The following is a 115,343-nucleotide window of genomic DNA, read 5'->3' as shown; positions in this document are numbered from 1 at the left end:
TGCCAGGTTTTCTTCGTCCACGACGACATCCATCGCGTGTTTTTCTTCATCGACCATGATCGACGACACGTTCGCCGGCGCCAGGGCGCCGATGACGAACTGCGCCGGATCTTCCGACCACAGCACGATGTCGACACGTTCGCCGCCCAACTCGCCGGTGACAGCCTGTACGCGCGAACCGCGCATGCCGACGCAGGTACCGATCGGGTCGATGCGCTTGTCGGCCGTGTAGACGGCGATCTTGGCGCGCACGCCGGCATCGCGGGCTGCGGATTTAATTTCCAGCATGCCTTGCTCGATTTCCGGCACTTCCAGCTCGAACAGCTTCATGATGAATTCCGGCGCGGTGCGCGACAGGATCACTTGCGGGCCGCGCATATTGCGGTCGATGCGCAAGATGTATGCACGCACGCGGTCGCCGATACGCAGATTCTCTTTCGGGATCATCTGGTCGCGTGGCAGACGTGCTTCGATCTTGCCCGATTCGACGATGGCGTCGCCGCGCTCCATGCGCTTGATGGTGCCGGTGACGAGCGAATCGCCGCGCTCCAGGAAGTCGACCAGGATCTGTTCGCGTTCGGCGTCACGTACGCGCTGCAGGACCACCTGTTTGGTATCCTGGGCGAAACGGCGGCCGAATTCAACGGATTCGATCGGTTCTTCGATATGGTCATCGACTTCGATATCGGGAATCTGTTCTTTTGCCTCGAAATGCAGGATCTCCTGATCCGGCAATTGCAGGCCCGCTTCATCGGGCACGACGTGCCAGCGGCGGAACGATTCGAATTCGCCCGTTTCGCGGTCGATCGAAACGCGGATGTCTACTTCACCCTCATACCGTTTCTTCGTGGCTTGCGCCAACGCGAATTCGAGGGCGCCGAAGACGACATCTTTATCGACGTTTTTTTCGCGCGCCAGCGCGTCAACCAATAATAAAACTTCGCGGCTCATGCTTTGCGTCCCTTAAAAACCACCTGCGGCACCAAGCGTGCCTTATCCACATCGGCGAGCGTAAACTCCAACATCGCCGGACCATCCTTACCTTCAAATTCCAACGACAATTTATCGCCCACGGGTTCTTGCAAGATCCCCTGGAACGATTTCCGGTTGTTCGTACCCGGCATCGCCACCATCAGCTTGACGATGATTTCCTGGCCTGCGAAACGGACAAAGTCTTCCAGCTTGCGCACCGGACGATCGAGACCCGGGGAAGAAATCTCGAGACGCTCGTAAGGAACGTTCTCTACCGTCAACACATGCGATAACTGGTGACTGACCGTGGCACAGTCTTCGACCGTGATCGGACCTTTTTCAGCGGCATCGGCGGCGCTGAAATCAATAAAGACGCGCAGCAGCCCGCGCTCGGCACGTTCGACATCAACGAGCTCATAGCCCAGACCTGTAACTGTCTTTTCAATTAATCCCAACTGCTGCAAGAAATTCTCCAGAAATAAGGCCCGTTTTCGGCATGACAGCGCCGCAATAAGCGCCGACAACATGCAAAAACACGCATTCAAGTCATATATGGCCCCTTGCGGAGCCATTACAAACGGTTCAACAAAAAAAAAATGGGCATCTGCCCATCTTCTTGTATTTTCCCAACCAGATGAAAGCACTCCCCACCAAACAACCCTGCGGAGAACTTTTATTAGGCTGCAGATTATAACCTCTTATTAACTTCGCCGCAATGCCGCACACGAGGAGCGGCCCGGCTTACAACAGTTACAAGAGCGCGCACCCGCGGCAGATCGGCGGGCGCGCAAGAAGAAACTCTTCCCGATTAACCTTTGCTGCGGCGGCGCGGCATGCCATCCATGCCGCCGCGATCCATGCCGCCGCGCGGCTGGCCGCCGGAACGTGCTTGCCCACCGGCACCACCGCCGGCATTGCGGCGCGGACCCGTGTTGGCGAAGCCGAAGGCCGTTTGCAGCGGATCGGGCTGGCGCGGACCGCGCTGCGGCGCGCGGCCTTCGCCACCCGGACGGCCCTGGCCTGCCGCACGCGGCGGACGGCCCTGGCCTTGGCCTTGCGCGCCTTCGAACGATGCCGACGAACGGGGCTGGCCGCCCTGGAACGGACCTTGCGGCTGGCCGCGGCCCGGACCACGCGCTTCGCCTGGACGGCCGGCGCCGCCCGGGCGGCCCTGGCCTTGCGGACGGGCAAACTGGCCTTGCGGCTGGCCACGGCGCGGCGCGACAGGGAACGGATCGGCGTTGCGGTTGCTCACATCGATGCGGTTGCCATTCGGCTCGTCATCGCGGCTGGCCTTGCGCGCTTCGCGGCCCTTGGCGGCGCCAGCGGCACGGGGGTCGCCCGATGCCGGCATTTTCTTTTCGATGCCGTAGGCGGTCAGCAGGTCGCGCACGGTGTTTTCATCCATCTCCTCCCAGCGGCCGCGTTTCAGGCCGCTCGGCAGGGTCATGGCGCCGTAGCGGGTACGGATCAGGCGCGAAACGGTCAGGCCGATGGCTTCGAACATGCGGCGCACTTCGCGGTTACGGCCTTCGCCGATCACCACGCGGTACCACTTGTTGATGCCTTCGCCGCCGCCATCGGCGATCTTCGAGAACTGCGCCAGGCCGTCTTCCAGCTCGACGCCGGCCAGCAGCTTCTGGCGCATGCCCTCTTCCAGCTCGCCCAGGGTACGCACGGCGTACTCGCGGTCGATGCCGTAGCGCGGGTGCATCAGGCGGTTGGCCAGGTCACCGGACGTGGTAAACAGCAGCAAGCCTTCCGTGTTGAAGTCGAGGCGGCCAACGGCCAGCCACTTGCCCGCCTTCATGGTCGGCAGGCGGTCGAAGACGGATGGACGGCCGTCCGGGTCGTTGTGGCTGACGATTTCGCCGGCCGGCTTGTGGTAGACCAGCACGCGCGGCGGCTTCTTGCTGACGCGGCGCTGGATCAACTTGCCGTTGATGCGCACATGATCGCTCGGCAAGATGCGCTGGCCGATGTGGGCCGGCTCGCCATTCACGGACACGCGGCCCGAAATGATCAGATCTTCCATGTCGCGGCGCGAACCGAGACCGGCTTCGGCCAGCACCTTGTGCAGCTTCGGCGCATCGTCGTCGGACGTCAGGTCGCGGCGCACGGCCGCTTTCTGTACGCGGCCCGTGCCGCCTTCTTCGCTGTCGAAGGCGTCGGACGTGACGAACGAGAAGACGGCATCAGCGTCGCTGAGCTTGCCTGGCGCAGCCTGGCGGCCCTTGCCCTTTTTACGGCTCTTGCCGGCATTCTTGCCGGCGCCCGGCACGTCGTTGCGGGGACCGCGCGGCAGGCGCGGGCCGGACACGAGGTTGCCTTCGGCATCGAACACATCGGCGACAGGCGCGGCAGCTTGTTCGGCGACAGGTGCTGCTGCAACGGCTTCGGCGGCCTGCGGCGCTTCGGCGCGCGGCGGCTGGCGCAACGCGCGCTCCGCCTGCACACCGCGCATCTGGCGCGGACCGCGGGTCGGGCGTGCTTCGACCGGCTTGTCAGCGACGGCTTCCGGCGCCGTTTCAGCGACGGCGGCAGCGGCCTTGGCGGCGGCGCGGGCGCGCGGCGGACGCGGCGCCGGGGCGGCAACCGCCTCGGCTGCGGCTTCCGCGGCGTCGGCCACGGCCTTCAGGGCCGGCTTGGCGCGGGTTTTCTTGGCGGCGGGCGCAGCGTCGGCGGCGACAGCTTCAGCGACGGGCGCATCGGCGGCCACGTCGGCTTTCGTGCGGCGCTTCGGCTTGGCGGCGACAGCGTCGCCAGCCGTGCCGGCAGCAGCCGCGTCGGCTTCGATCTGGGCCTTGGTGCGGCGCTTGGGCTTGGCAACGATGGCTTCGTCGCTGGCGGTTACTGTCTCGGGTGTGTTCGGATTATTCATTCTTCGTTTCTTGGCTGTGCTGACCTGGCGCAGCGTCAACCGTTAGTTCTGGCGCAGGGTCGTGAGTGTAGGCTTCGTCCATGGGCGAAGCATCGGGGCCGGCATCAAGGCTTGCTGTCACATCTACATCTGTCACAGCCGTATTGCTACCTGCACCAAGCTGGGGGACAAGCTCATTGCTTGCCTTGTCAAAATTTTCCTGCAGGGCCGCTTCCAGGGCTTCAAGCCCGTTGCCCTGCATCTCGCTGATTTGCTGCAAAGGCGGCAGCTGGGACAGCGATTGCAAACCCAGATCATCCAAAAACTGCTTGGTGGTGGCCAGCAAGGCCGGCCGTCCCACCACGTCGCGGTAGCCGATGGCATCGACCCAGCCACGGTCTTCCAGCATCTTGATCGTCTGCGAATTGACGGCAACGCCGCGAATTTCCTCGATATCGCCGCGCGTCACCGGCTGGCGGTAGGCGATGATGGCCAGAGTTTCCAGGGTCGCCCGCGAATACTTGGGCGGCCGCTCGGGCGTCAACCGGTCGAGATACATCTTCATTTCCGGGCGGCTTTGAAAGCGCCAGCCCGAAGCCAGACTGACGATCTCAATGCCGCGCCCTTCCCACTCGTCGCGCAACTCTTCCAGCAATTGCTTGATCGTGTCGGCGCCAACGCCGACACCGCGCACACGACCATTCTCGTCCGCATCGACGAACAGCTTTTTCAGGCTGTGGATCGTCAGCGATTCACGAGCGCACAGCAACGCGGTTTCGAGGACTTTTTTAGCCTCAATTGTATTCATAGCAATTCTGTGCGGATGTGTGTTGCAATTCGTATGCAGAGAAAGAAATCAAAAACGTTCATTTCAACGTAACAGATGGCAGACATCGATAATGACGCCGTGCTGGGTTACTAGTTGAGGCTGTTTTTCCGACGCCTTGGCCGATGCGCGCAAAGCGGGATTAAAGCGGATGCAGTGAAAGTCCTGCCATCCATGGTGCTGGCCTTAATTAACCTTCACTAAGTAACCAGCAATGAAACGATCTCCGGAGCAGCTGCTTTTCCCGTGGCGGCGAACCAGCCAGACAGGAGAGCGACAGTCGTCGTTTCATCCAACGATGCCAATTGTACCTGATAAAAAGCGGAAAAGCGCAAAACCGGGCAAAACACGCGTTTTACCCGGCCCTGGCGCGACACATCGCCCGTACCTCGCGCATCACAGGGAGGCGAGTTTCTCCGAAAGAATGGCCGATGCACCCAGGAAAGCTGGATACTGCGCCGTGATGACGAAGGTCGGCACTTGTGACACGTAATTGGCGAAGCGGCCCTTGCGCTCGAAGCGGGCGCGGAAACCGGAGCGGTCGAAACGCGCCCCCAGGCGTGGCACGATGCCGCCGCCGATATAAATGCCGCCCAGCGCGCCCAAGGTGACGGCGACGTTGCCCGCCACCGTGCCGAGCATGCAGCAGAACGCTTCGATGACATCGTCGCACAGCTGGGATTCGCCGGCCAGCGCGCGGCGCGTGATTTCCGCCGCCGGCAACGCTTCGGCCGGCACGCCCGCGCGGTCGGCCAGGGCGCGGTAGATCAGTTCCAGGCCATCGCCGGAAATCAGGCGCTCGGCCGAGACGTGCTCGTATTCGCGCCAGGCAAATTGCAAAATGCTCACTTCCGTTTCATTGAACGGCGCAAAGCTGACGTGGCCGCCTTCGCTTTGCAGGGCGATCCAGCCGCCGTGCGAAGGAATCAGGCCCGACACGCCCAGGCCCGTGCCGGCGCCGATCAGGCCGATGGCCGTGTTCGGACGGGCCGTGCCCGCGCCCACCTGGTGCTTCTGTTCGCTCGACAGCTGCGGCAAGGAACGCGCCAGGGCCGTGAAATCGTTGACCACGTCCAGGGTCGTGAAGCCGCACTCTTCGCGCATGGCGCGGATCGAGAACGACCAGTGGTGGTTCGTCATGCTGAGGAAGTCGCCGTCGACGGGGTTGGCAATGGCGATCACGGCATGGCGCACGGCTTGCCCGCCTGCGGCAGCGATGTGCGGCAAGGCCAGGTAGGCTTGCAGGGCGGCGGACAGGCTCGGGTAATCGGCACAGGGCAGCACTTCGACCAAGGTGATGTGGCCGGCGGCCACTTCCAGGGCGAAACGGGCATTGGTGCCGCCCACGTCGGCCAGTAGGCGCGGTCCATCGGCAAAGGCGGAAGTCGGCAGTACGGGAGAAGACGAAGCGCTCATGATTTTAAATGATGAAGTGGGACGCATGGGACGCCAAGCTTAAAGGATGAATGCGCCCGGAGGCAAGCAAAGTTTGTAGTTTAAGTACATCAAAACAAGCCTTTATTGGTAGTTCCACTCCAAATGCAACAGGCAAGGCCAAAGTTACTCGAAAACAATGATTTATAGTAAGTACCTACACTCGCCAGATACACCAAAAGCATGCTGCATAGCAGCAGGAATCGCCTGAAAACAAGAGTATGCCGCAGTTTGCGCAAAGCCGCTTTATATGGGGCGGCGCTGGCGCGGCGCTGCCGTCCTGGCGGCCCCACGACAGCACTTTCGTATTATTACTACCGGTTTTTACGGTCCGCCGGCGATGCGGCAGGCATGCGCCGATCAGGAGGGCAAGCCTTCGCCCAGCAGGCTGGCGGGTGTCGGCTGGTCCGAGCGGTAGGCGGCATTCCACGCGTCGAGGCCGCCATGCAGGGGCTTGGCCCGGTGAAAGCCGTGCTGGTGCAGCAGCTTGGCCACTTGCGCGGCCGTCACGTCATTGGGGCAGCTGCAATACACGATGATGTGGCGGTCCTTGTCCATGGCGATCATGGCGGGCACGGGTTCCTTGCCATTGAAGAACAAGGCGCCCGGCACGGCCGGTTCCAGCGCTTGCGCCGTGGCGCTGCGCGCGTCGACCATCAGCGGCTCCTCGCCCTGCTCTATGAGTTCAAGCAATTCATCGATGCCGATGCGCTCGATCTGCAAGGCCTGGCGGAAACGCCGGCGTTCGAGGAATTTGTACAGCAGGAACAAGCCCAGCAGGGCGGCCAGCATCAGCAAGGCCGTACTGCCCATGGTGCTGAGCAAGTCCAGCACCTGCTGCACGCTGGCGTGAAAGATCACGCCGACGGCGATGCCGGTGCCGCTCCACAGCAAGGCGCCCAGGCCCGCATACAGGAAGAACAGGCGCGGCGGCGTGCCCAGCGCACCCGACATGGGCGCGGCCACGGTATTGAATCCCGGCACGAACTTGGAGACGATCAGGGCTTTCGGGCCCCAGCGCTTGAATTTGTCTTCCGTCTGGCTGACGCAGTAATCGGGCGACAGCGAGATGCGGCACAGCAGCCGCAGGATGCGCTTGCCGAAATGGCGGCCCGCGCGGAACCACGTGAAGTCGCTGATCAGGCAGGCGCCCAGCGCGGCGGCCAGCACCAGCCCCCCATTCATGTCGCCATCGACGGCCAGCGCCCCCGCCACCACGAGGATGGGAAAGGCGGGAATCGGCAGGCCGAGCTGCTCCACCAGCACGATGCCAAAGACAATCAGGACACCGTAATGTTCGAGCAGATAAATAAGGTTGGGCATGGCCGCTATCTTACCGTAAAAAGCCCCCTACAACTGCACGCCCTTCGGTATGGCGCTCAACAGGGTGCGCGTGTACGGATGCACGGGATTGCGGTACAGCTCGTCCGAATCGGCCAGCTCCACCACTTGCCCCTTGTGCATCACCATCACCTGGTCGGCGATGTATTTCACCACTGATAAGTCGTGCGAAATGAAGATGTAGGACAGGCCGAATTCATCCTGCAAATCCTGCAGCAGGTTGAGCACCTGCGCCTGCACGGACACGTCCAGCGCCGACACGGATTCGTCGCACACCAGAATTTCCGGCTGCATCGTCAGGCAGCGGGCAATGGCGATGCGCTGGCGCTGGCCGCCCGAGAACTCGTGCGGATAGCGGTGGAAAGCCTGTTCCGGCAGGCCGACTTTATCGAGCAGCCAGTAAGCCTTGGCGATGCGTTCCTTGTCATCGGCGCCGATCTTGTGGATGCGCATCGGTTCGAGCAAAATCTGCCCCACCGTAAAGCGGGGATTCAAGGACGCGTACGGATTCTGGAAGATGATCTGGATGCGGCGTTTATACGGCAAATACTCCTTGTTCGGCATGGCAATCAGATCCTTGCCGTGGAACATGGCCGTGCCGCCCGTCGCCTGGTGCAAGCGCAGCAGGGTCAGGCCCACCGTCGTCTTGCCGGAACCGGATTCGCCCACCACGCCCAGGGTTTTTCCGCGCGGCAAAGTGAACGACACGTCCTTGACGGCCTGGAATTCGCGCTTGCCGAACAGGCCTTCGCGCGTATAAAAGCTTTTACTGAGATTATTCACCACCAGCACCGGTTCGTCGCCCGGCGTGTAGCCGCGCGTGCGCTGTTTCACCTCCACGCCGGGGCCCGCCTTGCCTTCCATATAATCGGCGATGACGGGCAAGCGCCACGGGCGCTCGTCCAGCGAGGGGCGGCAATGCAACAGCGCTTTCGTGTAACTGTCTTGCGGCGCTTCGAATACCTGGCGCACTTCCCCCGTCTCGCGCACTTCGCCGTGGCGCATGACGATCACCTGGTCGGCGATCTCCCCCACCAGGCCCAGGTCGTGGGTAATGAAGAGCACGGACATCTGGTGTTTCTTTTGCAGCGCCGCGATCAGGTCCATGATCTGCTTCTGGATCGTCACGTCCAGCGCCGTCGTCGGTTCGTCCGCGATCAGCAGTTTCGGCTCGCAGGCGATCGCCATGGCGATCATCACGCGTTGCTGCTGGCCGCCCGACATCTGGCTCGGGTAGGCGTCGATCTTCGTGGCCGGGTCGGGTATGCCCACTTCTTCGAGCAGCGCCAGCGTACGCGCCCTTGCCTGCTTGCGGTTCATGCCCATGTGCTGGCGCAGCACTTCGGCGATCTGGAAGCCGACCGTGAACACGGGATTCAAGGACGACATCGGTTCCTGGAAGATCATCGAGATATCCTTGCCGCACATGGTACGGCGCTCGGCGATCGACAGTTGCAGCAAATCGCGCCCGCCGAAGTGGATGCGCGATTGCGGATCGATGATGGTGCTGTCAGGCGGCAACAAGCCCATCACGGCCAGGGAGCTGACGGACTTGCCGCTGCCCGACTCGCCCACCAGGGCGACGGTGCTGTTGCGCGGCACGTTGAACGAGATGCCCTTGACGGCCTCGAACGTGGTCTTCTTGTCCAGGCGGAAGGTGACGCGCAGGTCGCGCACTTCCAACAGGTTATTCTGGTCCATGAGCAACTCCTATTTCACTTTGGGGTCGAGCGCATCGCGCAAGGCATCGGTAAACAGCGAGAACGCCGTCACCAGCACGGCCATCGCCGTGGCGGCGGCCGTCAGCTGCCACCATTTGCCCAGGATCAGTTCATTTTGTGCCTCGTTGAGCATGCTGCCCCACGAAACGGTACCCACCGGCACGCCAAAGCCGAGGAAACTCAGGATCACTTCCGCCTTGATGAAGCCCACCACGAGGATCGACATCTGCACCAGCGCCACGTGGCTCACGTTCGGGAAGATATGCGAGAACATCTTGCGCCAGTGCGAGGCGCCGATGGCGTCGGCCGCCATCACGTACTCGCGCGCCTTGTGCTTGATGTATTCGGCGCGGATCAGGCGGTACGGCCCCGTCCAGCCCGTCAAGCCCAGGATCAGCACGATGGTCAGCACGCCCTTCTGCTGCAGCACGGCCGCCACCGTCAAGATCATCAAAATCGACGGAATCGACGTGAAGATGCTGTAGAACCAGTTAAAAAAGTCATCGACGATGCCGCCGAAGTAGCCGGACACGGCACCGAACAGGGTGCCCAGCACGACGGCCAGCAAGGCGGCCACTAGGCCCACGACGATCGACGTCTCGCCGCCCTTGATGGTTTTCTGCACGATATCGTGGCCCCACTTGTCGGCGCCGAACGGCAAGGTTGCCGCCTTGTGCGCGATCAACTTCTTCGTCTTGCCCATGCCGGCGCGCAAGGCCGTCAAGTCGTCGGCCAGCGGGTCGGTGACGCCGTACATCTCGACGCCGGCAGAAGGATTGCTGCCCATCTGCGCGCGCAGTTCAGCGATATCGTCGGCCAGCGGGTCGAGCACGTTGACGGGTGTCGGCGCGCTGCGCTCGTCGGCCAGGGGAATGGCGCCGTCGGCGGCGCCGGCCACATCCTTGTCGGCACCGACAAACGTGGGCGGTGCATAGCTGACGGCCACTTCGTCTTCCCAGTTCGCCGCCACCAGGCCGCTGGCAGACGCCAGCACCAGCAGGAAAAATGCGCCGACCACGGCCAGCGATACCATTGCAATCTTGTCGCCGCGCAAACGGCGCCACGCCAGGGCCCACAGGCCGGGCGATGTATGAGGTTTCGACATCGTCTCTTTCTACTTCAGTTGTACGCGAGGATCGACCGCCTGGTACAGCAGGTCGGTGAGCAGGTTGAAGAGCATGGTGGCGGCGGCAACATACACGGTGATCGCCTTGATCACCGGAAAATCGCTGCGCTCGACGGCCAAAATCACTTCACGCCCGATGCCGGGAATGCCGAAAAAACGCTCGAGCAGGAAAGCGCCGATCAGCAGGGCCGGCAAGTTCGACATCACATAGGTAATGATGGGAATGCCGGCATTGCGCAGCACGTGGACCCACATGATGCGGCCTTCCTTGAGGCCCTTGGCGCGCGCCGTGCGCACATAATCCTGATTCGCCTCGTCCAGCACGAAGGTGCGGAACAGGCGCAGGGTCGGTGCAATCGACACGGCCAGACCGATCAGGATGGGCAGGGTCGAATAGCGCAGCAGGTTTTCCCAGAAGCTGTCGCCCCAGCCCTGCACGGGGAACAGGCCCAGCTTGTAGGCAAAGCCGTACTGGAAGACGATGATGTAGACGAGGATGGAAATCGACATGCCCACCGTGCAGGCGATCATCACCATGCGGTCCGTCAGCGAACCGCGCACGAACGCGATGGCCAGCGCCAGCGCCACGCCGAAGAACGTTTCCAGCACGGTCAGCGGGATCAGCACCATCATCGACGGGCCCAGGCGCGAGGTGATGATGTGCGACACGGACTCGCCAGTCGCCCAGCTCTGGCCGAAATCAAAGGTGACGATCTGCTTGATGAAGATCCACAGCTGCACGTAGTACGGCTGGTCGACGCCGAGCTGGCGGCGGATGTTGGCGATGCTTTCCGCACTAGACATCTTACCGGCCAGGATGTAGGCGGGGTCGCCGCCCACCCAGTTGAACAGGATAAACACCAGCAGGACCACGCCCAGCATGGTGGGCAGCATCTGCCACAAGCGGCGCAGGATATAAGCAAACATAATGATTCCTTGTCGTATATGGTGTTAAAAGCGGCCGCGCTTATTTTTTAGCCGAGTCAGCCGCAGGCGCCACCGGCGCGCCCGTGCTGTCGATATCCATATACGCCCATTCCTGGAACAGGATCGGGTGCTTCTTGTAACCGAGCACCGACTTTTGCGCCAGCATGTTGCGGTAGCGCGCGTAGCCGATCAGGGCGCCCGCATTGACTTCCAGGCGGCGCGCCATCTTGTGGAACAGCTCGTCGCGCTCGGGGCTGGCCGGCATGGCCTGGCTGGCCGCGTACCATTTATCGTACTCGGGGTCCTGGTAGCAGCCATTGTTGTTCTGGTGCGTGTTGGGGCCGTAGAACAGCTGCATGAAATTGTCGCCGTCCGGATAGTCGGCCAGCCACGGCGCCGTGCGCGTCTGCATCTTGCACTGCTTTTCCGTCTTCAAGATATCGGAAAAGATCATGCGGTCGTTTTCCATGCGGATGCCCAGCGAGTTGTACGTCTTGCGCCACATTTCCGCCTGCAGCACGCCGTTGGCTTCGTTGCGCGAAGCATAGCGGATCAAGAGCGGCTTGCCGTCCGGCAAAGTACGCCAGCCGTCGGCGCCCTTCTTGTAGCCGAATTTATCGAGCAGCTTGTTGGCCAGCACGGGATCGTATTGCAGCAGGGATTTATAGTGCGGATCGTAGCCGACGACGCCGGGCGGGATCGGATAGTCGAGGCGTTTGGCCTGGCCATTCCAGATGATGCGGATTTCTTCGTCGATATTGTGCGCCATGGCAATCGCGCGGCGCAGGGCGATCTTTTCCTTGCTGAAGCCGCCCAGGGTGGGGTCTTCCATGTTCCAGTAGTAATAGCTGATTTCCGGGTCCAGCAGGCGCGACAGTTGCACGCCCTTCTCCGCCAGCTCGGGACGCAGCTTGCCGTTCAGCAATGCCTTCGGCGCCAGCGGGCCGTCGAGCCAGAACACGTCCGTGCCGCCGCTCTGGAACGACAGCCAGCGCGACTGGTCTTCGATCATCACGGAAATTTCGATGCGGTCGATGGCGGGAATGCGTTTACCCTGCATCTGGCGCACGATGCGCTGGTCGTCCGGGTCGTCGCCGGCCATGAAATTCCACGTTTCCGGCAGGTGCTGCGGGTTGCGGTTCAGGACGATGCGGTTGCCGCGCGTCCATTCACCCAGGGTGTAATAGCCGGTGCCGACGGGATTCGAGCCCACTTCGCCCTTCACATCGCCGTACTTGTCCACCACTTCGCGCGCCACGGCGGCCGTCGGCACGTAGGCGAGGATCATGGGGAAATTGAAATCGGTCTTGGTCAGCGAGATGCGCAGGGTGTACGGGTCGAGGATTTCCAGCCCGGCCACTTTCTTGCTGTAATCGAGCTTGTTCGACTTGGCCGCATCCTTGGCCAGGTCGTCCAGACCCACCACCTTGCCTTCGAACAGCCAGCTGTGCGGCGACGCCAGGCGCGGATCGAACAGGCGCTTCCACGAATACACGTAGTCGGCCATCGTCAGTTCGCGGCGCTTGCCGCCGAACGCGGCGTCAGGCGTGTACAGGATGCCTTTTTTCAGGCGGATGGTATAGGTCTTGCCGTCGGCTGACACTTCCGGCATGGCGGCCGCCGCGCCGGGCACCACCTTGACGGGACGCGCCAGGTAGTCATAGGTGTACAGGGTGTCGAAGACGGCCTGCGTGATGTGGTTCGAATACAGGTCGCGCGCGGTGGCCGGATCGAAGCCCGTCTCGGCGGCCGGCAGGATATAGCGCAAGGTTTTGACCGGCGCGGCCGCGGGGGCAGCGTCAACGGCCACGGCCGCCAGCGGCAGGGTGGCCAGGCAGGCGAGCAGCGCCACGCGCCGCATCCATGGTGACTTCATGTAATACCCTTCATCTCGATTATCTGTCGCACCGTATTGGTGCGCTTGTACTGGCTTCCCCCTGGGATACAGGATTCCACCGCCAAAACCACTCCATCCTCGCAAGATCTATGCCTTGTTCATCGCCAGCCGGACCTGCAAGCAGGCGAGCCGGAAAAAGGCGTAACGATAACGCATATTCCGTTCGCCGGGCGAAAAGCCGCAGCACTGGCGTAGCGTGGCGCCACGCTCACCTGCCTCGCCGGGAGAATCTTCTGCAGCGCAACAAAGACAGGTCGCCGCCATGAAAAACCGGCCTGGCAGTAACCCTTACGGCTTCGAATGACAGCCGTTTTTATCGCAGTACGGAAAATGCGCATCGCAGTGCAACATTGAAATAATTGCAAATATTGAAACACGTCAACATTATAAAAAACACTGTTGTTTCCATGCTGAAAGCGGGTGTGTGTGCGTTGACAAGGTTTCTCGACAAATGGTCTTATCGATCACGACGGCTCACACGATATGCCGTTTGATCCATAGCGATTGCCGACGCAGCAATCTTTATCACCCTGGCAAAGCTGTGCCGCACAAGGGCCGGCCGAGCATACTTTCGGAGTTCTGAGAATGATGATGGAAACAGTGATGTCCCGCTCCGTACGCCTGATTTTTTCGGGTAGCGTAGCAGCGCTCAGCCTGGGCATGATGGCTGCGCCGACAATGGCGCAAGACGCCAATGTACAACGTGTGGAAATTACAGGCTCGAGCATCAAACGGGCTACGGCCGAGACCGCGTCGCCGGTACAGCTCATCACCCGCGACGACTTGATGAAATCGGGCAAGGCCACCGTGGCCGAATACCTGCAAACCCTGACCGCCGATGGCGCCGGCTCCCTGCCGACGGGCTTCGGCAACGGCTTTGCCGCCGGCTCCACGGCCATCTCGCTGCGCGGCCTGGGCGCCACCTCGACCCTGGTCTTGCTCAATGGCCGCCGCATGGCGCCGTTCGCGCGCGCCGATGACGGCCAGAAGAGCTTTACCGACCTGTCCACCGTGCCGATGCAGATCGTCGAGCGCATCGAAATCCTCAAGGACGGCGCCTCGTCGACCTACGGCGCGGACGCCATCGCCGGCGTCGTCAACATCATCCTGCGCAAGGACTTCGAAGGCCTGACCCTGAAAGGCGACACGGGCATCTCCGGCGACAGCGACGCCAAGCAGCACCGCGCCTCGCTGACCTTCGGCAAGGGCAACCTGGATACGGATAAATTCAACTTCGTCCTCAATGCCGAGTACAGCAAATCGGACATGCTGATGAACAATGACCGCGCCGGCCGCAAATGGATAGGCAAGGCCGACCTGCGTCCGTATGGCTATGCGATCAACACCCAGTTCGCCGGCGGCTACATCAATGGCAACAACGACGCCAATCCCTCGCCGACGGGCCTGATCCGCGACCCCGTCACCAACAACTATGTATCCCTGCCCGGCTGCTCCAGCTTGTCCGTGTCTTCGCCGCAAGATCCGAAGGGCGGCTGCCTGTGGCACCACGACCAGTTCCGCTCGATGCAGCCGAAGATCGAATCGATCAACCTGTACACGCGCGGCACCTGGCAAGTCAATGCCGACACCCAGGTGTATGCGGAAGCGGGCTACTCGAAGCGCGATACGGCCTTCACCCTGATCCCGCCATCGATCACGCCGACCATCGCCTTCCCGCCGAACGCCACCAGCCCGACTGGCGTCGTCAACTACGGTTCCGGCGCCGGTACCACCATTGTGCTGGCCGCCAACCATCCGCAAAATCCGTATGGCGTGCCGGTGCGCGTGCGCTACCAGGCTTTCGATGCGGGCGCCAGCACGCGCCAGGCCAACAATGAGTTCAACCGCATCGTGCTCGGCGTCAAGGGCAACGCCATGGGCTGGGACTACGATGCCGGCTATACGCACTCGGAATCGAAGCTGCACCTCGATTACAGCAATATGCTGAACATGGCCGTCGTCAAGGATGCGCTGGGCAATCCGAACAGCCAATATTTCCCGTACTACATCGGCGCGCAGGCGGGCAAGAATCCCGCCTCGCTGTACGCAGCCATGGTGACGAACGCCACCTCCGATTCCACCACCAAGCTCGACATCATCGACTTCAAGGCATCGCGCGAGCTGATGCAGTTGCCGGGCGGCACCCTGGGCCTGGCCGTGGGCGCGGAACACCGCCGCGACAAGCTCGACAATCCTTCGCTGTCGGGCACGCAGGACGGTTCCATCAACTCCAGCTATGTGGCGGCCAAGGGCGACAGCAAGGTCTCGGCCGTGTTCCTCGAAGTGCTGGCGCCCGTCATCAAGACGGTGGAGCTATCGGGCGCCTTGCGTTACGACAAATATGACCGTTTCTCGTCGACCACGCCGAAACTGGGCGCCAAGTGGACGCCGGTGAAAACCTTCGCCGTGCGCGGCACGTATTCGGAAGGCTTCCGCGCGCCAGGACCGGCGGAAAGCAATGCCAATTCGCAATCGACGGGCACCTCGACCGTCAGCGATCCCGTGCGCTGCCCGGGCGGCACCCGCCTGCCGGGCGCCAATGCCAGCGATTGCGAACTGCAGGTGGCGGCCGTCAAGATCGGCGACCCGAGCCTGAAGCCGGAAAAGTCCAAGGGCTACACCCTGGGCCTGGTGTGGGATCCGTTCAACGATACCAGCCTGTCGCTCGATGCCTGGAAGATCAAGCGCGAAAACGAGATCAACCCGCTGCCGTACAACGAAGCGGCCGCCCTGCCGACGGCCGTGCGCGCCGACAATAACCTGACCATCAATGGCGTAGTGGTGCCGAACACGGGCACCTTGCTGATCACCAAGGCACCGTACCGCAACTCCAGCTACACGGAGATCAAGGGTATCGACCTGGACGTCAAGCAGCGCGTACGCCTGGGCGACTACGGCCGCGCCACGTTCGGCCTGACCTGGACCCACATCGCCTCGTGGGTGCGCGCCGAGTCGGCCACCGTGCGCTACCAGTTCGCCGGCACGCATGGCAATTGCGATACCTCCAACTGTGCCGGCACGCCGAAGGACAAGATCAATCTGACCGGCTCGTGGGACCTGGGCAACTGGAACGTCAGCGGCGTGCTGAACTACCGTTCGGATATGAAAAATATCAAGTTTGAAGGCGATCCTTGCGCCTCCAAACTGGCGAACGGCACGCCGGCGCCGAACGGTTGCAAGCTCGCCTCGTTCACCACGCTCGACCTGTCGAGCCGCTGGAACGTCAACAAACAGTTGCAACTGTTTGCCTCGATCAACAACGTGACCGACAAGATCGCCCCGCTCGACCCGCTGACCTACGGCGGCATGAGCTATAACCCGATGGATGCCAGCGGCGCCATCGGCCGCTACTTCAAACTGGGCGCCAGCTACAAGTTTTTCTAAGCATAAACCCGTATCCTGGCGCAAGGCGGTGAGCAATCACCGCCTTTTTTTCGTCCGCGACTGTGGCGCAAGGCACTCATCCACACGCCTATTGCGCCAGCGCAAACCTGACCTGCTGTGCGCCTGTAAAACTCCCTTGCAGGCCACTTGGCCCATGACCAAGCCACAGGAGTGTCAGATGACGCAAACCCGCAGTCCCTCCCCTACCTTGCGCCTGTTGTGCGCTGCCCTGCTCGGCGCGTATGGCCATGCGGCCATGGCGCAGGACACCGGCGCCGCCGGCGAGCCTCCCGCCATGCAGCGCGTCGAAGTCACCGGTTCCTCGATCAAGCGCCTCGTCTCGGAAACGGCGACACCCCTGTCCATCTTCAAGGCCGAGGATTTCGCCAAACAGGGCCTGACGACGGCCCAGGAAGTGCTCAGCAAGATACCCTCGAATGCGTCCAGCATGGGCAGCGGCAATGCCGTCGGCGGCAATACCAGCGGCTTGCCCACGGGCGGCCAGGCCAGCGCCGACTTGCGCGGCCTGGGCGGCGACAAGACCCTGGTCCTGCTCAATGGCCGGCGCATCGCCAACCATCCGTATGACGGCGCCAGCGTCGACCTGAACATCATTCCGATTGCCGCCCTCGAGCGCGTCGAAGTGCTGCGCGACGGCGCCTCGGCCATCTATGGCACGGACGCCATCGGCGGCGTCATCAACTTCATCACCAAGCGCTCGGTCAACGTCACGAACATCACGGCCGAAGTGGTCGCCCCCGAACACAAGGGCGGCGGCGAGCACCGCATCAACCTGTCGACGGGTTTCGGCAAGCTCGACACGGACGGCTACAATATCTTCGGCGTGCTCGACTACCACAAGCAAAACGTGCTCACGTCGCAGGACCGTGCTTTTTCAGCCACCGGCATCGTCCCCTCGCGCGGCCTGTCCATTACCAGCGGCACGACGTTTCCTGGCAACTACTTCGATGCGGCGGCCAACGGCGGCAATGGCCTGGCCGGCAACCCCTACGCGGCCAGCGGCTGCCTGCCGCCGCTGTCGGTACCGGCCGTGCCGGCGAACGGCACCTGCCGCCAGGATTACACGCGCCAGATCGACGACTTGCCCGCACAGCAGCAAATAGCCTTCTTCGGCAAGGGCGCTTTCAAGCTGGGCGGCGGCCACCTGGCCACGGTGGAATACCTGCATTCGGAAAACAAGGTGAAGGCACGCACGGCGCCGCCGCCGCAAACGGGCCTGATTCTGCCCATCAGCAGCAAATATTATCCGGGCAATGCGGGCGGCGTACCGGCCCAGCCGGGCTTGTCGGGCCAGCCGCTGAGCGTCAACTGGCGCCCCGTCGAGGCGGGCCAGCGGCAGATCGATTCGGACGGCAAGGCGGACCGCCTGGTGCTGGCCCTCGAAGGCGAGCTGGCCGGCTGGGACTACAAGACGGGCCTGAGCCATGCCATCAGCAAGTCGTCGGAAAAATTCACGAACGGCTATGTGCAGGATGCGGGCTTTGCCGCCGGCGTGCTGAACGGCATCCTCAATCCCTTCGGCGAGCAGGATGCGGCCGGCAAGGCTTACCTGGCCAGCACGGCACTGCGCGGCGAAGTGCAAAGCGCCAAGGTCACCACCACGGGCTTCGACATCAAGGGCAGCCGCGAACTGATGCAGCTGGCCGGCGGCCCGCTGGCCATCGCGCTGGGCGGCGAGGCGCGGCGCGAAAAGGCCGACTTCAACGTCAACCGCGACATCGCCGGCCAGGCTGCCAGTTCCGGTCTGTCGGGCTCGCTGTCGAAGAGCGGTTCGCGTACCATCGAAGCTGTCTTCGGCGAAGTCAACTTGCCGCTGATCAAGGACCTGGAAGTGCAGCTGGCCGCCCGCTTCGACCACTACAGCGACGTGGGCAGCACCACCAATCCGAAACTGGCCCTGCGCTACCAGGCCAGCAGCGCGCTGGTGCTGCGCGGCTCGGCCAGCACGGGTTTCCGCGCGCCCACCCTGTTTGAAAAGAATGCGCCGCCGTCGAAGAACGATACCAACGATACCTATGACGACCCGATTTTGTGCCCCGGCGGCGTGCCGCAGCCCGGTGCCAACCCCTTGCGCGATTGCGACCTGCAGCAATTCAAGCTACAGGGCGGCAATGAAAAGCTGAAACCGGAAAAATCCACGACCTTTGCCGTCGGCCTCGTGCTCGAACCCATCAAGGAAGTCACGCTCGCCATCGATTACTGGAACATCCATTTGAAGGACAAGATTTCGTCCTTGCCCGAGCAATCGATCTTCGGCAACTACGAAAAATACAAGGCCTTGTTCCTGCGCAATCCCGATGGTTCGCCCTACGCCATCCTGGACTTGAACGACAATCTCGGCGAAGTGAAAACGGACGGCATCGACGTCAGCCTCAATGCGCGCCTGGCCCGTGGCGCGTATGGCGATGTCAGCGTGTCGGTCGATGGCACGTGGACCCGCAAGTATGACTACCAGAACGAACGGGGCGGCGCCTTCATTGCCAACGTGGGCCGCTACGCGGACAACAATCCCGTGTTCCGCTGGAAACATACGGCCGCGCTGAACTGGCGCATGGGCAACTGGGGCGCCACCGTATCGCAATCGTTCAAGTCCGGCTACACGGATCAGAATCTGGTGGATCCGCAGTTCCGCCACGATGTGCCGTCGTACAGCCTGCTGAACGTGTCGGGCAGCTACGCGTGGAAAGGCTTGCTGCTGACGGCCGGCGTGAAAAACCTGTTCGACAGGGAACCGCCGTTCTCGAACCAGGGCACCTTGTTCCAGAAAGGTTACGACCCGCGTTACACGGACCCGATCGGGCGCGCCTGGTACTTGCGCGGCAGCTATACGTTTTAAGGGGAATTTTCAGGTCAATAGATAAAACAGGCAGCGCTGGCAACAGCGTGCCAGCAACAGAAAAGCGGCGCCATCAGCAATGATGTGCGCCGTTTTATTTTACGCATCTGAGCAAGGCTGACAAGGGTTCACGATACTTTATTGCTGAAGGATTACAAAAAAAACAGGGAAATGTTGCATTTCGTCCAAAAAGTCCGCGTGAAATTGACAATCTGAATCGTGAATGTTTTGATGAGGGCCCAGAAAATTTACAGAATTTTCATTGGTGGATTTTCAAAAAGGCAAATAAATTGTTGGCAAGCAACAAGTTATTTCAAAATAATTGCCGCCTTTATCACAATAACAAGGAATTTCAGATGATGATAGAAAATGTAATATCGCGGTCGCTGCGCCTGATGTTTGCAGGCGGCATGGCCCTGAGCATGCACGCCGCGTACGCACAAGAAACAACAGATGGCACCATGCAACGCGTGGAAGTCACGGGTTCGAGCATCAAGCGCATCGCTTCCGAAGCGTCGCTGCCGGTGCAGTCGTTCAACCAGAAAGACATCAAGAAAACCGGCGTCACCACGGTGACCGATTTCATCCAGCAAATTCCTGCGATGCAGGGCTTCTCCGTGGCCGCCGATTCGGTGGGCGGCGGCGGTGGCGGCGTCACCACGGCCTCGATCCACGATATCGGCGCGGCCTACACGCTGGTGCTGCTGAACGGCCGCCGTATCGCGCCATCCAATTCCGGCACCACCATCGACCTCAATTCGATCCCCCTGTCGGCCATCGAGCGCGTGGAAGTGCTGACGGACGGCGCCTCGGCCCTGTACGGCGCCGACGCCATCGCCGGCGTGGTCAACTTCATCCTGAAAAAAGGCGCATCGCCGCTGGAAATCAATGCCAAGTATTCGCGTCCTGAAGAAAAAGGCGGCGCCAGCAACTCGATCTCGATCAGCAAGGGCTTCGGCGATATCGACGAAGACGGCTACAGCATCTTCGTGTCGGCCAGCCATGACGAACAAAAATCGCTGAAGGCATCGCAGCGCAGCTTCGCGAAAAGCGGCATCATCAATTTCAACGATCCGAAGACCGGCAAGGCACTGCAATTCATCAACGGTTCCTCGCGCTCGGCCCCTGGCAATGCCACGGTCGATTACAAACGCACCGATGCGAACGGTAATGTGGTCATCAACCCAGAGACCAACAAGCCCTTCATCGACAACGTCAATCTGAACCCGTACGCCCTGGCCCATGGCGGCAAATGCGCCGCCAGCAACATGGATTTCTATGGCGACGGCAACTGCTATTTCGATTCGCCATCGACCATCGAAATCAATCCCGAATCGAAGCGCGACGCCATCTTCAGCTCGGGCACCGTCAAGCTGGGCAAAACCGGCTTCCAGGGTTTCTATGACCTCGCCTACACGGAAGCGCGCGTCGTCGCCAGCATCGCGCCGTACCCGGCCGATTTCTCCGTCGATGTCGGCTCGCCGCTGTTCAACAAATATCTGGCGCCGAACCTGACGCCGGCGCAGTTGGCCAACGCCACGGGCGCCGTCGCAAAATACCGCCTGTCGGAAATGGGCAACCGCGTGTACGACTACGGCACCAAGGCCACTCACATCGTCGCCGGCATCGATGGCAATGCATTCGGCTGGGACATCAACTCGGCCGTGACGTACTCGAAAAACAAGCAGACGCAGAAATACGTCAGCGGCTTCCCGCTGGCCGACAAATTCGACGCGCAAGTAGCCGCCGGCAATATCGACCCGTTCGCCTACCCTGTCGGTTCCATGCCGGACGCCATGCGCCAGGCCCTGCTGGGCACGGGCTTCAGCGGCACCTACAACACGCAAACCGTGGAAATGAAGGGCATCGACGGCCGCGCTTCGCGCCCTGTGTTCTCGCTGCCAGGCGGCACGGCCATGCTGGGTGTGGGCGCCGACTACCGCAACACCTCGTACAAGGTGAAGCAGGCCGACGTCGCCAGGCAGGCGCAGATCCTGTTTGACAATGCACAAGTCGACAGCGAATACGCGCGCGACAATGCCGGCGCCTACGCCGAGCTGATGATGCCGATCTCGAAAAAACTGGAAATGACCGGCTCGCTGCGTTATGACCAGATCGGATCCATCGACGACAAGCTGACAGGCAAGACGGTAGGCAAGAAAGAAAACGCCACCACCTGGAAAGTCAGCGGCAAGTATTCCGCCACCAAGAGCCTGATGTTCCGCGCCGCTGCCGGTACCGGCTTCCGCGCCGCCAGCATGCAGGAAATCGCTGGCCCACTGGAAGACTGGGGCGTCACGGGCGGTAACTACCAATGCCCATTGACGGCGGCGAACGGCATGGGCGGCCACCCGCTGGCCGGCTACTGCAGCGGCGTCGGACGCCAGCAGTTCGAAGCCTTCCAGGGCGGCAACCCGGACCTGAAGCCGGAAACGTCGAAGCAATGGAGCATCGGTACCGTGTTCGAGCCGATCGACAGCCTGTCGATGTCGTTCGACCTGTGGAACGTGGAAATCCGCGACCAGGTCACGGCGGTTTCGGAAGGCCTGATCTTCAACGATCCTGCCAAGTACGCCAACCTGTTCACCACCAAGCACATCAGCTCGACGGGCAAGGACGTGTTGGCCATCAAGCTGCTGCCGATTAACATCGGCAAGGTGGAAAACCGCGGTATCGACTACGACTTCACCCATAAGATGAAGCTGCTGGATGGCCGCCTGACGAGCCGCCTGATGGGTACCTACCTGCTGCGTTCGCGCTACACGACGCCGGGCACCGATGATCAATGGGAAACCAGCCTGAATCGCTACGGTTCGAACGACAAGGTCAGCTTCCGCAACATCATCCGCGCCACCACCTCGTATGAGACGGCCAAGTTCACGCATACGCTGAGCGCCAGCTACCGCAACGGCTACACGGACAAGGAACAGACGGCTGACGATTGCGCCGTGATCGTGGCCGGCAGCCCTGGCGAATGCTATGGCATCCAGCTGGAAGTGCCGAGCTACACCACCTTCGACTTCCAGACGGCTTACCGTCCGCTGAAGAACGTGGAAATCACGGGCGGCATCCTGAACCTGTTCGACCGCAATCCGCCGTTCACCCTGCGTAACACGGGTTCGCATCAAGTGGGCTACAACCCATCGTACTCGAGCGCCCTGGGCCGCCAGTTCTACCTGAGCGGTTCCTACAAGTTCTAAGCTTCCTGTCAGCTGAAAACTGAAAAAGCCCGGAAAGCTTATCTTTCCGGGCTTTTTTTCATGCTGCGCGCCATGTTAGTCCGCGTCGCCCTGCAAGCGGCGCTGCTTCACGGCCGCCGCCAGGTTTTCCAGCACGGCCACGCTGGCGCTCCAGTCGATGCAGCCGTCCGTGACGGACTGGCCATAGATCAATTCCTTGCCGGGGATCAAATCCTGGCGCCCCGCCACCAGATGCGATTCCACCATCACGCCGACGATGCGGCCATCGCCGCCCGCCACCTGGCTGGCGATGTCGGCGCACACGGGGATCTGGTTTTCCGGTTTTTTCGAGCTGTTCGCATGCGAGGCGTCGATCATCAGGCGCGCCGCCAGCCCTTGCGCGGCGATGGCCTTGCACGCCTCGTCCACGCTGGCCGCGTCATAGTTCGGCGTTTTTCCGCCGCGCAAGATGATATGGCAATCCTCGTTGCCGTTGGTCGAGACGATGGCCGAGTGGCCGCCCTTCGTGACGGAAAGAAAATGGTGCGGCTGCGAGGCGGCCTTGATGGCTTCCACGGCGATCTTCACATTGCCGTCCGTGCCATTCTTGAAGCCAACCGGGCACGACAATCCCGACGCCAGCTCGCGGTGCACCTGCGACTCCGTCGTGCGCGCGCCGATGGCGCCCCAGCTGATCAGGTCGGCGATGTATTGCGGGCTGATGACGTCGAGGAACTCGGTACCGGCAGGCAAACCCAGCTCATTGATATCGCGTAACAATTCGCGCGCCATTCGCAAGCCGTCGTTGATGCGGAAGCTGTTGTCCATGTACGGGTCGTTGATCAAGCCCTTCCAGCCCACCGTGGTGCGCGGCTTCTCGAAGTAGACGCGCATGACGATTTCCAGTTCGCCCGCGAAACGCGCGCGCTCCTTGACCAGCAGGCGCGCATATTCCATTGCCGCCTTGGTGTCGTGGATGGAGCAAGGCCCGATCACCACCATCAGGCGGTCGTCCTGGCCATGCAAAATGCGGTGCAGGGCGATACGGGCGCTGGCGGCGGTCTGTCCGGCTTGCTCCGAGCAGGCGAATTCGCGGATCAGGTGGGACGGCGGGGTCAATTCCTTCATTTCGCGAATTCGCAAATCATCGGTGCGGGGCATCATTTTCTCCAAAATTTAAGGATGGGTAAAACATCTGGGTAAAAAAAAACCGCCATCAGTGGCGGTTTTTTAGAATGTGCTGGGGTCTCGTTTTTTGCTGCTACGTGAACCGACCGCTACTCCACCGCCTTTGGGGTAGGAATTGCTAAAGTAAAAATAAGCGGTAAAAAAGTGGCGAGCGAACATGCGAGTCATCCCTAAGTGATGATCGACTATAAACCTAAATCGCAAGGGTTGGCAAGCGTATTTGTCGGCAAAGCCGCATGCCGCTGCCGTTTCACACTGAAAAACACGCCAAAAAGCGTAAAAAGTTGCGCGCTGCAGGTCCGCACCGGCTGGCCAACAACGCTGGGGCCGCCGTGGCGCGCACGCCACGCCAGCCCGTTTTGACCTTGGGAAGCGACGCACTACTGATGTAGATCGAATCCCCGCCAGGCCGCACGGCCAAGACTGCAAGGTGTACCTCACCTTTTTCTGTCTGACCTTCCGGAGACTCGCATGATCTACAAACAATCTGTCCATCCATTTTCACCGCCACGCATGGGCCTGGCTCTGGCAAGCGCCCTGCTCGCCCTGCCCGTCCTGGCACAGGAAGCGGCTCCCATTGCCCGCGTGGAAATCACCGGCTCGAACATCCGCCGCGCGCAGGCGGAAACGGCGTCGGCCGTGCAAACCCTGAACGCGGCCGACATTGAAAAATCGGGCAAGTCCAGCGTGGCCGAACTGCTGCAGACCCTGGCCGTCGACAACCAGGGCTCCGTGCCCACTACCTTCGGCAACGGCTTTGCCGCCGGCGCTTCCGGCGTGTCGCTGCGGGGCCTGGGCACGGCCTCGACCCTGGTGCTGCTGAACGGGCGCCGCGTGGCGCCATATGGCCTGGCCGACGATGGCCAGAAGGTATTTGCCGACCTGAACATCATTCCCCTGGAAGCGGTGGAACGGGTGGAAATCCTCAAGGATGGCGCCTCGGCCATCTACGGTTCGGACGCCATCGCCGGCGTGGTCAACGTGATCCTGCGGCGCGACTACCAGGGCACGGCCATCAAGGGCAATTACGGCAAAACGAAGGAATGGGACGGGCGCGACGCGCGCGCCGCCATCACGCACGGCTTCGGCGACATCGACAGCGACCGCTACAACGTGCTGCTGAACCTCGAGTACAGCGAAAAGGCCGCCATCTGGAACCGCGACCGGGCCGGACGGGGCGCCGTCGGCCGCAGCGACTTGCGCGACCAGGGCTTCAGCGCGCAGGAGTCGCTCAGCGGCGCGGGCGCCATCACCACCAACAACGCGGCCGGCAGCGCCGTCAACGGCAATGTGCGCAATCCCGACACGCTCGACTACTACAACCGCGGCAACCTGGCCGGCGTGGGCTTTACGCGCACCTTCCCCGGCGCCGCCTGCGGCAACTTCACCACACATCCGCAGGGCGACCCGGGCGGCGGCTGCCTGACCGATGCCGCGCAGCAATACGGCCAGATCCAGCCCAAGCAAAAGAACATTAATTTCTTCGGCCGCGCCGCCTGGCAACTGACGCCTGCCTTGCAAACGTATGCCGAATTGAACGTGTATCACAGCGAATCGAATTCCGTCACCACGCCCTCGACGGTCAGCGGTTCGGTCGGCTATCCGGGCGGCCCCGTCAGCAATGCCGGCGTGTCGCTCGGTGCTGCGCACCCGGACAACCCGTATTTCGGCACGGCGGCGCGGCTGCGCTACCTGGCGGCCGACGTAGGGCCGCGCCTGTCGGAAGTCGACTCCACCTTCACGCGCTTCGTGGCCGGCATCAAGGGTAGCGTGGCGGGCTGGGATATCGACAGCGCCTTGCTGTACTCGCAGAACAAGGTCTCGAACGACTTGAACGGCTATCTGCAGCGCGACGTCGCCTTCGCCCTGCTCAACCCGACAGCCGCCAATGTGGCGGCTGCCAGCCTGAACCCCGCGTATGCGGCCCTGCCGGCGGGCAGCCTGTGGCGCATCGCGGAAAACGCGGGCCTCAATTCGCCCGCGCTGTACGCGGCCCTGTCGCCACGCATCTCGAACGACGCCAAGACGCATATCGCACAGATCGACTTCAAGGCCAGCCGCGAGGTGGCCAAGCTCGACGGCGGCGGCCTCGGTGTGGCCGTGGGCGCAGAATTCCGTCACGAAGCGACGGAACTCAAACCCACCACGGGCACGGAACGGGGCAATATCATTGGCCTCGGCTATTCCGCCTACAAGGGCAGCCGCAACGCCTCGGCCATCTATGCCGAAGTGCTGGCGCCCGTGCTGAAAACCGTGGAACTGTCGGGCGCCCTGCGCGCCGACCATTTTACCGACGTGGGCAATTCCTACACGCCGAAAGTGGGCGTGAAATGGACGCCCATACGCGAACTGGCCCTGCGCGGCACCTTTGCCAAGGGCTTCCGCGCTCCAAGCGCGGCGGAAAACGGCGTCGGCGGCCTGGCCGCGTTCTCCACTGCCAGCGATCCGCTGCGCTGCGCGCTGGGCGTGGAAGTGGCCTGCGATCCGGCGCCGATCGCCGTCATCACCTCGCCCAATCCGAACCTGTCGCCCGAACGTTCGCGCAGCTATTCCGTGGGCGCCGTGTGGGACCCGCTGCCGCGCAGCAGCATTTCCGTCGACCTGTGGCAAATCCGCCGCAAGAATGAAATCAACCAGGAGCAGACGGATGCGGCCATTGCCGCCGGCAACGTGGCGCGCGACCCGTCCACGGCCACCGGTATTCCCGGCGATCCGGGCGCCATCACGGCCGTGCTGGCCAACTATGTGAATTCGGCGCAAACGACGGTGCGCGGCATCGATATCGACGCGCGCCAGCGCTTCAACCTGGGCAGCGACTATGGCAACCTGGTGTTCGACCTGAAGTGGACGCACCTGTACAAATGGCTGCGCACGGAACAGGATGGCACGCAGCGCGATTTCGCCGGCACGCATGGCAATTGCGACGTGTCCAACTGCATGGGCACGCCGGACGACCGCATCAATCTGGGCGCCACCTGGGAACGCCAGAACTGGCGCGTCACGGCCAACGTCAACTACCGCGCCCCGCTCGACAACGTGCGGTTCAAGAATGACCCGGACGGCTGCGCCACGCATTTTGCCGACGGCACGGACGCGCCGCGCGGCTGCCGCATCGCCTCGTTCACCACGGTGGACCTGACGGCCCGCTGGCTGGCCACGCCCAAGCTGGAAGTGTTTGCGACGATACAAAACCTGTTCGACAAGATCGCCCCGCTCGACCCGCTGACGTATGGCGCCACGGGCTACAACCCGCTCGACTACGCGGGCGCGGCGGGACGCTTCATCAGTGCGGGGGTGAAATACAAGTTCTGAAAAATCGGGAGCGTAGGTCGGATTAGCGGGGCGCAGCCACGCGTAACCCGACAACCGTGTTGACGCGGCCGGCAGTGGTGTCGGGTTACGCGCCTTGCGCTAACCCGATCTACGCGAGCGCCATCTCGGAAAAGTAGGCCGGATTAGCCCGGAGGGCGTAATCCGACAATCGCGTTGACCTCACAGCAGGTAGGTCGGATTAGCGGGGCGCAGCCACGCGTCATCCGACAACCGTGTTGACGCGGCTGGCAATGGTGTCGGGTTACGCGCCTTGCGCTAACCCGAGCTACGCGAGCGCCATCTCGGAAAAGTAGGCCGGATTAGCCCGGAGGGCGTAATCCGACAACCGTGTTGGCCGCGCAGTGTCCAGAAAAATCAGGCCATGCCGCCGACCGTGATGCCGTCGAGGCGCAAGGTCGGCTGCCCCACGCCCACGGGCACGCTTTGCCCTTCCTTGCCGCACACGCCCACGCCCGAGTCGAGGCGCATGTCGTTGCCGATCATGGAGACGCGGTTGAGCACGTCCGGGCCGTTGCCGATCAGGGTGGCGCCCTTCACCGGATAGCTGAGCTTGCCGTTTTCGATCATGTACGCTTCGCTGGCCGAAAAGACGAACTTGCCATTCGTGATGTCGACCTGGCCACCGCCGAAGTTGACGGCATACAAGCCGTTTTTCACGGAAGCGAGGATCTCGCCCGGGTCCTGGTCGCCACCCAGCATATACGTATTCGTCATGCGCGGCATGGGCAGGTGGGCGAACGATTCGCGGCGCGCGTTGCCCGTCACGGGCATCTTCATCAGGCGCGCGTTCATCGTGTCCTGGATGTAACCCTTCAGGATGCCGTCTTCGATCAGGGTCGTGCACTGCGTGGGATTGCCCTCGTCGTCGATATTGAGCGAACCGCGCCGGCCGGCCAGGGTGCCGTCATCGACCACGGTGACGCCCTTGGCCGCCACGCGTTCGCCGATGCGTCCCGAAAACGCGGACGAACCCTTGCGGTTGAAATCGCCTTCCAGGCCATGGCCGATCGCTTCGTGCAGCAAGATGCCGGGCCAGCCCGGTCCCAGCACGATGGTCATGGGCCCGGCGGGCGCGGGGCGCGCTTCCAGGTTCACCAGCGCCGAATTGACGGCATCGCTGGCATATTGCTCCAGCACGGCATCGCTGAAATAGTCGTAGCTGAAACGCCCGCCGCCACCGGCCGAGCCCGTTTCGCGGCGGCCATTCTGTTCCGCGATCACGGTCAGCGACACGCGCACCAGCGGGCGGATGTCGGCCGCCAGCACGCCGTCGCTGCGCAGCACCAGCACCACGTCGTACTCGCCGGCCAGGCCCGCCATCACTTGCACCACCCGGGGGTCTTTCGCCCGCGCCATCTTTTCCACGCGCTCGAGCAGCTGCACCTTGGCCGTGGCATCGAGCGAGGCGAGCGGATCGTTGGGCAGGTACAGCGAGCGTCCGCCCTGCGGCTGCATCCGGCCCGCGATCTTGATTCTGCCGGCGCCCGCGCGCGCAATCGTGCGCGTGGCCGCTGCCGCTTCCAGCAGGGCCCGCTCGGAAATGTCATCGGAGTACGCAAACGCCGTCTTGTCGCCGGACACGGCGCGTACGCCCACGCCCTGGTCGATGGAAAAGCTGCCCGTCTTGACGATGCCCTCTTCCAGGCTCCAGCCTTCGCTCTTGGTCGACTGGAAATACAGGTCGGCATAGTCGACCTTGTGCGTAAACATCGTGCCCAGGGCTTTGAGCAGCTTGTCTTCGTCCAGGCCGAACGGCGTGAGCAGGATATCGCGCGCCACGGCCAGGCTGGACAGATTGGGTTCAAATGGAATCATGGCTATCTTTTCTCAACATTCAATTTACATCGTCCGATGGGTTAGCGCGGGCAGGGACTCGCGCACGCCGGCCAAAAACACCAGGTCGATCTCGCCGCTGACCACGCCCTCGCCTTCCGGCAGCACGGCGATCACTTCGCCCCACGGGTCGATCAGCATGCTGTGGCCCCAGGTGCGGCGGCCGTTCGGATGCAGGCCACCCTGCGCCGAGGCCAGCACATAGCACTGGTTTTCGATGGCGCGCGCGCGCAGCAGCACTTCCCAGTGGGCGCTGCCCGTCGTATGGGTAAACGCGGCCGGCACGACGATCAGCGCGCAATCGCCCATGGCGCGGTACAGTTCGGGAAAGCGCAGGTCATAGCAGATGGACAGGCCGACGCGGCCGAACGGCGTCTCGATAGCGCGTACCTGCGCGCCCGGCACGATGGTGCGCGATTCATTGTACGACTCGGTGCCGCGCGTAAAACCGAACAGGTGGATCTTGTCGTAGCGGCCGGCCGGCTCGCCTTGCGGGTCGTACACCAGCGTGGTGTTCAGGACCTTGCCCTCCTCGCCGGAAATCAGGGGCAAGGTGCCGCCGATCAGCCAGATGCCGTGCTGGCGCGCCATCTGCGCCATGCCATCCTGGATGGGGCCGCTGCCAGGCTGTTCCGCGTGGGCCAGCTTATCCGTTTCCTGCTTGCCCATGATGGCCCAGTATTCGGGCAGCACCACCAGCTGCGCGCCACCGGCGGCGGCCTGCGCCACCAGGCGCCGCGCCGTGGCCAGGTTGTCTTCCACGGAAGGCGAGGAAATCATTTGTACTGCTGCAACTGTATGCATCATTTCACCTCTTGTACATTCGACCTTGCCGAATGGCACTTATTTCGCCACGGCATCGTTCACCGCCGCTGCGGGCATGGCGACAGGTTCCAATTTACCACCATCGAGCTTGGTCACGACGGGCGATTTCCACGGGCCGGCGATCTGCATATGGTAGGTAAGTGCCTTCATCACGGGCGCGCGCAGGAACAATTGCGCCAGGAAACTGCCCAGGCCGATGACGGGATTGACGGCCAGCGCGTACACGAGCGGTCCCGTTCCCAGGTTAAATTCGGGGATCACCACCACGTGCAAATTCGTCGTTTCATTGGCGATATCGGCCGTGCCATCCATCAGCACGGTGGCCGCCACGCCATGCATCTTGAGGTTATCGGTGGTCACTACGCCGCGCTTGATGCTGGCGTTGGCCGTGATGCCGTCGAAGGCCAGGCCTTCGGAAAACACGTCGTGGAAATCGAGTTTCAGCAGGCGGGGCAAGGCTTGCAGGCTGAGTACGCCCAGCAGCTTGGCCGCGCCCGGGTCCTGTTTGAGGAACTGGCCCGATTCCACCTTCATCTCGATCTGTCCCGACAAGGTGGGAATGTCTAGCGAATACGGCAAGCCATTCCAGGCGATATCGCCGCTCAGACGGCCCTTGCCGCGGCGCACCGTGTCGGCAAAGCCGAAGCGGTCGAGCAGCTTGCCCGCATCGACGATATCGAGGCCGAAACGCAGGCTGGTCGTGCTTTGTCCGTCCTTGATGACCCATTTTCCACTGCCGCTCAGCGCGCCATCGGCGTTCGACAGTTGCAGCTTACCCACGCGCCACTCGCGCCCGCCCGCCGCCATCGTGTTATAGGCCTGCAACTCCAGCCGGCCGATCTTCTTGTTGAACAGTTCAAATTGCTCGGCAACGATATCGAGCGAGGGGATCGACTGGGCGCCACTCTTTCCTTCCAGCAAATTCTTGACGTCGTTGGCGGCCGACTCCGGAATGATCAGCGACGACAGGCGCGCCGTCATCTTGCCCAGGCCGGACGGCGTTTCCAGCCACGTCACATAGCCCGACACTTGTTTTGCGTCGATATTGGCTTGCCACACATCCTTTTGATGCGTGGCGCCGACCACGACGTTTTCCAGCTTGCGCTCGCCCAGCATCAGTTCGCTGGCACGGGCCGCCATCATGTCCGGCACCACATATTGCGCGATATCGGGCGCATCGTCGGCGGCGCCGCTGTCGCCGGACGCCGGGGCGCTGCCGGCGATCTCGCTGCCGACGGCGATCCAGCTGTCCACGTCCAGGGTTTTCATGTTGACGTTAAGCATCATGCCGCTATCGGGCTCGGGCGCCGGCACGTTCACGCCGATGCCGCCGCGCACCAGGCGCCAGGCGTCCTTGCCCTGCTTCTGGCGCTGGTAACGGGCAGCGATGCCGGAGCCGAGCGCGATACGGATATCATCCGTGCGCAGGCCCGCGCCATTGGCCGCATTGCCCGTCAGGGTGAATTTCACGGGCAGGCTGTCGCCGGCCGGCTTTTTCAGGGGAGCGGGGAAATCCAGGCCCAGGCCCGTCAGCGGCGACTCGACATTGACCACCACCTGGTGGTCGCGCGCCGTAATCAAGCCATTGTAGCGCGCGCCGCCATTCAAATGTTTCGCCAGGCGCTGCAGCACGGGCGCCGGATAGGTCTTGCGCAAGCCGTCGATGGTCATGTTGCCGGCGATTTTCACTTGAATCGAACTGTCCGCCTGCGTGCCGCCCGAGATGGCCAGCGGCCCGCCCAGCAGGCTGCCATTCAAGCCATTGAGGTTGACGCCCTTTTCGTTGAACTCGATCTTGCCCTGCGTGCCCAGCACGGGCGGCATGTCGTGGAACAGCACCACGTCGTTGCCCGCCAGCTGCAAGCTGCCCTGCACGGTCGACTCGAGCATGCGCTCGATCGGCAAGTGCAGTTTGAGGGCCAGCCTGGCGTTGCCCGTCGCCGTCGTTTCGTCCGTGAAATGCTCGATCCAGCCCAGCACGGGGCTGGCCGTCACGTACTTGAGGAATTCCTGCATCGGGCCGGCCGCATTGCCTTCAATGTCAAGCAAGGTGTCGAAGACGGTCAGGTCGGGGATCACGGCTTTGACATTCGTCAAGGCCACGCCGCCCGTGGTGGCCGTGTCGCCGCGAATTTCCATGCGCGCCCGCTCGAACACAAAACTGCCCTTGATCTTTTCCGCCTGCGGCCACAGGGGCGCCTTGCCCGCCAGCGGACCGCTTTCCGCAAATTCGCCGGGCGCATAGTTCAGCTTGCCATTCTCGATCTTGCCGGCCACGCGGAAGTCGCCGCGATTGCGCTGGGCGGCATTCCGCTGGGCGGGCGTGTCGGCCTTGAAGGGAAAATGTTCGAGTTCGCCGCGCAGGCGCAGGCTGACATCGTGCGCCATGCCGCCTTCCAGCGCCCCCGTCAGCCAGTGGCGCAGGTGCTCGGGCGTTTGCAGCGGCAGGTAGCGGCCGATGGTGTTGATCTGGAAATTGTCGATCGTGCCCGTCAAATCGACCTGCCCCAGGTTCTTGCCGTCGAGCGGCATCCGGTGCGTGCCTTGCAAGGCGACGCGCAAGCCTTGCTGATTGAAATCGAGCTTGTCCAGCTCGACTCGCAGCATATTGGCCGCTTCAAACGTCCAGCGCGCCTGCATGGCGAATTGTTCGAACGGCAAGGCCGGCTCACTCAAGTACGTGGGCAATTGCAGCACCAGGTCCTGCGCGTAGATGGCAATGGTGCCGCCCTTGTCATTGGCGTCGATGCTGCCGCTGAGCTTATCGAAGCCGGGAATGGCGGGCGCGGCGGCCTGCGCGGGGCTGGTCGCCGTCTTCGCCACGGCCAGGCGCGCCGGCTGCGCATTCAGGCCCAGATCGATGAGCTTGCCGCGCAGACGGTAGCTGGCGGGGGTGGCCATCTCGCCTTCCCATTGCGCTGAAAAATCCTGCAAACGCCCGCGCGGTGCCAGGGCGTCGAGGCGCTGGCGCTGCTGCTCGCCCAGCGGCAGCTTGTCGGCCAGCGCGGCCAGGGTTTGCAAATCGAGCGATTTGGCCGTGATTTCCGTGCGCGCCGGCTTGCGCTTCGTGGCAGCGATGAAACGCTCGGACAAGGTCGTGGGCGGCAGGCTGAGGCCATCGCGGGTTTCCACCGCGAAATTCGTCAACTCCACCTGATGGCCATTCACGCCAAAAGTGGGCTTACCGTCGGGCACCTGCGCCGACAGCTCTTCTTTGGCCGAAATGCGTCCGCTGACCGACAGCAGGTCGAGCGGCGCGATATGCTCGCCCAGCTGCGCCTGCACCTCGGTCAAGCCCACGTCGGCCGTGAAGCCGGCCAGGCGCGCGTGATCCAGGCTCAGCCAGGCGCGCAGCGCGCCCTTGCCCTGGCTCAGCTCGAACGGGTAATCGAGGTAGCGGCGCCAGGCGGCCAGGTCGGCGTTTTTCAGGTCGGCGTACAGCTCGCCCTTCCACATCGATACATCGGAGATGCGTGTGCTGAAAGGCGGATGCGTGAAGTGAGCGCGCACATCGATGGGCGCGGCCAGGCTGGCGGGCGGCGTGGCCTGCAAGCCCAGCCTGTGGCTGCGCCAGCGGTTGCGCAGCAGCAGATTGACCTGGGACAAAGCCAGCTCCGGCGTGCCGCGCGCTTCGTCCGTCCAGCGCACCTTGCCGTCGCGAATAATGATGTCATGCTGCGACAGCAGCCAGTCGGCGCCCTTGCCATCGCTGCCTTGCGTGCTGTCGATCAACACCCCGGCCACATACAGCTTGCCATCCTTGCTGCGCCGTACGTCCAGGTCGGGCCGCGTGATTTCCAGGGTAGTGAAGCGCACGGAACCGAGCACGCTCCACCACGACACGGTGGCCGATATGCTCGGCAGGCTCAGCGCCTGGCGGCCCGCCTGGTCGCGCAGGGTCACGTCGCCGAAGAAGAGATTGGGCCGCACGCCATGCCAGGAGGCATAAATACGCGCAATGCTGACAGGGTTGCCCAGCGCGCGGCTGGCCGCCCGCTCGATATCGCCTTTGTAATAATCGATATTCGGAAGGATCGCGTAGCGCAGGAATAAAAACAGCACGGCGAAGGCGAAATACGCGAGCAGCACCAGTTTGATGGTAAAACCCAGCACATGGTGGGTGGCCAGGTTGGCCAGGCGATAGGCGGCACGCAGCCGCTGCCAGCGCAGGGCCAAGGGCACATGCTCTGTCACGCTTGCTTCTGGCGGTTTTTGCATCAATAAGCTAATAAACTGGCCCGGCGTCAAATAATGGCAAAAATCGTCTGCATTCGTGGTGCGCGCCTGCATCCTTGCGCTTGCGTCTGAGCAAAGCCTCCCTTACCATCGTTCGGAAGAGCACGCACTACCGGCGGTATTGGGCCGGCGGCACAATTTTACCGCATCCCCCGCCGTTCGCAGCCAAGTTAAACAAGAACATGCACGCAGCATCCACGAGACCCTTACCGATACCATGAGCACACAGCCTTTGATCTCCGCCTCCCGTTTCTACCAGCGCTGGCTGGACGCCGCCCCCGAGCGCGCCGCGCAGGTAGCGCAACTGGTGCGCGCGCCGCTGGACGGGCTTGACTTTGCCGCCGCGCTGGCCGGGCAATCGAACGCCGCCATGCCGCCGCTGCCGCCCGAGCGGGCCATGCGCCGCCTGCGCAATCTGCTTGTCTGCGGTCTGATCGCGCGCGATCTTGGCGGTCAGGCCGACTTGCATGAAGTCGTCACGGCCATGACGGGCTTTGCCGATTTCGCCATCCGCACGCATGTGGACGCCATCATGGACGAAATGGTGGCCCTGCACGGCATGCCTGTCGGCGAGGAATCGGGCGAGGAACAGGCCTTGATGGTGTTGGCGATGGGCAAGCAGGGCGGCGGCGAACTCAACGTCTCGTCGGATATTGACCTGATCTTTGTGTATCCGGAAGATGGCGACACGCAAGCGACCTTGCCGGGCCAGCGCAGCCTGTCCAACCACGAGTTTTTCATTCGCATGGGCAAGAAACTGATCGCCGCCCTGGCCGAAATCACACAGGACGGATTTACTTTCCGCGTGGACATGGCCTTGCGTCCGAACGGCAACTCGGGTCCGCTGGCCGCCAGCCTGGGCATGGTGGAGCAATACCTGATCGTGCAGGGCCGCGAATGGGAGCGTTACGCCTGGGTCAAGGCGCGCGCCGTGACGGGCAAGCCGGAGGACATCGCCGCGCTCGACGCCATCGTGCGGCCCTTCGTCTTCCGCCGCTACCTCGATTTCGGCGTCATCGACGCCATCCGCACCATGCACGGCCAGATCCGCGCCGAGGTCAACCGCCAGGAACGGCTGCACCCGGACCGCAGCAACAACGTCAAGCTGGGCCGTGGCGGTATCCGCGAAATCGAATTCCTCGCGCAAGTATTCCAATTGATACGCGGTGGGCGCGACGCCGAGCTGCGCGAGCGCTCCACGCGCGCCACCCTGCGTACGGTGGCGGACAAGGGCTTGCTGGAACCGGCCATCGTGGAACAGTTGCTTGGTTCCTACACTTTCCTGCGCAACCTCGAACACCGGCTGCAGTATCTTGACGATGCACAGACACACACCCTGCCCGCGAATGACGCCGACCGCCTGGTGGTGGCGCAGATGATGGGCCTGCCCGACGTCGCTACCCTGCTGGCCCGGCTGGAAGCGCACCGCGTGTTTGTCGCCGGCCAGTTCGACGAAATGTTCAGCGACAAGAGCAGCGGCACGCCGCCGGCCGACACGGGCATCGACCCGCAGACGTCGAACGACTGCGCCGCGTCCGACCAGCAGGAAGCCATCGAGGCGCGCTTTGCCGCCATGGGTTTCCATGAACCGGCCGCTTGCGCGCGCCGTTTGCTGGCCACGTGGCAAGCACCGCGCCTGCAATCCTTGCCCGAAGCGAGCCGCACGCGTCTGGTGGCCCTCGTCAATTCCGCCCTGCCCCTGATCACCGATTGCTCCGTGTCCAACGGCAATGCCAGCCAGCTGGCCACCCTGGGCCGGCTGCTCGATTTCCTGGAAGCGATCGCGCGCCGCTCGGCTTATCTGTCATTGCTGACAGAGTACCCGCACACGCTCGAGCGCGTGGTGCGCATGGTGTGCGCCAGCGGCTGGGCCGCCACCTTCCTCACGCAGCACCCGATCCTGCTCGACGAGCTGCTCGATGAACGCATCCGCAACACGGTGCCCGACCCGGCCGCGCTGGCGCTGGACCTGCAGCGCCAGCTCGACGACGCCCCCGGCGACACGGAGCGGCAGATGGATATCCTGCGTGAAATGCACCACGCGCAGCTGTTCCAGTGCCTGGCGCAAGACCTGGCGGGCGACCTGAGCGTGGAAAAGCTGGCCGATTACCTGTCGCAGCTGGCCGACATCATCGTCGCCGCCACCGTGCAAGCCGTCTGGCAAACGTTACCTGCGCGCCACCGCGAGGTGCCGAAATTCGCCGTCATCGCATATGGCAAGCTGGGCGGCAAAGAACTGGGCTATGTCTCCGACCTTGACGTCATCTTCCTGTTCGACGACGACGACCAGGAAGCGCCCGGCCTGTACGCCAAGCTGGCGCAGCGTTTCATCACCTGGATGACCTCGCACACTTCGGCCGGCATCCTGTTCGACATCGACATCGCGCTGCGCCCCGACGGCGCCTCCGGCATGCTGGTGTCCAGCGTGCAGGCGTTCGAGCGCTACCAGAGCAGCGCGGCCTGGGTGTGGGAACACCAGGCGCTCACGCGCGCGCGCTTTTGCGCGGGCGACGTCAGCATCGGCAAGCATTTCGAGCGCATCCGCGACACGATCCTGCGCAAGGAGCGCCCGGAAAACGGTCCGCTCAAGGGCGAAGTGGTGGCCATGCGCAAGAAGATGCTCGATGCGCATCCGCCCCGTCCCGGCAGCTTTGATCTGAAACAGGATCCGGGCGGCATGATCGACATCGAGTTCATGGTGCAATACCTGGTGCTGCAGCATGCGGCGCAGTATCCGCAGCTGACGGCCAACTCGGGCAATATCGCCCTGCTGCGCCTGTGCGGCGAGCTGGGCCTGATCGACGCCGGCCTGGCCGCTTCGGTTGCCGACGCCTACCGCACGCTGCGCAAGCTGCAGCATCAGCTGCGCCTGCAAGGGCAGGACCTGGCCCGGGTGGAACCGGAGCGGGTGCGCGTGCATGCGGACAACGTGATGCGCCTGTGGCACACGATCTTTCCCGCAACGATTGCATAAGCCCGGCGCCGGCGTATGATACGTACAGGCAACTCCACTTCCCAGTGGTGCCGTACAACAGGCCGCGCCGGGGTTGCCCATACCAGGAGACAGCGTATGAAGACAAGTGTAAAAACGGCAAGTGTAAAAACGGGCATCCACGCCCTCGTTGCCAGTTTCATCCTTTGCGCCATGCCGGCAACGGCATGGGCCGCCCCCAGAGGCAGCGCGGATGAAGCCATCGCCATGACCAAGCGCGCCGTGGCCATGATCAAGGCCGACGGCAAGGAAAAGGCCTTTGCCGCCATTGCCGATCCCGCCAACACCAGCTTCCATGACCGTGACCTGTACATTTATGTGTACGACATGAATGGCGTCACCCTGGCGCACGGCAACAATCCCAAGATGGTCGGCAAGAACCTGATCGACCTGAAGGACAATGAAGGCAAGGCCGTCATCAAGTCGCTGATCGCCACGGCCAGCACGCCGGCCGGACGCGGCTGGGTAGACTTCAAGTGGCCCAACCCCCTGACCAAGGTGGTCGAACAAAAATCCGGCTACATCGAACGGGTCGACAATATGATCGTCGGTTCCGGCATCTATAAATAAGCCACGGCAAGAGGAAAACGCGCCCGCATGCCGCTCCATTACCTGTCCCGTCTGAGCGGATCGGCGCGCGATACGCAAGCCAATCTGCAGCTGGGCTGCGTGCTGGCGCTGGTGGCGGGCGCCGTCAACGCGGGCGGCTTTCTTGCCATCGGCGGCTATACCTCGCACATGACGGGCATCGTCTCGGGCATGGCGGACGACCTGGCGCTGGGCAACGTCACGGTAGCCCTGGCCGCGCTGGGCGCCTGGCTGGCCTTTGTCAGCGGCGCGGCCGTCACGGCCATCATGGTGAACTGGGGCAAGCGGCGCCGGCTGCACAGCCAGTTTGCCGCCAGCCTGCTGCTGGAAGCGGCGCTGTTGCTGCTGTTCGGCCTGACGGGCAATTACCTGGCCGCCATGCCCGACGTGCTGGGCCCCGTCACCATCTTGCTGCTGTGCTTTGTCATGGGCTTGCAGAACGCCATCATCACCAAGATTTCGGGCGCCGTCATCCGCACCACGCATGTGACGGGGCTGTCCACCGACATCGGCATCGAACTGGGCAAGATGGCGTATTACAACCGGCGCCACCTGCCGGACCGCATGGTCAAGGTCAACCGCGGCAAGCTCAGGACGCACAGCCTGCTGATCAGCTGCTTCTTCATCGGCGGCGTCAGCGGCGCACTGGCCTTCAAGCACATCGGCTTTCCCGCCGCCACCATCCTGCTCGCCGGCGTGCTGACCCTGCTATCGGGCGTGCCCGTGCTGCGCGACTTGCGCGTCTTGTGGCGCTTCTACCGGCGCCGTTTTTATTCGCACAGCCATGAATAAAAAAACGCCCCGAAGGGCGTTTTTTCTTATGCGGTCACAAAATTACTTGGCCGACATCAGTGCGACGGTGGTGTCGAGCATGCGGTTCGAGAAACCCCACTCATTGTCGTACCACGACGATACTTTCACCAGACGGCCCGACACCTTGGTCAGGGTCGAATCGAAGTTCGACGAAGCCGGGTTGTGGTTGAAGTCGATCGAGACCAGCGGTTCGGTCTGGTAGGTCAGGATGCCTTCCAGGGCGCCTTCCGACGCGGCTTTCATCAGCGCGTTGACTTCTTCCACGGTGGTGTCGCGCTTGGCGATGAAGGACAGGTCGACCAGCGACACGTTGATGGTCGGCACGCGGATGGCGAAGCCGTCCAGCTTGCCATTCAGCTCAGGCAGGACCAGGCCCACGGCGGCGGCGGCGCCCGTCTTGGTCGGGATCATGCTCATGGTGGCCGAACGGGCGCGGCGCAGATCTTCATGCATCACGTCGGACAGCACCTGGTCGTTGGTGTAGGCGTGCACGGTGGTCATGAGGCCCGTTTCGATGCCGATGGCGTCGTTCAATGGCTTGACCAGCGGTGCCAGGCAGTTGGTGGTGCACGAAGCGTTCGAGATGACGGTGTCGGTCGATTTCAGCACCGAGTGGTTCACGCCGAACACGACGGTTGCATCGACGTCCTTGCCGCCGGGTGCCGAGATGATGACTTTTTTCGCGCCGCCCTTCAAGTGAGCCGAAGCCTTCTCTTTGGTGGTGAAGAAGCCCGTGCATTCCAGCACGACGTCCACGCCCAGTTCGCCCCATGGGATTTCGGCAGGGTTGCGCTGTGCGAACACGCGGATCGGATCGCCATTGACGATCATGTTGTCGCCTTCGACGGTGACCGTGCCCGGGAACTTGCCGTGCGCGGTATCGTAGCGGGTCAGGTGGGCGTTCGATTTGGCATCGCCCAGGTCGTTGATGGCAACGATCTGGATATCCTGTTTCTTGCCGCCTTCGTAGAAAGCGCGCAACACATTACGGCCGATGCGGCCGTAGCCATTGATTGCAACTTTGATCGTCATACTCTGCTCCTGATTAAAAAAGAAGGTACATGCACGCCCCCGGCGACAACATCGCCAGGACCGTTAAAAATCAATATTAGCCAGCGATAACGGCTTTCACCTTGGCGACGACGTTCTCGACCGTGAAGCCGAAGTGCTTGAACAGCACGCCGGCAGGCGCCGATTCGCCGAACGTGTCGATACCGACCACGGCGCCTTCCAGGCCCACGTATTTGTACCAGAAGCTGGTCACGCCCGCTTCGATGGCCACGCGCGGCACGCCTTTCGTCAGCACGCTGGCCTTGTAGGCGGCGTCCTGGCGGTCGTAGACGTCGGTCGACGGCATCGACACGACGCGCACGTTGATGCCTTCCGAGGCCAGCGCGCTGGCGGCGGCGACGGCCAGTTCCACTTCGGAACCGGTGGCGATCAGGATCGCCTTGGGCTCAAGCACGTCGTTGAGCACATAGCCACCGCGGAAGATGTTCTCGATCTGTTCGGCGCTACGCTCCTGGTACGGCAGGTTCTGGCGCGAGAAGATCAGGGTCGACGGGCCATCCTTGCGGCGCACGGCGGCGCCCCAGGCGGCAGCCGACTCGACGGTGTCGCATGGACGCCAGTTGTCCAGGTTCGGGATCAAGCGCATCGACGAGACGTGTTCGACCGATTGGTGCGTCGGGCCGTCTTCTCCCAGGCCGATCGAATCGTGGGTAAACACGAAGATCGAACGCAGTTTCATCAGGGCGGCCATGCGCAGCGCATTGCGGCTGTAGTCGGAGAACGTCAGGAACGTGGCGCCGAACGGGATGTAGCCGCCGTGCAGGGTGATGCCGTTCATGATGGCGCTCATGCCGAATTCGCGCACGCCGTAGTTGATGTGGTTGCCAGGCTGGCCAGAACGCACGGCCACGCACTCTTTCCAGTTGGTCAGGTTCGAACCGGTCAGGTCGGCCGAGCCGCCGAGGAATTCCGGCAGCGACGAAGCCAGTGCCTGGATGGCGTTCTGGCTGGCCTTGCGGGTGGCGATGTTTTCTTTCTTTTCCACGCAGGACGCGATGGCGGCGCTCAGGGCCGCTTCGAATGCCTGTGGCAGTTCGCCTTGCATGCGGCGGGTCAGTTCAGCGGCTTGCTGCGGGAATTCGCGGCTGTAGGCGGCAAAGCGCTCGTTCCAGTCCGCTTCCAGCAGGGCGCCCTGCTTCTTGGCGTCCCACGCGCCGTACACGTCGGCCGGCATTTCGAACGGGGCAGCATCCCAGCCGATGTATTCGCGCACGGCAGCGATTTCCTTGTCGCCCAGCGCGGCGCCGTGGACCTTGTCGCCGCCTTGCAGGTTCGGCGAACCCTTGCCGATGATGGTCTTGCAGCAGATCAGGGTTGGCTTCGATGCGGTCTTGGCGGCGGCGATGGCGGCAGCGACGGCGGCCACATCGTGACCGTCGACGGCGCGGATGACGTTCCAGCCGTACGCTTCGAAGCGGGCCGGGGTATCGTCCGTGAACCAGCCTTCGACCTTGCCGTCGATGGAAATGCCGTTGTCATCGTACAGGGCGATCAGTTTATTCAGGCCCAGGGTGCCGGCCAGTGCGCACACTTCGTGCGAAATACCTTCCATCAGGCAACCATCGCCGACGAAGGCGTAGGTGTAGTGGTTGACGATGTCGTGGCCAGGCTTGTTGAATTCAGCGGCCAGCAATTGCTCCGACAGGGCCATGCCGACGGCGTTGGCAATGCCCTGGCCCAGCGGGCCGGTGGTCGTTTCCACGCCGGGCGTGATATCGACTTCCGGGTGGCCCGGGGTTTTCGAATGCATCTGGCGGAAGGCCTTGATGTCATCCATCGACAGGTCGTAGCCCGTCAGGTGCAGCAGCGCGTAGTGCAGCATCGAGCCGTGGCCGTTCGACAACAGGAAACGGTCGCGGTTTTGCCATTTCGGGTTCGCGGGATTGTGGCGATAGTGACCACTCCACAGGGCAACTGCGATCTCGGCCATGCCCATCGGCATGCCTGGATGGCCGGAATTGGCCTTTTGTACAGCGTCCATTGCCAGTGCGCGGATCGCATTGGCCATTTTGGTAGTCGGGAGCGTAGTTGTCATGATGGTGTGGGTCAGTCGCGGAGTTTAAATTCGTTTGCAGCGCAGCTGGGCGCAGTCAGAGCTATGTATTTTACCAGACCAGCAAGGGGAAAAATCAAACCGCGCAACGCGCGCCGCCGCAGCTTGTGCCGCTTGCGCCCGGCAGGGGCGAAAAAAAACCGGGCCAGGCCCGGTTTTTCGCGACGTACGCCGCTGCGGGGCGCGCCGCAAATCGGCCCGCCCCACCCGTCAGTCCACCCTCACGTTATTTGAAGGAGTACGACGCCGACATGTAGATGTAGCGGCCACGCGGATTGCCGTAGGCGGTGTCGTAGCCGATGTTCGACGATGGATCGAATGCCGGCGCACGGTCGAACACGTTATTGACGCCACCACGCAGCACCAGGTTCTTGAAGCCGCTGTAGGACAGCGAGGCGTCAACCAGGGTCGCGCTCGGGATCATCAGGCCGTTCGCGTACTCGTCGTAGTAAAGGTTGATCGTCGCCGACGGTGTCCGGTCCACGTGGTAATGCGAAGTGAAGTTGGCGCTCGTCGTCGCCGCCCAAGCACCGCGGTCCCAGTTGACACCCAGCTTGGCCAGCAGCTTAGGATAGCCGTATTCACCGGCCTCGCAAGCCGTGTTGTTGGGGCAATTGATCGCCGGATCATCAGGCAGCAGCGTGCGGTTGTAGGACAGCGTGTAGCTCGCCTCGCCGAACACCTTGAAACGCCCCATCTCGGCCGTGCGCAGCGTGTACGACGCTTCGACATCCAGACCGTCGGTGACGACCTTGCTGCGGTTGATCAGGCCAACCTGCAGCTGCTTCAGGCGACCTACCAACGGACCCAGCGTCGCGCGCTGGGCGGCGCTCAGCGCGTTATACTTCTCTTGGTCTTCCGCCGTGACGGCATAGCGCGTGACGGCGTCCTTGTACTGACCATCCTCGCCCGCCAACACGGTTTCGTTGTCAAGATTCTCGACGCGATCGTTCCACTTGATATTCCAGTAGGTTAAACCCAGCGTCAGGTTCTTGATCGGTTCGGCGACCACGCCCAGGTTGAACTGCTTCGATTTTTCGGGCTTCAAATCCTTCGTACCGGACAGCAGAGACAGCGCCGAACCGCTGCAAGCGGTGTCAAAATACGCGTCACCCACGATGCAACGCTTCGGATCCTTGGTCGCGACGAAACCGCCGCGGCCTTCGTTAAAGCGCTGCGACAGTGTCGGCGCGCGGAAACCGGTGCTGTAGCTGGTGCGGAACATCAAGGTCGGCAAGGCGGTCCAGCGCAGGCCAAGCTTCGGGTTGGTGGTACCGCCAGCCAACTGGTAGCGATCATAGCGGACGGCCGCCTGCGCTTCCAGATTTTTCAGCAGCGGCAGGGCCAACTCGCCGAACACGGCGCCGAGCGACTCAGAGCCGTCGATGCCGCGCAGGGTCGAATAGATGCCGATCGCGCCATCGCGCCAAGCCTGCGACGGATCGTAGCTGAGCTTCTCGCGCTTGTACTCGGCACCGACGGCCACACCGATCTTGCCGCCGGGCAGCTGGCCAAATTCGCTGGAAGCGGTCACCTTGGCAAAGTCCGTCGAGGACTTGGTCTTGGTGTACTGGTCGGCCGTCAGTTCGTTGATGATCTGCTCCGAATTATGGTTGCCGCCGAAGGGGTTGAACTTGCCCTGCGCCAGGTAACTCTGCAATTTATCGTGCATGAAGGAGCCGTACACGCGCGTTTCGCCCTTCTCCTGGCTGTGGCCCACAGACACGGTCCAATCCCAGTTGGCTACGCGGCCGGTGGCGCCGCCAACCAGCCAGGTGGTGTCAACATTGGTGCCCGTACCACCCTCGGCGGCAGGGAAGAGGCGGCGGATATTGACCGGCACGCCGTAGGTATTGAAGGGATTGTTCGCCGCCACACGCAGCACGCCGGAGCGGTCGGCATTTTGGATCCAGGCCGGCGAACCTTGGACGCGCGTATCGAAGTGGTTGTAAAACAGATTGGCGAACAGCGACACATCCGGCGTCAAATCCCAGTTCGCCGTGACTGCCCCGCCGTAGCGTGTGGACGGGCGCACCAGGTCTATCGACTCAGCGGCGGAATACATGCAGGAGCTGCGATTCGGCGCAGCCACCCATTCCGGCGCATCCGGATAGGGCTTGCTGTGGGCCGCGTCGCACTCCGGATCGGGCATGCGCTGCGAACCGCCCAGCGATATGGTGCCGGGATCGCGGCCCTTGGCGCCGTACACGCCACCCTGATACAGGCCGCCATTGTGGCCGGTGAAATCGGTACTGTTCGCCCAATCGCGATCGACGCCGTGGATAGCCTTGGTTTTTTCGTAAGAGGCCGAATACGTCACGTTGAATTTCTGTGCGTCACGGTCGCCGAAACCGCCGGACACGGACACCTTATGGTTTTGCCCGTCGCCATAGGTGGTCGAACCGGTGCTGGCGTCGAGGGTCAAGCCCTGGTAATCCTTGCGCAGGATGAAGTTGATGACGCCGCCGACGGCATCGGTGCCGTAGATGGCCGAGGCGCCGTCCTTGAGCACATCGATGCGCTCGATGGCCGACAGCGGAATGGCGTTCAGATCGACCGAGGTCTGGCCGCTATAATCGTCCGAACCGGACGCCGGCAGGCGATAGCCGTTCAACAGAATCAGGGTCGGCAGACCGCGCAGCGAGACGCTGGTGGCGCCGTTTCGGAAGGAACTCGATGTCGCCAGCTCACCGCCGTTACCGCCCGCAGAAGTCAGGTTGCGCATCAGATCCAGCACCGACGTCGCGCCCGAACGGGCAATCGATTCGCGCGTCATCACGGTGATCGGGGAAATACCTTCGGCTTCGATGCGTTTGATACTCGAACCGGTGATTTCGACGCGCTGCACCTTAGGCACCGGCGCATCGATCGCTTCCTGCGCATGCACGCTCATCGTTGCGACGCCGGCGAACGCGGCCAATGCCAATCTCACCACCTGCACACTCTTTTTTTCGCGAAACATCATAACTTATTCCTTTTCATGATCCCTGATATCACTTGATAAGCGATTAGTTTGTATTTTTATAATCACTTAAATCTCTCATGGTCTTGCGAAAAACTGCAAGGCCCCTCCCGCTACAATGGCATGCTTGTCCAACCAATTTAAGCTGGCCGCAACGCGCCCGGGGTCATAGGCCCGGGCATTGAAACGTGCGGCGTCTCCCCATGCCATACCGAATCACATCACGGACGACATTGCTGGAAACAATTGATGTCGTTCAACACAACTTGTATAGTCATCAAACCACGCCAAAAGTATCACTGTCAATAATGCAATGATTTATGAAATCAAAAAACAACATTTCGTTTTAGTCAGCTTGTTATCTCCACGCAATTTCCCGTCCCGGATGCGCCGCGCAGGCCCAGCGGCAAGAATTTCCCCCGGCCGCGCGCAGCGGCACTAAAATTGCACTCTCGAGTCGCTGCCGCGCGCGCCCCACCCGCGCGCGGCGCGGCACCTCCCATTGTTTCTCTCCGCCAGGATGTTGCATGCCGCGTTTTTTCTGTCCCCAGCCACTCGCCATAGGCGCCACCATCGCTCTGCCCGACGCCGTCGCCCACCACGTCCATGTGGTGCGCCTTATGCCGGGCGAGGCCATCACCGTCTTCAACGGCGAGGGCGGCGAGTACACGGCTGTCTTGTGCAACGTCGAGAAAAAACGCGCCAGCGCCGAACTGAAGTCCCACACGGCGCGCGAAGCGGAACTGCCCTACGCCGTGACCCTGGCACAAGCGCTGCCGGAAGCGTCCAAAATGGACTGGATCATCGAAAAAGCCATCGAACTGGGCGCGGCCGGCATCGTGCCGCTGGCGGCGCAACGCTGCGTCGTGCGCCTGTCCGCGGAGCGGGCGGAGAAAAAACTGGCCCATTGGCAAGCGATCATCGTGTCCGCATCGGAACAATGCGGGCGCAACCGCCTGGCGCAGCTGGCGCCATTGCAGGATTTTAATAGCTGGAGCAGCCAGCAGGATTTACATAAACGCATCATCCTGACGCCGCGTTCGGAGCAGTCGCTGGCCGACTGGGCGCGTCACCAGCCGCCGCAGGCGATCACCGTGATGGTGGGGCCGGAAGGGGGATTTTCGGAAGCGGAAGAAAAGGCGGCCCTGGCCGCCGGCGCCATCGGCCTGGCTATGGGGCCGCGCATCCTGCGCACGGAAACGGCGGGCCTGACGGCGCTGGCCACCTTGGGTGCCTTGTGGGGCGGGATGTAAGCCAGCGTACGACGATCAGGCACCGAGCGTGCCGCCAAAACAAATGCCCCGCAAGCTTTGCAGCTTGCGGGGCATTTTACTGGCATGACTGATGATGCCTTTGCTGTATCCGTCCGTCCGTGCATCCCCGTCTCCGCCGGCTGACGACTGTCAACCGGCAAGGAGGGAATCACATCAGAACTTGTGGCTGTACTGGGCCGACAAGCGCACGGTGCGCGGGCTCGAGTAGGAGTTGACCATGCCGGCGGTCGTGCTGACGGCAGTACCAGCGGCGCTGGTGTTGTAAGCCTCGTCGATCGATTGCGCCACTTGACGGTTGGTTGCGTTCAGCACGTCGACTTTAAACACGATGCCCTTGATCTGCTCTGGCTTGTAGATGAAGTTCAAGTCCAGGCGCATTTCCGTTGGCAGCGTGCCGTAAGCGCCACGGCCGTTCGGGCCGGTTGGGCACAGGAAGAAGATCGAACCGTATTGCGACAAGCCCAAGCCCTGTTGATCCATGGACGCTGGGATATTGCAAGTACGCGACATAGGACGGCCCGTTGCCACCAGCAAGTTGCCGCCGACGCCGAACTGGCTCGTGAACTCATAGTAGCCATAGGTTTTCAACTGGTGCGTACGGTTGTTCGGCAACAAGCCGCTGCCGTTGATCATCGTCTCAGGGAAGTCCCATCCCGAGCTGAAGCCCACGTCGGCCTGGCCGTTATCCGACTTGGTCTGACCTTCCTGATTGCCTTCGCTGCGCGACCAGGTGTAGTTCATCTTGCCGTACCAGCCATTGCGCATCGGATGTTCGAGCATGAATTCCAGCGCCGTATAGGTACGCTTGGCTTTTTCCGGGAAGCCGGCATCGGCAGCCGTAATCGTCACCGCGCGCTGTGCACCGTTTGGTCCCACCGGGATCATGAAGGTGTTGTCCTTGCCTGGATTGAACAGGGCGCCGTTCCAGCCATGATCGTCGAAGTACTCTTTTTCAGCGCCTGTCAGCTTGGCCGAAATGGCGCGTGGATCCGAGTAGTCATCGATCGTGTTTTTCAGCTTGCGATAGGTGAACTTGATACCGCCGTTGAAGTCAGGCGTCAGCGCCTTCTCGAAGCCCAGGTTGATCTCGTCCTGGAAGTGGGCCTTCAAGTTGGTCGAAGCCAGCTCATTGGCGCGTTTTTCCTGGCCAAATTCATTGTTAGCCGACACGACATTGCTGATCGGGTTCAAGCCCAGCGGTGCGCCCGTGGTCGGGTTGACGCCCGTGTAGGTGTAGAAGCGGTCGGTGTTCAGCGAAGCGCCGGCAAAACGTACGGCCATGTTGGCCGGCAATTGCATGAAGTAGCGGCCAGCCGTACCGAAGACTTTCAGGGAACCGTCGCCATACACATTCCAGGCCGCATTCAGGCGCGGTGCCAGCATGTTTTTCTGTTCCACGAAGGTTTCGCCGATACCGTTCATGTTCTTGAACGACTCATTGCGCAAGCCCAGGGTCACGACCAGATTTTCGGTGGCCTGATAGCGGTCCTCGATGTATTGCGCCGACTGCTCGACGGTCGGGGTGGAGCCGCCGCGCTGCAGGTTTTCACGCACGTAGTAACCTTGGGTGCCATAACCGCCGCCAGCTGCCGGCGAGATATTGTGGCCAGACAATACGGTGTTCGGATCGGTTTTCAGATACGTCCAGGTACCACCGCCAGCCGCTTCCGTACCGTTCAGGGCATTGATCTTGTTGTGGTCAAGACCGCCGCGTATCGTATGCTGCTTGGCCAGTTTGTATTCCAGATCCAGGCGATAACCGCGGTTGGTGTCTTGCGCGCCGTCGCGCAGCAGGGCCGAGCTGAAACCCTGCACTTGGCTAGGCGAATAATTCAGGCCTGGTACCTTAAACTCTGGAGAACTAACGACGATTGGACGCAAGCCTGGAATGTAGCCGAACGGATTTTGCTCGCGTTGCGTCTTCGCCTGGCCAACCAGGGCTTGCACGGTCAGATCGTCGGTCACATAGCTGGTCAGCTTGAGGATGTCGATGTTCGAGCCCTGGGCTGCCGCCAGCGCGGCACCGGTGGCATTCAGGAACAGCACGCCTGCCGAATAGTTCTTGAATCTGGCGCCGCCGTTCTGCACATAGCCGCGCTGTTTGGTGTCGTAGTTGAAGCCGTAGTATTGATCGTTGACATTCGACTCGTCCGAAATGTGCGTGTATTCGAGGCGGTTGTTGTCGGTGATATTCCAGTCGATCTTGGCGATATAACGCGGCACATCGGATTTCTGCACCAGCCAGCCGGTCTGGTTGTTCACCTGGCTGGTCGATGCCAGACGCGCCGTTTCGCGGTCCATCTTGGTAAATTCGCCACCCAGATAGATGAACAGCTTGTCCTTGATCAGCGGGCCGCTGACATAGGCGTTATAGACCTTCTCGGTCAGCTTGTCGCCTTCGCGGTAGTTGTAGATCTTGCCATCCGTCTTGGGATTGGCGCCCGTATTCGGGAACATGATGTTCTTGGCCTTGCCGCGCAGCGAATCAGGCGCGTAGGTAAAGCCGGCGCCGAATTCCCAGTTATTCGTACCGCTCTTGGTGGTGATGTTGACCACGCCACCCGTCGAACGTCCGAATTCGGCGCCGTAGCCGCCGGTGATGATTTGCGCTTCAGCAATCGAGCCGAAAGGCAAGGAAGAGTAACCAACCTGATACAGGCTGTTGGTGACGGGGAAACCGTTGATGTACGCCGCATTTTCCGACGCGCTGGAGCCGCCGAAGCTGGCGGCGTTGTTGCCGTAGCGCGAGTCGGCGCGCGTGGTGCCGCCAGCCAATTGCACGATGTTGGCAACCGTAGGCGCCAATGGCAGGGTAGCCAGTTCGCGCGAATTGAATGAAGAACCGGAGTTGGAACTGGTGACATCGATCGCGCGGCGGCGGCTCGTCACGTTCACGGTTTGCACCTGCTGCAGCGCCACTTCGCTTTCCTGGCCGATGCGCACTTCCACATCCTGCGAGCTGACGACGGAAGAGCCTTTCAGCAGGGTCACCTTGTAGTTGCCAACTGGCAGGGAGGTGATGCGGAAAGTACCGCTTGCATCGGGCGAAATGGTCCGTTTGAAGCCATTGTCAGCACCGACGATCTGCACCGATGCGCTGGCATCCGGCGCGATCTTGCCGATGATATTGCCCGTGGCATTCGACTGTGCCATTACCGTTGGAACAATCGCAGCGCTCAATACCGATGCGCTGAAAGCGATCGTTAATGCACGTGCTATTACAGTTTTTCTCAACATGTCATTCCCTATTTATTTATGAGCGCAGTATTACTGCTTTGGTAAAGGAGTTTATCACTCACACTTATGCGTTTTTGAACGCTTTTTACTCTCATCACCTTGTAATCCCTTCATACAAGGCATCCTCTCGATCCACTTTGCATACGCAAAATAAACAGAATGACACATCGGAACATATTGAAACGGACTGGTCAATAAAATTAGAAAAACTGTTCTGTTGGCGCAACACTTCAATTTATACAAAAAATAGGCGAACAGAAGCGCATCCAGGCTGAATGAAAACACTCGCGGACGATAATCAAATTTACTTGGAATGCCTGCAAACAGTGGCTTTGCACCAATGGCAGCAGAATGCTGCAGGAAGAGTTGTTTCTAAAAAAGATGAATATAAAAAGCCCGGAAAATAAATGACGCGCAAGACGAAATTATTTTACGGGACGAGGCCGAATATATTGCACATCCATCCCGCAATAAATCAATCAGATTTTTTCAGGACAGTTCCATATAAAAACAAATCTCTCGTCATCATCTCAAAAATAAATCCCGCATTCCATTGAGGACGCGACAGCGGCAAGAGGCAGCGCTGCTCATTTCCTTCAATGCGTGCGAAGCAAAGATACAGAATTGCACCTGCAAGAAACAAAACACTATCAAATCACACGCAATGGCAAGGCGTCAACAAAATCAAGCAGCCACAACAAAAAAGCAACACAAATTACGGGGAAAATTTGGCCCCGATTTGCACGCCCCAACAAGGGGCGGCGGATGCACCAGCAACGCGCCGATTTTGCACCAGTTTGTAGCAGCCAGGAAACGCCGCCATATCGCGCCACGGCACGGTGGCGACCATGCGAACAGACGGCACTGCCGCCTGTTCCCCCCCGAAAAAAGTCCGGGTAAACGAAGCAGTGAACGATGTGGAGGTAAAATAGCGCCCGGATGCCGTCACGCGGCACCGCACACTCTCCGCTAGATACGGAGCCCGGCAATTTTTAAAAATACACACCATGTTGCGACTCAACGAAGTAAAACTCCCCCTCGAACACGACGAAGCGGCCCTGCCCGCCGCCATTCTGGCGCGCCTCGGCATTGCCGCGGATGAGCTGCTCGGCTTTACCGTCTTCAAGCGCAGCTATGACGCGCGCAAGCGCAGCGCCGTGGTGTTGATTTACTCGCTGCACGTGGACGTCAAGAATGAAGCGGCCGTGCTGGCGCGCCTGGGCCACGATATCCACCTGATGCCCGCGCCCGATACCGACTATAAATTCGTCGCCGGCGGCGAACAGCTGGCCGGCCATACCAATGAACCGCGCCCCATCGTCATCGGCACGGGCCCCTGCGGCCTGTTCGTGGCGCTGATCCTGGCACAGATGGGCTTGCGCCCCCTCATCCTGGAACGGGGCAAGCAGGTGCGCGAGCGCACGGTCGACACCTTCGGTTTCTGGCGCAAGCGCGAACTGAACCCGGAATCGAACGTGCAGTTCGGCGAAGGCGGCGCCGGCACCTTCTCGGACGGCAAACTGTACAGCCAGATCAAGGATCCCAAGCACTACGGCCGCAAGGTGCTGACGGAATTCGTCAAGGCCGGCGCGCCCGAAGAAATCATGTACGTGAGCAAGCCGCACATCGGCACCTTCCGCCTGGTCAAGATGGTGGAAGAAATGCGCGCGAATATCGAACGGCTGGGCGGCGAATACCGTTTCAGCAGCAAAGTGGTCGATCTCGACATCGAGCCGGGCAGCGATGGCGGCCAGGTGCGCGGCGTGGTGCTGGACAATGGCGAAACCATCGCCAGCAACCACGTCGTGCTGGCCATCGGCCACAGCGCGCGCGACACCTTCGAGATGCTGCACCGCCGCGGCGTGTACATCGAAGCGAAACCGTTCTCGATCGGCTTCCGCGTGGAACACCCGCAATCGTTGATCGACAGCTGCCGCTTCGGCCCCAGCGCCGGCCACCCTATCCTGGGCGCGGCCGACTACAAGCTCGTGCATCACGCCAGCAACGGCCGCTCCGTCTACAGCTTTTGCATGTGCCCGGGCGGCACGGTGGTGGCCGCCGCCTCGGAACCGGGCCGCCTGGTGACGAACGGCATGAGCCAGTACTCGCGCAACGAGCGCAACGCCAACAGCGCCATCGTCGTCGGCATCACGCCGGCCGATTACCCGGGCGACCCGCTGGCCGGCATCGCCCTGCAGCGCGAGCTGGAGGAGCGCGCATTTGCCTTGGGCGGCGGCAACTACGATGCCCCTGGACAATTGGTCGGCGACTTCGTGGCTGGCCGCGCCTCGACGGAATTCGGCAGCGTGGTACCGTCGTACAAGCCGGCCGTGCATCTGACGGACCTGGCGCCCTCCTTGCCCGAGTACGCGATCACGGCGCTGCGCGAAGCGTTTCCGGCGTTCAACAAGCAGATCAAGGGTTACTACAAGGCCGACGCCGTGCTGACGGGCGTGGAAACGCGCACCTCGTCGCCGATCCGCATCAAGCGCCGCGACGACGACTTGCAAAGCCTGAATACACGGGGCCTCTTTCCCGCAGGCGAAGGCGCCGGCTATGCGGGCGGCATCCTGTCGGCGGCCGTCGATGGCATCAAGGTGGCCGAGGCGGTGGCGCTGTCGATGGCGGCGCGCTAAGCCAGCGTTCAGGCTGCCAGCGGCAGCCTGATTTGTATATGACAGCCAGGAGTGCAGTCGATCGCGCACACCTGGCCGCCCAGTTGCTGCACGATGGTGTAGACGATGTGCATGCCCAGGCCGGAGCCGCCCTGGCCCCGCTTGGTGGTGAAGAACGGTTCAAACATGTGTTCGCGCACAGCCGGCGCCAGGCCGATACCGTCATCGGAGAAGTCCAGCAGCAGCCAGCGCCCGGCGGCGTCTTCCCCCTCCTCCTCGATGCGCGCGCGGATCGTGATGCGTCCCGGGCCGCCTTGCGGATAGCCATGGCGGGCGCTGTTCATCAGCAGGTTCGAGAGGATCTGCGACAGCTTGCCGGCCGCCAGGCGTACCTGGCAATCGGGCGCGATATCGAGTTCCACACCCAGCGCCGCCTTGCGCAGTTCCGGGCTGTGCGCCGACACCAGGCCATGCACATAATCGTGCAGCGCCAGGTCCGCCACGTATTCGCTGACCTGGTCCACGGCCAGCTGCTTGAAATTGCCGATCAGGTCGGCGGCACGCGCCAGGTTGCGCTCGATCAAGGCCGCCGCGCCTTTCAGGGATTCGGCAATGTCGATCAGTTCGGTGCGGCTGACCTTGGCGCCGCCCAGCAGCTGCACCAGCTGGTCGGCATAGCTGCCCATGCTCGACGCGGCCGTCAGCGCCACGCCGATGGGCGTGTTGACTTCATGCGACACGCCCGCCACCAGCGAGCCGAGGGCCGCCATCTGTTCCTGCTCGATCAGATTGGCCTGCGCCGCCAGCAGCGACTCGGTGCGCACGCGCACGATTTCTTCCAGCTGTTGGGTGCGCTCCTGGTGCTGCAGCTCGGCCGCGCCGCGCGCCGAGAAGATCGACAGCAGCAGCAAGGCCAGCAAGCGCTTGTTTTCATCGATGGGACGCGTGTCGATGGCCGACAGGATGCCCAGGGTCTTGCCATCGGTATCGATCAGCGGCATGCCGACATAGCTTTCCGCATGCATGTCGACCAGGAGGGTATCGAGTGGAAAGCGACGCTGGATATCGCTGCCGTGAAAACACATGCTCTGGCAAGTCACGTCCTGACAAGGCGTGTGCTGCAGGCTGTATTCGATATTCGGCTGGTAGTCATCGCCGCCCCACAGGGCCAGGGTGCGGATGCCTTCGCTGCCATCGTCCATGCGCACCAGCCGCCCGGCGATCACATAGTGCACGTCGAGCGCTTCGGCCAGGTCCTTGACGAGGATGCGCAGGAAGTCGTCGCCACGGGCGTGCGCCGTCGAGGCGGTGATCGAGCGCAGGGCCGCTTCCGCCAGGGTGCGCCGCTGCTCGGGATCGAACAGGGGTTCTTGCGAATTCACATCGAACAACGGAATACTCATGAATGCTCCTGCGCAGCACGGGAAGCGCAGGCAAAGCTGCCGGCGCGGCGATCCTCAGCAAAGGCCCTGGTCAGGGGACTTGCCGCGATTGTACCCCTGGCTATTGTTTAATAATACAGATACGCAGGAAATTTTTATAGCCAGCCGGAACGCTTGAACAAGTAATACATATAACCGCAGACACAGCTCATCACTGCCACGGCGGCCGGATAGCCATAATGCCAGTCCAGTTCCGGCATGAACTTGAAGTTCATGCCCCAGATGCCGGCAAATGCGGTAAACACGGCAAAGATAGCCGCCCAGGCCGCCAACTGCTTGTTCACTTCGCTCTCGTCGATGGCCACCATCGACAGATTCACCTGGATGGCCGTGCTGATCGTATCGCGGATGGTGTCGAGCGTGCCGTTGATGCGCGCCAGATGGTCGTGCACGTCGCGGAAATACTCCTGGGTATCGTGGCACAGCGGCGGCACCCGCCCGCCGTGCAGCTTGCCCACCGCTTCCATCAGGGGCGCCACCACGTGGCGCAAGACCATGACCTTGCGCTTCAATTGATACAGCCGTTCGATATTGTCGCGCTCGGTACCACGGTCGAAGATGCGGTCCTCGATCAGTTCCAGCTCCGATTCGAGCGCGTCGAGTACGGGAAAGTAACGGTCGACGACCGCGTCCATCAGCGCGTACAGCACGAAAGCCGAGCCCTGGCGCAGCAGATGCGGTTCGCGCTCGGCACGCGCGCGGACACCGAGGAAACCTTGCGAGCTGTTGCTGCGCGACGAAAGCACGTAATTGGCACCGACAAAGATATCGACTTCGCCCAGCACCAGTTCATTCTCGACCATTTCCACGGTTTTCACCACGGCAAACAGGGAATCGCCATATTCCTCGATCTTCGGACGCTGGTGGCCCCGCTGCGCGTCTTCCACCGCCAGTTCGTGCAGGCAAAACTCGTGCTGCATCTGTTTCAGCTCGTCCGGCGTGGCGTCGAGCAGGGCCACCCAGACGAAGCAATCGGGGCGCTCGACGTAATCGCTGATATCGTCGATCGGCAAGTCGGCCAGTTTTTTGCCATCCTGGTAGGCCACGCAGTTTATAAGCATACAGTTCCACAATCAAATGAAGACCGGACGAAACAGTCCGGCAGGCGTCAGCTTACCTTATCGCCTGCTGTGGGTGTTGTGGCGTGCAAGGAACACCGCAAGAAAAAGCGGACGGGAGAGTCCCCGTCCGGCAAGGCGTCAATCGTCCTTGGCGCCGTCGATGCCCAGTTCGGATATCTTGCGGGTGATGGTGTTGCGGCCGATGCCCAGGCGCACGGCGGCGTCGTTCTTGCGCCCGTGCGTATGCTTGAGCGCCGTCTTGATCAGGGCCGATTCGAATTGCCGCCCCAGCACGGCCATGACTTCCTGCTGTCCCGCGCCCAGCATGCCGGCCGCCTGCAATTCCAGCAAGCCGATCCAGCCCGGCGGCGCGCCGTTGGCGGGCGCGGCCGCTTCGAAGACCTGACCGCCCTGCTGGTGAGCAACAGCTGGCGACGCGGCCTCGCCCGCCGCGGCGGTGGCGGCGCCATCGCCCTGCCCCTGCGTCAATTCCAGCGGCAAGTCCTTGATTTCCACCGTCTGGCCCGGCGCCATGACGGTGATCCAGTTGCACAGGTTTTCCAGCTGGCGCACATTGCCGGGCAAGTCGAGGCTGCTGAGGAACTGCATCGTCGGTTCGCTCATGCGTTTGGCTTCCACGCCCAGCTGGCGCGCACTCTGCACCAGGAAGTGGCGCACCAGGATGGGGATATCCTCGCGCCGCTCCCGCAAACTGGGCAGGCGCAGGCGGATCACGTTCAACCGGTGATACAAGTCTTCACGGAACAGGCCGTCGCGCACGCGCTGCTCGAGGTTCTGGTGCGTGGCGGTAATGACGCGCACGTTCGCCTTCATGGGCTGATGGCCGCCGACGCGGTAGAAATGGCCGTCGGACAGCACGCGCAGCAAACGCGTCTGCAGGTCGAACGGCATGTCGCCGATTTCATCGAGGAACAGGGTGCCGTTCTCGGCCTGCTCGAAGCGGCCCCGGCGGGTCGTCTGCGCGCCCGTAAACGCGCCGCGTTCATGGCCGAAAAGTTCGGACTCGAGCAAATCCTTCGGGATCGCCGCCGTGTTCAGGGCGATGAAGGGCTGCGCCGCGCGCGGACTGTGCTTGTGCAGCGCGCGCGCCACGAGTTCCTTGCCGGAACCGGATTCGCCCGTGATGAGCACCGTCACATTCGATTGCGACAAACGGCCGATGGCGCGGAAGACTTCCTGCATGGCCGGCGCCTGGCCAAGGATTTCCGGCGTTTCCGACGGGCCCGATTCGACGCTGGTCTCGCGCAGGCTTTCTTCCAGCGCGCGGCGGATCAGCTCGACAGCCTTGTCGATGTCAAACGGCTTGGCCAGGTATTCGAAGGCGCCGCCCTGGAAGGCCGCGACGGCCGAATCGAGGTCGGAAAAAGCGGTAATAATGATGACCGGCAAGCCGGGAAAGCGCGACTTGACCGTCTGCAACAGTTCCAGGCCGGACGCGCCCGGCATGCGGATATCGGACACGAGCACTTGCGGCGTGTCAAATTCCAGCGCGGCGATGGCGTCGCGCGCATTGGCAAAACTCTTGGTGGCGAGATTTTCCCGCGCCAGGGCTTTTTCCAGCACCCAGCGGATTGATTCGTCGTCGTCAACTATCCAGATTGGCTTCATTAGTGTGTGCGTCCCGCAATGGATTTCATGGGTGGGATACTGCCTCGCTTATGGCAAGGGGAGAACGATCCTGAAATCGGTGTATCCAGGCCGGCTTTCGCACTCGATCACGCCCAGGTGCTGTTGCACGAAGGTTTGCGCCAAGGTCAGTCCCAGTCCGCTGCCGCCTTCCCTGCCCGACACCAGCGGGTAGAAAATCCGGTCGCGGATCTGGGGTGCGATGCCCGGTCCATTGTCAATGATATGCAAGTCTAATGCCAGGTTGTAGCGGACCTTGGCCAGGGTCACCTGGCGCGCCACGCGCGTCTTGAAAATCAGCTCCGCATCGCCCGCTTCGATGCGCTCGGCCAGCGCCTGCGCCGCGTTATGCGCAATGTTGAGCACGGTCTGTATCAGTTGCTCCTTGTCGCCGCGAAACTCGGGGATCGAGGCGTCGTAATCGCGCGAAATGGTCAGTCCGCTGGGAAACTCGGCCAGGATCAGGCTGCGCACCCGTTCGCACACTTCATGGATATTCACGTCGCCCACGATGTGCGGGCGGCGGTGCGGCGCCAGCAGGCGGTCGACCAGCGTCTGCAGGCGGTCCGCTTCCTTGATGATGACTTGCGTGTATTCGCGCAATTCGCTCAGGTGCAGGGCCGGCAATTCCAGCTCCAGCAGCTGGGCCGCGCCGCGGATGCCGCCCAGCGGGTTCTTGATTTCATGCGCCAGGTTGCGGATCAGCTCCTTGTTGACCTGGCTCTGGTCGAGGATGCGCTCCTCGCGGTCGAGTTTCAGCTGCTGCACGTTTTCGCGCAGCTCGATCAGCACGCCGTCGCGCGGTGCGTCGAGCGCGCTGACGATGCTGTGCACGCGCAACGGCTCGCGCCCCAGGCGTTCCAGGCTCAGGTCCTGGCGCAAATCGGAAAATTTATGTTCGAGCGCCTGCGCGCAGATGCCGGCCAGCTCCTCGGGATTGAGGAACAGCGCCGTCAGTTTTTGCCGCGACAGCGCCTTTAATGAGCTTTCCAGCAGGTTTTCCGCCGCCGCGTTGGCATAGCTGATGCGGCCGTCGCCGTCGAGCAGGATCACGGCAGAAGCGAGCAGATCAAGGCCTGCCAGGTGGGCCGGGCGGCTGGAATGGTTGTCTAGTGTCATGTGCTTTACCGAATATTCGCGATCTCGCGTTTCAGGGCCTCGACGTTCTGCTGCGTCCGGCTGATGTTGTCCTTCAGTTGCGCCACCCGTTCCTGGTATTTCGCATAGTTGCGCTCGTTGCCCTGGCGCTCGGGCTGCCCGCCGTTAAATTCCAGGCGCTGCGCCGCCAGTTTCTGCTCTTCGCTGCGCAATTCGTCCTGCAGGATCTGGCGCCGGTCCAGGTCGCGCGCGCGCTGCTCCGCACCATCGACCTTGGGAAACGCGCCGGCGGCCGGCGCCGCCGTGACCGCCGCCTGTGTGGCGGGTCGGGCAGGCGCGCCTGCCAGCGGCGCCGTCTTGCGTGGCGGCTCCGTCAGGGCGCCCGGCAAATCGAGCAGCTGGCAATGCGCGCCAGCCCGCCTGTCCGTGTACGTCTTGTGTCCTTGCGCATCGGCGCACACATACAACTGCCCGTGCGCCTGTGCCGCCGCGCCCAGCAATCCTGCCATCAGCGCCATTCTGTAATGCTTGGTCAATCTCTACTCCTGTCGGCACATGCCGCATCGTTCCTGGGCCGACTATACAACAACGCACTGTGGCGCCATAACAAAAAACGCGGGCAAGACCATCGCCTCACCCGCGTTTTTTTATTCACTACCGGCACGTTGCCGGCGTGGCGCCATTACAGCGAGTAGTACATGTCGAACTCGGCAGGATGCGTGGTCATGCGCATGCGCTGCACGTCCTGCATTTTCAGTTCCAGGTAAGCGTCGATCATGGAATCGCTGAACACGCCGCCGCGGGTCAGGAACTCGCGGTCCTTGTCCAGGGCTTCCAGTGCTTCTTCCAGCGAAGCGCACACGGTAGGGATCAGTGCGTCTTCTTCCGGCGGCAGATGGTACAGATCTTTCGAGGCGGCTTCGCCCGGATGGATCTTGTTGGCAACGCCGTCCAGGCCGGCCATCAGCAGTGCGGCGAAGCACAGGTACGGGTTCGCCAGTGGATCCGGGAAGCGCGCTTCGACGCGGCGGCCTTTTGGATTGGCCACGTGCGGGATACGGATCGAGGCGGAACGGTTTTTCGCCGAGTACGCCAGTTTCACCGGCGCTTCGTAGCCTGGTACCAGACGCTTGTACGAGTTGGTGCCCGGATTGGTGATCGCGTTCAGTGCCTTGGCGTGCTTGATGATGCCGCCGATGTAGTACAGGGCGAAATCGGACAGGCCGGCATAGCCATCGCCAGCGAACAGGTTTTTGCCATCTTTCCATACGGATTGATGCACGTGCATGCCCGAACCGTTGTCGCCAACGATAGGTTTCGGCATGAAGGTGGCGGTCTTGCCATAGCTGTGCGCCACGTTCCACACCACGTATTTCAGGTTTTGCGTCCAGTCGGCGCGCTCGACCAGGGTCGAGAACTTGGTGCCGATTTCATTCTGACCGGCGCCGGCCACTTCGTGATGATGTACCTCAACCGGGATGCCCAGCGATTCCAGGATCAGGCACATTTCCGAACGCATGTCCTGGAAGCTGTCCACTGGCGGCACGGGGAAGTAGCCGCCCTTGACGGTAGGACGGTGGCCGCTGTTGCCGCCTTCGATATCCTTGCCGGTCGACCAGGAACCTTCGTCCGAACCGATCTTGACGAAGCAGCCCGACATGTCGATCTTCCAGCGCACGCTGTCGAAGATGAAGAATTCTGGCTCAGGGCCGAAGTAGGCGGTGTCGCCCATGCCCGACGATTTCAGGTAGGCTTCGGCGCGTTTCGCGATCGAGCGCGGGTCGCGGTCGTAGCCCTTGCCGTCCGACGGTTCGATCACGTCGCACTGCATGAACAGGGTCGTTTCTTCCATGAACGGGTCGATATTGGCCGTGTTTGGATCCGGCAGCAAGATCATGTCGGACGCTTCGATACCTTTCCAGCCAGCGATCGAAGAACCGTCAAAGGCGTGGCCCGACTCGAATTTGTCCATGTCGAAGTGCGACACGGGAACCGTCACGTGCTGCTCTTTACCACGGGTATCAGCAAAGCGGAAATCAACGAATTTGACTTCGTTTTCTTCTACCATCTTCAAGACTTCTGCGGCTGTCATTGCCATGCGTATCTCCTAAATGAATGTGGGGTGAGCCGACCTTAGTGCGTCTGGGCTGATGAAGCGAAGCAAACATTGCGTGCCACCAAAACTCATAAGGATCATAGCAGATTCCATGCCAGCTCCAGAAGAGACCTGGCCGCCAGAGGCAAAAACCGGCTATCCCAATGAAAGTTTTCCCGCCCGCGATTTTCCTGCTGAGTTTGCATCAAATCAAGAATGCACTATGCAAGTGCAAAAAACGAATAACGCACCATTATCGTGCATTTTGTGCGCATTCTTGAAAAATGCCTCGTTGTGGTGCATGCGCCGGGCGCCGTGGTTTCCCGTTTGCGGGGCGCGGATGGCGCACTATAATCGACCATACCTGCCCACTTTCATCGAGGACGCCATGACTACCGCCGCCGACATCCTGACCACCGCCCGCAGCCGGGCCAATGAAGGTACGCCGTATGCCGGCGCCGTGACGCCGCAGGAAGCGTACGCGCTGCTGCAACTGGACGCAGCCGCCAAGCTCATCGACGTGCGCACGAACGCCGAGCGCGACTGGGTAGGCCGGGTCGACATCGCCGATACCCAGCATGGTGCGGTGCAGTGGGCCACCTACCCGGGCGGCGTGCCGAATCCCGATTTCCTCGCGCAGCTGGCGGCCCAGGCCGGCAAAGACGAGGTGCTGCTGTTCCTGTGCCGCTCGGGCGTGCGTTCGCGCCATGCCGCCAAGCTGGCCACCGAGCACGGCTATATCAACTGCTTCGACATCCTTGAAGGGTTTGAAGGCGACAAGGATGCGGACGGCCACCGCAAGCAGATCGGCGGCTGGTGCAAGGCCGGGCTGCCGTGGCTGGGCGCCTGACGCTGGCCGCCTGACTATCTGAACAGTGTTTGATCTGGCGGGCCACGCGATGGCCCGTCATCGACTACAACCATCCATGCGCGCCCGATTTTTTCAACTGCGGCGCAAATTCTCCTTGAAGAAATGTACCTTATATAGTACAACGTAGAGGTGCGTCATGGATGCTTCCGGCTTGCGGCAGATTACCCTTCTGTTCTACGCGAATGGCAATGGCGGCGAACCCGTGCGCGACTGGCTCAAGTCGCTCCCCATCGAGGAACGCCATGTGATCGGACAAGACTTGATGCATGCGCAATGGCGCTGGCCCGTGGGCATGCCCCTGTGCCGGCATCTCGGGCACGGCTTGTCGGAGGTGCGCAGCAGCTTGCCCGGCAACCGCATCGCGCGCGTGCTGATCTGCCATCACGGCGATTGCCTGGTGGCGCTGCACGGCTTTATCAAGAAAACCCGGACGACGCCGGAAGACGACCTGGCGCTGGCCCGCAAACGCTACAAGGAACTGACATGAACGCCACCGCCCCCCATCTCGGCAGCAGCCTCGACGACTTCCTCAAGGAAGAAGGCATCTTTGAGCAAACGCAAACCCGCGCCATCAAGGAAGTGATCGCCTGGCAACTGACGCAGGCGATGCAGGAGCAATCGCTGTCGAAGACGCGCATGGCGGACCTGTTGCAGACGAGCCGCTCGCAGCTCGACCGCCTGCTCGACCCCGGCAGCGACGTGACGCTCTCCACGCTGGAGCGGGCCGCCGCGCTGCTTGGACGCAAGCTGTCGGTCACCCTCGTTTAAGCGACTTAAGCGCTCAGGCCGCCTCGCCTGCCTCGGGATGCTCGCCCATCAAGGTCAATATGCGCTTGCGCACGAAATTGATATGGCTGCGCAAGCCATACAGGCCATCGGCAAACGACAGGGGAATCGAGATCTGGTTGACCATGTCCTCGATCTGGTCCAGCCGCTTCAATTGCTCCGCATACACTTGCGCGCGCTGCGCTGGCGGCACGTCTTCCAGCGCCTGCTCCACCGTGCGCAACTGGCCGTACCAGCGGTACACGCGCGAGCGGATGCGCCACACGTACAGGGGCGGCACCACGCGCGACAAGGGCAATATCAAGGCACCGAGCGCCACCACCAGCACCCACATGCGGTCGAAGAAATTAGCCAGCCAGAAACTCATATAGCGCTGCAGCACGGGCGCGCCATCCTTGTAGAATTTCAGCGCTTCGGGCGCGACAGGAATTTCCGTGTAGCGCGCGGACGGGAACTGCCCCTGCTGCTGGAACCAGCCCGTGCCGCCATGGATGCCGGCCGCCGCCTGCACGAACAGGTCGACGAGGGCCGGATGCAAGTCTTCGCGCGCAACCAGGGTGGCGGTCGGCGCGATCAGATGATAATCCTGCGCCGGGATATTTTTTCCCAGGTCGACTATGCCGCGCGGCAAGACCACATGCGTGAGGAAAGGCAGGCGCCGCGTGTACGCCTCCGCTTGCGAAAAATCAAACAACTTGATGCCCGGCGTCTGCAGCAGCATCTGGATCAGCGGCGCTTCCGGCGCCGAACTGAACACCAGACCGTCGATGCGTCCTTCCAGCAGCTCCACCGTGGCGGGCGTGTTTTGCAAGGCACTCACCGTCAGCTCGTTCGCTTCCACGCCATTCACGGACAGCAACTGCCGGAACAGGCTGGGCACGCCCGTGCCTTCCGGCCCCAGGTTGATCTTCATGCCCTTCAATTGCGTCAGTTCCGTCACCGCCTTGTCTTCGCGCAAGAACAGCCAGACGGGTTCCGTAAACAGGCTGCCCAGGGAGATGAGGCCATGGCGCTCGGCATCAGCGTGTTCCGTCGAGCCGCTTTGCACGAAGGCGATATCGGTCTTGCCCGCGTTCAGGCGCTGCAGGTTTTCCTGCGAACCCAGCGATGGCTGCAAGGTCACCTTGATGCCGTGCCTGGCCAGGGTGGCCGCGTATTTCTTGCCGAACTCTTCATACGCGCTATTGTCCTGCCCCGTCGACAGGCTCACCTGGCGCGGCGGCGCCGGGTCGACCAGCCAGTAGGCAAGCGCACAGAATGCGCCGACCAGCAGCAGGGTGGGACCGGCGGTGGCGAGGAAATCGCGCACGGAAAAGCGGCTGAACGCGAGGATTTTGGACATGTGGTGGCGCATAGGTTTCATGGGTGGCTACGATGCCAAGAAAAGCCCAACTATGCAAGGCACTTTCACATGCGCGGCGTGGCCATTTCCGCTACAGTGGCAGATCGACCACCTGCCCTCTGGAGCCCCGCATGCTGAAAATTCTTGGAAAAGCCGCCTCGATCAATGTCCGCAAAGTCCTGTGGACGTGCGAAGAACTCGACCTGCCCTACGAACGCGAAGACTGGGGCAGCGGCTTTCGCACCACCGACGACCCGGCTTTCCTGACCCTGAACCCGAACGCCATGGTGCCCGTGTTGCTCGATGGCGACCTGGTGCTGTGGGAATCGAACACGATCTGCCGCTACCTGTGCGCCCAGGCGGGCCGCGACGACTTGCTTCCAAGCACGCCACGCGCCCGCGCGGAAGTGGAAAAATGGATGGATTGGCAGATGGGCGATTTGAACAACAGCTGGCGCTACGCCTTCATGTCGCTGGTGCGCCACAGCCCGGCCCACCAGGATGCGGCGCAGCTGGCGGCCGGTATTGCCGGATGGAACAAGATGATGGGCGTGCTGGAACAGCAGCTGCAGCGTACGGGCGCATTCGTCTGCGGCGAAGCGTTCACCCTGGCCGATATCGTGCTGGGCCTGTCCGTCAAGCGCTGGCTGATGGCTCCGATGCAGCGCCCCGATTATCCGGCCATCGCCGCCTATCACGCGCGCCTGGAAGATAAAACGGCCGTGTTTGCCGGCTAGCAAGAAAAAACGCCAGCATGGAAGCTGGCGTTTTGCTCAATCCGCATACTGCCGGTTAATTCGTGCACTGCCTGGCCACACCCTCGGCTGGCGCAGGCGGCTCGATCAGCGGCATCAAGCTCGGCGCCAGCGACACCAGCAGTTGCACGGGCAAGGCGCTGGTGAAATCGTAGTTCTTCGATTCCGGTCCCCGCACATACGCCGTCATGCTGCCGTAGAAGCGCTCGCCGATATTGAAGACGAACGTGGCCGAGCGGTTCACATAGCGCGACTCGATCAGGCGGCCGCCGGCGCCATACACGTCGAAGCGCTGGTCGCCCGTGCCCGTCTTGCCGCCCATCGGGATCGGCACGCCGTCGGCGCCGACGAATGCCGTCTTCGCCCGCTTCGCCGTACCGTCCGACACGACTTCGCGGATGGCCTTGGCCACGGCCTTGGCCACGTCCGGCGAGAGCACTTGCTCCGCCTCCACCTTGCTGCCCCGCTTGACCATGGTGTCGTACGGCGTGTTGGCGGCGAAATGCATGGAATCGATGCGCACGCTCGGCTTGCGCACGCCATCGTTGATGATGATGCCCATCAATTCGGCCAGCGCAGCGGGCCGGTCGGCCGACGCGCCCAGGGTGGTCGCATACGACGGCACCAGCGAATCAAACGGGTAGCCCATCTTCTTCCACTGGCGGTGGATTTCCAGGAACCCTTCCACTTCCAGCAAGTTGGCGATGCGGCGGTCCTGCGCATGCTTGCGGTGCGTGTTGAACAGCCATTTGTAGACTTCCTGGCGTTCCTTTTCGCTGGCCGCCACCATCTGCGTCAGGGTGGAACCTTCATGCTGGCGCAGATACGCCACCATCCACAGTTCCAGCGGATGCACATTGGCAAGGTAGCCGCGGTCGGCCAGCGACCAGTTTTCCATCGCGTACTGCTGGTACATCTTGGCGACGCGCTCGGGCGGCACTTCGTTTTGCGACGGCAGGTTGGCGTTGAGGAAATCGCCGAATTCCGCCACCGTGCCCTTCGGATTGACGGTGCGGAAGATATTCGCCAGGCGCACGGGCGTCGGGCGGATGCTGGCCAATAAAATCTTTTCCTGCTCGTCAACGCTCTTGCCGCGGTACTTCTGATAGAAGCGGTGCAGGAATTCGCGCCCTTCCTTGTCGGCAAAGCGGCTCAGGTACTGCGCACGGCGCGGATCGTCCGCGTCCGCCAGCAGCGAGGCCGAAGAATCGGGGCGCGAGAACATGTAGTAGCGGGCCACGTCGCGCATCAGGCGCACGAACACCAGGTTGGTCGACTGGCGCAGCGCCTGCTGCACCGTCATGATGCGGCTGTCGTCGAGCTTGGAGAAGTTGCCGAAATGGTGCAAGCCGCCGCCCGTGAAGAAGCCTTCGCCCGGGTTGCCCGAATATTTGCGTTCCATGGCGGCCGCCAGCATGGCCGGCAGGTTGCGCGCTTCGCCGAGAGGCAAAGGTTTCAGGTAAGCAATCGCCCACTGCGACAGCATGTCCTTCGGATCGACGGCAATCTTGCCCAGCTCGGCGGCGCCCATGCCGCTGTAGCGCTGGTGCAGCTGGTCGATGATGTCCAGGTACGTGACCAGGGTGCGCAGCTTGGCCGTGGAACCGAGGTCCAGCTTGGCGCCTTCGTTGATGTCGAGCGGCTGGTCAAAGTTATCCGTTTGCACGCGCAGCAAGTTGGCCTGCTCGCCCTTTTGCAGCAAGGTAAAACTGTAGACCACGTTGGCGGGGTCGCCATTGCCCAGCATGCCCTTGCCCGTCAGGCCGGCCGCTTTCGCCACTTCCGGGTCGCGCAACTCGCGCAAGACCTTGGTGACGGCGTTTTGCGCCTGCGCGTCGAGCGTGCTGACCACTTTCAGGTCAAGGCGGTCGAGGTTGTACAAGCGCGGATCGCCGAGCATGGTGGCCAGGTGGTTGCGCACGGCATTCGAGGCCTTGCGCGTAACGAACGAGGTCGACGCTTCCGATTGCACGCCGGACGCCGTCGACGGACGCAGCTTCTCGGCGATGGCCGCATCGCGCAGCTGCGGCGAAATCACGCCCGCCTGCGCCAGCAAACGCAGATGGCTGTTGGTCAATTCTTCCAGGTCGGCGCCGCCGGCCACCAGATAATGGGAAGGACGGCGCTGCGCGATCAGCAGGCTCAGCGCCTGCTTGTAGGCCAGCGCGCTGCCCGGCTGGTCCATTTTTCCACTAAGCAAGGTTTTCACTTCGGCAAACGGACGGCCATACCAGACCCACATGCCGTCGCCGATGCCGTTGACTTCGCCAAAGCCGCTCTTTGCCGACAGCGGCACGGTATTGAGGTAATTGACGACGATCTTGCGCCGCGCTTCCATGGTGTTTTCGCCATCCTGGTACGAGCGCAGGCTGGCCGAAATCATCTGCAGCAGCTTGTCCTGCATGGAACTGGTGCGCCCGTCTTCCGAATGCCGGTATTTTTCGATCTGCGTGGCCAGCGTACTGCCGCCGCCACCACGGTGGCCGCCGAACAGGTTCAGCGCCTTGTCGAGGATCGCCTTGCTCAGACGGTCCCATTCCACGGCGGGATTGCGCTTGGGCGTGCCCGGGTCGAGCAATTCGCGGTTTTCGATGAACAGCAAGCTTTGCACGAGCGCCGGCGGCGCTTCGGCAAAGCCGTCGAACATGCGCTCGGGATAGCTGGCCGCGAACAGCGGCGCGGCGCGGCAATCGAGGATGGTCAGGCCCGCGCGGTTTTTCTCGTGATAGGTGGCAAAGATGCCCCGGTCGACCAGTTGCACCATTTTCGGCGACATGCGCGCCTGCGCCGTGACGGCGTAGTCGCGCGCATTGAGTTTGATAATGAAGTCGGGCAAGCTGGCATAGCCGAGCCGCTCGTCATACGGGCCGTGCTGCGGATAGCGGATGGCGCCCGCCGGTGCAGGGCCAGGCTCGACCTTGAACGCCAGCTGGCGGTCCAGGCGCGTGAAAAACTCTGCCTGCAGGGCCGACGTGCGCACTTCGCGCATGACGAACCACGCCACGCCGGCGATCAGCGCCAGCAAGATGATGGCAAAGATCGGCCAGATGCGCGAACGACGCTTCTTCGGCGGGCTCGCCGGCGGCGGCGCCTCGGGAGCTGGATCAGAGGGGGGCCGCTCTTGCGCGGCCAGATTGACGCCTGTGTCTTTCATGGGATGCTGGGGTAAGGTTGGGTTTGGACGGCGCGGAAAAGGCGGCAGCGATGCCGCTCCGCGCAGGATAAGACGAGGGCCAGCCAAGGCCGGTCACAACAAAACTTGCTTAACATGATGTCCATACCGGTGAATCAAAAAAACACGCTACTGCACAGGCAGGCGACCGCGCGTTCGACACGCAAGGCCCCTGTTCACCATTCCACCACATCGGAATGAAAACGACTGACGAGCGCGCACAAAAATCTTGCTTCATTGAAGATTTTCGCAAAAAAACAACGTCTTGGAACGTACGCTGGCGTACATAGATGCATGGCGGGCTGGACGCCAGCGAAAAAGCCGCCGGCGCCGGGCTGGCTGCATCTCAGATGGTGGTGTATTCCGCCTGCAAGGTATCGAGTGCGGCGCGCATCTCGGCAAAGGCAGCCGCCGCTTGCGCGGGCTCGCCCTTGACGCCCAGTTCGATATGCCGGCGCGTCTGCGCATCGCCCACGCTGGGCAGGCTGAACACCTTGATCAGCGGAAACTCCGCTTCCAGGCGCACCATCAGCGGCGTGAGCAAGGATTCGGCCGTTTCATACACGAGCAAGGCATGTTCCGCGTGCGGCACCTGGTTGAACAGGTGGGCGTAATGCGTATCGAGCACCCATTCGATCATGGGCCAGGACATGACGGGAAAGCCCGGCACGAAATAATGTTCGCGCACGGCAAAACCGGCAATCTTGTTGTACGGATTCGGAATCAGCTCGGCGCCCTGCACGAATTCCGCCATTTTCAGGCGGTGCAGGTTTTCCGGCGAGTTCAAATCGGCCGGCACGCCCGCCTCCTCGCCCATTTCCGTGATCCGTTGCTGGATATTGAGCTTGCCCTGTGGATGCAGCACCAGCGGCAAGCCCAGCGCATCGGCGGCCGCCTGGCGCGTATGGTCGTCCGGCGTGGCGCCGATGCCGCCAAAGCTGAAGACGATGTCGCCGCTGGCAAAGCTGCGCTGGAGCAAGGCGACCAGGCGGGCCGGCTCGTCGCCCACGTATTCCGCCCAACTCAGCTGCAAGCCGCGCTGCTTGAGCATGCTCACGACTTTCGGAAAATGCTGGTCCGTGCGCTTGCCCGACAGGATTTCGTCGCCAATGATGATCAATCCGATAGCCATGAAACTCCCTCGTAGAATGCAATAAAAATACTCAAGCGTCCGCCGGCGCCACGTCGGTCATGCCGCGTACGCCCCGCAAACGCGCCAGTGCTTCCAGGCAGTAATACTGGAACCACAGACCCGTAAAGATAAAGATCAGCACGTACAGCCAGATGGCGAACGCCGCCAGGAAGGGGAAGAACACCACCGACATCACGCCGCCCATCCACAGCATGCCGGGCACGGCGCCGGCCGCGCCGGAGACCATGCCGATGGCCAGCAGCGGCCAGCGCTGCGTGCGCATGATGGCGTGGCGCTCTTCCACGCTGGCGTAATCGGCCATGGCGTCATACGCCATCACGCGGTAGGTCAGCCAGCCCCACAGCACGGCTTGCCCCACCAGCGCGGCCGGCGGAAACGCGTACAGGGGCAGCATGAGCACCCAGACGATGATGAACAGCAGGAACGTCGCCAGCGAAGTGCCGACGCTGCCCAGCAGGCTGCCGCCATGCTTCTTTTCCAACTGCGGAAAGTGCCGCCCGCCGATATGCCGGCCGATGGCCGGCATGGCGAACAGGCCCATGAAGATCAGCGCCGTCAAGATCATCAGCGGCAACAGCATGAACATGGCGATCAACGGCACGATCACCGCTTTCAGCATGCCCAGGCCAAAGGTGGCCAACACCTGGCCGCTGGTGCGGAAGAAGTCATATTGCGTAAACAGCGCATGCAGGCTGTCGATCAGCGGCTGCAAGCCCACATACAGCAGGGCGCCCCACAGGATCAGCGACAGGATGAACGGTGCGATGCTCAACAGCAATATCCTGCCGTGCAATTGCGACAGGAAAGCACGGCCATACGAATTCAACACATTGCGCATCAACGGCGTCCTTTTCGTTTGATTCTTGCAAATTCCACCATGCGGCGCAGGCCCAGCCATTGCTGCTGCCAGAAGCCGCTGCCATAGTTGCGCCCGGGCCGGCCCACGCCATGGCTGTCGATGCGGGCCAGCTGGTCGCGCACGCCCGTGCGCGCATAGCCGGCCGAGAAATTCGCGGTGCCCAGCAGCATATCCCAAATCGGCAGCACCACGCCGAAGTTGCAGCCCCCCATGCTGCCTTTGCCTTTCGACTCGTGCCCCACGCCGATCGCATGGTGCGTGCGGTGGAAACGGGGCGAGATCAGCAGCCGCTCGCCGATGCGGCCGAAGTGTATCCTCACATTCGCATGCTGCAAGCTTTGCAAAATACGCGAAATCGACACCAGCAGCACATATTGCCCTGGCGGCACGCCGATACCGAGCGCCACCAGCGCCATCACCACGTCGCGCAGGAAGTCGTCGAGCAGGTGGTTGCGGTCATCGCTCCACAAATTCATGTTTTGCTGGCTGTGATGCAGGCTGTGCAAGCCCCACCACCAGCCGAAATGGTGCGAGGCACGGTGGTAGCAATAGTCGACGAAGTCCAGTATCACAAAATAAATGATAAAACTGACTAAGGGACTGATGCCGGGCAACAGCGACTCCAGATTCAATGGATGGATATTGTCGAAACGCAAGGCGCCTGCCAAGGCATCCATCAGCGGATCAAGCGTGAAGAAGACCAGCACGGAAAACAGGCCGATGCGGTGCAGCACCGTGTAGATGAAGTCGTTCCAGCGGGCGCGCGGGTCGGTGATCTTTTGCGCGGGAATCAGGGCTTCGAGCGGGCGCAGCACGAGAAACAGCAGCACCAGTTCGCACAGGCCGATCAGCAGCCATTCCGTGCCCTCGAATGCTTCTTCCGTAAATTCGCCAAAGCCCAGGTGATAGACGAGGGGATTCACCACAGTCTGGAACAGCCAGCCTTGCGCCACGCCAAACGCATCGACCACGGCGTCGATCATCGGGGTGACGAAACTGACGATGTCGGCGGCGATCATGGCTGGCCCTTCTTCCGCGCGTAGGCAGGATGCTCGCGCAGGGTGGCAAAACAGAAACCCTTGTCTTGCAGGCCGGAAATCAAGGCATCGAGGTTGGCGGGCGCCCATGCATCTTTGCGCGACCAGATGCCCATGTGCGCAATGAAAATGTCGCCGCTGCGCAAGTTCGCCAGCGCTTTCTTCAGCAGCATGGCGCTTGGATACTTATCGCTAGGCAATTCATCGCCGGAATACCCCGCCGGCGCCCAGCCCGCATGCTGGTAGCCGCAAGCGCTGCCGGCCGCCAGGGTGCGCGGCGATGTGTAGCCGCCCGGCGCGCGCCAGAACGGGTCGAGCTTGTGTCCGGTCAGTTCCTGAAAGCGTGTATCGACGCGGCGCAATTCCTCGCAGAACTGCTGATCCGTCACCGACGCCAGCTTGCCGCCGTCCTTGCCGAACTGGGGCTTAACCTGGATCAAGCCGTTGGCCAGATCCTTCTTCCAGTACACATGGTCGAACGTATGCGTGCCGAACGCATGGCCTTCGGCGACCCGGGCTTTCCAGTACGGTGCCCACGAGGCATCGAGCGAATAGTCGCCGCGCGTCGTCTTTTCATTGGCCAGGAAGAACGTGGCTTTGATCCGGCGCTTGTTCAGCACGTCGGCGATCAGTTGCGCTTGCGACTGGCTGCCGGTGTCGAACGTCATGTAGATCGTACCCTTGCAGGCGGCCGGCGCTGATGCTGCGGCTGGTGCAGCGGCGGCAGGTGCGGCAGCATGCGCGGGCGTCAGCATGGTGCCGGCGCACAGCAGCACGGCGGGCACATGGCCTGCGGAAATCAGGCGTTTCATCATCACACCCGTCATCACATGCGCGGCGAGTGCGTGGCGAAATACACGCCATGGGGCGAGCGGCCCACGGGGATCGTCTTGATCACCTTGCGCGTGGTCAAATCGATCACGGCCACTTTCTTGATCCAGCGCAGGGTGACCCACATGGTCTTGCCATCGGGCGTGATTTCCATGCAGTCCGGGCCACCGGGCACGTTGATGGTGCCCACGTTTTCCAGGGTTTGCTGGTCGATGATGTTGATCGTGTTCGACACGCGGTTCGACACGAACGTCATGCGGTTGTCACCGAGCGCGCGGAAATTATGCGTGCCGGCGCCCGCCTTGATGCGCTTGACGGTCTTTTGCGTGCGCCAGTCGATCACTTCCACGTAATCGCTGCCCATGATGCCAACCAGCAAATATTTACCGTCGGGCGTCATCGTGATGCCGGCCGGCGCCGGGCCGACGGGCATGGTCCATTTCACCGTCTGCGTGGCCAGGTCGATGGCGCTGACCTGGTTGCTGCCCTGCTGCGTGATAAAAGCCATGGTGCTGTCGGCCGTGAAGGCCATGTGGCTGGGCAGCTTCGGCAGCGCGATGCGCTTGGCCAGGGTCAGGTTCTTGCCGTCGTAGCGGTACAGGTCGATGCGGTCCAGGCGCAGCGAATTCGAGATGAACCACTTCTGGTCCGGCGAAAAGCCGATCTGGTAGGGATCGAGGATGTTGCTGATGCGGCGCTGGATCTGGCCCGAGACGGGGTCGAGGAAGATCAGTTCGTTGCCGACGGAGCTGGCGACGATCAGCGACTTGCCGTCCGGCGTCTCCATCAGGTGGTGCGGTTCCTTGCCAACGGCAAAGGTGGACAGGGGGGCGTAGGTTTTCTGGTCCAGCAGTTGCACCGTAGCATCACGGGAATTGAGTACCACCACCACTTCGGCTTGCGCCGTCGATATTGCGGAAACCAGGCACAGCGAGGAAAAAACAAGGCGGCGTAGACTGCGGAACATGGAAGAAATCACTGTTAAATACAAAACATGCATTTTACGTGGAACACCGTATTTATTGTGTGAAATCCCCCCTTAAATACAAGCCGTCGCCAAACCTCGTCGTAACTTCCCCATTTTCCCTGCAGCGGGCCTGGAATGGCGCTTTGCAACTCATTGCTCTACAATCTGAAGCTTTCATCGCCAACACAAGGATTATCATGACCACCACCACTACCGCTTCCGGCCTGCAATACATCGATACCGTCGTCGGCGAAGGCGCTGAAGCGCAAGCCGGCAACAATGTTGTCGTGCATTACACGGGCTGGCTGCAGAACGACGACGGCAGCGCCGGTTCGAAATTTGATTCGAGCAAGGACCGCAACGACCCGTTCGAATTCCCGCTGGGCGCAGGCCGCGTCATCCAGGGTTGGGACGAAGGCGTGCAAGGCATGAAAGTGGGCGGCAAGCGCCAGCTGATCATCCCGGCAGCACTGGGCTATGGCGCACGCGGCGCCGGCGGCGTGATTCCACCGAACGCCACCCTGATTTTCGACGTCGAACTGCTGGGCGTATAAGAACAGACTCCACAGCGCTCAAGCGACTGTACCTGGCGCCGCCCCTGTTCATTCAGCGGCGGCGCTTTTGTTTTGAGTGTGTCCTCTAATGCACGGCGCGCTTTTTTCACTATGATGTCAGGCACTGCAGCACGCACGGTGGCCACTCCGCTGCGCCTGCCGCACTTTTCCAGCGATTCCATCAGCACACAGGAGCCATCATGAGTTTACAAGAGCAATTCGACCAAGCGCAGCTCGATTCCAAGACCCTGTCCGAGCGTCCGGACAATATGACCTTGCTGAAAATCTACGCCTTGTTCAAGCAAGCCTCGAGCGGCGACGCCACGGGCGAGCGCCCTGGCATGACCGACTTCGTCAACCGCGCCAAGTTCGACGCCTGGGCGGCCCTGGCCGGCACGTCGAAGGAAGATGCGCAGCAGCAATACATCGACCTGATCGAAGACTTGAAGGACTGATCATCCCCCTGCCCCGGCACAGCCCGGGGCAATGTTATTATTTCCGCATGACACCATCACCGATTTCCCTGGCCCATGCCGCCGACCTGCCCCGTTTGTTCGACGTCTGGCACCTGTCCGTACGCGCCACCCACGATTTCCTCGCCGACAGCGATATCGCTTTCCTCATGCCCTTCGTCCGCGATGAGCTGGCCAGAGTGACGGCCGAACGCCTGCTGCACGTGCTGCGCGATGCCGATAGCAGCGCTTACGCCTTCCTGTGCGTCGAGCACGCCAAGATCGAGATGCTGTTCGTGCATCCCGATCAACGCGGCAGCGGCGCCGGCCGCACGCTGGTCCAGCACGCCATCGCCAGCTTGCAAGCCACGGCCGTCGACGTCAACGAGCACAACCCGCAAGCGCACGGCTTTTACCGCCACCTGGGTTTTATCGGGGAAAGCCGCTCGGAATGCGACCCCTTTGGCAAGCCTTTCCCCATTTTGCACCTGAAACTGGCCGAAAACGGCTGAAAACTCACCAAAAACCACCAAAACAGGCCGTTAACGCAAAAGTGGCTACCAAACCGGTAGCCACTTTTTTTACGCCTGTATCAGCCGTAATTTACTTTTTTGCCGCCGCCAGCGCTTGCGCGATCCAGCCGTCAAACTTTTGCTGGTGGTACTTGATCCAGCCAGCCGTATGGCGCGCGATATCGGCTTGCGTGTTTTCGCCGCGGCGCATGCGCTCGTTCTGCGCATTGATGTCCGCCACGGGCAATTGCATCACCTCGAACAGCTTGGCCGCGGCCGGATTTTTCTGCGCCCAGGCCTTGTTCGATACGATGCGCGCCGTGTTGACGGCAAAACCGTAATCGCTGCCATCGTCGAGGCGGGTATTCACCTTGTCCGGATTGGCCGAGAACGGCACTTTCAGCCAGACCACGTCCTTGCCCGGCACCAGCACGCCACTGACCCAGTACGGCGTCCACGTGTAGTACAGGATCGGTTCGCCGCGCTTGTAGCGGCCCAGGGTGTCGGCGATCAGGGCCGCATAGCTGCCCTGCACGTGCGTTACCGTCTCGCGCAGTTTGTACGCATCCATGTGGTTCTCGATCAGCGCTTCGCAGCCCCAGCCCGGGTTGCAGCCCGTCAAATCGGCCTTGCCGTCGCCATCGTGGTCGAACAGCTTGGCCAGGGTGGGATCGCGCAACTGGTCGATATTCGTGATGTTGTACTTTTCCGCCGTTGCCTTGTCGATCAGATAACCTTGCGCGGCAGGCCCCGCATACTGGCCCGTGCGCGACAGCTTGGCGTCGCCGCCCGCATTATTATAGAAATCCTTGTGCATCGGGTCCCAGTGCACGGCCATGAAGGTGGCGTCGCCATTGGCGATGGCGATATGCGCGGTCGGGTATTCCACTTCCTTGATCGGCTGCACTTCGTAGCCGAGCTTTTCCAGGGCCTTGTCGACCAGCATGGTCTGGAAGGTTTCTTCCGCAATCGAGCTTTGCAGCGGCTGCACCTTGACGCCCTTGCCGGGCAGCGCGTCAGCCGTTGCGGCCGGCGCCTGCGCCATGGCCAGGCTGGTGGTCAGGGCCATGGCGGCGATGGCCAGGGCGGAAAACAGCTGGAACTTGCGTTGCGATTTTTGCGTCACTTTAAAATTGTCAATTTGATGCATGTAAATCCTTTCTTATTGTGCGTTGGCCAGCGTTGCTTGCTGTTCAACATTATTTTTCTCCGTGTTGCCGCGCACCAGGCGCAGCACGAAACCGGCGGGACCCGTCTGGTACCAGTGGCGCACGCCACGGCGTGGCTGCCCCATCGCTTGCGTCAAGCGGTCCAGGGTGATGGCCAGCAGCACGATACCGAGGCCACCGACCGTTGCCAGGCCCATGTCCAGGCGGCCGATGCCGCGCAATACCATCTGGCCCAGGCCGCCCACGGCGATCATCGAGGCGATCACGACCATCGACAGCGACAGCATCAGCGACTGGTTGATACCGGCCATGATGGACGGCATGGCCAGCGGAAACTGCACGCGGGTCAGCAACTGCCACGGCGAGGCACCGTAGGCGCGGGCCGCTTCGATCAGGTCGGGACGCACCTGGCGGATACCGAGGTTGGTCAAACGCACCAGCGGCGGCAGGGCAAAGATGATCGTCACGATCACGCCCGGCGCATTACCGATACCGAACAGCATCACCACCGGCACCAGGTAAACGAAGGCAGGCGTCGTCTGCATGGCGTCGAGCAAGGGGCGCAGGATATTCTGTGCGCGGTCGCTGCTGGCAAGGAAAATACCGAGCGGCAAGCCGATGGCCAGGCAGAAGGCCAGCGACGTCAACACCAGCGACAGGGTCGTCATGGCTTCCGGCCAGATGCCCAGCATCGACACGAGCAGCAGCGCCAGCACGGTGCCGATGGCCAGGGTGCGGCTCGTAAATTGCCACGCCAGCAAGCCGATGATGGCGATCACCGTCAGCGACGGAGCGGCCAGCAGCACGCCTTCCACGCCGGACAGCACGCTGTCGATGGGCGCACGCACGGCCTGGAAGAACGGACGGAAATGGGCGACGACCCAGCCCAGGCCCTGGTTGATCCAGCTTTCCAGCGGCAGCGAGCCGTCGAAAATCTGCGTCAGGTGAAAGCCGGCCGCATGTTCCGGCTGCACGGCAGGCGCGGCGGCGTCGAGCCACGCGGTGCTGGCGTCGGTGGGGGGCGTCAGCGCCCAGGGATTGATCTGGGCGGCCTGTTCAACAACAGGTTCTACTGTGGAAACGGTGCTTGGGTTCATGCTTGTCCTTTCTGTTGTTGTTCGGCTATGGCTGGCGTGTCGCGGTCGAGGAACTTCAGCAAGGTCGTCTTGCTGATGGCGCCGCGGAAGCTGCCGTCATTGGCCACCACAGGGACGGCGTAAGGCAGTTGCGCCACCTGGCCGAACAGGCCGGCGACGGGCTCGTCTGCATCGATGGTCTGCACGTCGGGCAGATAGGCATGCGCCAGGCCCAGCGGGCCCACATGGCCGTCGAGCGCACTGCGCAGCGAATCGGCCGAGACGACGCCGAGGAACTTGCGCTGCGGATTGACGACATAGGCAAACGCGCGATCCTGCTCTTCCAGCATCGACAGCGCGGCGCGCGAACCGCGGCTCGGCGATTCCGATACGACGATCTGGCTCTTGCGGGCAATATCGCTGGCCTTGAAGACGGCCGCCGCATCAACGCCACGCACGAAGTTGCGCACGTAATCGTTGGCCGGTTTGCGCAGGATTTCTTCCGGCGTGCCCACTTGCACCACGTGACCGTCTTTCATGATGGCGACGCGGTCGCCGATGCGCATGGCTTCATCGAGGTCATGCGAAATGAAGACGATGGTGCGGCGCTTGATTTGCTGCAAACGCAGCAGTTCCGATTGCATTTCCGTACGGATAATCGGATCGAGCGCGGAAAACGCTTCATCCATCAGCAAAATCGATGGATCGCAGGCCAGCGCACGGGCCAGGCCCACGCGCTGCTGCATGCCGCCCGACAATTCGTCGGGATAGCTGGCGCCGTAGCCGTCCAGGCCCACCTGCTCCAGCGCTTGCTGGGCCAGCGCATGGCGCTCGGCCTTGGGCATGCCGGCCAGTTCCATGCCGAAGGCAGTGTTGTCGAGCACGGTAATTTGCGGCAGCAGCGCGAACGACTGGAACACCATGCTGATGTCCTTGCGGCGCAGGGCGCGCAGCTGGGCGTCCGGCAAGGTATTGATGTCGTTGCCGTCGATCAGGATGCGGCCGGCGGTGGGCTCGATCAGGCGGTTCAGCATGCGCACCAGGGTCGACTTGCCCGAACCGGACAGGCCCATGATGACGAAAATCTCGCCCGCTTCAATGGTAAAGGTGGCGTCGAAGACGCCGATGGTGCAGTCGGTCTTGGCCAGGATGTCCTGCTTGCTGGCGCCCTGACGGACGAGTTCAAGTGCTTCTTCTGGCTTGTCGCCGAACACTTTGAACACATGGTCGATAATGATTTGTTTTGCCACGATGTGGTTCTCCCTCGATTTGACGAATGGATTGAAACCCAGCAAGCCTGCTAGCTTGCGGCGGGAATCAGCAAACCCTGTTGCGTCGGCTACGCCACGGCGCACAATGCGCACGGGAGCGACAGGAAACAGGGGGTGACACGCGTGTGACCAGCGGATGGCCAAAGCCGGTGCCGGGGTGCCGTGTGCGTGCTAAAAGAGGCTGTGGTTCAGGACTTTTAACAACGCTAGCGCCATGCAAATACATGGCACCAAATGTATTTGACCGAAAAAAATCGACCAAGCTACTTTTAAACTGGATGCGGGTGTAAAACCCGAAGAATTATTCACCACTCAGCGAGCGGAGAGTACTGCGAAGCAGAAGGTGAAACGCGGTGTAGCTGTTGTAAATATGACTCAAGTATAACGCAAAAAGCCATCAAAGTCCAATGGCTTTCCAAATAGAAATGTGCTAGCAATGTTCGCCAGCGTACAGTCGGACGTAAAAAAGGCGAAAAGCGACATGTTTTTATCGTCTTTTCGCCCATCGCCGCGACATGCTCCCTAGCACCAAACAGGGCGCCAGACAAGCGGGCCAAATGCCATCAAACTGCTTCGGTAAACACCTTGCGCATTTTCTCGGCAATCTTGCCTTCAATCGTGGAGGCGAAGGCGCTGAGCATGAAACCCAACTTGATTTGCAGTTGCGCCTGCTCTTTTTCCAGGGTCAGCGAACCATCGACACCGCTGCGCTCGAAGCGCAGCACATCGCCATCCCAGGCGCACGCCAGGTCATATTCCTGGGCCAGCTTGTCGGCCACTTGCTGCGCCGCTTCGCGCGCCTTTGCTGCTGTCAGCTTATGTTGCTGAACTATATTTATATCCGCCATCAAACGATCCTTTTATTATAAAAACGGGGGCAATACGGCCAGCATCATACCAGCCGCCATGCGGCGGGCACGGCCGCAGCGGGCGCCGGACGGCCAAAAAAGCCCGTCCTTCCCGCGCATCGTTTGCGCGGAATCAAACCGGATGCGCCCAAGCGGGACGACTATTCCAGTTCCAGTTGCGCGTGTCTTGGAGAACTACCATGGACCAGAAAGTCATCGTGCCGGTCGAAGCCGTCCTGACCAAATGCGTGTCCCTGCCCGTCGGCTATGTCCCTACCCCCTCGGCGCCCTATCGCCAGCACCGCAAGAATGCGCAACTGACCCTGCAGCCGGGCCCGCCCCGCCTGACGGAGGCAACGGTGCGCAACCTGGCCGCCGTGCCCGTCGGTTCACGCGTGCTGATCTGGAAGCAAGATCCGTCCGTCAGCGACCTGGGCACCCGTAAAGCCTTTTTGCCCGGGCTGATCCTGCAAGGCCCGCGCGACGCGCGCATCACGTTTGGCGAACCGGGCATCGCGCAAGTCAGCCCGAATGCCTTCGGCGACTTCATCGTCTCGCCCAATACCGACCAGTTCGACGCCGTGCACACGTTTGCCATCGTGCGCATGACACTCACCATGTACCAGCGCGCGCTGGCCAGCAACGACACGGCGCCGCCCCTGCCCTGGCAATGGAACAGCGCCAGCAATACGGCACCGCTGCGCGTGTTCCCGCATGGCTTGCCCAACGTCATGAATGCGTATTACAGCCGCAGCGACAAGGCGCTCAAGTTCGGCGACTTCATCCCCAGCGGCGCCACCGAGCGCGTCTACACCTGCCGCTCGCTCGACATCGTCTCGCATGAAACGGGGCACGCCGTGCTCGATGGCCTCAAGCCGAATTGGCTGCTCAGCAATAATCCGCCGCAAACGGGCGGCTTGCACGAATCGTTTGGCGACCTGACGGCCATCTTCCTGGCCCTGTCGCAGCTGGACCAGGTGGAAGCGGTGATCGCGCAAACGAAATCCGACCTGCACGACAAGACCTTCCTGGCCGACCTGGCCGAGCAGTTCGGCCTGGCCCTGGGCCGGCCGAATGGCTTGCGTAATGCCGACAATGACATCAAATTGTCGGAAGCGGGCACGGAAGTGCACGCCATTTCGCAAGTGTTTACGGGCGCCATCTACGACATCCTGGCCGACATCTTTGCCCACGAACGCCAGCCCCAGCTGGAAGACGACGCGGCCGTGCTGCACCGCTGCGGCGACTACCTGCGCAGCCTGGTCCTGCGCGCGCTGGTGGCATCGCCGGACCAGGCCGCCACCTATGCCGACGTGGCCGGCCACATGCTGACGATCGCCCAGGCCGACGGCAACGGCGCCTACCTGGACTTTATCCGCAACAGCTTTACCGTGCGCGAAGTGCTCAAGGCCAATGCCATGACGGAGGAGGGGCAAATGACATTTGCGCCCGATATCGTCGACGAAGACGGCGCCGTGCAAGACCGGCGCGCCTGCTGCGGTACCATGAACCATGCGGAATACAGCGAATCGGACCAGTTGCTCGAAGCGGAGCGCGAAGCGCTGGCCGCCTGGTGCCGCAGTTACGGTCCCCGGTAACCAGTCCCATGCAAGGCAGCGCACCGGCGCGTCCGCTTCAGGCCAGCCGCAGCAGCGGCAGGCCATGACGCGGCCCACACCCCCCACAACAGCAAGGAGCAGCATGAAAATTTCAGCCCGCAGCAGCGGCGGCTTTGCCGGCCTGAGCGAACAGTATGAGATCGATACGCAAGCCCATCCCGCTGGCCCCAGGCTGGAAGCGGCACTGGCCAGCAGCGGCTTTTTCACGCAGCCGCAGGCCACGGATGAACACGTGGGCGCCGATATTCCCCGCTGGCAGATCACCGTCGACGCGCCCACCGCGCGGCGCACCATCACGTTTGCCGAGGATGGCAGCGCTGAAAATGCACGATGGCAGCAATTGCTGGCGCAAATACGCGCCAGCGCCTGAGTGTTCCGGCACTTATTTGTGCCGATCTTGATTTGAGTAAAACAAAAACACCACACGGCAAGCCAGCACATCCCCCGCCCTGCCCCCTGCCGCATCGGGCGACTGTCGCGTTCTTGCCGCGTTCTTCATGGCAACGTCCCGGATAGTCGCTGAATTGCCCGCTCTGCGCGGCAATGACACTGCCAAAAAATGAATTTGCTTATATGTATTGTATATAAGCGGGATTTGTGAGAAATAGCGAATTGCCTTAAAATACAATGCTTTGCTTTAGTATGCGCCGCCGAGGTTCCTGCAGGCGCTACAGCACCTCCCCCAAATTGATAGGACTGTTATGACCCACGTTGTCACCGAATCCTGCATCGCCTGTCGCTATACCGACTGCGTCGATGTCTGCCCGGTAGATTGTTTCCGGGAAGGCCCGAACTTCCTGGCAATCGATCCGGACGAATGTATTGACTGCGCCGTCTGCGTGGCAGAGTGCCCGGTGAACGCGATTTTCGCGGAAGAGGACGTGCCGGGCGACCAGCAAGCCTTCATCAAGATCAACGTCGATCTGGCCCGTAACTGGCCTTCGATCACCAAGACGAAGGCTGCCTTGCCGGAAGCGGAGCAATACAAGGACGTCAAGGACAAGCTCGACATGCTGGTGCGCTAAGCGCACGGCAGCTGCGGCGGCAATTCCGGCGGGGATGGAGGCTCTTCCCCGCAGGGGCGTGGCGGCAAAAAAACAGACAAAAAGCAGCGGAAACGCTGCTTTTTTTGCTTTTAAAGCATCGTTGCAGGTCTATCCACGTAACTGTGGCGCGCTGTCACAACTATGCGCAAACAGTGGACCTATGCGCGGTAAAGCACATTTTGTCCTCAACAAATATCGTAAAATTGGATTATGATATTTGAGCCGATATTGGCGCTTGGAATCAAACAAGGACTCTATATGCTTTACCAACTGCACGAACTGCAACGCTCTTTCCTCACTCCGGTGATGCAATGGGCAGACATGTCCTCCAAGTTATTTACCAACCCGGTTTCCCCTCTGGCCCACACCCCGTTTTCGCAACGCATCGCAGCCGGCTACGAGCTGATGTACCGCCTTGGCAAAGACTACGAAAAACCACAATTCGACATCAAATCCGTTCTCGTCCAGGGCGAGAGCGTCGACATCCGCGAACACGTTGTCGTGACAAAACCGTTTTGCCGCCTGATTCACTTCAAAAAAGAAGCCACTGGCTTGCAACAGCCCAAAGTTTTGCTGGTTGCCCCCCTGTCCGGTCACCACTCGACCCTGCTGCGCGATACCGTGCGCGGCTTGCTGGCCGAGCACGATGTCTACATCACCGACTGGACGGACGCGCGCATGGTACCGCTGACGGAAGGCCCGTTCCACCTCGATGACTACATTTATTATGTGCAAGAATTCATCCGCCTGCTGGCGCCTGATTTGCACGTGATTTCCGTCTGTCAACCGACCGTGCCCGTGCTGGCCGCCATCTCGCTGATGGCGACAGCAAAAGATCCGCACATGCCGAAAACCATGACGATGATGGGCGGCCCGATCGACCCGCGCCGCTCGCCCACGCAAGTAAACAACCTGGCGACGGAAAAGAAATTCTCGTGGTTTGAAAACACCGTGATCTACGCGGTGCCGCCGAACTACCCTGGCTTTGGCCGCAAGGTGTATCCGGGCTTCCTGCAGCACGCCGGCTTCATCGCCATGAACCCGGGCCGCCACGCGCAAAGCCACCGCGAGTTCTACATGCACCTGGTGACGGGCGATGACGAGCCGGCGGAAGGCCACCGCCAGTTCTACAACGAGTACAACGCCGTACTGGACATGCCGGCCGAGTACTACCTGGAAACCATTAAAACGGTTTTCCAGGAATTCAGCCTGCCGAAGGGCACATGGAAAGTGGGCGGTCAGCTGGTGCGTCCGCAAGACATCACGAACGTGGCGCTGTTTACCGTGGAAGGCGAGCTGGACGACATTTCCGGTGCCGGCCAGACGCAAGCCGCACACGACTTGTGTTCCGGCATCCCTGCCGACATGCAGCAAGACTTCGTGGCGCCGAAATGCGGCCACTACGGTATCTTCTCGGGCCGCCGCTGGCGCGAGATCATTTGCCCGAAGATCGGCGAATTCATCCAGAAACACGGCTGATACACGGCATACCCATCGAAACGCCACGCCAGTTCATACTGGCGTGGCGTTTTCTTTTATGCCCCGCTCATGCCCGTTCGATTTTCACGGTCGGGCGCGTATTGACAAAGATTTGCTCGACCCTTGGCTCGCCCGGTCCCGGTTTCTTCATCGCATAGCCGTTCACGGGCTGCGAACGGTTCACCCACAGCGCGTAATACAGGTGGTCGGCGCGCGGATCTTCCGTATTCGGGTGGATCAATATCGTCAGGCCCAGGCTGTTGAGCTGCAGCCACGGCACGATCACCGGTAACAGGTCATTCGTAAAGCCAAAGTAAAACGACGGCGTCACGTGGGGGCCGCGCGGCTCCAGATTCCAGTCGCCCAGCTCGATCTGGAAGCGCTCGGCCGCCCACTTGCGTATCAGCGCCGCCTTCTGGTAACTGTCTTCGTCAAAGTAGATATGCGCGTGATAACTCTCGATATCCGTGTAGGCGCGCGGCTTGCTCGGCAAGGTTTCCTCGCCGGGGCGCACGCTGACGGGGCGCGGCGTGGGCGCCGTATCCGTATGCTCGCCCCATGGGCTTTTACCGGGTGGCGGATTGACTCGTTTTACCGCGCCATCCTGCGCCAGGGCCGACCCCGCCAGGCCGGAAGCGGCCAGCGCCGCCACCAGGCCGCCGCCGCGCAAGAGCGTGCGGCGCTGCGGCGAAAGGAGATTCGCCCATTCCAGATCGATGGCGGCGTGTTGATTGTGTTCAGACATAGGATTTCCTGTTCTTGATGATCGGTAGAGGGATGGGAAAATCAGAACGAGACGGTGGCGCGGGCGTAGTAATAGCCGCCCAGCACGCCCAGTGGTCCCGAGTTGTCATACGCGCCCGCGTACTGCGCCAGGCTGGCGGCGCTGCGCGCTGCGCGCGGCACCTGGTTCGGCTTCTGGTCGAAGACATTGTTGGCGCCCACCGTCACGTTGATGCGCTTGCTGATGTCGTAGCCGACGCTGACATCCGTCACGAAGGCCGCTTTCAGCTGGTAGTCGCCGCCCGTAATGGCGTTCAGGCGCTTGAGCTTGCCGTAGCGCGTCTCGCGTACATTGAATGTCCAGCCGGCTTTTTCATACGCCAGCGTGAGGATTTCCTTGTCGCGCGGCGCGCGGTACAGCAAGTCGTACTCGGCCGATTTGCTCAGGGTGCCGATGTTCGGCAAGCCTTGCAGCACGGCGGGAAGGTCCGCCTTGGCCACCAGGCTCGTATGGTTGATGTTCGCGGCCGCCGTCCAGCGCAGCTTGCCGTCGGCCACGCGCAGCACATCCTCGGCCGTGAAATCGACGCCGCGCGTGCGCGTGTCGCCCACGTTGGCAAAGTAATGCGCGACGAGGCCATTGCCCACCGTCAAGCCAGCCGAGCGCAGCAGGTTTTCAATGACGCCCGCTTGCGCCGCCGTCAGCGGCCGGCCGCTGCCATCGAGCGCCGCGCCCGAGCTGCGGTCGATGCCGATATTCGACGACACGCCCAGGCGGTCGCTGACCTTGATTTGATACGCGTCAACGGCCAGGCGCAGGGTCGGCGTGGGGTTGAAGGTCAGCCCGGCCGACAGATTCGTCGATTTTTCAGGTTTTAACGCTTGCGCGCCCAAGGCCCGCGCTGCAACGGAATTGGGCTGTGCCAGGGTGTAGGGCACGCCCGCATGGTCCGACGTGTTCGAATACGACTGCGTCACCAGGCTAGGTGCATGGAAACCGTTGCTGACGGTGCCGCGCACAGCCACGGCGGGCGTGATGTCATAACGGGCGGACAAACGGCCCGTCGTCTTGCTGCCGAAATCGGAATATTTCTCGGCGCGCAAGGCCGTGTCGAGCAGCCATTGCGGCGTCAGCTTCGCGCCCAGGCCAACGTACGCCGCATAGCTGTGGCGCGCCGTGTCGGACGCATCGACGGGCAGGTAGCCGGCCAATGCCGACGAACCGCTGCCCTGCCAGGAAGCGGGTTCGCCCGGGCTGCGCTGCTGGGTTTCATGCGAGTACTCGAGACCGATGCTGAGATCGGCCGGCTCGCTCAAGCCCAGCTGCACGGGACGGCGTGCGTCCGCATTCGTCGTCGAGCGGCTGTAGCGCTGATTGCCGATGTCAAAATTCGTCTTGCCGCCCGGATAAGCCAGTGAATAGTTGGCCGAGTGCTCCACGCCCACGTCGATATCGTCGCGGCCATACGTCGTGCTCAGGTCCCAGGACCAACCGGCCGTCTCGCCCTTGATGCCGCCCGTCAAGGAAAAATCGTTTTCGTTCGTCGTTTCATACGGCGTGAAGCCGTCGGGATACACGGCCAGCAAGCCCTTGTTGTTATTGAAAATGGTATTGGGCAGACGGAAATTCTGCGCCGAGCGGGCATTGCGGTGCGCATACGTGCCGAAGCCGTACAGTTGCACCTCGTTCGACACGTCATAACCGAGGTTGGCGCTGAGCGAGGCGGTCGTGCTTTGCGGCACGCCCGTATTGCGCCAGGGATTGCTGTTGCGCGTCGCTTCAGCCGGGTTCGGCGAGGCGCCGGCCGGCAAGCTGTTGTTCGGCCCCAATTTGACCAGCTGGCCATCGCTGTTGCGCACGGCCGGATACGACAGGTAGCCGGGATTCAAGCCGAAGTTACGCACGGCAATGCCCTGGCGCTGGACTTCGGCGCCGAAGTGGGCAAAGCCGTGTTCGCCCAGGCGCGTGCCGCCATCGATGCGCGCGGAACCGTTGGTGCCGTCGCCATCGTAGGTGGAACCGAGCTGCGTGCTGAAGCTGCCCTTGTCATCCGCTTTCAGGATGATGTTGATGACGCCGGCGATGGCGTCGGAACCGTAGATGGCCGAGGCGCCGTCGCGCAGGATTTCCACGCGGGCAATGGCACCCGTGGGGATCAGGGCCAGGTCGGTGGCGACGGAGCCGGGAAAGCCATCCTCATTGACGATGGCCGTCGTATGCCGGCGCTTGCCGTTGACCAGCACCAGGGTATGCGATGGGTCCAGGTTGCGCAGCTGGCCCGCGCGCACGATGCTGCCCAGGTCGGGCTGCACGCGGGCCGGCAAGTTAAACGATGGCAAGGCCGTATCGAGCGCATCGAGCAGGTTCAACTTGCCCGTGGCCTGCAATTGCTGCGCGCTGATCACGTCGATCGGCGCGGCGCTGTTGGCCACTGTGCGGCCCGTGCCGCGCGCACCCGTGACGATGACGGTGTCCAGCGGCGCTTGCGCATGGGCCGCGCCAGGCGCTCCCAGCACGAGCACGGCCAACGAGACGGCGTGCGCCAATTGCAGCAAACGGGGGACGGGCTCTTGCTTGTGAATCAATTCCGGCATACGAAAACATCCTTTCAAAGTCGTCAACACAGTGGCTGCAGACTAAAGGATGGACAAACAAACAAGAACGAATGGTTTCGTATTTAGATATTTCGTTTTGGCAACGAACAACAGCGGCGCGCAGTGTCAGGGATGAGCTGTCGCCGCCGCCAGGCTCTGATCGAGCCGCTTCCAGTAATCGCGTTCGAGGCGGGCCGTGTCGATATCGCGCGCCGCCTCGTTGAAGCGCTTTTGCCGGGCCGCCCCTTCGGCATCGCGCTGGAAGCACACGTGCACGGGGCGCTCCTTGAAGACGGTATCGATGATGGCGATGCGCTCCCGTTCAGCTTTGCTGAAGTTGCGTCCCATCAGCAAGTGCTGCAGCACATGGCGCTCGATGACAATCACGCGATAACGCTTGATCAACAGCTTCTTCAGATTCGTCGCATCGTTCAAGCCCTCTTCCGTCCTCAGCTCGCCGCGCGCCACCATGCCGTCGAATTGCTCCCCATTCGAATAACCGGCCACGGTGCCGATGCGCAGCTTGCCCAGATCAGTCAGGGCGGCGCCGGGCACGCCATCCTCCTTCAGGTAGGCAAGCACACCTTGCGTGTTACCAACCGGAACAGAAAAATGACAGAGTTTTTCCCGCTCGGGCGTGCGCCAGACGGCCAGGAAACCGGCGTAACGGGGACTGGCCAGGCCAAACTGCATGGCGCGCTTCCAGGGAAAATACTCATATTTGACGACATAGCCCATGCGTTCGAAGACGGCGCTGACCATGGCGCCCGACATGCCGTCGGCAGGCAGGCTGCGGGAAATAAAGGGAGGCCAGTCTTCCGCCGCGAAGCGGACGATGCGCGAGCTGGCAGCGCCCGGCGCCGCCATGGGAGAGCCAGCCTGCCCGTATGCAAGGGCAAGTGTGGAGTGCATGAATAAACAGAAGGGCAAACCAACTGTCCGGAGGAAACGCATGTTTTGCTCCTATGACCTGGTACGCCTCACAGGGGGCGACAACAGGACTGGCGGTCGGCTTTTTGATTAGTAGCTTGATGAAAATCATGCTCCCACAAAAAAAAGGAATTGCAAAGTTGTTTATTTGCACTTTGACATTCCCAAGGGAAATAAAATACGATTGCGGCGCGCCTGCAACAGCTGGCCCTGGCACCCGCTATCCCCTCCTACAAAACAGGTTTTTACTTGTGCGCGGCCCAGATGGCCGATAATGACGTTTTACCGTGGAAGATGACCGTGCCGCACCCTGCCCCTGCCTCACTTGCCGACCAGATCGAAGACTTGCTGCCGCAAACACAATGCACGAAATGCGGCTACAACGGCTGCCGCCCGTATGCGGAAGCGATAGCCGCAGGCAGCGCCGACATCAATCAGTGCCCACCGGGCGGCGCGCAGGGCATCGTGCGCCTGGCTGGCTTGCTAGGCAAAAAAGTCATTCCGCTCAATCCCGTCAACGGCCTCGAACGTCCGCGATCTGTCGCCTATATCGACGAATCGCTGTGTATCGGCTGTACCTTGTGCATCCAGGCCTGTCCCGTGGACGCCATCGTCGGCGCCGCCAAGCAGATGCATACGGTAGTGACCAGCCTGTGCACGGGATGCGACCTGTGCGTGGCACCGTGCCCCGTCGACTGCATCGTCATGTACCCGGTCAGCGGTGACGCCACGGGCTGGGATGCCTGGAGCCAGATGGATGCGGACGACGCGCGCGCGCGCCACGATTTCCGCACGCAGCGGCTGCGCCGCGAAGCCGAGGCCAACGATGCGCGCCTGGCCGCCAAGGCCGTCGCCAAGATGCAGGAAGTGACGCAGGAAGTGCCCGTCACGCCAGATGAACTGGCGGAAAAGGAGCGCAAGCGCGCCATCATCGCCGCTGCCATGGAGCGCGCGCGCGCCAAGGCCGCCGCCGCCAGCACGGACACCGCCCCGCCAGCCCCCACGACACCGAAAAAAGACGCATGAACGCCGCCAAACGCCTGGAAATCTTTACGCTCTTCCGCGCCGCCAATCCTTCCCCGAAAACGGAACTCGAATACACGACGCCGTTCGAGCTGCTGATCGCCGTGCTGCTGTCGGCGCAGGCAACAGACGTGTCCGTCAACAAGGCCACGCGCCTGCTGTATCCGGTCGCCAATACCCCGGCCCAGATGCTGGCCCTGGGCGTCGACGAGCTGGCCAGCTACATCCGCACCATCGGCCTGTTCCGCACCAAGGCCAAGAACGTCATCGCCACCTGCCAGATCCTGCTCGATCAGCACGGCGGCGAAGTGCCGCGCGACCGCGCTTCGCTGGAAGCCTTGCCCGGCGTGGGCCGCAAGACGGCCAATGTGGTCATGAACACGGCGTTTGGCGAACCGACGATGGCGGTCGACACGCATATCTTCCGCGTCTCGAACCGCACCGGCATTGCGCCGGGCAAGAATGTCGATATCGTCGAGCAAAAGCTGCTCAAATTCGTGCCCAAGGAATTCCTGCACGACGCCCACCACTGGCTCATCCTGCACGGCCGCTACACCTGCACGGCGCGCAAGCCGCAATGCTGGAACTGCATGATCGCCGACCTGTGTGACTACAAGGACAAGTCGCCGGTGCCGGCCGTGGTGTAAGCAACGGCCCGAATAGGGCCGATGGAATCGCTGCGTAGGTCGGATTAGGCGCAAGGCGCCGTAATCCGACGACCTTGTTGGCCGGTGGTGGCGTCGGATTACGCGGCGTTCGCCGCTAATCCGACCTACAACAACACCATATTGTCGCGATGAATCAGCTCATGGCCTTCCATGTAGCCGAGAATCGATTCGATCTCGGTGGACGGCTTGCGCATGATGCGGCGCGCTTCGCCGCTCGTGTAGTTCGACAGGCCGCGCGCCACGGGCACGCCGTGCGCGTCGACGCAGGTGATGACGGCGCCACGGCCGAATTCGCCGTTCACGCCCGTCACGCCGATCGGCAGCAGCGACTTGCCTTCCTGGCGCAGCTTTTGCACGGCGCCCGCATCGAGCACGACGGCGCCGGCCGTATGCAGATGATCGGCCATCCACTGCTTACGCGCCGTCAATTGGCCCGTTTGCGCCAGCAACTGCGTGCCGATCGCTTCGCCCTGTGCCAGGCGGCTGAGCACGTCGCTGTCGCGCCCCCAGGCGATGATGGTATGGGCGCCGGACTTGGCGGCGCGCTTGGCGGCGAGGATTTTCGTCAGCATGCCGCCACGGCCCAGGCTGCTGCCGGCACCGCCGGCCATCGCTTCCAGGGCCGGATCGCCGGCGATGCCTTGCGTGATCAGGCAGGCGTTCGGGTCCTTGCGCGGGTCGGCCGAAAACAGGCCGTGCTGGTCCGTCAGAATGACCAGCGCATCGGCCTCGATCAGGTTGGCGACCAGGGCGCCCAGGGTGTCGTTGTCGCCGAACTTGATTTCATCGGTGACGACGGTGTCGTTTTCATTGATGATCGGTACCACGCCCAGGCGCAGCAGGGTCGTCAGGGTGGAGCGGGCGTTCAGGTAGCGTTCGCGGTCGGCCAGGTCGGCATGCGTGAGCAGCACTTGCGCCGTGCCGAGGCTGTGGGCGCGGAAGCTGCTTTCATAGATTTGCGCCAGGCCCATCTGGCCGACGGCGGCGCACGCCTGCAATTCGTGGATATCGGTGGGGCGCTGCTCGAAACCGAGGCGCAGCATGCCTTCGGCGATGGCGCCGGAACTCACCAGCACGACTTCCTTGCCGAGGGCGCGCAAGCCGGAAATCTGCGCAGCCCAGCGGGCGATGGCAGCATGGTCGAGTCCACGGCCATCGTTGGTGACCAGCGAGGAGCCGACTTTGATGATGATGCGGGTAGCTTTTTGAATCACGGAATCCATGGGGCGGCGCTCTTCACTTAATAGACGTCAGCGCGCAGGACGCAGCAGCAGCAAGGCCAGCCCCGCCAGCAACTCCATTGCGCACATGAACAACACAAAACCCTGGGGCAAGCCGAAGCTGATGGCCGCGAACAGACGGCCGGCGGGATGCGCCAGGACCAACATTGCAGTGATATCGCCGAGGACAGGCGGTTCGCCCTGTCGTGCCGCGAACAGCGCCAGGAGCGCGGTAGCGCCCCAGACACCGACATGGGAAGCGTAGAACTGGCTGTAGCCATCGACGCCGTTGAGGAAGATGCCCATGCCGGCCGCCATTTCATCGGCGAACAGCAGACAGGCGACCGCGCTCAGCCCGTAAGCATACGCGATCAGATGCAATACACGGCGCTGCCACGCTTGCTTGCGTGCGAACGCGGCAGCGACCGTCTGTACCGACATCAGGGTAAGGCGCTTAGTCGAGGATCTTGAAACGCGGATCATCCGGGTCGATCGACGAGATACCGCGTGCTTCTTCGGTCATCTGCGTTTCTTCGGCACGGCTTTCGCTGTGTTTCTTCTCTTCCAGATGTTGATAAATCGCATTGACCAGTTCCGGGCAACCCTGATGGTTCAGCGCGGAAATCTCGAAGACGGGACCTTTCCAGGCGAAACGCTTGAGGAAGTCCTTGACGATCTTCTTGCGCTCTTCTTCCGGCACCATGTCGAGCTTGTTCAGCACCAGCCAGCGCGGCTTGTCGACCAGCGACTCGTCGTACTTCTTCAATTCCTTGACCAGCGCCTTGGCTTCCTTGACAGGATCGACGTTGGTTTCAAACGGCGCCAGGTCGACGATGTGCAACAGCAGACCCGTGCGCTGCAAGTGGCGCAGGAATTGATGGCCCAGGCCAGCGCCTTCGGAAGCGCCTTCGATCAAGCCGGGAATATCGGCGATCACAAAGCTCTTCTCGTGCGACACGCGCACCACACCCAGGTTCGGGTGCAGGGTGGTAAATGGATAATCGGCAATTTTCGGACGCGCGTTCGAGACGGCCGAAATGAACGTCGATTTGCCGGCGTTCGGCATGCCCAGCAGGCCTACGTCCGCCAGGACTTTCAGTTCCAGGCGCAATTCGCGGCGTTCGCCTTCCTTGCCCTCGCCTTTTTGGCGCGGTGCGCGGTTGGTCGAGGACTTGAAGTGGATATTGCCCCAGCCGCCTTCGCCGCCCTTGGCCAGCATTTCGGTCTGGCCGTGTTCGGTCAGATCGGCCAGGATTTCGCCGCTCGCGTTGTCGATGATCAAGGTGCCAACCGGCATGCGCAGGTGGATGTCATCGGCGCCCTTGCCATAGCAATCTGCGCCACGGCCAGGCTCGCCATTGCGAGCCTTGTGCATTTTGGAGAAGCGGAAATCGACGAGCGTGTTGATATTGCGGTCGGCGACTGCCCAAATGGTGCCGCCCTTGCCGCCATCGCCGCCATCGGGACCGCCGAAAGGCCGGAATTTTTCACGGCAGAAAGAGGCGCAGCCGTTGCCGCCATCGCCCGCGATGACTTCGATTTTTGCTTCGTCGATAAACTTCATAATTTTGCCGCCATAAAACTAAAAAGGCTCTACCTTGGGCAGAGCCTTTCGATTGAAGGCTTGCGCCTTACATCATGCGATCATTGCGGAGCGAACTGGCGCCCCGCGATGAATTACGCTGGTACTGCTTCGTTTGGTACAACGGTCACGAATTGCTTCGAGCCGGCACCTTTGACAACGAACTTCACTTTGCCCGCGATCAGCGCGAACAACGTGTGGTCCTTGCCCATGCCTACGCCTTCGCCGGCGCGCACTGGGGTGCCGCGTTGACGAATGATGATGCCGCCAGCATTGATAGCTTGGCCGCCATAGACTTTAACGCCCAGACGTTTTGATTCTGAATCACGGCCGTTTCGCGTTGTGCCGCCGCCTTTTTTATGTGCCATTTAAGACTCCTTGATAGCTGATTAATTCAAACAGCGGCGATTAGCCGTTGATCGAAACGATTTGGATTTCGGTAAAATTCTGGCGATGGCCTTGATGCTTTTGGTAGTGCTTACGACGACGCATCTTGAAAATTTTGACCTTATCATGGCGACCATGCGCCACAACCGTAACCAGTACCGTTGCACCTTCGACCAATGGAGCACCAAACTTGATGCTGTCGCCCGCGCCTACTGCGAGCACTTGATCGATGGTGATTTCGGAACCAATGTCTGCCGGTATCTGTTCTACTTTAAGTTTTTCGCCAGCGACAACTTTGTATTGTTTGCCACCGGTTTTTATGACCGCGTACATGATTTGAAACCTCATCAAATGTTGAAAGAATTTGTCCCACTGTCACGCAAAGCAAGCCGTACACAACAGGGGGAACCAGCGATTATACACGGACTGAGAAATTGCGTCAAAAACTATTCACAAAGCTTGACGATCGTGGTATGTCGACAACCTGACCATCATGTCAGGCATGCGCCAGGCGGACAGGAAAACGCGCGCCAGTGCCAACAAGATCAATCAATTGCTCTACAGTCATAGGCAAACGTCACGCACGCGCAAGCCTTGTCGTATAATCGCGGCACCCACAATCTAATGCAGGTTCGCCTTGTCTGACGCTAACAAACACGTTAACCAAAACACCATCGTGCAAACGATTGCCGCCGATATGGATGCAGTCAATACGGTGATCCGCCAAAAGCTGCACTCCGATGTCATTCTGATCAACCAGATCGCTGAGTACATCATCAGCGCAGGGGGCAAACGCATCCGTCCCGTGCTGATTTTGCTGGTGGCCAATGCCCACGCCTATCGCGGCACGGCGCACCATGAACTGGCCGCCGTGGTTGAATTCATCCACACGGCCACCCTGCTGCACGACGACGTCGTCGACGAATCGTCGATGCGCCGCGGACGCCAGACGGCCAATGCCCTGTTCGGCAATGCCGCTTCGGTGCTGGTGGGCGACTTCCTGCACTCGCGCTCGTTCCAGCTGATGGTGTCGCTCAATAATATGCGCGTCATGCAAATCCTCTCCGACGCCACCAACGTGATCGCCGAAGGTGAAGTGCTGCAATTGCTGAACATGCACGATCCGGACGTGACGCAGGAAAGCTACCTGAACGTCATCCGCTCGAAGACAGCCAAGCTGTTCGAAGCATCGGCGCAACTGGGCGCCCTGATCGCCGGCGCCAGCGAAGACGATATCGAAGCGGCTGCCGAATACGGCCGCTCGCTGGGCACGGCTTTCCAGCTGATCGACGACGTGCTCGACTATGCAGGCGACGCCGCCGAAATCGGCAAGAACGTGGGCGACGACTTGCGCGAAGGCAAACCCACCATGCCGCTGATCTGGCTGATGGAAAACGGTACGCCGGAACAACGCGAACTGGTGCGCAGCTGCATCGAGCAAGGCGACGAACAGCATTTCGATACCGTCCTGACGGCCATCACCAGCAGCGGCGCCCTCGACTACACGCGCAAGCAGGCGGAAATCGCCGGCCAGCGCGCCGCCGATGCCATCGCCGGCTGGCCCGACAGCGTCTACAAGCAATCGATGCTGCAACTGTGCTCGTTTGCCGTGGACCGCAATCACTGATCGCGTTGTACTTATATGCAATACAAAACGGCGCCACTGGCGCCGTTTTTTTATACCCCGCTCATTTCACCGGCTTGCCGTCGGCGCCGACCACGGCCTGGCCATCTTCCTTGGCAAATGCCCCTTGCTGCGGCAGCGGCAGGATCTCCAGCACCTTTTCCGACGGCCGGCACAGGCGCACGCCCAGTGCCGTGACGACGATGGGGCGGTTGATCAAAATAGGATGGGCTTGCATGGCGTCCAGCAGGGCCGCATCGCTCAGCGCAGGATTGGCCAGGCCCAGCTCGTCGTACAGGGCGCCCTTGTCGCGCATGACGGCGCGCACGGACAGGCCCGCACGCTCGATCAGGTCGACCAGTTCCTCGCGCGAAGGCGGATGCTTGACGTAATCGATGATGACGGGCTCGACGCCCGTGTTGCGGATCAGGGCCAGGGTGTTGCGCGACGTGCCGCATGCCGTGTTGTGATAAATCGTGATCGTCATGGTGTGATGTCCTTTACATTGGGTTCGCTGACGCAGCAAGGTGCGCCGGCGCAGCAGTTCTCGGTCAGGAAGGCGAGCAAGCCGTTCATGCCCGCATAATTGGCGGCATAGATGATGGAACGGCCTGCCTTGTTCGCCGTCACCAGATTGGCGTGCGCCAGTTCTTTCAAGTGAAATGACAGCGACGATGGCGCAATCGCCAGCGCGTCGGCAATTTTCGTCGCGGCCATGCCTTCCGGCCCCGCTTGCACCAGCAGGCGGAATACGGCCAGCCGCGATTCCTGCGCCAGCGCAGCCAGGGCCACGATGGCGGAAGCGCTCGTCAGCGGCGTCGCCTGGTTCGCTATTGACTTTTCATTTTTCATATTTCAATAATAGTCGAATTATTGAATCATTTCAAGCGCGGTGTCTTACGTAACCCAGCGCACCGACTGTCCCGGCCTATCGGTCTACCTTGATGAAAAATCACTGCGATCGGCATTCCCATGACACGCTCAACCCCGCTCAACATCCTCGGCTGGAGCCTCGCCGCCTTGCTTGCCCTCATCGCCATCGTGGCCATCTTCGTGCTGACCTTCGACTGGAACCGCGCCCGTCCCTACATCAACGAAAAAGTGTCGGAAAGCACGGGCCGCAGCTTCGTCATCGGCGGTGACCTGCAGGTGACATGGAAGCAAGGCCTGAAAACGGAACCGGGCTGGCGCCGCTACGTGCCGCGGCCTGTCATCAGCGCCCACGATGTGCGCATGAGCAACCCGGACTGGGCGACAGCCGGCCCGCAACTGGCCAGCGCGAAACGCATCGACCTGGCCATCCATCCCTTGCCCCTGTTGCAGCACCGCGTGGTGCTGACGGACCTGACGCTCGACGCACCCAATATCGCCTTGCAGCGGCGCGCCGACGGCAGCAACAGCTGGACCTTGAAGGATAACGGTCCTTCGGCATGGGACATGGAAATCCAGCGCATGGCCTTCGCCGACGGCGCCATCCGCTACCTGGACGAAGGCATCGCGCTCGACGTGCAAGCCAATGTCAGCTCGACGGCGCCCGACGCCACGCCGGGCGATGCGTCAGGCAACGCTCCGGTGCAGAAATACGGCATCGCCTTCACCCTGGGCGGCAGCTACCGCAAGGCGCCCGTGACGGGCGGCGGCAAGGCGGGCGCCGTGCTGTCATTGACCGACAATAACACCGTGTATCCCGTGCAGGCGCATGCCGTACTGGGCAAGAACAAGGCCAGCATCGATGGCACCCTGACGGACCCGCGCTCGCTGTCCGGCATCGATTTGCAGCTGAGCCTGGCAGGCGCCAGCATGGCCGATCTGTACCCGCTGACGGGCCTGCTGCTGCCGGAAACACCGGACTACGCCACCAAAGGCCGCCTGCTGGGCAAGAAAGACGGTACCAGCTGGAACTGGACCTATCAAAACTTCAAGGGCACGGTGGGCCAGAGCGACCTGGCCGGCACCTTGCAATACCTGCCGCGCCGGCCCCGCCCCTTGCTGCGCGGTGAAGTGACGTCGCAGCAGCTGCGCCTGGAAGACCTGGGCCCCGCCATCGGCGCCGACAGCAATGCCAAGAAACAGGCGCGCGGCAAGACGCCCGTGCAGCCCGACAATAAAGCCTTGCCGGTGGAACAGTTCAATACGGCGAAATGGGATGCGCTCGACGCCGACGTGAAATTCACGGGCAAGAAACTGGTGCGCACGCACGATATCCCGCTCAACGATATCGTCGCCACCATCCGCATGAAAGACAAGGTGCTGAGTTTGACACCGCTCAATTTCGGCATGGCCGGCGGCGACATCACCTCGAACATCACGCTCGACGGCCGTCAAAAAACCATCGCCGCGCAAGCCAAGGTGGCGGCGCGCCACCTCAAGATTCGCGAACTGTTTCCCAAGCTGCAATCGATGCAAGCGAGCTTCGGTGAAGTGTATGGCGATGCGGCGCTGACGGGCCACGGCAACTCCGTTTCCGCCATGCTGGCCAGCGCGAATGGCGAACTGGCGGCCACCGTCAGCGAAGGCTCCGTCAGCCAGTTCATGCTGGAACTGGCCGGCCTGAACCTGGCCAACGCCGTCTTCGTGAAAATCTTCGGCGACAAGCAAGTCCACCTGAACTGCCTGGCCAGCGATTTCGCCGTCACGAATGGCCAGGCCGACGTGCGCCGCTTCGTGCTCGACACGGACACGGCCGTGGTGAACATCACGGGCAACGTCAACCTGGCAAACGAAACCCTGAACCTCGACGTGCGCCCCCGTACCAAGGGCGCCCGCATCATCACCCTGCGCACGCCGCTGTATGCGAAAGGCACGTTCAAGAACCCGGACGTGGGTCCGCAAAAAGGCCCGCTGGCATTAAAGGCCGGCGCCGCCGTGGCCTTGGCCACCGTCGTCACCCCGCTGGCCGCCCTGCTGCCGCTTGTCAACGTCGACAAAGCCCCCGACACGGATTGCGCCGCCGTCATGGCGCAAGCCAACGCCACGCGCAAGGCGCCAAGCTCGCCTGCGACGAATGCGCCGGCGAAAAAGGTCAGCGAAGCGGACATCAACAAGGCACAGCAGGAAAAGAAATAGACCTTGACGCAGCCGCTTGAAACCCGCCCCGCCATCTGCTGTAATAACAGTAAGCGGGGTGTGGCTCAGCCTGGTAGAGCGCTGCGTTCGGGACGCAGAGGCCGGAGGTTCGAATCCTCTCACCCCGACCAGCCGTTTCCCCTTGCTGTGCCGGCTTAAGCTGCCCGTACCTTGACCTGCGCGTTGGTGTGTTACCGAGAAATATGATATTAATTACATCATTAATGTCCTGATCACTTCTCGCGCAAGGGCCTGACCGATGTCTTTCCTGATAGTTCTGGCCGCACTGGCCTTCCTGATGCTGGCCGCCTACCTCGGCTACAGCGTGATCCTGTTTGCGCCCGTCGCCGCGCTCGGTGCCGTATTGCTCACCGATCCGTCGGCCGTGCCGGCCGTCTTCAGCGGCATCTTCATGGACAAGATGGTGGGCTTTATCAAGCTGTATTTCCCCGTCTTTTTGCTTGGTGCCGTGTTCGGTAAACTCATCGAGCTGTCCGGTTTTTCCCAGTCCATCGTCATGGCCGCCATCCGCTACATCGGCAGCGCGCGCGCGAATGCAGTCATCGTTGCCGTGTGCGCCGCCTTGACTTATGGCGGCGTGTCGCTGTTCGTGGTGGTGTTTGCCGTGTATCCGTTTGCGGCGGAACTGTACCGCCAGAGCAATATCCCCAAGCGGTTGATGCCGGGCGCCATCGCCTTGGGCGCGTTTTCGTTCACCATGGATACTTTACCGGGCACGCCGCAAATCCAGAACATCATCCCCACCACTTTTTTCAACACGACCGGCTGGGCCGCGCCATGGCTGGGCACCATCGGCGCCGTGCTGACGGTGATCATGGGGCTGGCCTTCCTGGAATGGCGCCGCCGTTCCGTCATGGCGACGGGCGAAGGTTATGGGGCCGAGGCCGAAAAGGCCACGGCCGACGCAGGCGACCTGCCCCATCCGCTGCTGTCGGTGGCGCCTCTGGTGCTGGTGGGCGTGGCCAACTTTGCGCTGACCAAGCTGATTCCCCACTGGTATGGCGCCAGCTACGTGCTCACCGCCGAGGCCCTGCCGGGCCTGCATGCGCCCGTATCCACGGCGATCGCCTCCGTCACCGGTATCTGGGCCGTGGAAGGCGCGCTACTGCTGGGAATCCTGCTTGTGTGCGCGACGGCCTTCGGGCGCATCCGCGCCGCCTTTGCCGAAGGCACCAAGGCGGCCGTGGGCGGCGCCCTGCTGGCGGCCATGAATACGGCGTCCGAATACGGTTTCGGCGGCGTCATCGCCGCCCTGCCCGGTTTCCTTGCCGTCAGCAACACCTTGCGCAGCGTGCCCGATCCCCTCGTCAACGCAGCCGTCTCCGTCACAACCCTGGCCGGCATCACGGGCTCGGCCTCGGGCGGCATGAGCATTGCGCTGGCCGCCATGTCGGACAGTTTTATCCAGGCCGCGCAACAGGCGCATATCCCGCTCGAAGTCATGCACCGCGTGGTGGCCATGGCCAGCGGCGGCATGGATACCTTGCCGCACAATGGCGCCGTGATCACCCTGCTGGCCGTCACGGGCCTCACGCACCGCCAGTCCTACCGCGATATTTTCGGCATCACCGTCATCAAGACGGTGGCCGTGTTCCTCGTCATTGCCCTCTATTACATGACGGGACTGGTCTGACCTAGAGACGCGACGACGATGCCGGCTTCGCCACAGCGTGCGCCGGCTTGAACAGGTGGCTGATGCCCATGGTCAGCAGCGGGCCGGCCAGCGCCAGGTAGGAACTGTCGACGCCATACGGATTGCCCGCCAGGAACCAACCGATGGTGGCGACCACGGAAACGATCACGCCGACGAAGGCGCCGCGCGGCGTGCCGAATTTCGGCGCATAGAAGGCCATCAGCACCAGCACAGCCAGGGTGGCGCGCAGGGCCTTGCCGAGGAAGGCGATCATCAGCAGTTTTTCCGCATACAGCGCCAGCACCAGCGGCAGCAGGCCGGCCACGACGATGGCGATGCGCAGGAACATCAGCGATTTCGCGTCATTCTTTGCCTTGTTGTACCAGGGATCATAAAAATCCTTCATGGCCAGGGTAGCCGATGCCAGGGTGGTGGCGGAAATGCCGCCGAACAGGGCGCCGGCCAGGCCGACGATCATGATGCTGGCGGAAAACGCGGGCATGTGCGCGATCAGGGTCGGAAAGGCGTCGATCGACTTCATGCCCGGATACAACACGGCGCTGCACATGCCGATCAGGGCCGCCATCAGGCCGAACGGGATCATCAGCGAGGACACGTAATAGCAGGCGCGCTTGGCCACGGCAGGGTTGTCCGTGCTGACCAGGGCCTGGATCACGTATTGCGTGGCGAAGATGGAACCGATGCCGCCGATCATCCAGGCGATGATCTGGCCCCAGCCGATCTCGACCCAGTTGAACATCTTGGCGGGCAGCTGCGCCTGCAGCGCGCCGATGCCGCCGGAGGCTTCCAGCGCATACGCCAGCGCCAGGATCACGCCCAGGTATTTGACGATGGAGTGGGCAAAGTTCGTGTACACGACCGAGCGCATGCCGCCCAGGCTGACATAGATCACGGTGATGGCGCCCACCAGCAAGATGGCCACCGTTTTGTTGATGTGCAGCACGGCCGCCAGCACGGCGCCGCCGCTCGCATACAGGGCCACGGCAACGATGCTCAGCGCGACGATGGTGAGGATGGACGCCGCATAGCGCACGGGTTCGCCATACGTTTGCGCCAGGATGCCGGAAATCGTCGACTGCCCGCTTTCCTTGTATTTCTTGACCAGCACGATGGCCAGCAGCAAGAAGCCCAGCGACAGCGCCACCAGATTCCAGGCGGCGGAAATGCCCAGTTCATAGCCCTTCTGGGCCGTGCCGATGCTGACGGAACTGCCGATGAATTCCGACAGTAACAGCGCGCCGATCAGGTAAGCGGGATAATTGCGCCCGCCCGCCGTCATGCCCTCGGCGCTGTTGGCATGCTTGCGCACGCTGTAGGTAATGTACGACATGAGGGCGAAATAGCCCACCGTGATCGCAGCGATGATGATCAATCTGTTTTCCATCCGTCTACTCCAAGTCTGCTTTTCTTATTATTATTTTTCAAGAAAGCTTCCCCTGCCGCATGCCGGACGAGCCGGTGGCGGTGCTCAGGGGAAAGTCAAATTCCTGCCATACCTATACGGTACAGCAAGCCTCACAACAAAAAGGTCCGCAACTGCGCCGCAAACAAGTCCGCCGCCTCGACGTTCGAGATATGCGAGGCGGGCACGCTTGCCAGGCGGGCGCCCGCGATCTGCCGCTGCAGCCAGCGCCCGTCGTCGAGTGTGGTCACGGGATCGTGCTCGCCCGCGATGATCAGGGTGGGCACGCTGATCGTGCCGACGCCGGCGTGCAAGTCCGTCTGGGCCAGCACGTCGCAGCAGGCCGCGTAGCCGCCGGCATCCTGGCTGCGCAAAATGCCGACCAGGCGCGCCACCGTGTCCGCTTCACGCGCGATAAACTGGGGCGTGAACCAGCGCGCGGCGGCGCCATCGGCCACCGCGGCCATGCCGTCGCGGCGCACCTGTTCCGCCCGCAGCTGCCACGGCGCGGCGCCGCCGATGCGCGCCGCCGTATTTGCCAGCACCAGCCGCGTCAAGCGCCGCGGCTGGTGTATGCCCAGCCACTGGCCAATCAAGCCGCCCATGGAAATGCCGCAGAAGGCGGCGCGCGCGATATCGAGGTGATCGAGCAGCGCCACCACGTCCAGGCCCAGGCGCCCGATGTCGAACGGCGCGCCGGCGCTGGCGGACTGGCCATGGCCGCGCGTATCGTAACGCACGACAAAAAAGTCGCCGGCCAGCGCGGCCGCCTGCGCATCCCACATGGACAGATCCGTGCCGAGGGAATTCGACAGGACGAGGCAGGGCTTGCCGCGCTCGCCATCCGTGCGGTAATGCAGGCCGATACCATCCGCTTCGCACGTTTTCCCGGCAGTGTCGTTGCCTATCTGCGTCATTGCATGTCTCCTTAGGAATCGTCGCCGCGCACCGACGAAGGATGGCGGCACAGCGGCATCACGTCGATCTGCATGTAGGGGAACAGCGGCAGCGAAGTGAGCAAATTATGCAGCTCGTCCACGCTGTCCACGTCGAAGACGCTGACATTGGCGTACTGGCCGGCGATGCGCCACAGGTGGCGCCATTTGCCCTCGTGCTGCAGGCGCTGCGCCAGTTCCTTTTCCGTTTGCTTGAGCTGCGCCGCCTGCTCGGCGGGCATGTTCAACGGCAGGTTCACGTTCATGCGTACATGGAATAACATGGTTTCTCCTTATTGGCGTTGCATGGAACGCAGCTTGTCCAGGTCGATCTCGACGCCCAGGCCAGGCCCCGTCGGCACCTGCAGCATGAAGTCGCGGTACACGAGCGGCTCGCGCAAGACTTCCTGCGTCAGCAGCAAAGGCCCGAACAATTCCGTGCCCCAGGCCAGTTCGGCAAAGGTCGAGCAGACATGGGCCGTGGCGGCCGTGCCGACGCCGCCTTCGAGCATGGTGCCGCCGTACAAGCCGACGCCGGCCAGGCGCGCCACGGTGGCCACTTCCAGCGCGGGCAGCAAGCCGCCCGACTGGGTGATTTTCACGGCAAATACGTCGGCCGCGTCGGCCTGCGCCAGCGCCAGCGCATCGGCGGGGCCGTGCAAGGCTTCGTCGGCCATGATGGCCACGTCGAAGCGCTGCTTCAGGCGCGCCAGCGCGGCGCGGTTGCCCGCCTTCACCGGTTGTTCGATCAGGTCGATGCCGCCCGCTTCCAGCGCGGCGATGCCGCGCACGGCGTCCGTCTCGCTCCAGGCCTGGTTGACGTCGACCCGCACGCTGGCCCGTTCGCCCAGCGCCCGCTTGATCTCCAGCACGTGGGCCACGTCGTCCATCACGTCGCGCAGGCCGATCTTCAGCTTGAAGATGCGGTGGCGGCGCAGGTCCAGCATTTTTTCCCCTTCGGCGATATCGCGCGCCGTGTCGCCGCTGGCCAGCACCCAGGCCACGGGCAGCGCATCGCGCACGCGGCCGCCCAGCAATTCCGACAGCGGCACGTTCAGGCGGCGTGCCTGCGCGTCGAGCAGCGCCGTCTCGATCGCGCACTTGGCGAAGCGGTTGCCCTGGATGACCTTGCGCACACGGGCCATGGCCTTGGCCACTTCGCTCGCTTCCATGCCGACCAGCAGCGGGGCGATATAGGTATCGATATTCGTCTTGATGCTTTCCGGGCTTTCGCCGCCGTAGCTCAAGCCGCCGATGGTGGTGGCCTCGCCCCAGCCCGTGATGCCGTCGGCGCAGCGCAGCCTCACCAGCACCAGGGTTTGCGTATTCATGGTGGCGACGGACATCCGGTGCGGGCGAATGGTTGGCACATCGACCAGGTAGGTCTCGATATTTTGAATCATATTTATTCCGTATAATTCTGTGGAGTGGTGACACGATATTCCCCGAATGCCCCCACGTCCAACACCGAGTTGGTATCAAACCTATACCTGAAAGGTATGAAGATGGAATTACGGCACTTGCGCTACTTCGTTGCGGTCGCAGAGGAAAGGAACTTCACGCGGGCCGCCGCGCGCCTGCATATCGCGCAGCCGCCGCTGAGCCGACAGATGCAGCAGCTGGAAGAAACGCTGGGCGTGGCGCTGATCGAAAAAGGTTCGCGGCCCTTGCGGCTGACGGAAGCGGGCGAGTTTTTCCTCGCCCATGCACGGCCCCTGCTCGACCAGGTGCGCGACCTGCAGGCGATGACGCAGCGCGTGGGCAAGCTGGAACGCACCCTGTCGATCGGCTTCGTCGCCTCGACGCTGTATGGGGAATTGCCCGACATCGTGCACCGCTTTTGCGAACGCCATCCCGAGGTCGACGTGACCCTGCATGAAATGACGACGGTGCAGCAGTTGAAGGCCCTGAAGGAAGGCCGCATCGACGTGGGTTTCGGACGCTTGAAAAGCGAGGACCCCAGCATCCGCCGCATCCTGCTGCGCGAAGAGCGGCTCGTGGTGGCCCTGCCGCCCGGCCACCGGCTGGCCAAGGGTGAAGGCGGCTTGCGCCTGACAGACCTGATCCACGAGACCCTGCTCGTGTATCCGAAAGCGCCGCGCCCCAGCTTTGCCGACCAGGTGCTGGCCATGTTCAGCGAAGGCAATGTCACACCCGGTCCCGTCACGGAAGTGCGCGAGCTGCAGATTTCCATGGGACTGGTGGCGGCCGGCCAGGGCATTTCCATCGTGCCCGAAAGCGTGCAGGCCATGCATCACCGGAACGTCGTGTACCGCAAGCTGGACGACAAGCATGCGTTCTCGCCCATTTTATTCAGCATGCGGCATATGGACCGCTCGCCGGAACTGGAAAACCTTCTCGCTGCCGTGTACTCGATCTACGATGAACACGGCATCGCGCACGTCAAGGAAAGCCTGTAGCCCTCACTTTGACAGCGGTGCATCGGCCAGCAATGCCGGGCGCAGCGCGCGGATGCGCAGCTCCGTGAAATAGCCGCCCGCCTCGTTGTAGCGCAGGTAGTGGCGGCCGCAGTTCAGGCAGCGGGCCACCTGGCTCAGGTTCGCGGGATAAAAGCGCGGCGCGATGGGCGCATCGGCACTGTCGTAGCGCGTGCCGTGCGGGTGGTACTCGTCAAACGTCGGTTCCTCGTACGGATCTGCGCGCAAGGTGCCGACCTCCTCGAAACGGTCAAGTTCCAGCGACGTGGGCAGCCGCTGCCAGGCATCGAGCGGAACGGTGCAGCAACTGCATTTTTGCGTGACACCGGCCGACGCGGCGGCCAGTGCGGACAAGGCGGAAAAATCGATGAATACCATGGTTCAGCCATTACAAAGGCGCGGCGCTTGGCAACGAGCCTGGCCGCATCCCTTATTCTAGCGCAGCCACATGCGGCCGACACGCGGCCCACATTTTGCCAGCCCCAATTCCAGCAGCACCAGCATGCCGCCCGACAGGAGCAGCAGCGGCATCAGCGCGCACATGCCGGCCGCCGCCAGCCAGGCCAGCGCGGACGGCGAGGTCCAGGCGCCCGGCAGCAGCTTGGGCAAGCCCAGCGAGCCCGGCAGGCGCCGCTTGAAGAACATCACCCAGCCCGACACCAGCGAAAACAGCACGCTGGCGCCGAACAGCAGCAGCAAGGCCTGGTTCCACCAGCCGAATTCGCCGCGGTGGAACGGGATGCCGATGGCGGTGGCCTTGCCGAACGCCGTCTGCGCGTCCCACCCCGCGTAATACAGGGGCTTGCCGCTGTAGGCGTCGAACTGCAGGTCGAAGCGCAAGGTGGGCTGGCTGCGGTCGGCCATGGTGGCGCGCCACACATCGTCCTGACTGGCCGGCGCCGTCAGTTGCACGGCGATGGCGGGCGCGTGACTGCGCGCCACTTGCCACGCATCCTGCCAGTCGAGCGGAGAGCCCTCTTCGCTTGAGTGCAGGCCGCGCGGCACGGGCGGCGGCGCCTGGCCGCTGACGTCGCGCAGCGTGCGGATGCGCCCGCCCGCCTGCTGGCTCCACGTCAATCCTGTCGTCAGGATCACGACACTGACGATGCCGAGCGCCACGCCGAGAAAAGCATGCCACTGGCGCCAGCCGTTGCGGCCCTGCGCGCCCCGCTTCGGCAAGCCCGATTGCGCGCCGCGCGGCCACCACAGCACCACGCCCGTCACCAGCATCACCATCAGCCAGCTGGCGGCCAGCTCGATCATCCAGCGCCAGCCATCGTTTTGCAGCAGGCGCGAATGCAGCTTTTTCGCCCAGTTGCCGAAACGTTCGCTGCTGGCCAGGCTGCCCAGCACGCGCGCGTCATACGGATTCACGTAGACGATCACGGCTTGCGCGGGCAGGCCGAACTTCGGCTTGACCGGTGCGGCATGTCCGCCATGGCCCGCATGTTCATCGGGCGCGCCGCCGGGCGGCGCGAACGCCACCTGCACCGCGTCGTCCTGCTGAAACGGCGGCACCACGTGCTGCACCGTCCAGCCATGCGGGGCCGCCCGTTCCGCGGCCGCCACGGCGGCGTCCAGCGGCAGCATGGACGCTTGTGGCGCCACATGGTCGAGGTGCTGGTACAGCCTTGCCTCGATCTGTGGCGTGAATACATACAAAATGCCCGTCAGGGTAGCCACCAGCGCGAATGGCGAGGCGATCAGCGCGGCCCAGAAGTGGATGCGCCAGTACAGGCTTTTGCGCCGTGCCACAAGAAAAGTTGCGTCGTCCATGGCCATCCTCACAGTCCGTCATAGGTATAGGCCAGGCCCAGCATCACGCTGCGCGGCGCACCGGGCGTGTACTGGTTCTGGCTGTTCGGCGCATAGCTGCCCGTGCCCGCATAGCTGCTGCTGGCCGAATCGGCATAGCGTTTATCGGCCACATTGCGCACCTGTGCCCACGCTTCCAGGCCACGCGCGAGCCGGTAGCTGGCACGCAGGTTCAGCAGCGCGTGGCCGCCATACTCCACCGTGTTGGCGTTGTTCATCCAGTAGCGGCCCTGATGCACGGCTTCGAGGGCGATACGCGCGCCCGTCACGGGCTTGTAGCCGATCTCGAACGAGGTGATGTCGCGCGGCGCCTGCGGCATGATGCGGCCGCTGTAATCGAGGGTACTGGAGACCTGGTAGCGCAGGTAGCGGTGGCGCGCGATGGCCGTGGCGAAGCGCGCGTCGAACGACCCGCTGTCGTAGTTCAAACCCAGCTCCAGCCCTTCGCTGCGCGTGCGGCCCGCATTGCGGTTTTCGCTGTTGCCCGGCGAGAGCGTGTAGCTGACGATGGTGTCGCGCCCGTCGAGCCGGTACAGGGCCGTGTCGAGTTTCAATCGGCCCTGCAAAAAGGCCCAGCGCAAGCCCAGTTCATAGTTGTTGTAGACGGACGGCTGCAAGTCGGCAATGCCCGTCTTGCCATACAGCTGGCTCACTTCGGGCGGGGTAAAGCCCTGGCTGACGTTGGCATATGCGCTGCCCGCATGGCCGATCGCGTAGGTGGCGCCCAGCTTCGGGCTCACATGGGAAAAACTGCGCGACTCGTCGGGCGCGCCGTAGTTGACGCTGCCGCCGGGCGCCAGATTGTTATGATAGTCGTAGCGGATGGCGTCCGAGCGTCCACCCAGCACCACGCGCGTGCCCGCCAGCGGAGAAAATTCCCACTGCGCGAAGACGGCCGTGTTCAAGATGTCAGTCTGGTAGTCGCGCACGCCCTGCGGATTGCTGGCATTGGCCAGCGTGTATCGCAGATAGCGGCCCGTGGCCGCATCGCGCACGATGGAGAGATTGTCGCTGACAAAGGGATTGTCGCTCTTGTCCACGTACACGCCGGCGACCAGGCGCGAACGCAGCCACGCGAATTCCTGCTGGTGTTTCACATCCAGCCCCAGCGAATCGACATGGTTGTTGTTGATGACGCCCTTGCACAGCATGCCCGCGCAGCTGCCGATGGAATACGCGGGAAGCTGCCCATGGTCGTTCTTGCGCGTAAACACGGTGACGGTGCTCGTGCCATTGGCCGTCGTCGCGCCCTCCCATGCCAGGTTCATGCGCGTGGTCTTGTCCTTGCGGTAGGTAAACGTATTCAGGCTCTTGCCGGGATTGCTGCGGTAATCGTTCTCGAACAGGCTGCCCGTCATGGCCGCATCGAGATCCGTGTGCACGAGGGTGGCGCGCAGCTGCGACGCGGGGCCGAGCGCATAGTCGGCGCGCAGCGAGAACGAATCCTTGTCGCCATAGCTGTACTCTTGCCAGTTGTCGCGCGAACGGCGCGAACTGTAATGGGAAAAGCGCAGTCCCAGCGGCCCCCAGGTATCGCTGGCGGCCGTGTCGTAGCGGGTGAAACCGCCCACGTTGTCGCGCCGCACGCCCGCGCTTGCCGTCGGCGTGGCGCTGGCGCCGGCCGTGAGGAAATTCACGGCACCGCCGACGGCATTGCTGCCGTACAGCGACGAGGCGGCGCCCTTCACCACTTCCACGCCGCTGGCGCCCGCCATGTTCATCTCGTTGAGCGAGTTGTGGTTGAAGACGCCCAGCGGGCGGATGGGTATGCCGTCTTCCAGGTACTGGTAGACGGCATTCGTGCCGATGGGCTGGCGGATGCTCATGCTGTGCTGCTCGTTGCCCAGGTCATTCCAGTACACGCCGGCGATGCGGTTGAGGATATCGCCCATGGTCCTGGGCTTGTCGCGCTCCAGGGTTTTGGCATTGACGACGCCGATCGCCTGCGGCGTCTCGGACAGCCACGATTGCGCGCGCGAGCCGGAAACGACGACCGTGTCGATGGCGTGTTCAAGTTGCTGCGCCTGCGCGCAGGGATAGGCCAGGGCGATGGCTGCCGCCAGCATCAATAATTTCTTGTTCATGTGATTCTCGTTTAAGTGTGCGGATGCGGGGCGTCACACCGCAAGGTGGACAGTGCCAGCATTGAAAATGCAAAAACTTAAATGAGACCGGGCGGCGCGCGCGACTGCGCGGTGGACCAGATGAACAGCGGAGATGGGGACTGGTAGTACAGGGCCGGGAAGATGGCCGTGCCGCTGGCCACAAGCAGCGGCAGCACTGGACTGGCCGGCGGCAGGCCGACGGAACCCGCATGCGTGGAACAGAAGGCGCAATGCTCCATCTGCATGGCCTTGCCGCCGGACTTGCCATCGGCGGCGCCGTCATCGGCCTGATCAAGCTGCACAAAACGGATGCCGGCCACCGAGCAGATTTCCGCCCAGCCGGAGCCGGATTCCTGTTTGGCGTTGGCGACGGCCTGGGAAATCGATGGCGCGAGCGCCGCCAGCAGGATCGCGAAACAGGCGATCCAGGCGGCAAAGCGGCGCGTGAACAAGGTCATTCCCATGGCCGCATTTTACCAGCGGCCGCCGGGACTGGGTAGCGGAAAGCGGCTCAGGCGGCCGGACAGGCGGCGCTGCCGTTGTCAAAAGCACGCACGACGCTGGCCACATCGGCGGCGATGCGGTTCACGGCGCGGCGGTGACCGAGCACCAGTTCATCATAGCCGGCGCCCACCTTTTCATTGGCGATCGTACGGCAAGTGACCACCTTGCTGCTGGCCAGCTGGCGCACGCTCCACACGGCATCGATCAGCGCATACTGGCCCATCACGGACTCGAAACGCTGCACGTTGGTGCTGATGCGGTACACGGGCAGATTGTCCGGATGCGGCGTGCGGAACACGTCGATGGCGCCCAGGTCGTTCGTCACGGCCGTCGACAGGGCCTGTCCGATCTCGCCGGCCAGCGGCCCCGCCCAGCGCTGCTGCTCCAGCAATTCGATGCGGCCCGACGGCGCCGTCACGACAAACTGGTTGCGGCTCACCTGCTGCGGCACGCTGACGGCCAGCACCTCGACATAGTATTTCACGGGCTTGGCCGGCTGCGCGTCGGCGCCGCCGCTGAGCGTATAGAAATGCTCGGGCTGGGGCGTGGAGCAGGCGCCCAGCAGGCTGGCCGCCAGCAGCGCGGAAAACATCGGCTTCATCATTTTTTTTCATCTCCTTTTTTACCGCGGATCAGGGACTCGGGATGGCGTTCCAGGTAATCCGACAGGGCATTGAGCGATTGCAGGGTCTGCGTCAGCTGCTGCAAGGCCTGGCGCACGTCCGACTGCAGCGGCGAATCCTTTTGCAGCACCTGTTCGGCCGTGCCGAACGTCTGTTTCGCCGCCGTCAGCGTATCGCGCATTTCCGGCACCACCTGGCCATCGAGCTGCTTGAACAGGGTATTGGCCTGCCTGATCGTGGCGTTGAGGTTGTTGCCGATCTCCACATACGGTACCTGATCGAGCTTGCGGGCGATGCTGGCGATCTGCGTCTGCAATTCATCGAGGGTGTTCGGCACGGTCGGCACTTCCAGCGGATACCTGTTCGGATCGAGCGCCACCTTCGGCGCTTTCGGGAAGAAGTCCAGCGCGATATACAACTGGCTGGTCAGCAGGTTGCCCGTGCGTAGCTGCGCGCGCAAGCCGCGGCTGACCATGCGTTCGAGCAGCTGGTGGCCGGCCGAGCCTTCCTCATCGTCGACGGCGGCCTTGAAGCGCATGCCCAGGCGGGCCGGGTACAGGTTGACGGTGACGGGCATGCGGAAGTTCTTCTTCACGGGATCGAACTCGATGCTGACCGAACGCACCTCGCCCAGCACGATGCCGCGGAAATCGACCGTGGCGCCGGGCTGCAAACCGCGCAGGGACTGGTCGAAATAGAACACGGTGGTGATCGCCTCGCCATCGGGCTCGCGCATGGCGCTCGCCTCGTCGGCCGCCAGGCGGTAATTGGTGCCGGCCGGTGCCGGTTCGACGGGCTTGCGGCCGTTTTCCGCCTCGAAGGCGATGCCGCCCACCAGCATGGCCGCCAGCGATTGCGTATTCAATTTGAAGCCGTTGGAATCGAGGCGCACGTCAACGCCGCTGGCATGCCACCAGCGCGCATCCTTGCCGACGAACTGGTCGTACGGCGCATTCACGAAGACCGACATGGTGATGCCGTTGCCATCCTTGTCCAGCGCGAAGCTGACCACCTTGCCCACCCTCAGGCGGTGGAAGAACAGGGGCGAGCCCACGTCGACGGAGCCGAGGCTGTCCGCATGCAGGGTGTACAGCTTGCCCTTCTGGTCCCCTGCCACGGCGGGCGGACTCTCCATGCCGATGAAGCTCTCCTTCTTCTGCTCCGACTTGCCCGTGTCGACGCCGATGTAGGCGCCCGACAGCAAGGTGCCCAGGCCCGTCACGCCGCTGGCGCCGATCTGCGGGCGCACCACCCAGAAGCGCGAATCGGCGGTGGCGAAACGGCGCGCTTCCTTGCTCATGTCGATCGTCACGAGGACCTTGCTCAAGTCGTCGCCCAGGGTGATGGCGCGCACCTGGCCGATGTCGACATCCTTGTATTTGACCTTGGTCTTGCCCGGCTCCAGGCCTTCGGCGCTCTTGAAGCTGACCGTCACCGTGGGTCCCTGGTCGAGGATGGACTTGGCGGCCAGGCCGGCGCCGATCAGCGCTGCCAGCAGCGGAATGAGCCATACCAGCGACGGCAGCCAGCGGCTGCCCTGTTCCACATCGGGTTCCGGTAACGGGGGGACGCCCTGGCCACCCGTTTCGGCAAGGCCGCCCGCTTCTTTGTCAGACATGCTGTTCTCCAATCACTGTATTGTTTCCGGTATTTGCCACCACCACGGGTTCTTCCTCGCCAGGCACCTGCCCGTCGACGGGGTCCCAGATCAGGCGCGGGTCGAACTGCATCGCCGCCAGCATGGTCAGCACCACCACGGCGCCAAAGGCCAGCGCGCCCGGTCCCGCCGTGATCACGGCCAGCGACTTGAAGCGCACCAGCGCCACCGTCAGGGTGACGACAAAGATGTCGAGCATGGACCAGCGGCCGATGAATTCGACCATGCGGTACAAGATGGTGCGCTGGCGCGGCCGCCAGCGCGAACGCCGCTGCGCCGTGAACGCCAGCAGCGCCAGCACGCCCAGCTTGAGCATGGGCACGACCACGCTGGCGATGAAAATGATGATGGCCAGGCCCTTCGAGCCGCTGGTCCAGAACAGCACCACGCCGCTCATGATGGTGTCGTCCTGCGTGCCGAACAGCGATTGCGTGACCATCACGGGCAGCAGGTTGGCGGGAATGTAGAGGATCATGGCGGCGATCAGCAAGGCCCAGGTGCGGTTGATGCTGTCCGGCTTGCGCACGTGCAGGGCCGTGCCGCAGCGCACGCACGCCAGGTGCCTGCCCTTGCCCGCAGGCGGCGCCACCAGGCCGCAGGCATGGCAGGGCACCACCTTTTCACCGGGCGCGAAAGCCTTGTAGCGGATGCCGGGCAGCGCTTGCCGGGTCAGGTCGTCGCCCAGGTTCCACAGGGCCTTGGGGTCGAACGAGACGACGATGGCCAGCAGCACGGTGAGCGCGCCAAACGCGAACAAGCCCGGTTGCGGCAGCACCGTGGCCAGGCTGGTCATCTTGACAACGGTGATCAGGATGCCGATCATCAGCACCTCCGTCATGCCCCATTCGCGCGCCGTCTGCACGGCGCGCAGCACGCGGTTAAAGCCCGGCACCTTGACGCCGCCGCGCAGGCCCAGCGCCACATACAGCAGCGAGCCGAGTTCGATGGCGGGAAAGAGGATGGTAAACAGGAAGACCATCGTCGCCACGATGTGCATCTGCTCGTACCACAGCACGCGGATGGAGCCGAGCAAGGTGGCGCTGGAAGTGAGGCCATTGACGTCAAGTTCGACGATGGGGAAAAACTGGGCGATCAGGAAGACAAAGGCGGCGCCCAGGGTGAGCGCTACCACCTTGCTCAATTCGGCCGAGGCGCCCCGCGCGTGAGCGCCGCGGTACAGCACCGAGCGGCAACGGATGCAGCGCGCCTTTTCGCGGGGGCGCAGCGGACGTTTGCGGTACAGCACGCCGCAGTCATGACAGCTAATCAGGTCGTATCGGTGCACAGTGTGAAGTTTGCCGGCGCCCGCAGCGCGACTATTCCATGTCAATGCCAGCCATCATGACAGAATTGGCATTTTCCTGCACTACGGCACTATTCTTTTCCACTCCCCCGCAACAACGCCTCCACGGCGCGGCCGATCTGCAGCACCGTATCGTCGGCGCCGGCCAGGCCGCAGATGCCCAGCCCCACGGGCAGCTCGCCGTCGGCATGGCAAGGCAGCGACAGCGCGCAGCCGTCGAGGAAGTTGATGACGCTGGCGTTGCGCAGCACCAGGCCGTTCGTGGCAAAGAAGGTGGCGTCGTCCGCTTCCAGCGGCGCGACCTGCGGCGCCAGAATGGCCACGCTGGGCATCAGCCAGGCGTCGAACGGCGCCAGGCGCTGCCGCGCAATGGCGATCAGGCGCGCGCGCGCATCGAGCAAGTCGATGTAGTCAAACGCGCCCTGCTGCTGGCCGCGGCGGATGCGCGCCGCCACGCGCTGGTCGTACTGCGCGCCCTTCTCTTCCAGTAACGCCCTGTGCCAGTGCCACGCTTCCGCCGCCACCAGGCCGCCGCCGCCATTGATGCCCGGCAGCGCCAGCAATTCGGGGAAGTCGAACTGTTCCACCAGGGCACCGGCTTGCCGCAGCTTGTCCAGCGCGGCGTCGAAAGCCTGCTGCACCTGCGGCGCCACGTGCGTACCGACGTAGTCCAGGGTAAAGCCGAAGCGCAAGCCTTTCAGTGCCGGCGCCTGCGCGCCGATATCATGGCCCGACAGCGCTGCATACAAAATGGCGCAGCAATCGACGCTGCGGGCGATGGGGCCGGCCGAATCGAGGGAGCGCGACAAGGGCACCGTGCCGGCCAGCGGCACAGTCGCCGCCGTCGGCTTGAAGCCCGTCAGGCCGCAAAAGGCCGATGGAATGCGGATCGAGCCGCCCGTATCCGTGCCCAGCGCGCCGGCCGCCATGTCCAAGGCCACGGTGACGGCGCCGCCCGAGGTGGAGCCGCCCGCCACGCGCGCGCCGTCGTGCGGATTGCGCGGCGTGCCGTAATGGGGATTCAAGCCCAGGCCGGAAAACGCGAATTCGCTCATGTTGGTGCGGCCCAGCAGAACGGCGCCGGCTGCGCGCAGGCGCGCCACGGCAAGCGCATCGGCCACGGCGGGCGGCGCGTCGGCCAGCGCCAGCGAGGCGGCACTGCTGGTTTGCCCCTTGACGTCGAACAGGTCCTTGATCGAAATGGGGATGCCGGCCAGCGGCGAAGCAATGATGCCGGCGGCGCGCGCCGCATCGCTGGCACGGGCCTCGGCCAGGGCCTGTTCGCCATCAAGGCTGACATAGGCATGGCCGCCCTGCGCCCGGTGCGCCTCGGCGCGCGCCAGCATCCGCTCGGTCAGTGCCACGCTGGTGAAGCGGCCGGCGGCCAGGTCGGCCGCCAGTTCGCGGATGGTCTTGGTCAGTTCGGTCATTCTCTTATCCTTCCACGGGCAGGGTTTGCACGGCATAGCGGTGCTGCAGGCGGCGCTGCAAGGCTGGATCATACAGCTCCAGCTCAAACGCGTCGCCATGGCCCATCTCGCCGATGACAGGCTGCGTGCCGCAGAACATGGCGCTGCCCACCGGCAGGCTGCTTTGTCCCGTGTAACGCAAAATCAGGTCTTCCGGCGACAGCATGCGCGTCACGGGGCCGTCCTGGTACAGGGCCGGCACACCGGCGCGTTCGCGCCAGGAGCGCATCTGCAGCTGGTCCCAGTGGCCGGCCACGTCGGCATAACGCCACAGGGTGTCGCCCACGGGCTTGCCGCACATCTGCTTCGATACCGTCACGCCGTAGCTCTCCACCTTGCGGTCCGTGTGGTCGGAACCGATGCCCACCAGCAGGCCGTATTCCGTGGAAAACAGCACGAATTCCGCTTCGCCCGACGAGTCGCCGCCCGGCACTTCGATGGCCGCGTCGCTCGACAGCAGCGCCGCCGCCACGCGGTAAAACGTCGGCACGCTTTTCGGACGCGCCACGCCGATCGCTTCCAGCTCGGCGATATGATGTTCCACCATCGCCATGTCGCGGCCTGTCCAGCCGGCGATGATCAAGTTATCGATGTCGAAGGTGACGGGACCGTGGCCGGCCAGTTGAAAATGCAATGTCGTCATGATTTTATTCCTCCAGGGGGCCGCGGCCCGTTTCGCGTGCGGCAAACACTGCCGCGCCGGTGATCAGCAAGGCCGCCGCCACGTACAGCGAGACGGCCACGGTGCTGTTGTACGAGCGGTACAGGCTGGCGATGACGAGCGGCGCGAAGCCGCCGCCGATGACGCCGGCCAGGGTATAGGCCAGCGAGGAACCCGCATAGCGCACCTTGGTCGGGAATTGCTCGATGACGAAGGCCGCTTGCGGGCCATACATGATGGCGTGGATCACCAGGCCCACGACGACGGCCGTGACGATGGCGGCCGGGCTGGCCGTGTCTAACAAGGTGAAGAAGGCAAACGCCCACACGAGGCCCAGCGCTGCGCCCAGCGCATACACGGGGCGGCGGCCGATCTTGTCCGACAGCGCGCCAAACAGCGGCACCGACAGCGCATTGCAAGCCGTGCCGATCATGATGGCGGTGAGCGCCAGGGTCGACGACAGATGCAGCACCGTCGTCACATACGTCAGGGTGAACACCACCACCAGCGCATACAGCACGTCCGAGCCGATGCGCACGCCGCCGGCGATCAGCAGACGGCGCCAGTAGAGGCGCAGCACGTCGCCGATCGGCGCTTCGGCCTTGGCATCCTGCTGGTCGAGTTCCTTGAACAGCGGGGTTTCCTCGATGCCGCTGCGTATCCACATGCCAAACGCCACCAGCAGCAGGCTGGCGATGAACGGCATGCGCCAGCCCCAGTCCATGAACGCTTCATGCGGCAGCAGATAGGTGATCAGACCGATGCAGCCCGTCGCCAGCAAGGTGCCGAACGACGGCCCCACCTGCGTCCACGAGGCGTTGCGGCCCCGCTTGTCCGGCGCACCGTGTTCGACGGAGATCAGCACGGCACCGGCCCATTCGCCGCCCAAAGCGATGCCCTGCACGAAACGCAGCGCCACCAGCAGGATGGGACTCCAGATGCCGGCCGTCGCGTACGTGGGCAGGAGGCCCATCAGGCCCGTCGTCACGCCCATCAGCATCAGGGTCACCACGAGCACCCAGCGGCGTCCCAGCTTGTCGCCCAAATGGCCGAAGATCACGCCGCCGATGGGGCGCGAGATATAGCCGACGGCATACGTGGAAAAGGCCAGGATGGTGCCCGTCAGCGGATCGAACGAGGGAAAGAACAGGTGATTGAAAATCAGCGCGGCCATGGTGTTGTAGACGGTGAAGTCATACCATTCCAGGGTCGTGCCGACCATGCTGGCCGTGGCCAGGCGGCCCGTCTTGGCCGTCGTGGCCTTCTCGCCCGGTGCCTGGGCTGCCGGATGCGCGGCGTTCGTATATGTGGTCATTGCCTACCTCTCTCGTCAGTTTTATTGCAGGCCCGGCGCAGGATGCTTTGCCCTGCGCCGTGGCCCGTGTCTCGTGTTATCAGTGCCGGCAAGATACGCTTGCGGCGCGTCAGGCAGCGTGCAGGTCGGCCTCGCGCAGCTGCCAGGACAGCTGCAGGATGGCTGCCTGTTCGGCGTCCAGGCCCAGCGCCGCGCTGGCGGCATTCGCGGCCGCCATGGCGGCGCTTTCGGACGATGCGTCGATCAGGAAGATCGGATCGAGCACGCGGGCCTCCGTCCGTTCCGCCGGCAGGGGGCCGGACAGGCTGGCGTCGGGCGTGAGCAAGCGCGTGGCAATGACGCCGTCGATCTGCAGCAGCGTCGTTCCCAGCGTGGCCAAGCCGGCCACCGCTTGCGCATCCTGGCCGATGGCTGATGCACCCAGGCGCAGCACGGCCAGCCAGGCACCCGTGCCCATGCCCGTTTCCGCCTCGATGGCGCAGACACGGCGCATCGGATCGACCATGCGCTGCAGGTTCGTCAGCGACCATGGCGTCTGCTGGCCGAAAGCCTTGAAGTAGTCGGGCGTCTGGAAGGCGGCGAGCGAACGGGTGCGGTACAGGCCCAGGTATTTGCGGGGGCCGCGCACGCTCTGGTAGCGCGTGCCGCTGACGAAGCCGGGAATGCGCACGCGCTCTTCCACGTGCTCGCGGTCATACCAGCGGTTGAAATCAAGCTCGTGTTCCGGGTCGGCGCTGGTCCAGACGAACAGGATGCCGGGCAAGGTGGTGGTGGACGTCGTCATGAGGGTTCCGTTTGCGTTGTAAGTGGAGTGCCAACCCAGAATAGGTGGCACGCCATCACTTGGCAAACGGGTTATTCTGAACGCGACTGATAAGTTTTTCTTGTGGGTCGCGTTGGGGACGGGCCAACAATGTTGTCGGATTACGCGCCGGGGCGCTAATCCGACCTACGCCGTGATATCACCCGGCACCATATTCCTCGCCCAGCGCCAGCGTGAACCTGGCCGCCTCCTCGCACGCCAGCATGGCGACCAATTGAATCGCTTCCGTCGTGATGTCTTCGCTGTAACTGATGACGATGCGCTGCGGCGCCAGGCTGCTGGTGCAGGGAATCAGGGCGATGTAGCCCTGCTCGATTTCCTCGCGCAGGGGCGCCAGCGGCAGCACGGCGATGCCGAAGCCCGCTTTGACCAGGCGCACGATGGCGGAGATCGAGCTGACGCAATGGACGCGCCCCAGCTGCACGCCCTCGTCCTGGCACAGCGCCTTCAATGCTGAATGCGGCTGCGAGCCGCGGTTCATGGTGATGATCGGATGCTGCGCCAGTTGCGCCACCGTGAACGGCACGCCCGTATCGGGCCAGTCGGCGGCCCTGCCGGCCCAGCCCATGGCGATGGCGCCGCTGCCCGTGCTGCGGATATGGTCGCCCGTCAGCATGTCCGTCTGCAGCGCGATATCGAGCTCGCCCTGCTGCAGCTGTTCGTGCAGGCGGCGCGTCGATTCCGACGTCAACTGAATCTCGATACCCGGATAGCGCTCCTGCACGCGCTGCAGGAACGGGATTAACCAGGTATGCACAATGGTTTCGATGACGCCGATGCGCACTTCACCCGTGATCTGCGCAGGCGAGGAATTGGCCGCATACATGTCGCGGCACAGTTCCAGCATGCGCTCGGCGTACACGAGCAGATTGCGCCCGGCAAAAGTCAGGCGGATGTCACGCGCGTCGCGGTCGAACAGACGCGTGCCGAAGTCCTGCTCCAGCGAGGCGATGCGGTTCGAGATGGCCGCCTGCGTGATGTGCAGCTTGTCGGCCGCCGTGCGAAAGCTGCCCAGCCGCGCAGCCCAGACAAACGCTTCGAGAAAACGGGTATTCAATGGGGCTCTTCTTCACAGGTTGAGTGTCCGCCCCATTGTAAGCCAAAGCGCCCGGTCTATTTCTCGCCCAGGAAGTCGAGCAAGGTCAAGGCGACGATCTTGCTGGCCTTGCGCAAATCGTCCAGCGCCAGACGCTCGTCGGCCTTCTTCGCGTTCGACTCGGGCACCGTGCGCGGGCCGGCGCCATACAGCACGGCAGGAATGCCCCGCTCGCCATACAGGCGCGCATCCGCATACAGCGGCGTGCCGACGGCGGGAATGGTCTCGCCCAGAATCGCTTGCGCGTTTTTCTGCAGGCTGCCGACCAGCTGTTCGGAACCGGGCAAGGGCCGCAGCGCGTGCGACAGCAGCAGGCGGCGGATCTCGATGCGGATGCCCGGCTCGCCGCGCACGGCGTCCTCGATCAGCACGCGCACCTGCGCTTCCACCGCCACCGGATCTTCTTCGGGAATCATGCGGCGGTCCATCTTCATGACGACCTTGCCCGGCACCACATTGGTATTCGTGCCGCCGTCGATGCGGCCCACCAGCATGGTGGGCGAGTCGATGCCGGCCACTTTCGATTTGATCTTTTTCAGTTCCGGCAGCTGGCCGTAAATGGCGTTGAGGATCTTGTTGGCCGCCTGCAGCGCATCGTGGCCCGTCTCCGGCATCGAGCCGTGGCCCGACTTGCCGTGCACGGTGATTTCCAGCTGCAGGCAGGCGTTGTGCGCCGTGACGATGCCGTAGCTGAAACCGGCGGCGATGACGAAATCGGGCTTCGTCAGCTGCTGTTCCAGCAGCCAGCCCGGCCCCAGCAAGCCGCCGAATTCCTCGTCGTAGGTAAAATGCAGTTCCAGCTGCCCCTTCAGGGGAATGCCCAGCGCTTCGAGTGCGCGCGCGGCAAACACATAGGTGGCGAAATCGCCTTTCGAGACGGCCGTCGCGCGGCCGTAGATATAGCCGCCGTCGATCTGGCCGCCGTACGGCGGATACGTCCAGTTGTCGCCGGGCGGCACCACGTCGCCATGCGCATTCAGGGCCACGGTCGGCCCGCCTGCGCCGTATGGCCGGCGCA

Annotated in this window: 89 protein-coding genes and 1 tRNA gene (2 of these 90 cut by a window edge); 28 read left to right on the top strand and 62 right to left on the bottom strand. The window is 62.4% G+C overall.

All coding sequences use genetic code 11. From position 1 onward, the window contains the following. The 10 genes from nusA to JAB8_RS20210 all read right to left on the bottom strand — a co-directional run. On the bottom strand, positions 1 to 951 hold the 5' portion of the coding sequence (gene nusA, locus JAB8_RS20255) for a transcription termination factor NusA (RefSeq protein WP_070222358.1). Its footprint begins 615 nt before the window's first position; the window shows 951 of its 1,566 coding nt (coding positions 1–951); the start codon lies at positions 949 to 951; the stop codon falls past the left edge of the window. After that, positions 948 to 1,436, bottom strand: coding sequence for a ribosome maturation factor RimP (gene rimP / locus JAB8_RS20250; protein ID WP_035828693.1), 489 nt, complete (start codon positions 1,434 to 1,436; stop codon positions 948 to 950). Before rimP ends, nusA begins: the two co-directional genes overlap by 4 nt. 344 nt (positions 1,437 to 1,780) lie before the next feature. Then, positions 1,781 to 3,853, bottom strand: a complete 2,073-nt coding sequence (gene rluB, locus JAB8_RS20245; RefSeq protein ID WP_070291156.1) for a 23S rRNA pseudouridine(2605) synthase RluB — start codon at positions 3,851 to 3,853, stop codon at positions 1,781 to 1,783. Further along, complete coding sequence (gene scpB, locus JAB8_RS20240; protein ID WP_070219235.1) at positions 3,846 to 4,640, bottom strand: SMC-Scp complex subunit ScpB; 795 nt, start codon at positions 4,638 to 4,640, stop codon at positions 3,846 to 3,848. Before scpB ends, rluB begins: the two co-directional genes overlap by 8 nt. A gap of 414 nt (positions 4,641 to 5,054) precedes the next feature. Beyond that, positions 5,055 to 6,074, bottom strand: coding sequence for a glucokinase (locus JAB8_RS20235; RefSeq protein ID WP_070219236.1), 1,020 nt, complete (start codon positions 6,072 to 6,074; stop codon positions 5,055 to 5,057). A gap of 378 nt (positions 6,075 to 6,452) precedes the next feature. Beyond that, positions 6,453 to 7,415, bottom strand: coding sequence for a VTT domain-containing protein (locus JAB8_RS20230; RefSeq protein ID WP_070291155.1), 963 nt, complete (start codon positions 7,413 to 7,415; stop codon positions 6,453 to 6,455). Between the two features lie 27 nt (positions 7,416 to 7,442). Beyond that, positions 7,443 to 9,134: an ABC transporter ATP-binding protein gene (locus JAB8_RS20225; RefSeq protein WP_070291154.1), complete on the bottom strand. Its 1,692-nt coding sequence runs from the start codon at positions 9,132 to 9,134 to the stop codon at positions 7,443 to 7,445. A 9-nt stretch (positions 9,135 to 9,143) separates the two neighbouring features. Continuing rightward, a complete protein-coding gene (locus JAB8_RS20220) occupies positions 9,144 to 10,259 on the bottom strand; it encodes an ABC transporter permease (RefSeq protein WP_070291153.1) in 1,116 nt (371 codons plus the stop codon). 9 nt (positions 10,260 to 10,268) lie between these two features. Beyond that, positions 10,269 to 11,207: an ABC transporter permease gene (locus tag JAB8_RS20215; RefSeq protein ID WP_070219240.1), complete on the bottom strand. Its 939-nt coding sequence runs from the start codon at positions 11,205 to 11,207 to the stop codon at positions 10,269 to 10,271. A 40-nt stretch (positions 11,208 to 11,247) separates the two neighbouring features. Then, positions 11,248 to 13,083 carry an ABC transporter substrate-binding protein gene (locus JAB8_RS20210; protein WP_070291152.1) on the bottom strand — a complete coding sequence of 612 codons (1,836 nt, stop codon included), beginning with the start codon at positions 13,081 to 13,083 and terminating at the stop codon, positions 11,248 to 11,250. 624 nt (positions 13,084 to 13,707) lie between these two features. Between JAB8_RS20210 and JAB8_RS20205 the strand changes: the two genes are divergently transcribed. The 3 genes from JAB8_RS20205 to JAB8_RS20195 all read left to right on the top strand — a co-directional run bounded on the left by JAB8_RS20205 (position 13,708) and on the right by JAB8_RS20195 (position 22,545). After that, on the top strand, positions 13,708 to 16,488 hold the full coding sequence (locus tag JAB8_RS20205) for a TonB-dependent receptor (protein ID WP_070291151.1): 2,781 nt from the start codon (positions 13,708 to 13,710) through the stop codon (positions 16,486 to 16,488). Between the two features lie 178 nt (positions 16,489 to 16,666). Beyond that, positions 16,667 to 19,345, top strand: a complete 2,679-nt coding sequence (locus JAB8_RS20200) for a TonB-dependent receptor (RefSeq protein WP_083287819.1) — start codon at positions 16,667 to 16,669, stop codon at positions 19,343 to 19,345. Between the two features lie 356 nt (positions 19,346 to 19,701). After that, complete coding sequence (locus JAB8_RS20195; RefSeq protein ID WP_070291150.1) at positions 19,702 to 22,545, top strand: TonB-dependent receptor; 2,844 nt, start codon at positions 19,702 to 19,704, stop codon at positions 22,543 to 22,545. A 75-nt stretch (positions 22,546 to 22,620) separates the two neighbouring features. Here the strand turns inward: JAB8_RS20195 and aroG are convergent, their stop codons facing one another. Next, the gene (gene aroG, locus JAB8_RS20190; protein WP_070219338.1) at positions 22,621 to 23,685 is read right to left on the bottom strand and encodes a 3-deoxy-7-phosphoheptulonate synthase AroG; all 1,065 of its coding nucleotides are present in this window, start codon (positions 23,683 to 23,685) and stop codon (positions 22,621 to 22,623) included. Between the two features lie 498 nt (positions 23,686 to 24,183). Here aroG and JAB8_RS20185 point away from each other — a divergent pair, with 498 nt between their 5' ends. After that, positions 24,184 to 27,024, top strand: a complete 2,841-nt coding sequence (locus JAB8_RS20185; RefSeq protein ID WP_070291149.1) for a TonB-dependent receptor — start codon at positions 24,184 to 24,186, stop codon at positions 27,022 to 27,024. A 375-nt stretch (positions 27,025 to 27,399) separates the two neighbouring features. On the opposite strand, the gene tldD is transcribed toward JAB8_RS20185, so the two are convergent. From tldD to JAB8_RS20170, 3 genes are read right to left on the bottom strand one after another with little or no spacing between them, the layout of a single operon-like run. After that, on the bottom strand, positions 27,400 to 28,860 hold the full coding sequence (gene tldD, locus JAB8_RS20180; protein ID WP_070291148.1) for a metalloprotease TldD: 1,461 nt from the start codon (positions 28,858 to 28,860) through the stop codon (positions 27,400 to 27,402). A gap of 24 nt (positions 28,861 to 28,884) precedes the next feature. Beyond that, a complete protein-coding gene (locus JAB8_RS20175) occupies positions 28,885 to 29,685 on the bottom strand; it encodes a carbon-nitrogen hydrolase family protein (RefSeq protein ID WP_070291147.1) in 801 nt (266 codons plus the stop codon). A 36-nt stretch (positions 29,686 to 29,721) separates the two neighbouring features. Then, a complete protein-coding gene (locus JAB8_RS20170; RefSeq protein ID WP_343216107.1) occupies positions 29,722 to 33,897 on the bottom strand; it encodes a YhdP family protein in 4,176 nt (1,391 codons plus the stop codon). Positions 33,898 to 33,976: 79 nt separating this feature from the next. Here JAB8_RS20170 and glnE point away from each other — a divergent pair, with 79 nt between their 5' ends. The 3 genes from glnE to JAB8_RS20155 all read left to right on the top strand — a co-directional run bounded on the left by glnE (position 33,977) and on the right by JAB8_RS20155 (position 38,311). Beyond that, a complete protein-coding gene (glnE, locus tag JAB8_RS20165) occupies positions 33,977 to 36,913 on the top strand; it encodes a bifunctional [glutamate--ammonia ligase]-adenylyl-L-tyrosine phosphorylase/[glutamate--ammonia-ligase] adenylyltransferase (protein WP_343216106.1) in 2,937 nt (978 codons plus the stop codon). Between the two features lie 96 nt (positions 36,914 to 37,009). Next, on the top strand, positions 37,010 to 37,501 hold the full coding sequence (locus JAB8_RS20160) for a cache domain-containing protein (RefSeq protein ID WP_083287269.1): 492 nt from the start codon (positions 37,010 to 37,012) through the stop codon (positions 37,499 to 37,501). 27 nt (positions 37,502 to 37,528) lie between these two features. Continuing rightward, the gene (locus JAB8_RS20155; RefSeq protein WP_070219248.1) at positions 37,529 to 38,311 is read left to right on the top strand and encodes a YoaK family protein; all 783 of its coding nucleotides are present in this window, start codon (positions 37,529 to 37,531) and stop codon (positions 38,309 to 38,311) included. Between the two features lie 42 nt (positions 38,312 to 38,353). Here the strand turns inward: JAB8_RS20155 and gap are convergent, their stop codons facing one another. The 3 genes from gap to JAB8_RS20140 all read right to left on the bottom strand — a co-directional run bounded on the left by gap (position 38,354) and on the right by JAB8_RS20140 (position 44,421). Beyond that, positions 38,354 to 39,364: a type I glyceraldehyde-3-phosphate dehydrogenase gene (gene gap / locus JAB8_RS20150; RefSeq protein WP_010395244.1), complete on the bottom strand. Its 1,011-nt coding sequence runs from the start codon at positions 39,362 to 39,364 to the stop codon at positions 38,354 to 38,356. A 76-nt stretch (positions 39,365 to 39,440) separates the two neighbouring features. Continuing rightward, positions 39,441 to 41,438, bottom strand: coding sequence for a transketolase (gene tkt / locus JAB8_RS20145; protein WP_070291145.1), 1,998 nt, complete (start codon positions 41,436 to 41,438; stop codon positions 39,441 to 39,443). Positions 41,439 to 41,682: 244 nt separating this feature from the next. Beyond that, positions 41,683 to 44,421, bottom strand: a complete 2,739-nt coding sequence (locus JAB8_RS20140; RefSeq protein ID WP_070219250.1) for a TonB-dependent receptor — start codon at positions 44,419 to 44,421, stop codon at positions 41,683 to 41,685. A 524-nt stretch (positions 44,422 to 44,945) separates the two neighbouring features. Here JAB8_RS20140 and JAB8_RS20135 point away from each other — a divergent pair. Then, positions 44,946 to 45,671: a 16S rRNA (uracil(1498)-N(3))-methyltransferase gene (locus tag JAB8_RS20135; protein ID WP_070291144.1), complete on the top strand. Its 726-nt coding sequence runs from the start codon at positions 44,946 to 44,948 to the stop codon at positions 45,669 to 45,671. A gap of 174 nt (positions 45,672 to 45,845) precedes the next feature. Here JAB8_RS20135 and JAB8_RS20130 read toward each other — a convergent pair whose 3' ends face one another. Next, positions 45,846 to 48,845 carry a carboxypeptidase regulatory-like domain-containing protein gene (locus JAB8_RS20130; RefSeq protein ID WP_083287270.1) on the bottom strand — a complete coding sequence of 1,000 codons (3,000 nt, stop codon included), beginning with the start codon at positions 48,843 to 48,845 and terminating at the stop codon, positions 45,846 to 45,848. A gap of 359 nt (positions 48,846 to 49,204) precedes the next feature. Here JAB8_RS20130 and JAB8_RS30185 point away from each other — a divergent pair, with 359 nt between their 5' ends. Both JAB8_RS30185 and JAB8_RS20125 read left to right on the top strand, forming a co-directional pair. Then, entirely contained in the window at positions 49,205 to 49,336 is a 132-nt protein-coding gene (locus tag JAB8_RS30185) for a hypothetical protein (RefSeq protein ID WP_265334721.1), read from the top strand. Between the two features lie 600 nt (positions 49,337 to 49,936). Next, positions 49,937 to 51,565, top strand: a complete 1,629-nt coding sequence (locus JAB8_RS20125; protein WP_070291143.1) for an NAD(P)/FAD-dependent oxidoreductase — start codon at positions 49,937 to 49,939, stop codon at positions 51,563 to 51,565. A gap of 8 nt (positions 51,566 to 51,573) precedes the next feature. Here JAB8_RS20125 and JAB8_RS20120 read toward each other — a convergent pair whose 3' ends face one another. The 6 genes from JAB8_RS20120 to glnA all read right to left on the bottom strand — a co-directional run bounded on the left by JAB8_RS20120 (position 51,574) and on the right by glnA (position 58,890). Next, positions 51,574 to 52,947: an ATP-binding protein gene (locus JAB8_RS20120; protein ID WP_070291142.1), complete on the bottom strand. Its 1,374-nt coding sequence runs from the start codon at positions 52,945 to 52,947 to the stop codon at positions 51,574 to 51,576. A 134-nt stretch (positions 52,948 to 53,081) separates the two neighbouring features. Continuing rightward, positions 53,082 to 54,047 carry a magnesium/cobalt transporter CorA gene (corA, locus tag JAB8_RS20115; RefSeq protein ID WP_034760218.1) on the bottom strand — a complete coding sequence of 322 codons (966 nt, stop codon included), beginning with the start codon at positions 54,045 to 54,047 and terminating at the stop codon, positions 53,082 to 53,084. A 138-nt stretch (positions 54,048 to 54,185) separates the two neighbouring features. Continuing rightward, on the bottom strand, positions 54,186 to 55,676 hold the full coding sequence (ntrC, locus tag JAB8_RS20110; RefSeq protein WP_070291141.1) for a nitrogen regulation protein NR(I): 1,491 nt from the start codon (positions 55,674 to 55,676) through the stop codon (positions 54,186 to 54,188). 48 nt (positions 55,677 to 55,724) lie between these two features. Beyond that, entirely contained in the window at positions 55,725 to 56,813 is a 1,089-nt protein-coding gene (gene glnL / locus JAB8_RS20105) for a nitrogen regulation protein NR(II) (RefSeq protein ID WP_070291140.1), read from the bottom strand. Positions 56,814 to 56,818: 5 nt separating this feature from the next. Beyond that, positions 56,819 to 57,301, bottom strand: a complete 483-nt coding sequence (locus tag JAB8_RS20100) for a DUF4124 domain-containing protein (protein ID WP_070291207.1) — start codon at positions 57,299 to 57,301, stop codon at positions 56,819 to 56,821. Positions 57,302 to 57,474: 173 nt separating this feature from the next. Next, on the bottom strand, positions 57,475 to 58,890 hold the full coding sequence (glnA, locus tag JAB8_RS20095; RefSeq protein ID WP_070219258.1) for a type I glutamate--ammonia ligase: 1,416 nt from the start codon (positions 58,888 to 58,890) through the stop codon (positions 57,475 to 57,477). A gap of 385 nt (positions 58,891 to 59,275) precedes the next feature. On the opposite strand from glnA, the gene JAB8_RS20090 reads away from it, so the two are divergent. The 3 genes from JAB8_RS20090 to JAB8_RS20080 all read left to right on the top strand — a co-directional run bounded on the left by JAB8_RS20090 (position 59,276) and on the right by JAB8_RS20080 (position 60,526). After that, positions 59,276 to 59,737 carry a rhodanese-like domain-containing protein gene (locus JAB8_RS20090; RefSeq protein WP_070219342.1) on the top strand — a complete coding sequence of 154 codons (462 nt, stop codon included), beginning with the start codon at positions 59,276 to 59,278 and terminating at the stop codon, positions 59,735 to 59,737. A 157-nt stretch (positions 59,738 to 59,894) separates the two neighbouring features. Further along, the gene (locus JAB8_RS20085) at positions 59,895 to 60,245 is read left to right on the top strand and encodes a type II toxin-antitoxin system RelE/ParE family toxin (RefSeq protein WP_070291139.1); all 351 of its coding nucleotides are present in this window, start codon (positions 59,895 to 59,897) and stop codon (positions 60,243 to 60,245) included. Beyond that, on the top strand, positions 60,242 to 60,526 hold the full coding sequence (locus JAB8_RS20080) for an XRE family transcriptional regulator (RefSeq protein ID WP_070291138.1): 285 nt from the start codon (positions 60,242 to 60,244) through the stop codon (positions 60,524 to 60,526). The genes JAB8_RS20085 and JAB8_RS20080 overlap by 4 nt, the downstream gene beginning before the upstream one ends. A gap of 13 nt (positions 60,527 to 60,539) precedes the next feature. On the opposite strand, the gene JAB8_RS20075 is transcribed toward JAB8_RS20080, so the two are convergent. Beyond that, positions 60,540 to 61,886 carry a TAXI family TRAP transporter solute-binding subunit gene (locus JAB8_RS20075; protein WP_070291206.1) on the bottom strand — a complete coding sequence of 449 codons (1,347 nt, stop codon included), beginning with the start codon at positions 61,884 to 61,886 and terminating at the stop codon, positions 60,540 to 60,542. A gap of 131 nt (positions 61,887 to 62,017) precedes the next feature. Here JAB8_RS20075 and JAB8_RS20070 point away from each other — a divergent pair, with 131 nt between their 5' ends. Continuing rightward, positions 62,018 to 62,623: a glutathione S-transferase gene (locus tag JAB8_RS20070; RefSeq protein WP_070291137.1), complete on the top strand. Its 606-nt coding sequence runs from the start codon at positions 62,018 to 62,020 to the stop codon at positions 62,621 to 62,623. A 55-nt stretch (positions 62,624 to 62,678) separates the two neighbouring features. Here the strand turns inward: JAB8_RS20070 and JAB8_RS20065 are convergent, their stop codons facing one another. From JAB8_RS20065 to JAB8_RS20040, 6 genes are all read right to left on the bottom strand, one after another. Next, positions 62,679 to 65,795, bottom strand: a complete 3,117-nt coding sequence (locus JAB8_RS20065; protein ID WP_070291136.1) for a transglycosylase domain-containing protein — start codon at positions 65,793 to 65,795, stop codon at positions 62,679 to 62,681. Positions 65,796 to 66,159: 364 nt separating this feature from the next. Beyond that, a complete protein-coding gene (locus JAB8_RS20060; RefSeq protein WP_070219263.1) occupies positions 66,160 to 66,945 on the bottom strand; it encodes a molybdopterin-binding protein in 786 nt (261 codons plus the stop codon). Positions 66,946 to 66,976: 31 nt separating this feature from the next. Next, entirely contained in the window at positions 66,977 to 67,804 is an 828-nt protein-coding gene (locus JAB8_RS20055; protein ID WP_070291135.1) for an EI24 domain-containing protein, read from the bottom strand. After that, positions 67,804 to 68,808: a sterol desaturase family protein gene (locus tag JAB8_RS20050; protein WP_070291205.1), complete on the bottom strand. Its 1,005-nt coding sequence runs from the start codon at positions 68,806 to 68,808 to the stop codon at positions 67,804 to 67,806. Before JAB8_RS20050 ends, JAB8_RS20055 begins: the two co-directional genes overlap by 1 nt. A gap of 32 nt (positions 68,809 to 68,840) precedes the next feature. Then, the gene (locus JAB8_RS20045; RefSeq protein WP_070291204.1) at positions 68,841 to 69,617 is read right to left on the bottom strand and encodes a polysaccharide deacetylase family protein; all 777 of its coding nucleotides are present in this window, start codon (positions 69,615 to 69,617) and stop codon (positions 68,841 to 68,843) included. Between the two features lie 71 nt (positions 69,618 to 69,688). After that, complete coding sequence (locus JAB8_RS20040; RefSeq protein WP_070291134.1) at positions 69,689 to 70,660, bottom strand: cytochrome D1 domain-containing protein; 972 nt, start codon at positions 70,658 to 70,660, stop codon at positions 69,689 to 69,691. A gap of 197 nt (positions 70,661 to 70,857) precedes the next feature. On the opposite strand from JAB8_RS20040, the gene JAB8_RS20035 reads away from it, so the two are divergent. The 3 genes from JAB8_RS20035 (at position 70,858) to JAB8_RS20025 (ending at position 72,178) form a co-directional block, all read left to right on the top strand. Next, on the top strand, positions 70,858 to 71,214 hold the full coding sequence (locus tag JAB8_RS20035) for an FKBP-type peptidyl-prolyl cis-trans isomerase (RefSeq protein WP_034760263.1): 357 nt from the start codon (positions 70,858 to 70,860) through the stop codon (positions 71,212 to 71,214). A gap of 200 nt (positions 71,215 to 71,414) precedes the next feature. Continuing rightward, the gene (locus JAB8_RS20030) at positions 71,415 to 71,669 is read left to right on the top strand and encodes an acyl-CoA-binding protein (RefSeq protein ID WP_070219266.1); all 255 of its coding nucleotides are present in this window, start codon (positions 71,415 to 71,417) and stop codon (positions 71,667 to 71,669) included. Positions 71,670 to 71,716: 47 nt separating this feature from the next. Continuing rightward, a complete protein-coding gene (locus tag JAB8_RS20025) occupies positions 71,717 to 72,178 on the top strand; it encodes a GNAT family N-acetyltransferase (RefSeq protein WP_070291133.1) in 462 nt (153 codons plus the stop codon). Between the two features lie 91 nt (positions 72,179 to 72,269). Here the strand turns inward: JAB8_RS20025 and proX are convergent, their stop codons facing one another. The 4 genes from proX to JAB8_RS20005 all read right to left on the bottom strand — a co-directional run bounded on the left by proX (position 72,270) and on the right by JAB8_RS20005 (position 76,542). Continuing rightward, on the bottom strand, positions 72,270 to 73,328 hold the full coding sequence (gene proX / locus JAB8_RS20020) for a glycine betaine/L-proline ABC transporter substrate-binding protein ProX (RefSeq protein ID WP_070219268.1): 1,059 nt from the start codon (positions 73,326 to 73,328) through the stop codon (positions 72,270 to 72,272). A 12-nt stretch (positions 73,329 to 73,340) separates the two neighbouring features. Further along, on the bottom strand, positions 73,341 to 74,444 hold the full coding sequence (gene proW, locus JAB8_RS20015) for a glycine betaine/L-proline ABC transporter permease ProW (protein ID WP_070219269.1): 1,104 nt from the start codon (positions 74,442 to 74,444) through the stop codon (positions 73,341 to 73,343). Next, positions 74,441 to 75,673 carry a glycine betaine/L-proline ABC transporter ATP-binding protein ProV gene (proV, locus tag JAB8_RS20010; protein WP_070219346.1) on the bottom strand — a complete coding sequence of 411 codons (1,233 nt, stop codon included), beginning with the start codon at positions 75,671 to 75,673 and terminating at the stop codon, positions 74,441 to 74,443. Before proV ends, proW begins: the two co-directional genes overlap by 4 nt. A gap of 584 nt (positions 75,674 to 76,257) precedes the next feature. Then, positions 76,258 to 76,542 (bottom strand): polyhydroxyalkanoic acid system family protein, encoded by a 285-nt coding sequence (locus tag JAB8_RS20005; protein WP_070219270.1) that lies wholly within the window; start codon positions 76,540 to 76,542, stop codon positions 76,258 to 76,260. A gap of 200 nt (positions 76,543 to 76,742) precedes the next feature. On the opposite strand from JAB8_RS20005, the gene JAB8_RS20000 reads away from it, so the two are divergent. The 4 genes from JAB8_RS20000 to phaZ all read left to right on the top strand — a co-directional run bounded on the left by JAB8_RS20000 (position 76,743) and on the right by phaZ (position 80,686). Continuing rightward, positions 76,743 to 78,140: a hypothetical protein gene (locus JAB8_RS20000; RefSeq protein ID WP_070219271.1), complete on the top strand. Its 1,398-nt coding sequence runs from the start codon at positions 76,743 to 76,745 to the stop codon at positions 78,138 to 78,140. A gap of 103 nt (positions 78,141 to 78,243) precedes the next feature. Continuing rightward, on the top strand, positions 78,244 to 78,531 hold the full coding sequence (locus tag JAB8_RS19995) for a protealysin inhibitor emfourin (RefSeq protein WP_070219272.1): 288 nt from the start codon (positions 78,244 to 78,246) through the stop codon (positions 78,529 to 78,531). A gap of 331 nt (positions 78,532 to 78,862) precedes the next feature. Continuing rightward, on the top strand, positions 78,863 to 79,186 hold the full coding sequence (gene fdxA, locus JAB8_RS19990) for a ferredoxin FdxA (protein WP_010395176.1): 324 nt from the start codon (positions 78,863 to 78,865) through the stop codon (positions 79,184 to 79,186). Between the two features lie 279 nt (positions 79,187 to 79,465). Further along, on the top strand, positions 79,466 to 80,686 hold the full coding sequence (gene phaZ / locus JAB8_RS19985) for a polyhydroxyalkanoate depolymerase (protein ID WP_070291132.1): 1,221 nt from the start codon (positions 79,466 to 79,468) through the stop codon (positions 80,684 to 80,686). 67 nt (positions 80,687 to 80,753) lie between these two features. On the opposite strand, the gene JAB8_RS19980 is transcribed toward phaZ, so the two are convergent. The 3 genes from JAB8_RS19980 to JAB8_RS19970 all read right to left on the bottom strand — a co-directional run bounded on the left by JAB8_RS19980 (position 80,754) and on the right by JAB8_RS19970 (position 84,871). Next, positions 80,754 to 81,431 (bottom strand): DOPA 4,5-dioxygenase family protein, encoded by a 678-nt coding sequence (locus JAB8_RS19980; protein ID WP_070291131.1) that lies wholly within the window; start codon positions 81,429 to 81,431, stop codon positions 80,754 to 80,756. A gap of 41 nt (positions 81,432 to 81,472) precedes the next feature. Continuing rightward, positions 81,473 to 84,004 carry a TonB-dependent receptor gene (locus tag JAB8_RS19975; RefSeq protein ID WP_070291130.1) on the bottom strand — a complete coding sequence of 844 codons (2,532 nt, stop codon included), beginning with the start codon at positions 84,002 to 84,004 and terminating at the stop codon, positions 81,473 to 81,475. 126 nt (positions 84,005 to 84,130) lie between these two features. Further along, positions 84,131 to 84,871 (bottom strand): transporter substrate-binding domain-containing protein, encoded by a 741-nt coding sequence (locus JAB8_RS19970; protein WP_070291129.1) that lies wholly within the window; start codon positions 84,869 to 84,871, stop codon positions 84,131 to 84,133. A 357-nt stretch (positions 84,872 to 85,228) separates the two neighbouring features. On the opposite strand from JAB8_RS19970, the gene rsxB reads away from it, so the two are divergent. Further along, the gene (rsxB, locus tag JAB8_RS19965) at positions 85,229 to 85,960 is read left to right on the top strand and encodes an electron transport complex subunit RsxB (protein ID WP_070291128.1); all 732 of its coding nucleotides are present in this window, start codon (positions 85,229 to 85,231) and stop codon (positions 85,958 to 85,960) included. Continuing rightward, on the top strand, positions 85,957 to 86,604 hold the full coding sequence (nth, locus tag JAB8_RS19960) for an endonuclease III (RefSeq protein ID WP_070291127.1): 648 nt from the start codon (positions 85,957 to 85,959) through the stop codon (positions 86,602 to 86,604). The genes rsxB and nth overlap by 4 nt, the downstream gene beginning before the upstream one ends. Before the next feature lie 125 nt (positions 86,605 to 86,729). Here nth and proB read toward each other — a convergent pair whose 3' ends face one another. The 5 genes from proB to rplU all read right to left on the bottom strand — a co-directional run bounded on the left by proB (position 86,730) and on the right by rplU (position 90,147). Beyond that, positions 86,730 to 87,848 (bottom strand): glutamate 5-kinase, encoded by a 1,119-nt coding sequence (proB, locus tag JAB8_RS19955; RefSeq protein ID WP_070219279.1) that lies wholly within the window; start codon positions 87,846 to 87,848, stop codon positions 86,730 to 86,732. Between the two features lie 27 nt (positions 87,849 to 87,875). Next, on the bottom strand, positions 87,876 to 88,286 hold the full coding sequence (locus JAB8_RS19950; protein WP_070291126.1) for a hypothetical protein: 411 nt from the start codon (positions 88,284 to 88,286) through the stop codon (positions 87,876 to 87,878). Between the two features lie 13 nt (positions 88,287 to 88,299). Next, positions 88,300 to 89,409 (bottom strand): GTPase ObgE, encoded by a 1,110-nt coding sequence (gene obgE / locus JAB8_RS19945; protein ID WP_034754647.1) that lies wholly within the window; start codon positions 89,407 to 89,409, stop codon positions 88,300 to 88,302. A gap of 113 nt (positions 89,410 to 89,522) precedes the next feature. Beyond that, on the bottom strand, positions 89,523 to 89,795 hold the full coding sequence (rpmA, locus tag JAB8_RS28275; protein WP_070219281.1) for a 50S ribosomal protein L27: 273 nt from the start codon (positions 89,793 to 89,795) through the stop codon (positions 89,523 to 89,525). 40 nt (positions 89,796 to 89,835) lie between these two features. Beyond that, positions 89,836 to 90,147, bottom strand: a complete 312-nt coding sequence (gene rplU, locus JAB8_RS19935) for a 50S ribosomal protein L21 (protein WP_034754730.1) — start codon at positions 90,145 to 90,147, stop codon at positions 89,836 to 89,838. 304 nt (positions 90,148 to 90,451) lie between these two features. Here rplU and ispB point away from each other — a divergent pair, with 304 nt between their 5' ends. Beyond that, on the top strand, positions 90,452 to 91,441 hold the full coding sequence (gene ispB / locus JAB8_RS19930; RefSeq protein ID WP_034754644.1) for an octaprenyl diphosphate synthase: 990 nt from the start codon (positions 90,452 to 90,454) through the stop codon (positions 91,439 to 91,441). A gap of 61 nt (positions 91,442 to 91,502) precedes the next feature. Here ispB and arsC read toward each other — a convergent pair whose 3' ends face one another. Continuing rightward, entirely contained in the window at positions 91,503 to 91,925 is a 423-nt protein-coding gene (arsC, locus tag JAB8_RS19925; RefSeq protein ID WP_070291124.1) for an arsenate reductase (glutaredoxin), read from the bottom strand. Further along, positions 91,922 to 92,290, bottom strand: coding sequence for a metalloregulator ArsR/SmtB family transcription factor (locus tag JAB8_RS19920; RefSeq protein WP_175445220.1), 369 nt, complete (start codon positions 92,288 to 92,290; stop codon positions 91,922 to 91,924). The genes arsC and JAB8_RS19920 overlap by 4 nt, the downstream gene beginning before the upstream one ends. Before the next feature lie 120 nt (positions 92,291 to 92,410). On the opposite strand from JAB8_RS19920, the gene JAB8_RS19915 reads away from it, so the two are divergent. The 3 genes from JAB8_RS19915 (at position 92,411) to JAB8_RS19905 (ending at position 96,158) form a co-directional block, all read left to right on the top strand. Next, positions 92,411 to 94,504, top strand: a complete 2,094-nt coding sequence (locus JAB8_RS19915; RefSeq protein ID WP_070291123.1) for an AsmA family protein — start codon at positions 92,411 to 92,413, stop codon at positions 94,502 to 94,504. 54 nt (positions 94,505 to 94,558) lie between these two features. After that, positions 94,559 to 94,635: transfer RNA gene (locus JAB8_RS19910), tRNA-Pro, on the top strand. A 128-nt stretch (positions 94,636 to 94,763) separates the two neighbouring features. Then, on the top strand, positions 94,764 to 96,158 hold the full coding sequence (locus tag JAB8_RS19905) for a GntP family permease (RefSeq protein WP_070291122.1): 1,395 nt from the start codon (positions 94,764 to 94,766) through the stop codon (positions 96,156 to 96,158). Between the two features lies 1 nt (position 96,159). On the opposite strand, the gene JAB8_RS19900 is transcribed toward JAB8_RS19905, so the two are convergent. The 4 genes from JAB8_RS19900 to JAB8_RS19885 form a co-directional block, all read right to left on the bottom strand. Continuing rightward, a complete protein-coding gene (locus JAB8_RS19900) occupies positions 96,160 to 97,563 on the bottom strand; it encodes a sodium:solute symporter family protein (protein ID WP_070291121.1) in 1,404 nt (467 codons plus the stop codon). Between the two features lie 131 nt (positions 97,564 to 97,694). Continuing rightward, positions 97,695 to 98,498 (bottom strand): 3-oxoadipate enol-lactonase, encoded by an 804-nt coding sequence (gene pcaD, locus JAB8_RS19895; RefSeq protein WP_070291120.1) that lies wholly within the window; start codon positions 98,496 to 98,498, stop codon positions 97,695 to 97,697. An 11-nt stretch (positions 98,499 to 98,509) separates the two neighbouring features. Further along, entirely contained in the window at positions 98,510 to 98,800 is a 291-nt protein-coding gene (gene catC, locus JAB8_RS19890) for a muconolactone Delta-isomerase (RefSeq protein WP_070291119.1), read from the bottom strand. Positions 98,801 to 98,809: 9 nt separating this feature from the next. Next, complete coding sequence (locus tag JAB8_RS19885; protein ID WP_070291118.1) at positions 98,810 to 99,919, bottom strand: muconate/chloromuconate family cycloisomerase; 1,110 nt, start codon at positions 99,917 to 99,919, stop codon at positions 98,810 to 98,812. 102 nt (positions 99,920 to 100,021) lie between these two features. Between JAB8_RS19885 and JAB8_RS19880 the strand changes: the two genes are divergently transcribed. After that, positions 100,022 to 100,936: a LysR family transcriptional regulator gene (locus tag JAB8_RS19880; protein ID WP_070291203.1), complete on the top strand. Its 915-nt coding sequence runs from the start codon at positions 100,022 to 100,024 to the stop codon at positions 100,934 to 100,936. 3 nt (positions 100,937 to 100,939) lie between these two features. Here the strand turns inward: JAB8_RS19880 and JAB8_RS19875 are convergent, their stop codons facing one another. The 13 genes from JAB8_RS19875 to JAB8_RS19815 all read right to left on the bottom strand — a co-directional run. Beyond that, on the bottom strand, positions 100,940 to 101,332 hold the full coding sequence (locus JAB8_RS19875) for a hypothetical protein (protein WP_070291117.1): 393 nt from the start codon (positions 101,330 to 101,332) through the stop codon (positions 100,940 to 100,942). Between the two features lie 57 nt (positions 101,333 to 101,389). Further along, entirely contained in the window at positions 101,390 to 102,730 is a 1,341-nt protein-coding gene (locus tag JAB8_RS19870) for a PepSY-associated TM helix domain-containing protein (RefSeq protein WP_070291202.1), read from the bottom strand. 8 nt (positions 102,731 to 102,738) lie between these two features. Further along, a complete protein-coding gene (locus JAB8_RS19865) occupies positions 102,739 to 104,853 on the bottom strand; it encodes a TonB-dependent receptor (RefSeq protein ID WP_254679554.1) in 2,115 nt (704 codons plus the stop codon). Positions 104,854 to 104,930: 77 nt separating this feature from the next. Then, on the bottom strand, positions 104,931 to 105,338 hold the full coding sequence (locus JAB8_RS19860; RefSeq protein ID WP_254679553.1) for a DUF2946 domain-containing protein: 408 nt from the start codon (positions 105,336 to 105,338) through the stop codon (positions 104,931 to 104,933). A 47-nt stretch (positions 105,339 to 105,385) separates the two neighbouring features. Continuing rightward, positions 105,386 to 105,982: a PqiC family protein gene (locus JAB8_RS19855; RefSeq protein ID WP_070291115.1), complete on the bottom strand. Its 597-nt coding sequence runs from the start codon at positions 105,980 to 105,982 to the stop codon at positions 105,386 to 105,388. Then, positions 105,979 to 107,619, bottom strand: coding sequence for an MlaD family protein (locus JAB8_RS19850; RefSeq protein ID WP_070291114.1), 1,641 nt, complete (start codon positions 107,617 to 107,619; stop codon positions 105,979 to 105,981). The genes JAB8_RS19855 and JAB8_RS19850 overlap by 4 nt, the downstream gene beginning before the upstream one ends. Further along, on the bottom strand, positions 107,612 to 108,943 hold the full coding sequence (locus JAB8_RS19845) for a paraquat-inducible protein A (RefSeq protein WP_070291113.1): 1,332 nt from the start codon (positions 108,941 to 108,943) through the stop codon (positions 107,612 to 107,614). Before JAB8_RS19845 ends, JAB8_RS19850 begins: the two co-directional genes overlap by 8 nt. An 89-nt stretch (positions 108,944 to 109,032) precedes the next feature. After that, the gene (locus tag JAB8_RS19840; protein ID WP_070291112.1) at positions 109,033 to 110,391 is read right to left on the bottom strand and encodes an amidase; all 1,359 of its coding nucleotides are present in this window, start codon (positions 110,389 to 110,391) and stop codon (positions 109,033 to 109,035) included. 4 nt (positions 110,392 to 110,395) lie between these two features. Next, positions 110,396 to 111,073, bottom strand: a complete 678-nt coding sequence (locus tag JAB8_RS19835) for a DUF2848 domain-containing protein (protein ID WP_070291111.1) — start codon at positions 111,071 to 111,073, stop codon at positions 110,396 to 110,398. 4 nt (positions 111,074 to 111,077) lie between these two features. Beyond that, the gene (locus tag JAB8_RS19830) at positions 111,078 to 112,406 is read right to left on the bottom strand and encodes an MFS transporter (protein ID WP_070291110.1); all 1,329 of its coding nucleotides are present in this window, start codon (positions 112,404 to 112,406) and stop codon (positions 111,078 to 111,080) included. A gap of 109 nt (positions 112,407 to 112,515) precedes the next feature. Next, the gene (locus JAB8_RS19825) at positions 112,516 to 113,190 is read right to left on the bottom strand and encodes a DUF4286 family protein (protein WP_070219298.1); all 675 of its coding nucleotides are present in this window, start codon (positions 113,188 to 113,190) and stop codon (positions 112,516 to 112,518) included. Positions 113,191 to 113,368: 178 nt separating this feature from the next. Beyond that, on the bottom strand, positions 113,369 to 114,286 hold the full coding sequence (locus JAB8_RS19820; protein WP_070291109.1) for a LysR family transcriptional regulator: 918 nt from the start codon (positions 114,284 to 114,286) through the stop codon (positions 113,369 to 113,371). Positions 114,287 to 114,342: 56 nt separating this feature from the next. Further along, on the bottom strand, positions 114,343 to 115,343 hold the 3' portion of the coding sequence (locus JAB8_RS19815) for a M20/M25/M40 family metallo-hydrolase (protein WP_070291108.1). Its footprint extends 235 nt past the window's final position; only the last 1,001 of its 1,236 coding nucleotides appear in the window; the start codon falls outside the window, past its right edge — the gene reads right to left on this strand; the stop codon is at positions 114,343 to 114,345.

Source organism: Janthinobacterium sp. HH106, from assembly GCF_001758725.1.
Taxonomy (GTDB): domain Bacteria; phylum Pseudomonadota; class Gammaproteobacteria; order Burkholderiales; family Burkholderiaceae_D; genus Janthinobacterium.
Note: the sequence above shows the minus strand (reverse complement) of the source record. Positions and strands in the feature narration are given on the sequence as shown.

Excerpts from the sequence above, each read along its gene's own strand:
- JAB8_RS20050 (WP_070291205.1), bottom strand. The coding sequence starts at position 68,808 with ATGATCGACGCCGTGGTCGATGCGTTTGGCGTGGCGCAAGGCTGGCTG.
- gap (WP_010395244.1), bottom strand. The coding sequence starts at position 39,364 with ATGACGATCAAAGTTGCAATCAATGGCTACGGCCGCATCGGCCGTAAT.
- JAB8_RS20155 (WP_070219248.1), top strand. The coding sequence starts at position 37,529 with ATGCCGCTCCATTACCTGTCCCGTCTGAGCGGATCGGCGCGCGATACG.
- corA (WP_034760218.1), bottom strand. The coding sequence starts at position 54,047 with ATGCTTATAAACTGCGTGGCCTACCAGGATGGCAAAAAACTGGCCGAC.
- JAB8_RS20125 (WP_070291143.1), top strand. The coding sequence starts at position 49,937 with ATGTTGCGACTCAACGAAGTAAAACTCCCCCTCGAACACGACGAAGCG.
- JAB8_RS19840 (WP_070291112.1), bottom strand. The coding sequence starts at position 110,391 with ATGACCGAACTGACCAAGACCATCCGCGAACTGGCGGCCGACCTGGCC.
- nth (WP_070291127.1), top strand. The coding sequence starts at position 85,957 with ATGAACGCCGCCAAACGCCTGGAAATCTTTACGCTCTTCCGCGCCGCC.
- arsC (WP_070291124.1), bottom strand. The coding sequence starts at position 91,925 with ATGACGATCACGATTTATCACAACACGGCATGCGGCACGTCGCGCAAC.
- JAB8_RS20175 (WP_070291147.1), bottom strand. The coding sequence starts at position 29,685 with ATGATGCATACAGTTGCAGCAGTACAAATGATTTCCTCGCCTTCCGTG.
- JAB8_RS20215 (WP_070219240.1), bottom strand. The coding sequence starts at position 11,207 with ATGTTTGCTTATATCCTGCGCCGCTTGTGGCAGATGCTGCCCACCATG.
- JAB8_RS19835 (WP_070291111.1), bottom strand. The coding sequence starts at position 111,073 with ATGACGACATTGCATTTTCAACTGGCCGGCCACGGTCCCGTCACCTTC.
- JAB8_RS19870 (WP_070291202.1), bottom strand. The coding sequence starts at position 102,730 with ATGGACGACGCAACTTTTCTTGTGGCACGGCGCAAAAGCCTGTACTGG.
- JAB8_RS20030 (WP_070219266.1), top strand. The coding sequence starts at position 71,415 with ATGAGTTTACAAGAGCAATTCGACCAAGCGCAGCTCGATTCCAAGACC.
- rplU (WP_034754730.1), bottom strand. The coding sequence starts at position 90,147 with ATGTACGCGGTCATAAAAACCGGTGGCAAACAATACAAAGTTGTCGCT.
- JAB8_RS19915 (WP_070291123.1), top strand. The coding sequence starts at position 92,411 with ATGACACGCTCAACCCCGCTCAACATCCTCGGCTGGAGCCTCGCCGCC.
- JAB8_RS19860 (WP_254679553.1), bottom strand. The coding sequence starts at position 105,338 with ATGGGAATGACCTTGTTCACGCGCCGCTTTGCCGCCTGGATCGCCTGT.
- JAB8_RS20230 (WP_070291155.1), bottom strand. The coding sequence starts at position 7,415 with ATGCCCAACCTTATTTATCTGCTCGAACATTACGGTGTCCTGATTGTC.
- JAB8_RS19980 (WP_070291131.1), bottom strand. The coding sequence starts at position 81,431 with ATGTCTGAACACAATCAACACGCCGCCATCGATCTGGAATGGGCGAAT.
- JAB8_RS20195 (WP_070291150.1), top strand. The coding sequence starts at position 19,702 with ATGATGATAGAAAATGTAATATCGCGGTCGCTGCGCCTGATGTTTGCA.
- JAB8_RS19975 (WP_070291130.1), bottom strand. The coding sequence starts at position 84,004 with ATGCCGGAATTGATTCACAAGCAAGAGCCCGTCCCCCGTTTGCTGCAA.
- JAB8_RS20130 (WP_083287270.1), bottom strand. The coding sequence starts at position 48,845 with ATGGCACAGTCGAATGCCACGGGCAATATCATCGGCAAGATCGCGCCG.
- ntrC (WP_070291141.1), bottom strand. The coding sequence starts at position 55,676 with ATGAAGCCAATCTGGATAGTTGACGACGACGAATCAATCCGCTGGGTG.
- JAB8_RS20000 (WP_070219271.1), top strand. The coding sequence starts at position 76,743 with ATGGACCAGAAAGTCATCGTGCCGGTCGAAGCCGTCCTGACCAAATGC.
- JAB8_RS20205 (WP_070291151.1), top strand. The coding sequence starts at position 13,708 with ATGTCCCGCTCCGTACGCCTGATTTTTTCGGGTAGCGTAGCAGCGCTC.
- proW (WP_070219269.1), bottom strand. The coding sequence starts at position 74,444 with ATGAACCCAAGCACCGTTTCCACAGTAGAACCTGTTGTTGAACAGGCC.
- JAB8_RS20045 (WP_070291204.1), bottom strand. The coding sequence starts at position 69,617 with ATGCTGACGCCCGCGCATGCTGCCGCACCTGCCGCCGCTGCACCAGCC.
- JAB8_RS20040 (WP_070291134.1), bottom strand. The coding sequence starts at position 70,660 with ATGTTCCGCAGTCTACGCCGCCTTGTTTTTTCCTCGCTGTGCCTGGTT.
- JAB8_RS19905 (WP_070291122.1), top strand. The coding sequence starts at position 94,764 with ATGTCTTTCCTGATAGTTCTGGCCGCACTGGCCTTCCTGATGCTGGCC.
- JAB8_RS20200 (WP_083287819.1), top strand. The coding sequence starts at position 16,667 with ATGACGCAAACCCGCAGTCCCTCCCCTACCTTGCGCCTGTTGTGCGCT.
- JAB8_RS20035 (WP_034760263.1), top strand. The coding sequence starts at position 70,858 with ATGACCACCACCACTACCGCTTCCGGCCTGCAATACATCGATACCGTC.
- JAB8_RS19970 (WP_070291129.1), bottom strand. The coding sequence starts at position 84,871 with ATGGCGGCGCCGGGCGCTGCCAGCTCGCGCATCGTCCGCTTCGCGGCG.
- rsxB (WP_070291128.1), top strand. The coding sequence starts at position 85,229 with ATGACCGTGCCGCACCCTGCCCCTGCCTCACTTGCCGACCAGATCGAA.
- JAB8_RS19995 (WP_070219272.1), top strand. The coding sequence starts at position 78,244 with ATGAAAATTTCAGCCCGCAGCAGCGGCGGCTTTGCCGGCCTGAGCGAA.
- JAB8_RS20085 (WP_070291139.1), top strand. The coding sequence starts at position 59,895 with ATGGATGCTTCCGGCTTGCGGCAGATTACCCTTCTGTTCTACGCGAAT.
- JAB8_RS20075 (WP_070291206.1), bottom strand. The coding sequence starts at position 61,886 with ATGTCCAAAATCCTCGCGTTCAGCCGCTTTTCCGTGCGCGATTTCCTC.
- proB (WP_070219279.1), bottom strand. The coding sequence starts at position 87,848 with ATGGATTCCGTGATTCAAAAAGCTACCCGCATCATCATCAAAGTCGGC.
- JAB8_RS20025 (WP_070291133.1), top strand. The coding sequence starts at position 71,717 with ATGACACCATCACCGATTTCCCTGGCCCATGCCGCCGACCTGCCCCGT.
- JAB8_RS20060 (WP_070219263.1), bottom strand. The coding sequence starts at position 66,945 with ATGGCTATCGGATTGATCATCATTGGCGACGAAATCCTGTCGGGCAAG.
- JAB8_RS19855 (WP_070291115.1), bottom strand. The coding sequence starts at position 105,982 with ATGATGAAGCCGATGTTTTCCGCGCTGCTGGCGGCCAGCCTGCTGGGC.
- JAB8_RS20070 (WP_070291137.1), top strand. The coding sequence starts at position 62,018 with ATGCTGAAAATTCTTGGAAAAGCCGCCTCGATCAATGTCCGCAAAGTC.
- JAB8_RS20055 (WP_070291135.1), bottom strand. The coding sequence starts at position 67,804 with ATGCGCAATGTGTTGAATTCGTATGGCCGTGCTTTCCTGTCGCAATTG.
- JAB8_RS19950 (WP_070291126.1), bottom strand. The coding sequence starts at position 88,286 with ATGTCGGTACAGACGGTCGCTGCCGCGTTCGCACGCAAGCAAGCGTGG.
- JAB8_RS19830 (WP_070291110.1), bottom strand. The coding sequence starts at position 112,406 with ATGACCACATATACGAACGCCGCGCATCCGGCAGCCCAGGCACCGGGC.
- JAB8_RS20090 (WP_070219342.1), top strand. The coding sequence starts at position 59,276 with ATGACTACCGCCGCCGACATCCTGACCACCGCCCGCAGCCGGGCCAAT.
- pcaD (WP_070291120.1), bottom strand. The coding sequence starts at position 98,498 with ATGACGCAGATAGGCAACGACACTGCCGGGAAAACGTGCGAAGCGGAT.
- JAB8_RS19885 (WP_070291118.1), bottom strand. The coding sequence starts at position 99,919 with ATGATTCAAAATATCGAGACCTACCTGGTCGATGTGCCAACCATTCGC.
- proX (WP_070219268.1), bottom strand. The coding sequence starts at position 73,328 with ATGCATCAAATTGACAATTTTAAAGTGACGCAAAAATCGCAACGCAAG.
- JAB8_RS20135 (WP_070291144.1), top strand. The coding sequence starts at position 44,946 with ATGCCGCGTTTTTTCTGTCCCCAGCCACTCGCCATAGGCGCCACCATC.
- JAB8_RS20065 (WP_070291136.1), bottom strand. The coding sequence starts at position 65,795 with ATGAAAGACACAGGCGTCAATCTGGCCGCGCAAGAGCGGCCCCCCTCT.
- tkt (WP_070291145.1), bottom strand. The coding sequence starts at position 41,438 with ATGACAACTACGCTCCCGACTACCAAAATGGCCAATGCGATCCGCGCA.
- JAB8_RS20005 (WP_070219270.1), bottom strand. The coding sequence starts at position 76,542 with ATGGCGGATATAAATATAGTTCAGCAACATAAGCTGACAGCAGCAAAG.
- JAB8_RS20220 (WP_070291153.1), bottom strand. The coding sequence starts at position 10,259 with ATGTCGAAACCTCATACATCGCCCGGCCTGTGGGCCCTGGCGTGGCGC.
- glnA (WP_070219258.1), bottom strand. The coding sequence starts at position 58,890 with ATGGCAATGACAGCCGCAGAAGTCTTGAAGATGGTAGAAGAAAACGAA.
- fdxA (WP_010395176.1), top strand. The coding sequence starts at position 78,863 with ATGACCCACGTTGTCACCGAATCCTGCATCGCCTGTCGCTATACCGAC.
- glnL (WP_070291140.1), bottom strand. The coding sequence starts at position 56,813 with ATGACACTAGACAACCATTCCAGCCGCCCGGCCCACCTGGCAGGCCTT.
- JAB8_RS20160 (WP_083287269.1), top strand. The coding sequence starts at position 37,010 with ATGAAGACAAGTGTAAAAACGGCAAGTGTAAAAACGGGCATCCACGCC.
- JAB8_RS20140 (WP_070219250.1), bottom strand. The coding sequence starts at position 44,421 with ATGATGTTTCGCGAAAAAAAGAGTGTGCAGGTGGTGAGATTGGCATTG.
- aroG (WP_070219338.1), bottom strand. The coding sequence starts at position 23,685 with ATGCCCCGCACCGATGATTTGCGAATTCGCGAAATGAAGGAATTGACC.
- JAB8_RS30185 (WP_265334721.1), top strand. The coding sequence starts at position 49,205 with ATGAAAACACTCGCGGACGATAATCAAATTTACTTGGAATGCCTGCAA.
- JAB8_RS19825 (WP_070219298.1), bottom strand. The coding sequence starts at position 113,190 with ATGACGACGTCCACCACCACCTTGCCCGGCATCCTGTTCGTCTGGACC.
- JAB8_RS19920 (WP_175445220.1), bottom strand. The coding sequence starts at position 92,290 with ATGAAAAATGAAAAGTCAATAGCGAACCAGGCGACGCCGCTGACGAGC.
- JAB8_RS19865 (WP_254679554.1), bottom strand. The coding sequence starts at position 104,853 with ATGAACAAGAAATTATTGATGCTGGCGGCAGCCATCGCCCTGGCCTAT.
- phaZ (WP_070291132.1), top strand. The coding sequence starts at position 79,466 with ATGCTTTACCAACTGCACGAACTGCAACGCTCTTTCCTCACTCCGGTG.
- JAB8_RS20120 (WP_070291142.1), bottom strand. The coding sequence starts at position 52,947 with ATGAGTATTCCGTTGTTCGATGTGAATTCGCAAGAACCCCTGTTCGAT.
- JAB8_RS20210 (WP_070291152.1), bottom strand. The coding sequence starts at position 13,083 with ATGAAGTCACCATGGATGCGGCGCGTGGCGCTGCTCGCCTGCCTGGCC.
- JAB8_RS20235 (WP_070219236.1), bottom strand. The coding sequence starts at position 6,074 with ATGAGCGCTTCGTCTTCTCCCGTACTGCCGACTTCCGCCTTTGCCGAT.
- obgE (WP_034754647.1), bottom strand. The coding sequence starts at position 89,409 with ATGAAGTTTATCGACGAAGCAAAAATCGAAGTCATCGCGGGCGATGGC.
- JAB8_RS19875 (WP_070291117.1), bottom strand. The coding sequence starts at position 101,332 with ATGGTATTCATCGATTTTTCCGCCTTGTCCGCACTGGCCGCCGCGTCG.
- JAB8_RS20100 (WP_070291207.1), bottom strand. The coding sequence starts at position 57,301 with ATGGCAGGATTGCTGGGCGCGGCGGCACAGGCGCACGGGCAGTTGTAT.
- JAB8_RS20080 (WP_070291138.1), top strand. The coding sequence starts at position 60,242 with ATGAACGCCACCGCCCCCCATCTCGGCAGCAGCCTCGACGACTTCCTC.
- JAB8_RS20185 (WP_070291149.1), top strand. The coding sequence starts at position 24,184 with ATGATCTACAAACAATCTGTCCATCCATTTTCACCGCCACGCATGGGC.
- rluB (WP_070291156.1), bottom strand. The coding sequence starts at position 3,853 with ATGAATAATCCGAACACACCCGAGACAGTAACCGCCAGCGACGAAGCC.
- JAB8_RS19850 (WP_070291114.1), bottom strand. The coding sequence starts at position 107,619 with ATGTCTGACAAAGAAGCGGGCGGCCTTGCCGAAACGGGTGGCCAGGGC.
- catC (WP_070291119.1), bottom strand. The coding sequence starts at position 98,800 with ATGTTATTCCATGTACGCATGAACGTGAACCTGCCGTTGAACATGCCC.
- scpB (WP_070219235.1), bottom strand. The coding sequence starts at position 4,640 with ATGAATACAATTGAGGCTAAAAAAGTCCTCGAAACCGCGTTGCTGTGC.
- rpmA (WP_070219281.1), bottom strand. The coding sequence starts at position 89,795 with ATGGCACATAAAAAAGGCGGCGGCACAACGCGAAACGGCCGTGATTCA.
- JAB8_RS20225 (WP_070291154.1), bottom strand. The coding sequence starts at position 9,134 with ATGGACCAGAATAACCTGTTGGAAGTGCGCGACCTGCGCGTCACCTTC.
- JAB8_RS19900 (WP_070291121.1), bottom strand. The coding sequence starts at position 97,563 with ATGGAAAACAGATTGATCATCATCGCTGCGATCACGGTGGGCTATTTC.
- tldD (WP_070291148.1), bottom strand. The coding sequence starts at position 28,860 with ATGATTCCATTTGAACCCAATCTGTCCAGCCTGGCCGTGGCGCGCGAT.
- JAB8_RS19880 (WP_070291203.1), top strand. The coding sequence starts at position 100,022 with ATGGAATTACGGCACTTGCGCTACTTCGTTGCGGTCGCAGAGGAAAGG.